Raw genomic sequence first — 115,343 nt, 5'->3', positions numbered from 1 at the left:
GAGCAGCGGAGCGACCAGCCACGGCACGAACATCGGATGCGGATCGATCAGGTCGGAGTCGACGAACACCACGATGTCGCCCCGGGTGGCGGCCAGCGACCGCCACAATGCTTCGCCCTTGCCGGGTCGTATGGGCACCTCGGGCAGCGCCTGTTCGCGGCTGACGACGCGGGCGCCCGCAGCGACGGCGCGGATCTCGGTCTCGTCGGTCGAACCGGAGTCCAGCACGATCAGCTCGTCGACCAGTCCATCGACCAGCGGTGAGATGCTCTCGATCACCGCCTCGATGGTTTCTTCCTCGTCGAGGGCGGGCAGCACCACCGAGATGGTTCGCCCGGCCTTCGCGGCCTCCAGCTCGCCGATGGTCCAGCTCGGCCGGCTCCAGCTGCGGTTGGCCAGCCAGATGTCACCGGGCCGGGCGGTGCGCATGCCGTTGTTGGCGAGATCGCCGGTGACCAGGTCAGATGTCGTCATGCCAGTCCCCTGACCGAGCGCGTCGGGGGGCGCGTTCCCTGAATGGAGGCCACCATTTCCAGCACCCGGCGGGTGGCCGCGACCTGGTGTACGCGAAACATCCGCGCGCCGGCGGCGGCCGCCAGCGCGGTGGCCGCCAACGTTCCCTCGAGCCGCTCGGTCAATTCCACACCCAGAGTCTCCCCGACGAAGTCCTTGTTACTCAAAGCCATGAGGACCGGCCACCCGGTATCGACAAGATCGCTCACGTGGCGCAACAGCAGCAGCCCGTGGAAGGTGTTCTTGCCGAAGTCGTGGGTGGGGTCGATCAGCACCCGGTCGCGGGCCACTCCGCACGCCACCGCCCGCTCGGCAGCCGCGGTGACCTGGGCGATGACGTCGCCGACCACGCCGCGGACGGTGATTCCGTAATTCACGCGGAAGGGACGCGTGCGCGGCAGCGCGTTGCCGGTGTGCGAACACACCAGGCCGGCCCCGAACTCGGCGGCCACCTCCGGCAGCGCCGGGTCGATGCCGCCCCAGGTGTCGTTGATCAAATCCGCGCCGGCCGCGCAGGCCACCTTGGCGACCTCGGAACGCCAGGTATCGGCGCTGATCAGCTGATCCGGATAGGCGTCGCGCAGCCATTCGATGAAGGGCACCAGCCGGGCGATTTCGGTGTCGGCATCGACCTCTTGACCGGGGCCCGCCTTGACACCGCCGACGTCGATGACATCGGCACCGTCGGCGACGGCCTGGTGCACGGCCGCCCTGGCAGCGTCGTCGCTGAAGGTCGCGCCCTTGTCGTAGAACGAGTCCGGGGTGCGGTTGATGATGGCCATGATCAGCGCACGATCGCCTGCGACCGGGCGGCCACACAGCGTGGAACGGCCGGCCGACGCCGGCGATGTCGAGTGCACACGTATATGGTGCCCGGTCGCCGCCGCCCGCGCGGCCCGGGGATCGAGTGCGCGATGTCGCGGCGTGCGGTCGCCATGAGCTCAGCGCGCACTCACCCCTTGGGCCGCTTGCCTTCGCCTATCTCGCCCGGGTACTCGTCGTAGTAGGGCACGTAGCCCTCATCGCGTCCGGCCAGCACATACAGCGGGTCCTCGACGTCGGAACCGTAGCCCTGCTCGCGCAACTCCACCTTGCGGCTCTTGAAGGTCGTGGTCTGCTCGATGGAATCCACCAGCCGCACGAACAGCGGCAGCGCATAGGCGGGCAGCTGGTCATACACGGCACGGGCCAGCGACTGCCCGTCGAACTCGGCGCCCCCGCGCAATTTGACCGCGGCCATCCCGGCGCGGCCGCCCGTGCGCGGAACCTCGACCCCGAAGACGGTGCAGTCCTCGACGGAGTCGTCGGACGCCAGCGCCGCCTCGACCTGCGTGGTGGCGACGTTCTCGCCCTTCCACCGGAAAGTGTCGCCGAGTCGGTCGACGAACGCGGCGTGGCCCATGCCCTGCGGGCTCATCACATCGCCGGTGTTGAACCAGCAGTCACCCTCACGAAAGGCGTTGCGCACCAACTTCTTCTCGCTGGACTCCTTATCGGTGTAGCCGTCGAAGGGCTGCAACCGGTTGACCGGGCTGAGCAACAAACCGGGCTCACCGGCCGGCACGCGACGGACCCGCCCGTCGTCGCCGCGCAGGGGGGCGCCGGTGTCGGGGTCGTACTCGACGTAGGCCAGCGGCATCGGGAACACACCGGTGGAACGGGGCACATTGAAGACGTTGATGAACGCCGCGTTGCCTTCGCTCGAGGCGTAGAACTCGCAGACACGGACGATGCCGAATCGCTGTGTGAATTCGTCCCAGATTTCCGGGCGCAGCCCGTTTCCGGCGATCACCCGCACCTGGTGTGCACGGTCGGTCGGCTTGGCCGGCTGGTTGAGCAGGTATCGGCACACCTCGCCGATGTAGATGAACGCGGTGCCGTCGTTGGCGATCACCTCGTCCCAGAACCTCGACGCCGAGAACGACTTGCCCAGCGCCAGCGTCGCCCCCGAGTTGATCACCGACGACAACGCCACCGTCAGCGCGTTGTTGTGGTACAGCGGCAGGCAACAGTAGAGGGTGTCGGAGCTCTTCAGCCGCAACCCGATGCCGCCGAACGCCGCCAGCGCCTTGAGCCATCGCAAATGTGTCATCACGCTGGCCTTGGGGAATCCCGTTGTGCCCGAGGTGAAAATGTAGAACGCGGTGTCCCTGGCGTGCACGGCCGCCGCCGAGGCGGGGTTGGTGGCCGACGCGCTGACCGCGAACCGCTCGAGATCCTCGACGGTCAACGTCTCGGTGCTGCCCGAGCCACCGCACTCGGCCACTGCGCTGACCAGATCGGTCTCGGCGATGAGCACCTTGGCGTCCAGCAGGCCGAGGCTGTGCGCGAGCACCTCGCCGCGCTGGTGGTAGTTGAGCATGCCGGCGACGGCGCCGCACTTGACCGCCGCCAGCATGGCCAACACGGTGTTGGGCGAGTTGCGCAGCATGATGGCCACGACATCGCCCTGCCCGACACCGCGCGCGGCCAGCACGGCGGCGTACCGATTGGCGGCCGCGTTGGCGTCGCGGTACGTCAGTTTCTGATCGCCCATGCGCAGGAAGATCCGGTCGCCGTAGCGGGCGGCCCGCTCCTGGAACACCGTGCCGATCGATTTCTTGGAGCCCGGCTGGGCCAGCAGCCCGGTCATCGCGCCCCGCACGATCACCGGCAGGTCGGCCAGCACGGCCGGCGCCCGAACTGCGATGTCGGTCAGTTTGACCGGCGTGCGCGCTCCTCCATCACGATCGGACACGTGATCCCCTCGATTCGTTTCCAAAGTCAAGCTCGGCGGACAGCCTAGTAGGGAGGCAAACCCGTCGGCGGCCTCAGCCGGGTGCGCACGCTTCCAGCGCCGCACCCACCTTGTCGACCAGCACCAACCGGTCCATCGCCAGTTGGGAGATGTAACCGTTATCCAGCAATCCGCACAACCACGTCCACAGCCCTTCGTAATGACCGAACGGATCCAGCAGCACGATGGGTTTGCCGTGCAGACCCAGGAAGGCCGTCGTCCATGCGTCAAGCAGCTCGTCGAGGGTGCCGAGGCCACCCGGCAGCACGACGAACGCATCGGAGCGCTCCTCCATGAGCTGCTTGCGCTCGTGCACGGTGTCGCTGACGATCAGCTCGTCGGCGTCCGCGTCGGCAACCTCACGGCGCATCAAGATCTTGGGGATGACGCCGACGGTCCGGCCGCCGCGGGCGCGCGCCGCGCTCGCCACCGCGCCCATCGCCGATACCCGGCCCCCACCCCACACCAACGTCCAGCCGCGCTCGGCGATCGCCTCACCGAGTTCCGCAGCGACTCCGAGCAATTCGGGGTGCTGCGGGCCGGACGCGCAATACACACACACCGACCATTCGCTTGGAGAATCGCGCTGGCCGGACATATCCGCCAAAGGTAGACCAACCGCACACCAGCCGTCATATCTGAGGCTTTCGCCGTCCGGCCGACTACGCACCATAAAATTCGGCGGTGCCGATTCGATGGAACGTCCCCCAACATGCGACGGCCTCAGAACGGTTGGATGCGGCACTGGCCGACGGGGCCCGGGGCGCGGTGGTGCTGGGTCCCGACGGCGTCGGCAAATCCACCCTGGCCCGGCTCGCCGCCGAGCGTTTCACCGATCAGCACCCGAACACGCTCGTCCGCTGGGTCACCGGCACCCCGACCGAACGCACGGTCCCGTTCGGGGCCTTCAGTCATCTGGTGCAGATCGCCGACATCGGCAAGCCGGCCGCGCTATTGCGCGCCGCCCGGGCGTCGCTGGGCGGTGACGACCTGCTGCTGATCGTCGACGACGCCCAACACTTGGACGTGTTGTCGGCGACGCTCGTCTACCAGTTGGCGCGCGATGGTGCGGGACGGCTCATCGTCACCGCCCGCGCCGAGGCCGCTCCCGAAGCGATCGCGGCGCTGTGGAACGACGGCCTGCTCACCCGGATCGACATCGAGCCGCCGGGCGGGGCGACCGTGCCGGCGGAGATTGACACGTTCCTCGCCGAGCTCCCTGAGACGGCTCGCTTGGTCCTGAAGTATCTGGCCGTCGCGGAGCCGCTTTCGGCCGCCGAGTTGACCGCGCTCGCCGGCGACGGCGCGGTGGCCGAGGCGGTGACGTGGGGAGCTGCGGAGACCCGGGCGCGCGGCGGGTCCTCCGACGACCCGGTCGTCTATACAGCCCACCCGCTGTTCGCCGAGCGGATGCGGGCCGCGCTCGACCTCGACGAGGCCCGGCAACGACGCAGCGAGCTCATCGAGCTGCTGTCGCAGCGTCGGTCCGAGCACCTCAGTGACCGGTTGCGACTGGTTTTGCTGGCGCTGGACAGTGACACTTCCCCGCGGGTGGCCGACGTCGTCGCCGCCGCCCGAGAGGCGCTGCGGCTGGGCGATTTGGCGCTGGGCGAACGGCTGGCCCGATCGGCGCTGCAGCGTTCCGGCGGGTTGGTTGCGCGGCTCGCGCTGGCGCATGCCCTGGCGTGGCAGGGCCGTGGCCGCGAGGCCGATTCGGTGCTGGCCGACGTCGACTCCACCGCGTTGACCGAGGCGGCGCTGATGGACTGGGCCCTGCTGCGGGCGGCGAACCAGTTCTGGATGCTGAGCGAACCGGAGCGCGCCACCGCGTTCCTGCGGACCGTGCGCAACCGGGTCACCGACGCCGGACCGCAGACCACCCTCGACGCGCTCAGCGCGACCTTCGCGATGAACGCCGGCAACGTCAGGCACGCCGTTAAGGTCTCCTCCGACGTCCTCGCGTCGCCGGCGGCCGATGACCAGGCGGTGGCATGGGCGGCCAGCGCGGCCGCATTGTGCGCGGCGCGCGAGGGTCGATTCGAGGACGTCGAGCCGCTGGCACAGCGCGCCCTGGCCGCCGAACATCCCGGGCTGTTGCGCTTCACCATCGGGCTGGGTCAGACCACCGCGCTGTTGATGGCCGGCCACCCTGACCAAGCCCGCCAGCTCGCTCAGCAGTTCACCGACTTCGCCGAATTGCAACAACCGGGTCGCGCAATCGGTGAGGTATTGTTGGCTCACGTGCTGATCGCTGGCGGCGAATTTGCCGCTGCCGCAGCAATATTGACCCCGGCGTCCGCCACCCTGGAGCGCACCGGTTATTCATGGGGGCCGCTGTCACTGACACTGCTGGCCACCGCGCTGGCCAAGCAGGGTGACACCGCCGCCGCAGCAAAGGCATTGAGCAGGGCCGAATCCCGGCACGGCACCAAGTCGGCCCTGTTCACACCGGAGCTCGGTGTGGCGCGGGCATGGCGGCTGGCCCTGGTGCGGGACGCGCATGGCGCGGTCGCCGCCGCGCGTGACGCCGCCCGGACGGCCGAACGCGGTGGGCAGCGGGGCGTGGCGGTGCGCGTCTGGCACGAAGCGGTGCGGCTGGGGGACGGCCGGGCGGTAGATCCTCTGGCTCGGCTCTGTGACGAGATCGATTGTGTTGTAGGCAGAATCGCATTAGCCCATGCCCGCGCGCTGGCTGCGGGCGATGACGCCGGTTTGCGGGCGGTGTCGGACGAGTTAACGTCGATCGGCATGCACGCGGCCGCCGCCGACGCCGCCGCGCAGGCACAGCGGTGCGGGGCCGGAAAGGCTTAGCCGCTCAGGTAGCCGCGCAGCACGTCCACCGCGGCGGTGACGTTTGCGACCGCGACCCGCTCGTCACGCTTGTGCGCCAGGTTGGGATCACCGGGCCCGAAGTTGACCGCCGGTATGCCCAGTGCGGCGAAGCGCGCCACGTCGGTCCAGCCGTACTTGGCCCGGACGTTTCCGCCCGCCGCTTCGATCAGCGCTTTGGCGGCGGGTTGGGACAGGCCGGGCAGCGCGCCGGCCGCCGCATCGGTCTGCTCGATGTGCACGTCGAGCCCGGCGAGCACGTCGTGCACGTGTTGCAGCGCGTCGGGGAGCGACCGGTCGGGGGCGAAACGGAAGTTGATCGTCACCGCGGCCGCGTCGGGAATGACGTTGCCCGCCACGCCGCCGTCGATGCGCACGGCCGACAGGCCTTCACGATAGACGCAGCCGTCGATGTCGACGCTGCGTGGCTCGTAGACGGCCAGCCGCTCCAGCACGGCGCCGAGCTTGTGAATCGCGTTGTCTCCCAACCAGGCTCGCGCCGAATGCGCACGGGTTCCGCTGGCGCTGACCACTACGCGCAGGGTGCCTTGGCAGCCTGCTTCGATGTAGCCGCCGGTGGGCTCGCCCAAGATCGCCACGTCGGCGGACAGCCAGTCCGGCAACTCGCGTTCGATGCGGCCCAATCCGTTTGCCGCGGCCTCGATTTCCTCACAGTCGTACATCACCAGTGTCAGATCGTGCACCGGGTCGGCCACCGTGGCGGCGAGATGGAGGAAGACCGCGTCCCCGGATTTCATATCCGCCGTGCCGCAGCCGTACAGGTCGCCGCCCTCGCGGCGGCTGGGCAGGTTTCCGGCCACGGGGACGGTGTCCAGGTGGCCCGCCAGCAGCACGCGCGACGGCCGCCGGTGGTGCGTGCGCGCCAGCACGGCGTTGCCGTTGCGGATGATCTCGAACCCGAAGGTTTGTGACCGCAGCGCGGCCTCGACCTCGTCGGCCAGCCGCGCCTCGTCCCGCGATTCGCTGGGGATGTCCACCAGCGCCGCGGTCAGCGCGATCGGATCCCCGCGTAAGTCCAACACGGTCTCAGGGTAGTGGCGATCGCAAGCGCGGCCCCGCCGGGCGCAGCGGGTCGCCACCATCAACCCCGAGGCGATCGCAAGCGCGGCCCCGCCGGGCGCAGCGCCGGCGCGGCTCAGACGAGGACCTGGGTGGGCATCACCTTGGGCTTGACGCCATAACGCGGCCCCATGCCGTAGCCGCCCCGGCCCGCCGAGGCGACCGCCGGCATGCCGGACGCCCAGGTGGTTTGCACGTCCTCGGCGGGCGCGGTCCACCCCGCACCCGCGATGGTCGCGGCGGGGACCCGCGGCGTGGCCGCCGACCACGTTGCGGGCGTCGACAATCCGCCGATTGGGGACGCCGAGCCCATGCTCGCCAGTACCGGTCCGGCCCCGACGCCCGCAGTGCTGACCGGTGCCGCTGCACTCACCAGGGCGCCGGAGCTGACCGCGCTTCCCAGGTCCGTGGACAGGCCGGCCGAAGCGGCCGTGTCGAGGGTGTGGTTGTACAAGATGTTGGACACGATGGTGTTGAACACGTTCCACGACACGACGTCGGTTCCGGCGTTGCCGATGTTGGACACCAGAGGGTCGCCAAGGATGCTGTCCAGGGCGCTCGCGCCCGGCGGGTCCGCCAGTGCGGCGGGTGCGGCCAACGTCTGCACAGCGTTGGGCACGTTGGAGACGACCCCGCGGAGCCCACTGGTCTGTGCGGCCGTGGCCGCAGTCTGCGCGCCCAGTCCACCCGGGTTATTGGTGGGCGCCGGAGATGTCAATGGACTCAGCCTTGCCGCGGCCGCCGACGACGCCGCGTAGCCGTACATGGCGGCGGCGTCTTGCGACCACATCTCGCCGTATTGCGCCTCGGTGGCCGCGATGGCCGGGGTGTTCTGTCCCAGGACGTTGGTCGCGACCAAAGCCGCGAGCTGGGCCCGGTTGGCCGCGACCAGCGGCGGCGGCACAGTCATCGCAAAGGCAGCCTCGTAGGCCGCCGCGGAGGCCATGGCTTGAGCGGCCGCCTGTTGCAGTTGTGCGGCGGTGGTGTGCATCCACATCACATACGGCGCGATGGCGGTGGCCATCGCCACCGACGACGGCCCCATCCAGTCCTCGCCGGTCAAATTCGCGATCGCCGCCTCGCTGGCTGCGGCGGTGGTACTCAGTTCGTCGGCCAAGCTGCTGAACGCCGCCGCCGCGGCCATCATCGGGCCCGCCCCCGCACCGGTGTACATGCGCAGGGAATTGACCTCTGGGGGCAGTGCTCCAAAGTCGAAAGTCATTGTCTTGCTCCTGTTCTCGCTGTGGGTCGGGGGTGCTAGACGCCCGGCTTGGGCATTACGGTGGGTTTGACGCCGTAGCGGGGTGCGCCGAGGCCGTAGCCGCCACGTCCGGTGGTCGCCATCGACGGCACGCCAGCCGGAATGGTGCCCACCGTCGCGGTCTGGGGCGCGGCGCTGGCGAACCCCGCACCAGTCAGCGTCGCCGGGGCCGGGGTCACCGCCGAGACTTCGGTTGCCGCCCAGCTTGGTGGTACCGACAACGCGCCGATCGAGGGTCCCCGACCCATGCTCGCCAGCAACGGCGCCCCGGCCGCGGCTGCGGGCGCCGCCGGGGCGGGGGCGCTCGCCGGGGTTGCCGACGTGAGACCACCGGTGAAATTAGGGATGCCGGCCGCGCCGGGGACCGGAGCGAATTGCCCCTCGCCCAAGGTGATGAAGTCCGAGGCCGCGGCGCCGACGTTCTGACCCCACTCGATGGAGGTGCCCAGGGCCGCGTCCCCGGCCGGCGGGTCGGCGGCAGCGGCGGCCGGGGCGGCGGCGGGCAACGCCGCGGCCCTCGTGGTGACCTGGTTCACGGCTTCCGTCGTGCCATAGGAGTCGGCGTTGCTGTCCAGGTTGTTCACCAAAGTTTGGTGAATCGCTTTTGCCTGCGCGCTGACCTGCTGGTACCAGGCGCCGTAGGCGGAGAACTGCGCGGCCTGCAGTGCGGACACCTCGTCGGCGGCCGCCGGAGCGATGCTCGTGGTGGGCGCCGCGGCGGCGGCATCCTGGGCGGCCATCGAGGCGCCGAGGCCTTCGAGTGTGCTCGCCGCGGCCAGCAGCGCCTCGGGCCGGGTGGTGACAAAGGACATGTTCTTCTCCTCGGGCAATCAGGCGGCCACGACGGCCGGCGACATAGGGACCTGCGGCAGGCCCGGAAGGATCCCGGAAGCTGCGTACCCAAATCGGCAAAATTCACGCCTGACCTGCTAGGACCGGGGAAGCCGAACGCTCACGGCCGTGGAACCACCCGGCGATGACGAGTTACCTTGCCCGCGTCGGTCTTTGAGTGCGGACCGGGCCCGGCTTTGCGGATGTCGATTCCGCACCTCCACAGGGCGGGCGGGAGCTGCGCGCAGCCCACGAAGTAACCTGTCCGCCGTGACTGGAGCTGCAGGAATCGGGCTGGCAACGCTGGCCGCCGACGGATCGGTCCTCGACACGTGGTTTCCCGCGCCGGAACTGACCGCACCGGGCACCAGCGCGACGTCGCGGCTGGCGCTGTCCGATGTTCCCCCGGAGCTGACCGCGCTGATCGGTCGCGACGACGACCGCGGCACCGAGACCGTCGCCGTGCGCACGGTCATCGGCTCGCTGGATGACGTGGCCGCCGACGCCTACGACGCCTACCTGCGATTGCATCTGCTCTCGCACCGGTTGGTGGCGCCGCACGGGCTGAACGCCGGCGGCTTGTTCGGGGTATTAACCAATGTGGTCTGGACTAACCGCGGACCGTGCGCCGTCGAGGGTTTCGAGGCAGTGCGAGCCCGGCTGCGGCGCCACGGATCGGTGACGATCTACGGCGTCGACAAGTTCCCGCGGATGGTCGATTACGTCCTGCCGACCGGAGTGCGCATCGCCGACGCCGACCGGGTGCGGCTCGGTGCCCACCTGGCGCCAGGCACGACGGTGATGCACGAGGGCTTCGTCAACTACAACGCCGGCACCCTGGGAGCGTCGATGGTGGAGGGACGCATCTCCGCCGGCGTGGTGGTGGACGACGGTTCCGACATCGGAGGCGGAGCCTCGATCATGGGGACGCTGTCCGGGGGTGGCACCGAGGTGATTTCGATCGGCAAGCGCTGCCTGCTCGGCGCCAACGCCGGCCTGGGTATCTCATTGGGCGACGACTGCGTCGTCGAAGCCGGCCTGTACCTCACCGCGGGCACCAAAGTCATTACGCCCGAAGGCAAAACGATCAAGGCGCTCGAGCTGTCCGGAGGCAACAACCTGTTGTTCCGCCGCAACTCGGTGAGCGGCGCGGTGGAAGTGGCGGCCCGCGGCGGCAAGGGCATTGCCCTCAACGAAGATCTGCACGCCAACTAAAGGACGCACCTATAAGTCGGCAGGCACCCGCTCGGCGGCCGGCGCGCCGCCCAGCGCGGTTCCCTTGGTTTCCGGCAGCCGCGAGACGCACACCAAGCTGGCGGTCACCAGGGTCGCCATCATGAGCCCGATGGCCCAGCTGCCGTAGGTCGCCAACAAGGTGCCCGCCAACAGCGGCGGCACGGCGGCGCCGAGGATGCCGGCCAGGTTCATCGCCACCGCTGCGCCGCTGTAGCGGTAACGGGTGGCGAACAGCTCGGGAACGAAAGCCCCCGTGGGGCCGTTGGCTGTCGCCGCGCAGGCGAACATGCCCAGGACGGCTACCGCGTACATGGCGGGGCTGCCGGTATCCATCAGCGGGATGACCACAAACGACCATGGCAGACACGCCGCCAGCCCGCTCAGCATCACCCGGCGACGCCCGACTCGATCCGACAGCCAGGCCCCGAACGAGACGAACACGATGCTCGTCAGCCCAGCCAGCGCACCGACGCCCCAGACGAAGCTGCGCGAATAGCCCAGGTGGGAGTGGGCGTACATGACGAGGAAGGTGTTGCCCAGGTAGACAAAGCCCATGCCGCCCAAAAAGCAGCCCGCGACGAGCACGATTTCGCGACGCTGCAGCCGCACCAGCTCCGCCAGGGGCGCTTTGGGCACTAGGTTGCGGGCCTTCTCCTCCACAAACAGCGGCGTCTCGTCGATGTTGAGCCGCACGTAGAGAGCGATGGCGATCAGCCCGCTGCTGATGAGGAAGGGCACCCGCCAGCCCCATTCCATGAACGCGGGGCTGCTTTCCCCCATGGTGAGACTGACCGCGAGGAACGTCAGGCTGGCCAGTACCCCCGCCGTACCGCCGCCCAGCGAGGTGAACATGCCGTACCAGCCGCGTTTGCCCGGAGGCGCGTATTCGGCGCTCAGCAACACCGACCCGGCCCATTCGCCGCCGACGGCGAAGCCTTGCAGCAAACGCAGGACCACAAGGATCAACGGTGCGGCGACCCCGATCGACGCCGTGTTGGGGACGAGGCCCACGCTGACGGTCGATGCGCCCATGATCAGCAGCGTGGCGACCAACGTCTTCTTGCGACCCAGCCGGTCGCCGAAGTATCCGAAGACGGCGGCGCCCAACGGGCGCGACAGGAACGCCGTCGCGAACGTTGCCATCGAGGCGATGGTGGCCACCGTCGGGCCCAGGTGGGGGAAGAACACCGTGGGAAACACCAGTGCGGCCGCAGTTCCATAGATCAGGAAGTCGTAGAACTCGATGGCCGAGCCCACGAGGCAGGCTGCCGCGATCCGTCGCATAGGGCTACGCCGGGCAGGGGCGGCGGTGCCCACGAATCGAGTCGGGTCACCCATTCTGGCCGCTCGCCGTCCGGTGAGATCGATGCACGGTTCCGACGGTAGGTGAAGCGTCGCGGGCACGCTCGGCCCCAAGCCTGACAAATTGCTGCGTGTCTGGGCGCCCGGCCGAACGGGCGTCACCCGTTGAGCGTCCGCTCAGCCGTCGGTCAGCAGTTGCTTCTTGAGGACCTTGCCCAAGGCGTTGCGCGGCAGCGCGTCGACGATACGCACCTCGCGCGGCCGCTTGTGCACCGAAAGCTCTTGGGCGACATAGTCGATCAGCTCATCGCCGTCGGCCGATCCGACGACGTACGCGACGATGCGCTGACCCAGGTCCGCATCGGGCAGCCCGATGACCGCCGCCTCTTGGACGCCGGGATGCCCGAGCAGCACCGTTTCGATCTCACCGGCCCCGATGCGGTAGCCGCCGGATTTGATCAGGTCGACCGACTCGCGTCCGACGATGCGGTGCATCCCGTCGGCGTCGATCACCGCTACGTCGCCGGTGCGGTACCAGCCGTCGGTGTCGAATGCCTCGGCGGTCGCTTCCGGCCGGTTCAGGTAGCCGTCGAACATCATCGGGCCGCGCACGTGCAGCTTCCCGACGGTCTCGCCGTCGTGTGGCACCACCGCGCCGTCGTCGTCCACCACCCGCGTCCGCACACCGGTGAGCGGCAGGCCCACCCACCCGGGGCGTCGCTCGCCGTCGGCGCGCGTGGACAACGTGATCAGCGATTCCGAGGCGCCGTAGCGTTCGATGGGCTGATGTCCGGTGAGTCCGGCCAGCCGCTCGAACACCGGAACCGGCAGCGGCGCGCTGCCGGAGACCAGTAACCGCGCGGGGCGCAGCGCCCGGGCGGCTTGTTCGTCGGCCCCCACCCGCGACCACACCGTGGGCACCCCGAAAAACAGCGTGCCGCCGTGCTCGGCCGCGGCCTGCGCGTAGCCCGCCGGTGTCGGCTTGCCGGTGTGAATGAAGCGATTTCCGATCCGCAGCGAGCCGAGCAGGCCCAGCACCAGACCGTGCACGTGAAAGAGCGGCAAGCCGTGCACCAAGACGTCGTCGGCCGTCCATTGCCAGGCTTCCGCCAGGGCGTCGAGGTCGGCCGCGATCGCTCGTCGGCTCAACACCACGCCTTTGGGCGGCCCCGTGGTACCCGAGGTGTAGATGATCATCGCGGTGGCGTCCGGCGACGGTTCGGCATAGCGGTGCCAGGAGCGGGCGTGCAGCCGCACCGGGATGTGCGGCAGGCCTTCCGGCTCGTCGGGCGCCGTCCCGAGCCAAGCCCGCACACCGGAGTCGGTGAGCATGTGACGCCGTTCGGCTGCGCCGACATCGGCGGGCACTGGGACAAACGGCACCCCGGCGATCAGGCACCCGGCGACTGCCAGCACCGTCGGGGCAGTCGGTGCGGCCAGGATGGCAACCCGGCCTGCGCCGCCCACCCGCTCGGCCACCGAGGTGCCGGCACCGACGAGGTCGCTGCGGCTGAACACGGTGCCGTCGATGCGCACCGCATCGGCGATATCGGTGGCGCTCAGCGCCACGGGATTCAGGGAGGCCAGCAGCACGTGAGCAGGCTACCCGGCCGCGGAGGCGGTCAGCCTCGCTCGTCCCAGATCTTCGTCAGGGTGGACAGGATCTCCTCGCCGCGGCCCAGCCCGCCGAGGTGGCTTTCGCCGGGGAGCACGATCAGCTCGCAGTCGGGCAATAAGGACACGACGTGCTTGCCGTGGGCGAATGGCACGATGTGGTCGCTGTCGCCGTGCCACCAGCGCACCGGGACCTTGACCTCGTCGAGTCGGAATCCCCAGTCCCGGGTGAACAGGATGATGTCGTTGAACGGGGCCGCCAATTGCTTGCGGCTGCCGTTGAGCAGGTCGTCGAGGAACATGGCCCCGAACTCCGGCCGGGTCAGCAGGCGCCGGTCGCCCTCCGGCGATATCGCGGCATACAAGAACAGCGCCGGATTCGCGACGGGACGAATCGCCCGGACTACCAGGCTCGCGCCGATGCGCAGCGGGTCACCGCCCAGCCGCAGCAGGGGTGCCACCCGCTTGCCCAAATTCATCAGGCCGCTGGTGATCCCCTCCTCGCCGAGAAACGGCGCGACGCCCCCCAGCACACCGACCGCTACCACCCGATCGGGCAGCACCGCGGCGGACGCGAGTGCGTAGGGGCCGCCGCCGGACAGGCCGATAACGGCCATATCGTCGATGCCCAGGATGTCCGCGATGGTCAGCAGATCGTCCCCGAACGCCCGGATGTTCTCGTAACGATGCGGCGTCGACGAGCCGATCCCGGGCCGGTCCAGGCCGATCAGCCGGATCTTGTGCTTTTCGGCGTACAGGCGGGCTTCGGTGGGAATCTGACGGCGGGCGCCGGGGGTGCCATGCAGCCAGAAGAACGCCCGGCCTTGCGGGTCACCGAATTCGGCGAACCCGATTTGGCGGTCCTCGCCGACAGCGACGTTTCCTTCTAGCTTGGGGCGGGCGATCTCGATGACCATGTCGAGCAGCTTGGCATGTCGTGTTCGGTTCACCAAAGGGCGGTCAGGTGTCGCGGGCTGCTCAGCGATGGACCGCGGGCGCCGCGCGGACCTATCTACGTCGGAGATCCGTGAAACAGCAGTGGGATTTGCGGGCACATCGGGCTCGCCGCGGGTTGCCTTAGGCGGGAACCCCGATCGCCATCTGTTCCATGTACTGATGGAGTCCACCGATGCCGCCGCCTTCGCGGCCCAGGCCGCTGAGCCTGAAGCCCCCGAACGGCGCGCCACCGGGACTGACGCCGTTGACCGCGACCTGGCCGGTGCGGATGCGGCGCGCCACGCCGACGGCGCGGTCCATATCCTCACCCCACACCGCACCGGAGAGCCCGTATTGCGAGTTGTTCGCGATCGCCACGGCCTCCTCGTCGTCTCGGTAGCGCAGCACGCTCAACACCGGACCGAACACCTCCTCCTGCGCGATGGTCGAATTCGGCTCCACGCCGGACAGAATCGTGGGTTCGACGTAGTAGCCGACGTCCAAACCCGCCGGCCGCCCGCCGCCGATCACCAGCTTCGCCCCATCGCGACGTGCGCCGGCGATGTGCGCCTCGACCCTGTCGCGTTGCGCCGCACTGATCAGCGGCCCCATCTGCACGTCCGGGTCGGTGGGATCGCCCACCTTGACCTCGCCGGCCAATGCGGCGAGCCGATCGACGACGTCGTCGTGCAGCGAATCAGGCAACAGCAGCCGGCTGTGCAGGATGCAGGCCTGTCCGGCGTGCAGCGAACAGGATTCGAACAGCATCTGCCGCAGCATTTCGTCGGTGATCTGCGCGTCGTCGAGGACAATGCTGGCCGACTTGCCGCCGAGCTCCAGCAGGATTCGTTTCATCGTGTCGCCGGCGGCGGACATGACTTGGCGGCCGACGACCGAGCTGCCGGTGAAGCTCACCATGTCGATGCGCGGGTCGGTGGTCAGCAGCCTGGCCGCCTCGACTCCCGAGGGTGTGACCACGTTGACCACACCGGGCGGAATGTCGGTGTACTCGTCGATGAGCCGCGCCAGCGCCAGCCCCGCCAGCGGTGTCAGCGGAGACGGCTTGAGCACGACTGTATTTCCTGCGGCCAGAGCATGATTCAGCTTCATCACGTTCAGGCAATGCGGAAAGTTCCACGGCGTCAGCACCGATACGACACCCAACGGCACATGCCGAAGCAAGGTGGTTCCGGCGCTGATTCCGGTGACCTCTTGGTCGACCAGCTGGGTGGCGAGCTGGGCGGCATGCATGGACATGAACCCGGCGGCGTCGATCTGCATCATGCGCTCGTTGGCGATACAGCCCCACTCCGCCTGCGACAGCGCGAAGAAGTCGTCGGCGTGCTTGCTCAAAGCCTCGCTCAGCTGATTGAGACACCCGGCGCGCTGCTCGGCGGACATCATGCCCCACGGTCCGCTGTCGAAGGCGCGCCGCGCGGCCGCGATCGCGTCGCCAACCTGCGCGACGCTCGCGTCGGGCGCGGTGGCGATGACGGCCTCGTTGGACGGCGAGAGGTCGTCGTAGCGGCCGTCCTGCGGCTCGACCCAGTTGCCGTCGATGTAGAGCTGATAGGTCTGGACAAGAGCGGGCGAATCGGCCATCTGCTTCCTCCGGTCATCTGATCACTTGGTGTACTCGCCTCAGCGGCCGCCGTCAATCATCATCCGAGCGAATTCCGCGCTATCCCATACTTTGCCGTCATATTGACAGCACGCGACGGTGCAGAGTACACACAACTCGCAGGACAGATGGCATCGATCTGTCGGATCAGGCGTGCTGCGAGAGGGGCTTTGCTACGTGACCGATTCAGAAACCGTCAGCGCCAAGGTGCGGGCCCTCGTCGGACATCCGACCGGCGGCACCGGAAAACCTTCGCTCGCACCGGACCCGGTGAACCAACCTATGATCCGGCACTGGGCGTACGCGATGGCCGACATGAATCCTGTCTATCTCGATCCGGAGTTCGCCGCCTCGTCGCGATTCGGCGGCATCGTGTCGCCGCCGGTGATGCTCCAGACCTGGACCATGCCGTCGCCGAAGCTGGAGGGGATCGGCGAGCGGGGTGGGGCTCCTGTCGAGATCCACAGCAACCCAACGGCCTTCCTCGACGAGGCCGGCTACACCAGCACGGTGGCGACAAACTCCGAGTTCGAGATCGAACGGTACCCGCGACTGGGCGACGTGATCAGCGCGACGACGGTCTACGAATCCGTCTCCGACGAGAAGAAGACGGCGCTGGGCACCGGCTTCTTCCTGACCTGGTTGACGACCTACACCGACCAGCACGGTGAAGTGCTGGGGCGGCAGCGATTTCGGGTGTTGCGCTTCAGGCCGGCAGGCTGATGGCGGCCCGGCTGGCCCCGGCGATCACGCCGGACACCGAATTCTTCTGGAATGGATTGCGGGAGAACAAACTCCTGATCCAACGCTGCGGCGGCTGCGGGCAGCTGCGTCACCCGCCGCGCCCGATGTGCCCGCACTGCCGATCGCTGCGGTGGGAGGCGATCGAGTCCTCCGGCCGCGGCACGGTTTACAGCTACGTGATGCCGCACGAGCCTAAGTTTCCGTTCTTCGAGTACCCCTATGTCGTCGTGCTGGTGGAACTAGAGGAAGGGGTGCGCCTGGTGTCCAACCTGACCGGCATCGAACCGTCCGACGTGACGCCCGGATTACCGGTACAGGTCTACTACCAGAGCTTTGATGATGGACTGGTGCTGCACCAGTTCCGGCCAGCAAGCTAGGCATGGCAATGGATCTCGATTTCACCCTACGTCCCGATCCGGCGCTGTCAGGCCTTTGCGCAACCTATCCGAAAGGACGAGTATGACGACAACCACCAGCCGCACCACCACCCTGCGCTGGCGGGACATCTCGGTCGGTGATGAGTTGACGCCGCTCGAAATCCCCATCACCACAACGATGATCGTGGCGGGCGCGATCGCCACCCGCGATTTCATGCCGGTGCACCACGACCGCGACTACGCCAAGCAGCAGGGCTCGCCCAACTTGTTCATGAACATCCTGACCACCAACGGCTACTGCGTTCGCTTCCTCACCGACTGGGCCGGCCCCGAGGCAATGGTGAAGAAACTGTCGATTCGCCTCGGCGTGCCATGCTTTCCGGACGACCCACTGCGGTTCACCGGCAGTGTCACCGGCAAGACCGAGGGATCCGACGGCGAGAACTTCGTCGAGGTCACCTTTTCCGGCACCAACAGCCTGGGTGACCACGTCTCCGGGACCGCGGTGCTGAGTCTGCTCGACGGACCGGGCGCGTGAGCCGGACGCTGCCGGGCGCCGCGGCCATCGTCGGGATCGGCCAGACGGAGTTTTCGAAGGAATCGGGGCGCAGCGAGCTGCAATTGGCGTGCGAGGCGGTCAGCGCCGCACTCGACGACGCCGGCCTGGCGCCCACTGACGTCGACGGCATGGTCACGTTCACGATGGATTCCAGCGACGAGATCGACATCGCCCGCAACGTGGGCATCGGCGACCTGAGCTTCTTCTCCCGCGTGCACCACGGCGGCGGCGCGGCCGCCGGCACCGTCGTACACGCGGCGATGGCCGTCGCTACCGGTGTCGCCGACGTCGTGGTGTGCTGGCGCGCGTTCAACGAGCGCTCCGGCTTCCGGTTCGGGGGCAGCGGTCGCAGCATGGCGGAAACACCGTTGTTCATGGCGCATTACGCTCCGTTCGGGTTGCTCACCCCTGCGGCGTGGGTTGCCATGCACGCCCAGCGCTACATGTCGACCTACGGCGTGACCAACGAGGACTTCGGCAGGATCGCGGTCGTCGACCGCACGCACGCGTCGGCCAACCCCGACGCGTGGTTCTACCAGCGCCCGATCACGCTGGAGGACCACCAGAATTCGCGCTGGATCATCGAACCTGTACTGCGCCTGCTGGATTGCTGCCAAGAGAGCGACGGCGGCGTGGCTCTCGTCGTCACCAGCGCCGAACGCGCCCGCGACCTGCGCCAGCCGCCGGCGATCATCACGGCGGCCGCCCAGGGCGCGGCGGACAACGGCGAGATGATGACCAGCTATTACCGCGACGAGATCACCGGTCTTCCGGAGATGGGTATGGTGGCCCGCCAGCTGTGGCGCGACTCGGGTCTCAAACCCCAAGACATCCAAACCGCCTTCATCTATGACCATTTCACTCCGTTCGTCTTCACCCAACTCGAGGAGCTCGGGTTCTGCGGGCGCGGGGAGGCCAAGGACTTCGCCACGATCGAGCGGTTGTCGCTGGGTGGAGAGTTCCCCATCAACACCAATGGCGGCCTGCTCGGCGAGGCCTACATCCATGGCATGAACGGCATCACCGAGGGGGTGCGACAGGTGCGCGGCACCTCCTACAACCAGGTCGACAACGTCGAGCACGTGCTGGTCACATCCGGAACCGGCGTGCCGACCAGTGGTCTGATTCTCGCGCCGGCCGGTTGAGGGGACCCGTGACACCGAGCTCGGCCCACAGCCAGATGACCGACACCCGCGAGCTGATCGTGGAGTCCGCGTTTGCGTGTTTCGGCAAGCAGGGATTGCAGAAGGCAACCATCGTCGACATCGCCAAGCACGCCGGGGTTTCCCGGAGCACCATCTACGAGTACTTTTCCGACAAGGCGTCCATCGTCGAGGCGTGCGCCGAACACGCCTCGCAGCAGTTCTATCGCGAGATGTCCAAGGCGATGGACCAAGGTGGCGGCACGCTCGAGGACAAGCTTTGTTCGGCAGCGATATTCGTCACGCGGGCGCGCCGGGCCATCTCTACGGAGAAGTATTTCGACGAGGATGCGATCAGCTTGCTGCTGACCAAGGACGCCGCGGTGCTGCTGCGCGAATGCGTCGAGTTCTTCGCCCCCTACCTGTCCGCGGCCAGACTCACGGGCGAGGTGCGCAAGGACCTCGACATCGAGGCCGGCGGTGAATGGTTTGCGCGCATCCTGTTCTCGCTTTTCAGCACGCCGTCCTCGACGCTGGACATGGATGATCCCGACGTGGTGGCGGAATTCGTTCGCGCCCATGTGGTGCGCGGCTTCGCCGGCGACCGTCCACGACCCCGTCGCGGTTAGCAACGCGTTCGGGGTGTGAATCCGGGGCGTCCTGTGTGAAACCTCGGCGGGAATTATCGGCGTGTCGCCGCCCGGTATTCACGTTCAAAGCCGACGATTCACACTCGGTGACCGCGCTTCGCCAGCGCACGCAGGAAGAACGCCACATTTGCCGGCCGCTCGGCCAGCCGCCGCATGAAGTAGCCGTACCACTGCGTGCCGAACGGGATGTACACCCGCAGCTGGTTGCCGGCCGCGGCGAGACGCCGCTGCTCGTCGTCGCGAATGCCATAGAGCATCTGATATTCGAAATCACCGCTACGGCGGCCCGATTCGCGCGCCATCGACGGCACCACGCTGATGATCTGCGGATCGTGAGTGGCCGCCATCGGGTAGCCGGACCCCGCCATCAGCACCCGAAGGCACGCCAGATAGGAGTCAGTGACCTCGGCGGGCGAGCGGTAAGCCAGCGAGCCAGGTTCGTCGTAGGCGCCCTTACACAGCCTGACCCGGGCGCCCGAGGCGGCAAATTCCTCGCAGTCATCCAGGGTACGCCGCAGGTACGCCTGCAAAACCAGTCCCAGCCAAGGGAATTCGGTCCGCAGGTCGCGCACGATGCGCAGCGTCGAATCGGTGGTGGTGTGGTTCTCGGCGTCGACGGTCACCCATACACCCGCCCGCTCGGCGGCGGCGCAGATCGACCAGGCGTTCTCCCGCGCGATCTTGTGCCCGTCGCGATTCAGGGACTGCCCCAGCGCCGAGAGCTTGACCGACACTTCCAGAGGCCGGACTGGGCCGGGTGCCGCACCGAGCCGGCCCAGCGCGTCGATCAAATCCAGGTAGATCCGCACGGCCGCCTCGGCGTCGTCGGGGCTCGCGACGTCCTCGCCCAGATAGTCGATGCTGACGAAACGGCCCGAATCACGCAGGGCGGCAGCACTATTCAGCACGGAATCGATCGTCTCGCCGGGAACGAACCGCCGCATCACTTTGCGGGTGACCGACAGCCGTTCGGCGGTGCGGCGCAAGCCTTCGCGGCGGCTCGCGGCCATGATCGCCGGGCGCAGGGTGGTGGCGAACAGTCCGGCCATCAGTCCGCGCCCATATGCGGATAGGTGTGCTCGGTCGCGGGGATGAAGGTCTCCTTGATGGTGCGAGCCGACGTCCAGCGCAACATGTTCAGCATCGATCCGGCTTTGTCGTTGGTGCCCGAACCACGCGACCCGCCGAACGGCTGGCGTCCGACGACAGCGCCGGTCGGCTTGTCGTTGATGTAGAAGTTGCCGGCCGCGAACCGCAGCCGGTGTTGAGCGGTGAGCACGGCATCGCGGTCGTCGGCGATGATCGCACCGGTCAGCGCGTACCGAGACCCGGCGTCGACGACACCGAGGATTCGCTCGTAATCGTCGTCGGGGTACACGTGCACCGACAGCAGCGGGCCGAAGTATTCCGTCGCAAACGACTCGTCGGCCGGATCGTCGGACAGTAAGACCGTAGGACGCACGAAATAGCCTTCGCTGTCATCGTATTCGCCACCGACGGCGATGGTGACGTGCGGCGCCCCCTTGGCCCGCTCTATGGCATCGACGTTCTTGATAAAGGCGCGCCGGTCGATCAGCGCTCCACCGAAATTGGTCAGATCGGTGACGTCGCCGTAGCGCAATGCCGCGGTCTTGCCCAGGAAGTCGTCACCCATGTGGCGCCACACCGACTGCGGGATGAAGGCCCGTGACGCTGCCGAGCACTTCTGGCCCTGGTAGTCGAACGCGCCGCGGATCAGCGCTGTGCACAACACGTCCGAGCGCGCCGAAGCATGTGCGACGACGAAGTCTTTACCACCGGTCTCACCGACCAGCCGCGGATAACTCTGGTAGCGACCGATATTGGCGCCCACCTGCTGCCACAGATGCTGGAAGGTAGCCGTCGACCCGGTGAAATGGATTCCCGCCAGCCGCGGATCGGTCAGCGCCACATCGGAAACGGCGAGGCCGTCGCCGGTCACCAGGTTGATCACCCCGGGCGGCAACCCCGCCGCCTCGAGCAATTGCATGGTCAGATAGGCCGACAACGTTTGGGTGATCGACGGCTTCCACACGACGGTGTTGCCCATCAGTGCCGGCGCGGTCGGCAGATTGCCGGCAATGGAGGTGAAGTTGAACGGCGTGATCGCATATACGAAGCCGTCCAGCGGGCGGTATTCGCTGCGGTTCCACTCCCCTGGCCCGCTGATCGGCTGCTGTGCCAGGATCTGCCGCGCAAACGCCACGTTGAATCGCCAGAAGTCGATCTGCTCGCAGGGCGAGTCGATCTCGGCCTGGTAGACCGACTTGGATTGACCGAGCATCGTCGCGGCGGCGATCTTCTCCCGCCACGGTCCGGCCAGCAGGTCGGCGGCCCGCAGGAACACCGCCGCCCGCTCGTCGAACGGCACCGCCGCCCACGCGCTTTTCGCGGCCATCGCCGCTTCGATCGCCGCCGTCGCGTCGGCGTGGCCGGCGTTGGTCAGGGTGCCCAGCTTCGCGGCGTGTCGATGCGGCTGGACGACGTCGATGCGCTCCCCGTCACCCATCCGGTGGGTACCACCGATGACATGCGGGAGCTCGATGGGCGGATCGTTGAGCGCGGCCAGTTCGGCGATAAGTCGGGCGCGCTCCGCAGAGTGCGGTGCGTAGTCGTGGACCGGCTCGTTGGCCGGGGTGGGGACCTGGGTTATCGCGTCCATCCTGCAAGGATCCACGTGGCGGGCTAGCAGAGAATTAGCTGATCAGACAAGGAAAGCGGCTGTCAGTAGTAAAATCGGACAACATGGCAGGTGTGGGTCTGGGACAGCTGCTACTCAGGCTGGACGCGACCCTAGTGAATTTGGTTGAAGCGCCCCGTGGTCTGGACCTGCCGGTGGCGTCGGTGGCGCTGATCGACTCCGACGACGTGCGACTCGGTCTGGCGGCCGCGGCGGGTGCCGCCGATGTGTTTTTTCTGTTGGGGGTCGTCGACGACGAGGCGCTTCGGTGGATGGACAAGCAGGCGCGTGAACGCGTGCCGGTAGCCATCTTCGTCAAAAGACCGTCGCATGCCTTGGTGGCCAAGGCGGTTGCGGTGGGCTCGGCCGTGGTGGCGGCCGACCCGCAGGCCCGCTGGGAGCGGCTCTATCAGTTGGTCAACCACGTTCTGGAGCACCACGGGGACCGCGTGGACGCGACGGATGACTCGGGCACCGACCTCTTCGGGTTGGCGCAGTCGCTCGCCGACCGCATTCATGGCATGGTCAGCATCGAAAACGCCCAATCGCACGTCCTGGCGTATTCGGCCTCCAACGACGAAGCGGACGAACTGCGCCGCCTCTCCATCCTGGGCAGGGCGGGTCCGCCCGAGCATCTCGAGTGGATCGGACAGTGGGGCATCTTCGACGCGTTACGGTCGGGAGGCGACGTCGTGCGCGTCGCTGAGCGGCCCGAGTTGGGGCTGCGCCCGCGACTGGCCGTCGGGGTCTACTTGCCCGCGGCCGACGCGCGGCGATCTGCGGTGTTCGCCGGAACCATCTGGGTACAACAAGGCTCGCAACCACTGGCCGACGACGCCGAGGAGATGATGCGAGGTGCCGCCGTGCTGGCTGCCCGCATCATGTCGCGGCTGGCGGCCCGGCCATCCACGCATGCCCGCCGGGTGCAGCAACTTCTCGGCCTTGCGGACTCGGAGACTCTTGCGCATGTCGACGTCGCTGCCATCGCCCGCGAACTCGGTGTTGCCGCCGACGGCGACGCGGCCCTGATCGGCTGGGACGCGGCGGACAATTCTCCCCGGCACGCTCGGCTCGCTGATGTCATCGCACTGAGCGCCAGCGCTTTTCGTCACGATGCCCAGGTCGCATCGTCCGGTGCGCGAACGTATGTGCTCTTTCCGCAGACGCACAACCGGGCGGTCACCTCGTGGGCGCGCGGCACCGTCGCCGCCATGCGCGCCGAACTCGGGGTGCCGCTTCGGGCCGCCATCGCCGCGCCGATCGCCGGCCTTGCCGGAGCCACCGCGGCGCGCATCGAGGTCGACCGCGTTTTGGACAGCGCTGAGCGACACCCGATTTCGTTCGGCCAGGTGACTTCGCTGGCCGAAGCGCGCACCACCGTGCTGCTCGACGAAATCGTGACACTGGTTGGCAGCGACGAGCGACTGATCGATCCTCGGATCGTGGGGCTGCGCAACGACGATCCCGCGCTGGCCGAAACGCTGCGGACCTACCTCGATACCTTCGGCGACATCGCCGCGGCCGCGCAAGGGTTACGAGTGCACCCGAATACGGTTCGCTATCGGGTGCGCCGGATCGAGAAGTTGTTGTCGACGTCGTTGGCCGATCCCGATGTGCGGCTGCTGTTTTCGCTGGGATTACGGGCGCTGAAGAGCAAGTGACGCCCGCGGACGACACTGCCTATTTGCTGTTCGCCGTCTGGGAATCCTCGAGAAAGTGACCCACCACATCGGAACCGGTGGAATGCATCTTGATGGACAGCTCGAGCAGCCTGTCCTTGACCTGCTTCGGGAGCAGTTCGATCGAGCGAGTGGTGGCCGAGTCGTATTTCGCTCCGGGAAAGCGCTGCAGCAGAACGTCTTTCTGCTCTTCGGTGGCGTAGATCTCGAGCAGCTTCATGCCGGCGAACGCCTCGATCGCCAGGTCCGCCATTCCGGCGTTGGCCAGCGCGTCCAGCCGTTCCTCGTTGATCCAGACGTTGACCTTGATCTTCTTCTCGCCCGTGCTCATGAGTTCTCCAATTGGTTCAGCGTAAAGACCGGCAGTCTGTCTCTCAGATAGTCCTCGGTGACGAAAGGAGAACCTTGGCCATACTTGGCGGCGCTGTCCATCACCACTTCGAACACCTCGTGCCGCATCACCTTTTGAGTCGGCTTGACCTCGTCGGTCAGGATGCTTCGAATCAGGCTGCCGCTGAAGCTTTGTGACTGTTCGTCATGGCCGCACAGCGCCGAGTTGGTGACCTCCTGGCACACCGGGCAGTACCAGTTTTCCCGCAGGAAAACCGGTTTGATCCCCAGTCCGCTCCGGTACTGCTTGAGGATGTTCTGCGAGTCGTACGGGTGGTAGAAGTCTCCCACGCCGGCGTGGTCCCGCCCGAACATGTGGTGCGAGCAGCCGAGGTTCGTCCGCAAGATCGCGTGGAAGATGGCCTCCCGGGGTCCCGCATAGCGCATGTCCCACAGCGTGAATGACACCAGGTGGACGTCCTCGCGGAAATACCCGCTGGCCCGTAATTCGTTCTGCGCCAAGAGTATTGCCTCGTCGATATAGTCTCCGACACGTTTTTGGCCGATGATGGCATTGACCAGCACACCCGTGTTCAAGTTGTCGACGGGCTGGTCCTCATTGGCCGCCAGCCACGCTTGCTTCATCAACGCCTCGTGGCCGGTGTGCGGAACGTTTCGGGTTTGATGGGCGACGGCACGCTTCCAGTTCTTTTTCGCCAGCGCATCCTTGTGTTGCCTGGGTGTCAGCCAGAAGCTTTTGAAGGGCTCGTTGAACACCGGTTCGTTGATCAACGTGATGTCGCCGCCGATGAATCGATCCGCGTAAGCCAACGTCTTCTTGACGCCCGGGTGCCGCGGATCGGTCGTCCCGTAGGTCTTTTCGGCCATCCGCTCCAAGTCGTATTCGTAGATCTCAAAGACCTCGAAGATCGCCATCGGCGCATCGAGATATTCGAGAACCACGCGCTCGCCCTCCTTCACCCCGAACTTCTCGACGTCTTCCGCCGAAAGATCGAAGACGATCGGGATGCTCCAGAGCGTGCCGTCGGGCAGCTGGAAGTCGTCCAGCGTGCCATCCACTTCCCGCCGGACCATGAACCCCGAGAGCGGGGTGAAAAACCCGTAGGACAGGCTGATCACCTCGTGCGCGGTGGCTTTCGAGATCGGGATGCGCGGCAGCCCATCGATCCGACTCGCCGCATTCTCCGTGGACACCCGTTCCACGATCGGCTTCCCGTTATGACCTTGGTAGCTCATTCAAATGACCTCGTTTTTCGATAAAGGGCGGGCACGGTGGACGGCTCCCGACGCCGTCGCCGGACCCCCGCTAAGCGTCTCGTCGGGTCGCGGCCCAGATGACACCCACCTGCTCGAGATGAGCGATCACCTGCTCGGCCAGTGTGTCCGCGTCCTTTTTGCCGCCGTCGAGCCGCAGCTCGGGCTGCGCCGGCGCCTCGTAGGGGTCGTCGATTCCGGTGAATCCCTTGATCTCGCCGGCCCGCGCTTTCTTGTAGAGCCCTTTCGGATCGCGCTGCTCACAGATCTCGATCGGGGTGTCGATAAAGATCTCCTGGAAATCACCCTCGTTCAGGGTGGCCCGAATAGCGTCACGATCGCGAACGTAAGGGCTGATGAAGGCCGTCAAGGCGATGACGCCCGATTCGCAGAACAGCTTCGCGACCGCGCCGATACGGCGGATGTTCTCCTCGCGATCCTGGGCGGAAAATCCCAGACCGAACCGCTTCGCGAACTCGGGTCCGTGGCGCTCTTCGAGCAGTTCCGGGCCGGCATTGAGTCCATAGCGGACGTTGTCTCCATCCAGCAGAAAGCTGCGTATGCCCCGCTCGTAGAGCTTCTGCTCCACGACGTTGGCCACCGTGCTCTTGCCGCTACCGCTCAAGCCGGTGAACCAGACGACGCAGCCTTTGTGTCCGTTGAGGCCCTCGCGCTCGGCGCGACTTATCTGATGTTCGTGCCAAGTGATGTTGTTGGCCATATCGAGCTCCTGTTCACATCGTTTCAGCCAGGCATGAACGCGTGCCCAGGTAGATGCAACCGACCGTCGTAGTGACAGACGCTGACGAAACCCTTACGGCCACTTATCATCCTTCGCATCACTGGTGGCCTATGCCGGCACCGCTTCCTCCCGACAGGGACCCGCGCCCGCTGAACACCGACGCCGAGCTTCGGCGCGGCACCCCGCCGTATCGGTCCTGGCCACACACCTTCCCCCATAGTGTTTATCAATCAATCAGGATTAGAACCAGTCCACAAGTAAAGATGGCCAACTTAGGTGGGTTTTTTCCGCGCGGCGGGATGTCCCGCGTCAAGCCCGTCTCCGGGTATCCCAGCAACTGCAATCACCGGGCGTTGGGGCAACATTCGCTTCGCTCAGCTGGCGGGTCAGGCCTTTCCCGCACGGCGCAGACCCTCGAGCGGGCGCGACGCTACGTGTCGCTGGTTTGCTCGGAGTCCTCGGCCTCGACGTCCTTCGCGGGATCCTCGATGATCTGATACGCCGGATCGAGCATGGATATGGCCTGGGTGCCGGTCTGGCGAGCCTTCCCGGTGATTCGCAGCACCTGACCGGGCTGGATATCGGCGCCGCCGTGGCCCGCGCGGAAGGTGACGGTCATTTCGCCGGTGCTGTCGCCGATGACGATTCGCCGGTGGGTCCGGCCCCGTGTGGTGACGTCTTCGACCTCGCTGACCCGCCCTTCGACGCTGGCGCGCTGTCCGGAGATCAGCCCCGCCACCATGATCACAGACCGCGGCCGCTCCGGGTGTTCGTAGGCGTCGACCTTTTCATCCTCGTCTTGGGACACCCATGCCTCGATCTTGTCGATTGCCTGCCCGATGCGCTGCTCGAAGGTGTCCGGGTAGGCCTCCCTGATCCGCGATTCGACGTCGTAGGGCACGATCGTCGCCGCGGCATCGGGGATGAGGCTGACCGCTCGCGAGATCTTATCGGCGGTGCGGTCGTGCAACAGCCGGCCCAGCAGGCGCGCGAAAGTCCGACGCGGCAGCAGCACCGTCACGTTGGTGCGCGCGTTCTCGTCACGCGCCTTGGCGACCAGCAGCTGGGCGGCCCGGCTGATCCGGCGGTCGGGGCAGTCCACGATCCGCAGCGGAGTGTCGAGTTCGAAATGGTCCCAACGCTTTCGCAGGAGTGCAGCGTGGGCTGGGTCGACCATGAAGTGCACGGCGATCAGCTCCTCGGCGCGCAATCCCCTGCCGTAGCGCAACGCCTCGATCACGGCCAGGTCGACGGAGTCGACTAACACGAACACCCGATGCCGCGCGTACTTCACCAGCTCCGGGCGGTCGGTGCGGAACGTCTCGAGAATCGCTGCCTCGGCGCGGTATTCGCGGTTGAGCCGGGTCAGCACGAACACCAACAGCGGGAAGACGACGACCACCAGCCAGGCGCCCTCGGTGAACTTCGCCACCGCGAAGATACCCACCACGATCGTCGACAGGATGGCCGCGGACAGGTTGATCGCCAACCGGTGTCGCCAGCCCGGTTCTCGATGCGTGAGGTGGTGTTTGGTCATGCCGTAGCCGGCCATCGAGAAGCCGGTGAACACGCCTATCGCGTAGAAGGGCACCAGCGCATTCACCGAGCCGCCGGTGGTCACCAGCAATGCGACCGAGAGAGCCGTCAGAGTGATGATCCCGTTCGAAAACACCAGGCGGTGGCCGCGTTTGGTGAGCTGCCTGGGCAGGAAGCGGTCTTCGGCGACGAAACTGGCCAGGGCCGGAAAGCCGTTGAAGCTGGTGTTCGCGCCGGTGAACAAGATGGCTGCCGTGGCGGCCTGCACCATTACGTAGAACACGTCGCCCGTGGTCCCGTTGCCGAACACGGCCCGCCCGATCTGCGACAAGACCGAGGGATATTCGGTCAGGTACGGAGTGGCGTGTGTTACGTGCGCCAGGTAGGCGACGCCGGCGAGCAGCAACCCCAGGATGGTGGCCATCGCGGTGAGTACGCGGCGCGCGTTGCGGCCCTGCGGTTTTCGGAAGTAGTCGACAGTGTTGGAGATGGCCTCGACCCCCGTCAGCGACGAACCGCCGTTGGCGAACGCGCGCAGCAGCACCAAGATCGTGGCGCCCAGCACCAGTCCGTTGCTCTGGTGCACCGGCACGGTCCCGGCCAGGTGGGCAGGATCGTAAACGGGCAGGTTACCGCCCACCGCGCGGACGACGCCCACCACGATGGTCAGGCCGACCATGACGATGAAGGAATAGGTCGCGACCGCGAACGGCAATCCCGCTTCCTTCAGGCCGCGCAGGTTCGCGTAGCAGATGACCAGCACCACACCGACGGTGAGTTCGAGGCTGTACGGGCCCAGCGCGGGAATCGCCGAGGCCACCGCGACGGTGCCGGCTGCCGACTGCACGGCGACGGTGACCACGTAGTCGATCAACAGCGCCGCAGCGGCGATCTGCGCCACCTTGGGCCCGAAATTGTCCCGCGCGACGATGTACGAGCCGCCGGCTCGGGTGTAGGCCATGACCACTTGCCGATAGGACGCGGCCACCAGCACCAGGATCAGCAGGATGACACCGGTGATGGGCAGCAAAAGCAGGAATGCGGCCAGCCCTGCATGGGGCAACAGTTCGATCAGGATCTGTTCGGGGCCATACGCGACAGAGGAGACTGCGTCGGGCGAAAGCGCGCCTAGTGCAACCGAATTCGACAACTTCTCGGATGCGATATCCTCGGTGATCAGCGGCTTGCCGAGGAACACCCGCTTGGCGATGTCCCCCAGGGAGAGCGGGATGCGCAGCTTGCCGGTCGAACTGGTCACGAACACCGTCCTTACCCGAGAACGTGAAACGCCTCCGATGCATTGTGCACGCTCGGGCGCCCGCGCGATGCGGGTCGGCTAGGCGAGCCGCTGCACCGCGGCGGCAATCCGCTCGTCGCTGGCGGTCAGCGCAATCCGCACGTGCTGCGCACCGCGCGGCCCGTAGAACTCACCCGGCGCCACCAAGATGCCGCGCCGCGCCAGCCAGGCGACGGTGTCCTGGCATCCCTCGCCGCGCGTGGCCCACAGATAGAGGCCCGCTTCGGAATGGTCGACGGCGAAGCCGGCCGAACGCAGCGCGGGCAGCAGGGCCGTGCGGCGGCGTTCATAGCGCTCCCGCTGCGCCAGCTCGTGGGCGTCGTCGTCCAGGGCGGCCACCATGGCCGCCTGCACCGGCGTAGGCACCATCATCCCGGCGTGCTTGCGCACGGCCAGCAGCTCGGCGACCAGCTCGGGGTCCCCGGCGACGATCCCGGCTCGATACCCGGCCAGCGACGAGCTCTTCGACAGGGAGTGGATCGCGATCAGGCCGGTATGGTCGCCGTCGCACACCGAGGGGTGCAGGATCGACAGCGGCCGGTCATCCCAGCCCAATCCCAGATAGCACTCGTCGGAGGCCACCAGGCAACCCCGGTCGCGGGCCCAGCCGACCACTTTGCGCAGGTGATCGACGCCCAGGACGCGTCCGGTCGGATTGCTCGGCGAGTTCAGGTAGTACAGCGACGGCGATTGCGGGCCCAACTGAGTCAGCGAATCGGCGCGAAGCACCCGCGCCCCGGCCAGCCGGGCCCCTACCTCGTAGGTGGGATACGCCAGCTCGGGCACCACGATCAGGTCCGCGGGTCCCAGGCCCAGCAGCGTCGGCAACCACGCGATCAGCTCCTTGCTGCCGATCACCGGGAGCACCGAAGCCTCGGTCAGTCCGGCGATGCCGAACCGGCGATCGAGCGCGGCAACCGCCGATTCGCGCAGCCGGGCGGTGCCGGCGGTGGCCGGATACCCCGAGGCCGAAGCGGCGGCGGCCAGGGCTTCCTGGATGACCGGGGCGACCGGGTCGACCGGGGTGCCGACTGACAGGTCGACGATCCCGTCCGGATGGGCACTGGCCTGCGCTTTCGCATCCGCCAGGGTGTCCCAGGGGAACTCCGGCAAGGACGCCGACACGGCCGGCCGGCGCTTTTTGAGCTGGTGGGGCACCGGGCCGCTCAGTCGCCTTCGCCCTGCGGTGGCAAGTCCTTGACCACTTGCGGGTCGTTCTCGGTCAAGCCCACCTTGGCCGCACCACCGGGCGACCCGAGCTCGGCGAAGAAGTCGGCGTTGATCTGCGTGTACTGGCTCCACTGGTCCGGCACATCGTCTTCGTAGTAGATCGCTTCGACGGGGCAGACCGGCTCGCACGCTCCGCAGTCGACGCACTCGTCGGGGTGGATGTAGAGCATTCGAGCGCCTTCATAGATGCAGTCGACCGGGCACTCCTCGATACAGGCTTTGTCCTTGATGTCGACACAGGGTTCGGCGATCGTGTACGTCACAGACGTCTCCTCCATGTACTCCGGCTCGAACGTGGGCTGCTGTTCAACTCGCACCGGCGCGTACGACCGCTTCCGGTGAAGCTTTCGGTTACTGATACTAGACGTCGCAGATACAGGTCAACCATTCGGCGCGCCTGTCGGTTTAGGAGATTTAAGACCATCAGTCTCGGACCCCGCGAGGCGGGGCCGTTTCGCCGAGGGCGAACGCCGTCAATCAACGGCTGACCTGCACAGAGTAACGGCCCAGCGGCGGACTTCGATAACCGTTGCGTCACAAGCACCCTCGCGGGACCTGGTAATCTCGGTCGAGAGCCGGCAACCGCTTGGCAGATGTCACCGCCGTAGCGGCGGTGCATTATTTGGGGAAGGGTTCAAACATGAGGCTGTCGTTGAGCAAATTGGGCGTTGCGGTTGGCAGCGCAGCGGTGGCGTTGAGCGCCGCGGCCGGGGTTGCATCCGCCGACCCGGTCACCGACACCACCTGCAACTACGGGCAGGTCATGGCCGCACTTAACGCGACCGACCCGGCCACTGCCGCGCAATTCAACCAATCGCCGGTCGCGCAGAGCTACCTGCACAAATTCCTCGCCGCGCCGCCGGCGAAGCGCGTGCAGATGGAGCAGGAGATCCAGGCCATGCCGCAAGCCGCGGCGTTCATGGGAACCATCCAGCAAGTCGCCCAGGTCTGTAACAACTACTAGGTCGACCCGCGCCGACTGTTCAGTAGCCGCTGAGCAGTCGGCGCACCCGTCCTAAGGTTTCCGCGCCGGCGCGGCTGCGAATGCGTGATGGATCGGCCGGCCTGCGGCCCCACAGCAGCAACACGCGCGTGGCGGCGTCGGTGTTCAGGGTGGGCGGGCCTTCCGGCTCGGCGAAACCGATGGTGACCTGATCCGCATCGGCGGCCAGGACCACGTCGTCGGTGCCGTCGGCTCGCAGGCGGGCCTCCACGCGCTCATCTCGGTTCAGCAGCTTGGCCCCCTTCGCCAACAACGGCCTGCCGACCGCGACGACGCTGTGGGTGGTCATCCATGGCTCGGCCAGCCGGGCCCGGGCGGCCGGCTCGTCTCCAGTGATGTCCCAGGCGTGCAGGACGAGCTCTTCGCGCATGTGCTCGGCGAACCAGGGCGCCTTCATGGTGCGTCCGGTCCAAGCGACATCGGTGTCGGGGGGCACTGCTTCGGCCGCCGCCGCGACGTCGTTGAGGTTCGCCATCCGGTCCCCCAGCGCGTCCCACAGGTCCGCGTCGTTCAAGGCCCGCAACGGCCCCTCGCGCTCCTCGAAACCGCGAGTGGCCACGGGCTGACCGCTCAGGTGGCCGCTGAGCACCCGCGCGAGTTCTTCGGCGTTTCCGGCCTGGTGGACGACGATGTCGCGCACAGTCCAGGCCTCACACCAGGTGCCTGCGTCGGGCCCGTGCTTGCGCGCCGCGTCCACGAACGGCGCCCATTCGCGAAATCGATCGTCGTCAATTCGTCGCTTCACGGCTTCGGGTATACCCACGGCCTGTGACAGAAAAGCGAACTACGCCGCCAGAGTCGTGTAGTCGGTGGTGCGCTGCCGCGCCGGGCGACCGATGCCGTCGGCGATCGCGATCAGCTCCGCCACCGTCTTGGCCGAGCCGTGTTCCGAACCGGCCATCCGGGAGATGGTCTCCTCCATCAGGGTGCCGCCCAGGTCGTTGGCGCCACCGTTGAGCATCACCTGCGTGCGCTCGACACCGAGCTTGACCCAGCTGGTTTGAATCTGGGAAATGCGGCCGTGCAACATGATTCGCGCCAGCGCATGCACTGCCCGGTTGTCGCGGTGGGTGGGCCCGGGACGCGACGCGCCGGCCAGATACAGCGGTGAGCTCTGGTGCACGAACGGCAACGGTACGAATTCGGTGAAACCGCCGGTGCGGTCCTGGATGTCACGCAACACATTGAGGTGACCGACCCAATGCCGCGGGTTGTCGACGTGGCCGTACATCATGGTCGACGACGACCGCAGCCCCACCTCGTGTGCGGTGCCGACGATTTCGATCCACAGCGACGTCGGCAACTTGCCCTTGGTCAGCACCCAGCGCACTTCGTCGTCCAAGATCTCTGCGGCGGTACCGGGGATGGTGTCCAGGCCCGCTTCGCGCAGGCTGATCAGCCACTCACGAATGCTCAACCCGCTCTTGGTCACCCCGTTGGCGATCTCCATCGGGGAGAACGCGTGCACGTGCATCGACGGCACCCGCGCTTTGACGGCGCGGACCAGATCGGCGTAGCCGGTCACCGGCAGCTCGGGGTCGATGCCGCCCTGCATGCATACCTCGGTGGCGCCCGCGACGTGCGCCTCCCATGCGCGATCGGCGACCTCGTCGGTGGACAGCGAGTACGCGTCCGCGTCCCCCTTGCGCTGCGCGAATGCACAGAACCGGCACCCGGTGTAGCAGATGTTGGTGAAGTTGATGTTGCGGTTCACCACAAACGTCACATCATCGCCGACAGCCTCGCGTCGCAACGTATCCGCAAGGGCGGCAACCGCTTCCAGGGCCGGACCGTCGGCGGTCGCCAGCGACAGATACTCGCCGTCGGAGCACCCGGCGGGGTCGCGCTCGGCGGAGCGCAGCGCGGCAAGCACGTCGGTGTCGATGCGTTCGGGAGCCCGTGCGGCCAGTTCGTGAACGTGTGCACGGATCGATTCCCAGTCGCCGAACGCGCTGTCGATGTCGCTGCGGGTTTCGGAGTTGCGGCCCTCGCTGTCGATCGCCGCGTTGAGGTCGACCCGGCCCGAGGAACCGACGTCGTCGGGCTCCTGCCACGGCATCCCCACCGGGTTGACGTCGCGAGCGAGGCCGGTCGCCGGATCGGCCAGCGCGGTCACGTGGCCCCGCACGCGCGGGTCGATCCAGGCCGAACCGGCCTGCACGTATTTGGGCTGTGCGGTCAGCCGCTGAACCAGTTCGTAACCGGCCGCGGCGGTGATCGCGGCCAGGTCGTCCAGGGCCGGCCACGGTCGCTCCGGGTTGACATGGTCGGGCGTCAGTGGTGAAACCCCGCCCCAGTCGTCGACTCCGGCGCCGATCAGCGCGAGGCACTCGTCGCGCGACACCAGGTTCGGCGGCGCCTGGATGCGCATCGCGGGGCCCAGCACCAAGCGCGCGACCGCCACCGTCGCCAGGTAGTCCTCTATGCCGGCGTCGGGCACGGCGGCCATCGCGGTGTGTTCCTTGGCCCGGAAGTTCTGCACGATCACTTCCTGCACATGCCCGAACTCTTTGTGCGACTTGCGGATCGCATGCAAGGTCTCGGCACGCTCGGCGAGGGTCTCGCCGATACCGACCAACAGGCCGGTAGTGAATGGGATCGACAATCGGCCCGCGTCGGTCAGCGCGCGCAGGCGGACGGCGGGATCCTTGTCCGGGCTGCCATAGTGCGCAAGCCCTTTCGTCTCGAATAGCCGACGCGATGTCGTCTCGAGCATCATGCCCATCGAGGGCGCCACCGGCTTGAGCCGCGCCATCTCCGACCAACTCATCACGCCCGGATTGAGGTGCGGCAACAGCCCCGCCTCTTCGAGCACCCGGATCGCCATCGCCCGTACGTAGGACAGGGTCGAGTCGTAGCCGCGCGCCTCTAGCCACTCGCGCGCTTCCGGCCAGCGATCCTCGGGACGATCACCGAGCGTGAAAAGTGCTTCCTTGCAACCGAGTTCGGCACCTTGACGGGCGAGGTCGAGAATTTCGTCGGGCTCGAGATACATGCCGGCCCCTCGGGCGCGCAACTTGCCCGGGACGGTGACGAAGGTGCAGTAATGACAGCTGTCCCGACACAGGTGGGTGATCGGGATAAAAACCTTGCGTGAGTAGGTGATCGGCAACCCGCCGCCCGGGCCGCGCCGCCCAGCCGACTCCAGACCCGCGTCGCGCACCCGCGCCGCGCTGGCGCACAGATCCGCGAGATCCGGCCCGCGCGCGGTCATCGCGACCGCCGCCTCGTCGACGTTGAGAGCCACGCCGTCCCGAGCCCGTCGCAATACCCGCCGCAGCGCCGAGGCGCTGACCTCAGCGGAGACGTTGGCCGGAACCACAGGGTTGGGCAGAGCGGTAGGCTCCTCGCCCGGAGTCAACAGCACCTTCGTGTAACTTCCCCACGATCGAATTTCATCCGTGCGTCCCAACATGTGAAATCGTGGCACCCGCTGGCGGGGCCGTCTGGGCAACAGTCAACAGTAGCCGCACGCCCGCGTGGGCACGCGGGCGACATCCCGGCCGAACGTCAGGAGCCCCGACCGCGCCGCCACAGCACAAACACGGGCGGCACAACGCCCAGGACCAGCAGCAATAGGGCCCCGTAGGCCATCAGGCCGTGGCCACCGAGGATGACGTCGTCGCCCGGGCCGCCCATGCTGAGCACGGCCACCGTCAGCAGCCACGTCCATAACGGCAGGGCCGCCAGGCGCGGTGAGCCGGTCCAGCGACCCGCGGCCCATACCAGTGCCGCGTTGACCAGTCCAGAAATCAGTCCGCTGATGGGGAGGGGAACCGTCCCGATGTAGAGCGGCAACAGCAGAGCTCCGGCGAGTGCGGAGAGCACCCCGTCGACCGCCAAAAGGGCCAACACGACGAAACGGATCGCGGGGTCGGTGGCACCGCTGTCGTCAACGGACGCGACGCGTGGCTTCGTTTCGGTCAGGTCGGGACGCTGTCGATGTTGGACAAGATGGAGCCGAGAACCCACTGAAAGCTGTCCAGCCGGTCCTGCCAGTGCTGCAGATTAGGGTCCAGGTCGGGGTCCATGCGAATTCCTTCCGTGGCTGCCTGATTGGCAGCTTACCGCGTCGAGGCGGCGGGGAAACCAAGCCCTGCGAGCAGGTCTGTCTCCCAACCGCGCTCGTCCCGCTCGCCCGCGACGCCCGCGGCCAGCACGTAGTGCTCGTCCCCCAGTATCGGGATTGCCGCGTTGTTCGACAGCGCGCAGGCCCGACCGGTCGGTCCGACCAGCACCTGGGTGGCATGCGCGGCCAGCGCCGTGCGCTTGGCCGCCCGAGCCTGTAGTCCGGTCTCGACGACGGCGTCGATGTCGTCGTCGACATAGCCGAAGGTGAACTCTTCTCTGGGCGGGATCGACCATTCGGGCCGCAGATCCTCGGGCGTCAGCGCCTGCATGGCAGCCTCGAATGCGCCTCTCGCGAAGACCGACCAGTACAACTTCGGGGTGGCCCAGGGTTCGCCGGGGAAGTCGGTGGCGCCGGCTCCCGCGCCGGCCGCCGCGACGGCGGCGACCGTGACCCGGTGCGCGTGCACGTGATCCGGATGGCCGTAGCCCCCGTCGGGGTCGTACGTCACGACCACGTGGGGGCGCTGCTCACGAATGATGGCCACCAGCGCGCCGACTGCCTCGTGCTCGTCCGCATCGACGAATCGTTGTTGGCGCCGCTGAGGGGTGCCGCGCATGCCCGAGTCGCGCCACCGCCCGGCGCCACCGAGATACCGGGGTTCGCTGACGCCCAATGCCCGCAGCGCGGCGGTCAATTCGCCGATCCGGTAGCCGCCGAGTTGGTCCGCGCGGTCGACGGCGAGTTCGGCCCAACGATCGCCGATCACCTCGCCCTCCTCGCCCAGCGTGCAGGTGACGACCTGAACATCCGCCCCGCGAGCGGCGTAGTGGGCGATGGTCGCGCCGGTGCCGAGGCTTTCGTCGTCGGGGTGCGCGTGGACGAACAACAGCCGCGGCGTCTCAGGCATGGACGGCACCCTACCGTCAGCGGCGGCGAACTCGGCAGTCAGGTTAGTGATCGACACCGTTTCTTATGTTCGTCGCCGGGCGGCCGTGTCGCCGGGATCTGAGCGGGTAGGAACGCGCACGGCTACTATCTAGGAATGCCCCAGCTCACGGACGCAGACCACACCGGCAATCGGAGCCGCCGGCGAGGTGAGGTCCTCGAACGCGCCCTCTACGAGGCCACCCTGGCCGAGTTGACCGAAGTCGGTTACGGGGGTTTGACCATGGAGGGAATCGCGGCGCGCGCCCACACCGGCAAAGCCGCGCTGTACCGGCGCTGGGATACCAAGTGCGAGCTGGTGCACGCCGCTTTGGTTTTCGCGCTGCCGCCGCTGCCCGAACTGCGATCCGGCCGTTCGGCCAGGGAGAACCTGCTGGCGATGTTCACCGCCCAGCGTGACCTGCTGGCCGGAAAAACCGGCTTTCCCAGTCTGGACGTCATACATCAGCTGTTGCACGAACCCGAGATGCGGGCCATCTTCGCCGATGCGGTCGTGCGGCCGCGCCTGGCGATCGTGGAAGCGATCCTGCAGGCCGCCATCGAAGACGGCGACCTCGACCCGACGGTGGTCACGCCGCTCACCGCTCGCATCGGGGCGGCTCTGATCAACCAGCACTTCCTGCTGAACGGGTCGCCGCCGAACCGGCGCGAGCTGGCGCTGATCGTCGACACTGTGATCCCGCCGCGGGCAACGGAGTCCGCCGGCTGACGACGCGGGTTATGGCCCGGTCTTGATCCATTGGCCGGCGTCGCCGACGATGCCGACCGGAACCGCGCCGGACAAGCTGACGTTCTGCACGCTCGGGCCGGCCCCGACGATGGTGGTGTCCTGCAGGATCGGCAGCACGGTGGACATGTTCCACAAGCGCGGTTCGACCGCGGTGATCACGTCGTTGATGTTCTTGGTGCCGTTGAGCGCGGCGTCGATGTTCGACTGGATGCTGCGATCGCAGATCCCGGTCAGGTTCGACGGCGCCTGCACCAGGGCGTTGGGATCGGCGGGGCGGCTGGGCGGTGATGTGGTCGTCGGTGTGGTCGAGGTGGCGGCCGGCCCGGTGGATGGCGAGGGGCCGGGGGGCGGCGACGGCGCGGGCGTCGACCCATTGGAAACCGGTACCTGGGTCGATTCCAGTGCGCGACAGCCGTATCGGGAGGCGAGCCGGGTCGCCAGGTTGCCGCCCGCCTGATGCCAGCCGACGACCGCGTCCACGCGGTTGTCGTTCAGCGCGTCGTGGTAGAGGGTGACCGGGTCCAGCGCCAGCACCGTTGCGGCGATGCCGACGTTGCGCAATCGGTCGGCCGCCGTGTTGGCCACCGCGACCGAGGTGGGGTCGTTCGCCGCGACCCCTATCACCAGCGAGAGCTCTTGGCCGTCCTTGCTGATCCGGCCGCGAATGACCTCGGGTGGCCCGGTGTTCGGCGGGGCGGGCGCCGCCGACGCCGAGGAGTTGGGTTCCACCTTGTAGCCGGCGCCCTCCAGTAGCGCCAGCGCCGCCGGCGTCGTCATCGCGGGCGGAGCGGTCGGCTCGTACCCGGGGTCGCTCGGTGCGCGGATCTGGGCCTGATCCAGGGTGACGGTGTTGTCGCTGCCCGCGCCCACGGCGGCGAGCAGGTCGACGTCGAGCAACCCCAAGATCGCCTTACGGACTTGTGTGTCAGCCAGTTTGGGCTCGTTGGCCCGCAGCGTGAGCTGCATGACCCGCGGCGTCACGATTCGGGCGGTCCGGACATCGGGAATCGCGGACAGCTGCGCGAAGGCCGCCGAGCCGCCATGCACTTGCGCCACCTGGGTGTCGCCGTTGCGCACGGAATCGGCCAGCGCGGCCGGCGCTCCGGCGCGCCGGAAGAGGATGAGCGCGGGTTTGGCCGGCGGTCCCCAGTAGCGGTCGTTGCGTGCCACCAGGATTTCGTCGCGCTGCGGGTCGATGCTCTCCACGCGGAACTGCCCACCGGTGACCGGAAGTGCCCGGGCCAGGCCGGCCGCGAACCCGCCGGGCACGTCCTTGACGATGTGCGCCGGGAGGATGTTGCTGAACAACTCTCTCCATGCCGGATACGGTTCGGCGAAGGTGACCACCGCCTGCTTGCCGCCCTCCAGGGACTGCACGCCGGTGATGAGGTCATACCCCGCCGGGTCGACGACCCCGGGCTGGCTGACCATCTGGTGCCACAGGTACCAGAAGTCGTCGGCGGCGATCGGTGCGTTGTCGGTCCACTGCGCCTCGGGCCGGATCTTGTAGGTCACCGTGAACGGATTCTGACTGGTCACCTCGGCCGACACCAGCAGGGTCGGGTCCATTTCCCAGCGTGAGCCGGTCGGCGTGCTGGTATCGGGAACCGGCCGGAATGCGCTCGGCAGCACCAGCGCGCTGATCGCGGCGTTCACCGCGGACAGGTCGGACAGCAGATGCGGATTAAAGCCGGCACCGATCGAGTCGATCGCCATGATGATCTCGCTGACCCGGGGCGGCGGCGGCACGGAGTTGTGCGGCGTATCGGTGCTCTGCGGGGCAGGCGGCGGGTTGACCGTGCACGCCGAGAGAACGAGTCCGACCAGGGAAATCAGGCCGGCGAGCACCATCAACAAACGGCGGACTCGTCTCGGCACGCTGCTCAGGGTATCGAGCAACTGCACAGCGGCCCGCCCGACCACCCGGTCTTAACCCCGGGCCTTGGCGCGCGACCGGCTGCGGGCCCGGGAGGTGGCGTCCAGCTCGACCTTGCGCACCCGCACGATCTCCGGGGTCACCTCGACGCATTCGTCCTGCGCGCAGAATTCCATGGCCTGCTCGAGATCGAGCTCGAGCGGCTTGGCCAACGTCTCGATGACGTCCGCGGTCGACGACCGCATGTTGGTGAGCTTCTTCTCCCGGGTGACGTTGATGTCGAGATCCTCTGCGCGCGGGTTGATTCCGACCACCATGCCCTCGTAGGTGTCCTGGCCGGGCTCGACGAAGAACTGGCCGCGGTCGGCGAGCTGAATCAGCGCGAACGGCGTGATGGTGCCCGCGCGGTCGGATACCAGCGAGCCGGTGTGCCGGGCCCGGATCTCTCCCGCCCACGGCCGGTAGCCGTCGAACACGGCGTTGGCGATACCGGTGCCGCGCGTGATGGTGAGGAAGTCGGTGCGAAAGCCGATCAGGCCCCGGCTGGGCACGATGAAGTCCATCCGGACCCAGCCCGCCGCGTGGTTGGTCATCTCCTCCATGCGGCCCTTGCGAGCGGCCATCAGCTGCGTGATCGCGCCGACGAACTCCTCGGGGCAATCGATCGTCATCGCCTCGAACGGCTCGTGCAGCTTGCCGTCGATCGTCCGGGTCACCACCTGCGGCTTGCCCACCGTCAGCTCGAAACCTTCCCGGCGCATCTGCTCGACCAGCACCGCCAGCGCGAGCTCGCCGCGGCCCTGCACCTCCCAGGCGTCGGGCCGGCCAATGTCGACGACCCGGATGGACACGTTGCCGACCAGTTCCTGGTCGAGGCGGTTGCGGACCATGCGGGCGGTCAGCTTGTGGCCGGAGACCTTGCCCGCCAGCGGCGACGTGTTGGTGCCGATCGTCACCGAGATCGCCGGCTCGTCGACGGTGATGCGTGGCAGCGCGTGCGCGTGGTCGGGATCGGCCAGCGTGTCGCCGATCATGATCTCCGGCAGCCCGGCCACCGCCACGATGTCACCGGCGATCGCCTCGTCGGTGGCGCTGCGCTCGACCCCTTCGGTCGCCAGTAGTTCGGTGATCTTGGCGCTGGTGATGACCGGCAATCCGTCGACCTCGCGCATCCAGGCCACCTGCTGCCCCTTGCGCAACTTGCCGTTGTAGATGCGGATCAGTGCGAGCCGGCCGAGGAACGCCGACGCGTCCAGGTTGGTCACCAACGCCTGCAGCGGCGCCTCGGGATCGCCCGACGGCGGCGGGATGTGCTCCATCAACACGTCGAAGAGCGGGTCCAGGTTTTCACCGGCAGGCACGGCGCCGTCGGCCGGTTGTTCTGTGCTCGCAACGCCGGCGCGCCCCGAGGCGTACAGCGTCGGCAGGCCCAACGCGTGCTCGGCAGCCTTGGCGGCTTCGTCGTCGAGGTCCGAGGCGACGTCGAGTAGCAGATCGTGACTGGCGTCGACGACTTCGCTGATGCGCGCGTCGGGCCGGTCGGTCTTGTTGACGACAAGGATCACCGGCAGATGCGCCTGCAGCGCCTTGCGCAGCACGAACCGGGTCTGCGGCAGCGGTCCCTCGGACGCGTCGACCAGCAACAGCACCCCGTCCACCATGGACAGCCCGCGCTCAACCTCGCCGCCGAAGTCGGCGTGGCCGGGCGTGTCGATGACGTTGATCACCGTGACGGTGCCGTCCGAGTTGTGACGGTGGACCGCGGTGTTCTTGGCCAGGATGGTGATGCCCTTTTCTTTCTCGAGATCACCGCTGTCCAGGATGCGTTCCTGGGTGTCGTCACCCCGATGGTGCAGCGCGCCCGACTGCCGCAGCATCGCGTCAACCAGGGTGGTCTTTCCGTGGTCGACGTGGGCGACGATGGCGACGTTGCGAAATAGCACGTCGGTGATTGTGGCAGCGGGGCCCCCGGATAGCGAACCGGCGGGTGACCGTGCGCCCTCGGACGCCGACGGTGTCGGGAGCGCGCTCGGCGTGTCGCCGCCCTAGCCGCACCCGCAAAAAGCAGGACGAACGCTTACCAGCCCCGCCGGCGCGGCGCCGTACCGACGAGCTCGCCCTTGTCCGCCGCCTCGCGGCTGCGGTACACGATGTAGGGCCGGAACAGGTAGACGACCGGGGCGCTGAACGCGTGCACCAGCCGGGTGAATGGCCACAGGGTGAACAGGACCATGCCGATCAGGGCGTGCAGCTGGTAGTCCAGCGGCGCGTTGACCATCACCTCGCCGTGCGGCTGCAGGATCCAGATTCGGCGGAACCACAAACCCACCGTGTAGCGATAGTGGAACTCGCCGCCGTGCGGCCCGGTCCCGATGAGATCGCAATACAGGCCCACCAGGATCGCGAGCACCAGCACCACATACATCACCTTGTCGCTGCGGCTGGTGGCGATGGTCACCGCCGGGCGGGTGAACCGCCGGTAGATCAGCAGCGCGATGCCGATCAGCGTCGCGATGCCGGCGATCGACCCGGCGACAACCGCCTGCATGTGGTAGAAGTGGTCGCTCATCTTCAGCATCTGAGTGACCTTCGGCGGGATGAACAACCCGACCACGTGTCCGGCGAACACCGCGAGGATGCCGAAATGAAAGATGGGGCTGGCGACGCTCAGCAGCCGCGATTCGTAGATCTGCGAGGACCGCGAGGTCCAGCCGAATTTGTCGTAGCGGTAGCGCCACCACGTGCCCACGATCAGCACCGACAGCGTGACGTAGGGCGCTATGTCCCAGAACAGGACGTTGCTAAACACTTGGCGGTCCTTTGCGTGGTGGCACGGTCAGGGTAAAGGGTTGCAGCCCAACGGCTTCCGCCGGTGGTCCGGCTTTCGCCAGCCGCTCGGCGCGACGCACGTCCTGATCGGTTGCGGCGGGCAGGGTCTCGCAGACCGCCGCTACCGTCGGCTCGTATTTCGACTCGGCTTCGGCCAGGGCGCCGTGCAGCACATCGATGGGCACACGGTGCTGGTCCAGCAGTCGCCGGCCGACCTCGGGATCGACGGTGGCGGCGAATTCGAGCACCACGGTCAGATGATCGGGCGCCTCGCCGCCCGGCGGCTGTACACCCGCGTCCCGGTAGGCGGTGGCGAACATCAGCATCTCCCGGCCTCGGTTGCGGGTGTCCCCCGCCGTCCAGTAGGTGAGGTACATGGTGCAGCGCCGACGCATGTCGAACGTGGCGACGTAATCCATCGCGGCGTCCATCGGCTCGCAAGCCCGCAGCGCCGCGAGCGTCTGACCGAGCAACGTCGCCGGCGGACCGCTGATGTGGCCGATCAGCTCGTCGACGGCATCCAGCCGCTCCGCCAACGCGTCGTCCGGGTAGGCGAGCAGCAGCGACGCCGCCTGCCACACCAGGCGATCCTGGATCGCCCTGTTGGTGGAGCGCTCCCGGAGCGCCGAGAGCAGCTTCATCGCTGCCGCTCTTCGGGAAACATTCCGGCGGGCACCTGGCCGCCGTCCCAGTTGAGCAGGTTCACCCGCGTCGACGGACGCGTGTTTCCGGGATCGTCACCGCGCTGCTCGAGCGTGTGGAAGGTTTCCACGGACACCGGCACCGGATCCGACTCGTACATGCCCGGGCCGCCGTCATTCGTCAACGAGCAGCCCATCTCCTCGAGGTTGCGGGCCTGCGGCGCGAAGGCCGTCGGAATGACATAGCGCTCTTCGTATTTGGCGATGGCAAGCAGCCGGTACATCTCGTAGATCTCCTCTTCGGTCAGGCCGACCGAATGCGGGATGTGCGGCTGGGTTTCGCGACCCAGGTTGATGTCGCGCATGTAGGAGCGCATCGCCGCCAGTCGTCGCAGCACCCCTTCGACCACGGCTGTGTCGCCGGCGGTGAACAGTTCGGCCAGGTACTGCATCGGGATCCGCAACGCGTCCAGCGCGCCGAACAGGTTGCCGATGTCTTCCCCGTCGTGGCCGTCGCGGCTGACCGCATCGACCACCGGCGACAGCGGCGGGATGTACCAAACCATCGGCATGGTCCGGTATTCCGGATGCAGCGGCAGCGCCACCTTGTAGGTGTGAATCAGCGCGTATATCGGGGAGCGCTGCGCGGCCTCGATCCACTCGTCAGGGATTCCCTCGGCCCGCGCACCGGCGATGACGGCCGGGTCGTTGGGATCCAGCAGGATTTCGCACTGCGCCTGATAAAGGTCGGTGTCCTTTTCCACCGACGCCGCTTCCAGCACCCGGTCGACGTCGTAGAGGACCACGCCCAGATAGCGCAACCGCCCCACGCATGTCTCCGAGCAGATGGTCGGCAGGCCGACCTCCATCCGCGGGTAGCACAGCGTGCACTTCTCGGCCTTGCCCGTCTTGTGGTTGAAATAGACCTTCTTGTAAGGACATCCGGACACACACATCCGCCAACCGCGGCAGCGGTCCTGGTCGACCAGCACGATGCCGTCCTCGCTGCGCTTGTACATCGCGCCCGACGGGCACGACGCCACGCAGGACGGGTTGAGGCAGTGCTCGCAGATGCGGGGCAGGTAGAACATGAAGGTTTCTTCGAGCGAGAGTTTGACCTCTTCGTTGACCTTCTTCAGGATCGGGTCCTCGGCCAGGATCTCCGGTGACCCGGCCAGGTTGTCATCCCAGTTCGGTCCCCACGAGATCTTCATCGGCTCACCGGTTATCAGGCTTTTAGGTGCGGCCGTCGGGAAGGTGTCGCCCGCGGGTGCGGTGGTCAGGTTCTCGTAGTCGTAGGTCCAAGGCTCGTAGTAGTCGCCGATGAGGGGCAACTTTGGATTGGCGAAGATCCGCAGCAGTTTGTTCAGGCGGCCGCCGTCGCGCAGCCGCAACCCGCCCTTCTTGTCGCGGATCCAGCCGCCCCGCCATTTCTCCTGGTCTTCGTAAGTACGCGGATATCCTTGCCCCGGACGGGTTTCGACGTTATTGAACCAGACGTACTCGGTGCCGGGCCGGTTGGTCCACGCCTGCTTGCAGGTGACCGAACAGGTGTGACATCCAATGCATTTGTCGAGGTTCATCACCATCGCCAACTGCGCCATGACCTTCATCGCGGTCCCCCCGCCCGCGTCGCGTTGGTGCGCATCAGTACTGCACCTCCTGGCTGCGACGGCGCACGACGGTAACCTCGTCGCGCTGGTTACCGGTCGGCCCCAGGTAGTTGAACGCGAACGCATGTTGCCCGCAGCCACCGGCCAAGTGGCTGGGCTTGATGCGCACCCGGGTCAGCGCGTTGTGGTTACCGCCACGCTTGTTGTTCGTTTCGGAACGCGGCGTGTCCACGGTGCGCTCTTGGACGTGGTAGACGAAGACCACGCCGTCGGGCATCCGGTGCGAGACGATCGCCCGGCACACATAGATGCCGTTCACGTTCACCGCCTCGACCCAATCGTTATCCTGCACTTGTATTTTGGCTGCGTCGCCCGGACTCATCCACATCGTCGGTCCGCCGCGGGACAACGAGAGCATGTACAGGTTGTCCTGATAGGTGGAGTGGAACGACCATTTCGAGTGCGGCGTCAGGTAACGCACGGTGAGTCCGATGCCGTCCTCGGTTGGGCCCAGCTGCGGCTGGCCGAACAGGCGCGCCATGTCAAGCGGCGGCCGGAACACCGGCAGGTGCTCGCCGAGCTCCTCTATCCAGTCGTGCGCACAATAGAAATGCATCCGTCCGGTCAGGGTGTGGAACGGCTTGAGATTCTCGATGTTGATGGTGAACGGCGCGTAGCGACGACCGCCCGTTTCGCTGCCCGACCATTCCGGGCTGGTGACCACGGGAACGGGCCGCGCCTGGGTGTCGGCGTAGCTGATGCGCTTGTCTTCGCTGCCCTCGGCCAGATGCACCAGCCGTTGACCGGTGCGCTTTTCCAGCTCGTGGAAGCCCTCGACCGCCAGTCGTCCGTTGGTCGTTCCGGACAGCAGCAGCAGCACGTCAGCCATCCGTGCGGCGGTGGTGATAGCCGGGCGTCCGGCTGCCACACCGGATTTCAGGACGCCGAATTTGGCGGCGAGCTCCTCTACCTCCCGGAAGGGATGCACCGTGACGCCCTTGGTGGTCAAGCCGAATTTGTCGACGAGCGGGCCCAGGGTGAGCCACTTGTCGTAGATTGCGGTGTAGTCCCGCTCTACCACGGTGAGCTTGCCCATCGTCCGCCCCGGCACGGGCGTCGCGCCGGAGTGTAGCCAATCCTGTTCGGTGCCATCGGGATACGCCATCGCATCCGGTGTGTCGTGCTGGAGCGCGGTGAGCACCACATCGGTGCGGGTGCCCAGGTGGTTCTTGGCCATGGCACTGAATGCACGAGCGATGGCGCCGAAAGCGTCGAAGTCCGAACGTGTTTCCCACGGCGGATCGGTTGCCGCGCTGAACGCGTGCACGTAAGGGTGCATGTCCGTACTGGAAATGTCGGCCTTTTCGTACCAGGTTGCCGCGGGCAGCACGATATCGGACACCAGCGTCGTCGACGTCATCCGGAAGTCGATCGACATCATCAGGTCGAGCTTGCCCTCGGGGATGTCCCCGTCGTATGTCACGTCGACCGGCCGCACCCCATCCTCCGCCGGCAGCGCCGAAGCATTGGAGTCGGTTCCCAACAGATGGCGCAGGAAGTATTCGCCACCCTTGCCAGACGAGCCGATCAGATTGGCACGCCAAACGGTAAGCACCCGCGGCCAATTGGCGGGGTTGTCGGGATCGGTCACGGCGAGCTTGAGGTTGCGCTGGCCCAGCTGCTCGGCGACGTAGTCGGCGATATCGCGGTCGGCGGCACGCGCCTCGTCAGCGATGTCCAGACTGGATCGTTCGAACTGCGGGTAGTACGGGCTCCACCCCATTGCCACCGAAGACGCCAGCAGATCCATGGTGTGCTTGCCGGCAAACCTGCCCCGGCCCACCGGGCTGGCCAGTTTGTCGGCACCGTATCCGTCGTAACGCCATTGGTCGGTGTGCGCGTACCAGTACGAGGCACCGGGCACCTGTCGTGGCGGACGCACCCAATCCGTTGCCATCGACATCGTCTGAAATCCGGTGAGCGGACGTATTTTCTCCTGGCCGACATAGTGAGCCCAGCCACCGCCGTTGCGGCCCATCGACCCGGTCAGCATCAACAGTGCCAGCACGGCACGGTAGATCGCGTCGCTGTGGAACCAGTGGCAGATGCCGCCACCCATGATGATCATGGAGCGGCCGCCGGACTCCTCGGCGCTGTGCGCGAATTCCCTTGCCACCCGGATGGCCTGTGCGGCCGACACTCCGGTGATCGCCTCCTGCCACGCCGGGGTGTTCTGTTGGGCGGCATCGTCGTAGCCGGCGGGCCATTCGCCGGGCAGCCCGGGCCGCGCCACACCGTATTGGGCGAGCATCAGGTCGAAGACGGTGCACACCAGGTGCTTACCAATCCGGCGTACCGGGACACCGCGCGCCACGGTCGTTCCCTCGCCGTCGACGGTATCGAAGCTGGGCAGGTGAACCAGCGCGCTGCTGTCATCACCGTTACGGCGACCGGCGTCTCGCACGCTGAGTGCCGGCATCAGGTCGCCGAGGTCGAGGTTCCACTTTCCGACGCCCGATTCGCCGTACCGGAATCCCAGCGAGCCGTGCGGCACCACAACCGAATCGGTCGTTTCGTCCAGCACCGCGGGCTTGAGCGCCGCGTTCTCGACGGCTTCCCCCAGATCCGCCGCGGTCAGGTTTTTTCCAGGCACCAGCATGTCGCCGCGTTCTTCCAGCTTGATCAGGAACGGCAGGTCGGTGTAGCGACGGGAATAGTCGATGAAGAACGGAACCTGCTTGTGCACATAGCATTCCGAGAGGATGACGTGGCCCATCGCCATGGCCAGCGCCCCGTCGGTCCCGGCCGCACAGGGCATCCACTCATCGGCGAACTTGGTGTTGTCGGCGTAGTCGGGGCTGACAGTCACCACCTTGGTGCCGCGGTACCGCGCCTCGGCCATCCAGTGCGCGTCAGGCGTGCGGGTGATCGGGACGTTGGAGCCCCACATCATCAAATACGCTGCGTCCCACCAATCCCCGGATTCGGGCACGTCGGTCTGGTCGCCGAACACCTGTGGTGAGGCGACCGGAAGGTCGGCATACCAGTCGTAGAACGACGTCATCGGGGCGCCGATCAGCTCGAAGAACCGCGAACCGGCGGTGTAGGACACCATCGACATCGCCGGGATCGGGGAGAATCCGGCGACGCGATCCGGTCCGTAGGTTTTGATGGTGTGCACGTGCGCGGCGGCGATCAGCTCGGTGGCCTCGGCCCACGTGACCCGAATCAGGCCGCCCTTCCCACGGGCCTGCTGATAGCGGCGACGACGTTCGGGATCGGCCTGGATGTCGGCCCATGCCAGCACCGGATCGCCCAGCCGCGCCTTGGCCTCCCGATACATTTCAACCAGCACACCCCGGGCGTACGGGTAGCGCACGCGGGTCGGCGAGTAGCTGTACCACGAAAACGATGCCCCACGGGGACAGCCGCGCGGCTCATACTCGGGCCGGTCCGGGCCCACCGACGGGTAGTCGGTCTGCTGGGTCTCCCAGGTGATGATCCCGTCTTTGACGTAGATCTTCCACGAGCACGATCCGGTGCAGTTCACCCCGTGCGTAGAGCGAACCACCTTGTCATGGCTCCAACGGTCGCGGTAGAACACGTCGGCTTCACGGCCACCCTCCCGCGTGACCGTGCGCAGGTCGGCGGAGACCTCGCCAGGCGTAAAGAAGCGCCCACTGCGTTCCAAGAGCTCCTCGAGCACTCCGCCAATGTGAGGTGTGGCAGTCAAGAAGTGCTCCTCCTATTCGGTAGTGTCGCGCCTCGTCGCCGTGCCGTTCATGCAGCTCCCTGTGCATTGGCAATCAGCCCGGTGATCCCCCGCGCGCACCAGCTCGGATCGGCTTGACGGTCGGCAGTTCAGGCCCGCGGGCTGGAGGGCGATATAGCACCAGCATAGGTCCGAATCGACCGCGAAATCGGGTCCGCCGCGCGGCGGAAAAGGCGTCATGAGCATCGGTTTTTGTGCACCTTGAGCGACCCGGCCCGGCACGGTGGCCGCGACGGCAAGATTTGACAAAGTATTCGGCTCGCTGTCGGCACGCACATTCAGGGCAGCTTGGTGTGGCGTCGTTATTACAAGTCATATTGTTCTATTCAGTTCACCGCGAAGACCTGCAACGCGGCTGTACATAAGCTGCGGGAAGTCTGTGGAATTGTTATGAGATAGCTCCTAGAGAGCCTGGGCAAGGTCCCCCACCCAGCCACGATCGGCCGGCACCCAGTCGAGATCGTGCAGCTCAGCCGCCGTAATCCAGCGCAACGCCCGATGATCACGGGCGTCGGGCTCGCCTCGGATCAGGCGCACCCGATAGGCCCGCAGCGTGAACCGGCCGTCCACGGCGATGTCGTCGCCCAGCCGGTCACCCACCGCGACGTCGCCGACCGCCAGGCCCAACTCCTCGGCCAGCTCGCGAGCCAGCGCGTCGCGCTCCGTTTCACCCGGCGCGACCTTGCCCCCGGGCAGTTCCCAGCGGCCGGCCAACTCAGGCGGACGGGCGCGCTGTGCCACCAAGACCTTGGAGTCACAGATCAGGGCGCCCGCGACGACGATCTGGGTCGACATGGCCAGTGACCGTATACCGTCGGGGCCCTCGGCTGGGCGCGACGCCCAAAGCTCGCGCGGACCAACATCGGTTGATTGACATCAAATCCTCGCGATGTGGATCGAATTCCATTGCAGCACAGCATCTCTCTTACGGTTTGAGCGCCACCGTGGGATACTCGGCTCTGGTCGATCACTGTCTCTATCGGCACTTCCAAAAATGGGGGTTGGCAATGAACACAGAACCCGCAAAGACGTTCGCCCGCACCTTCAAGGGCTACGACACAGCTGCGGTCGATGCCTACATCCAGGTATTGCTCGCCAAGCAGAAGTTCCTGATAGACGAGGTCCAGAACCTCAGGGCGCAGCGAAACGAATCCAGCGATGAAGCGGCCGCGTTGCGGATTGAAGTGGCCTGCCTCAAGGACGAGGTTGCCGTCCTCTCGGACACCTCGCCGTCGCCTTACGCGATGCAGCATCGGATGGCGAAGTTGCTGCGGCGTGCCCTCGATGAGATTTCCCAGATGCAGAACGAGTCGCGCGCTGAGGTCGACGCGCTGATCGCCGAGGCCGAGGCCGAGACCGAGGCCGCCCAACGAGAGCACCGGGAGTTGCTGGCGGACATCGCCGCGCAGCGAAAAGCGCTGGAGGCGGAGTGTGCGGCAACCCGAAAAGAGTTCGACGCCGAACTCGCCAGGATGCGTGCTGAAGCCCAATCGTCGATCGATGAGGCGTGGCAGGAGGCCCAGCATGCGCGTGAACAACTCCTCGCCGACGCCAAACAGAGAGTTCGTCAGTCCGATGAGCAGGCCCGCAACACGCTGGCCGAGGCCAATCAGCAGCGAATCATGATCCTGGAAGAACTGATGGGCGTCGCCCGCGACCTCCAACGGGTTCCGGAGATCCTCGAGTCGGCATACCAGGAACGCAATAACCCGCCGGAGGCAAGCGTCGTGGTGCAGCTGGATCAGAAAAATCAGACACCGGGTCCCGCTGTTGCCTCGTGAATGACCACTCCGTTGGGAGGGCCGCACGTCCGGGGTTGATCCCCATCCGTTGGTCAGCCGCGAAATTCATCTCCGACGGCGTGGCCAGTGACGGTATACCGTCGAGGCATGGCTGTGTTAACGGATGAGCAAGTAGACGCCGCACTGCCCGATCTCACCGGATGGGAGCGCGCCGACGGCGTCCTGCGCCGCTCGATCAAATTTCCGAGTTTTCTTGCCGGCATCGATGCGGTGCGCAGGGTGGCCGAGCACGCGGAGAGCAAGGACCATCACCCGGATATCGATATTCGTTGGCGGACAGTGACTTTCGCACTCGTCACGCACTCCGAGGGCGGGATCACCAAAAACGACATCGACATGGCCCGCGACATCAACGGCATCGTCGACAACTAGACCGCGGCCAGCCCCTGCGCTACGGTCTCTCGGCTGCGCTTTGCCGCGATCCAGATCAACGTCGCTATTGTCGCCACGATGTAGATGAGGCCTGCCCACGCCAGGTACCAGGGACGGCTAATCTGCCAGATGTTTGGCTGGGCGAAGCTCAGCAACCAGGGCACGCCGATCAGGGTGAGAGCCAGCCAGCCCCAGCCGACTATCCGCGCGCCACGCGACTCGCGCACCGGGCCGTGGATCGCCCAGACCATCAGCGGCACCAGCCACACCCAGTGATGGGTCCAGGAAATCGGTGAGAGCAACAACCCGAACAACTCCACCACCACCAGCCTGCCCAGCCGATCCGAGGAGTGCAGGGCGCGCCAGGCCAGCACGGCCAGCACCGCGCTGGCGACGACGGCGGCCACCAGCGGTGGACCGAAGCCGACGTCGTGGCCCAGGATCCGCGAAATGCCGCCTCGCCAGGATTGATTGAACGAGGTGGCGACGGGGCCCACACGGTGGGCGTCGCCCAGCAGCTCCGTGAAGTAGAAACCCGTCTGATCGCCGACCACCAACACCGAAATGCCAATCGTGGCAACGAAAACGACCGCCGAGAACGCCGCCGCACCCCATCGTCGGGCTCCGACCAAATAGAGGCCCGCGATCGCGGGGGTTAACTTGATTCCCGCCGCCACTCCGACCAGCAGGCCCGACAGCCACCACCGCGTGGTGTACACCGCCCACAGCACCGCGGTCATCAGCAACACGTTGACCTGGCCGTAGTCGAATGTGCTGCGCAGCGGCTCGATCCAGATGGCGACCGCCGTCCACAACATCGCGACCCGCCGTCCCTCGGCGCCGGCCGCGACGCCCATCAAACGCTGGCTGAGCCGGACCGCACCGTACAGCGCGGCCATGGTCGCGATCTGCCAAAGGAAGGCGACGAGTCCGAATGGCACGAGGTGCAGCGGATAGAAGACGACGGCCGCGAACGGCGGGTAGGTGAATGGCAGCGGGAAGTCCGGCGTCTGGTCGGCGTAGACGTAGCTGTACAAGGTGCCGGGATGGTCGATGGCGGCGGACCCGCCGAGATACACGTGCAGGTCGACGAAGTTCGCGCCGTTGGGAGCCAGATACGTCCAGGCCAACCGCGCAACGATGCTCGCGACAAGCAGCATCGGCGCGGCCACCTGAAGGGCGCTCGCCAACCGCTGGGGCTTGGGTGCCGCCGGAGCGGCCGAGGTGGTGTCTATCCGCCCGACTTTAGCGAGCGGGGCACGCGCCGCAGCGCCATCGGTCACCCGCCGGTCCTTGAAGGGCCGATGCGGCGCTTATTTCAGGTGTTCGGTCACCGATCTCACTCGTCTCCGTAACGAGTCTATAAATGCCACACGTGTCACTTGAGTCCCATCTGCATCAAAGTAACTTCAGCGCCGGACCTGTAATCGATCAATCAGGGAGAGTCATGCCAACCATCTGGACTTACATGCGTGCAGCCGCCGTCGTGGTCGGCTCGTCCGCAGCGCTATTGACGGGCGGTATCGCCCACGCCGATCCCGTACCGGCCCCGGCCGTGCCGAACATCCCGCAACAGCTGATCAGTTCGGCGGCCAACGCGCCGCAGATTCTGCAAAACCTCGCGACCGCACTCGGCGCCACGCCGCCGGCCGCTCCGGTGACCCCGGGCATCAGCTTCCCGGGTGTTCCGGCGGCCACCGCCGCGGCCCCGGCGGCTAGCCCCTCCATTCCGGGGCTGGCGCAGTCGGCGACCCCCGCCGCGCCATCGACGGCGACCGGCGGCATTCCGGGGATGATCCAGGGCCTGACGGGTGCGCAGCCGGCGGCTGCGGCTCCCGCCGCTCCGGCCGCTCCGGCCGCTCCGTCGATCCCGGGCCTGCCGGCGATCCCGGGGCTGTCGGCACCGGCGGCACCGGCCGCCCCGCCCGCCCCGCAGCTGCCGCAGGCGCAGGTCAACATGCCGGCGATGCCGGCCGGCCTGCCGGTCAGTGTTCCCCCGAAAGTGACGCTCCCGCAGGATCTGCCGGCGCTCGCTTCGGGTCAGGCTCCGGCCGCGCCCAGCGCACCCGCGCCGGCTGCCAGCCCAGCGAGCCCGGTCGCGCCCTTACTGGCCGCCCTGCCCTGACCCGTTTGTAGACGGCTAAACCACCACTGAGAACCGGAGGACACCGTGGCAACCACTTGGAATCTGTCCAAAGGTTTGGCCGCGCTCGTCACGGCATCGGCTGTCGCGTTCGGGCTCTGCCCGAGCGCGACAGCCGACCCGGCGGCGCCGCAGCCGATACCGCAACCGAATGCGGCCCCAGGGCTGCCGGGTCTGCCCGCCTTGTCGCAGCTGAGCCCGCTCATCCAGCAGGCAGCCACCGACCCGCAGCAAGCGACCCAGCTGCTGATGGCCGCGGCGCAGGCCTTCGCCCATAACCCGAGCACACCCAGTGAGTCCAAAAACGTTGCGGCGGCAGTCAATCAGTTCGTCGCCGAGCCCGGCGCGCCGTCGCAGCACGTGCCCGCGACAGGGATAGAACCCGGTTTGCAGAGCCACCTGCCGGCCGGGATTGACCCGGCTCACGCGGCCGGCCCGGCGCCCGCGGCGCCTCCGGCGGCAGCGCCAGCTGCGCCCCCGGCGCCCGATGCACACCTGCCGGCCGGTATCGACCCAGTGCACGCGGCCGGGCCGGCACCCGCCGCGGCACCCGCGGCACCGGGTCCCGCCCAACCGGCCGATGTCCCCGTCGCCGCGCCGGTCCCGGCACCACCGGCGCCGGCAGCGGCACCACCGGCCGCCCCTCCCGCACCGGAAGCACCCCCGGCACCGGCTCCGGCACCCGCACCGGAGGCGGCTCCCGCGGCGGCGGCTCCGGGGTTCGGCGTTGACACGCCGCCCACGCAAGACTTCATGTACCCCTCGATCGGCACCAACTGCCTGGCGGACGGCACCAATGTCATCGCCACCGCGCTGTCGGTCGCGGGGCCGGCCAAAATTCCGCTCCCCGGCCCCGGGCCCGGCCAGACCGCCTACGTCTTCACCGCGGTCGGCACGCCCGGACCCGCCGAGGTGCAGAAGCTGCCGCTGAACGTCACCTGGGTGAACCTGACCACCGGCAAGTCCGGGACCGTCGCGCTCAAGCCGCGCGCGGACATCAACCCGGACGGGCCGACAACGCTGAGCGCGATCGCCGACACGGGCTCTGGCAGCGTCATGTCGACGATATTCGGGCAGGTCACCACGAAGGAAAAGCAGTGCCAGTTCCTGCCCACCATCGGCTCGACGGTGGTGCCGTAGCAAACCGGCGCGGCCACCGTCTCGTCGCCTGCGAATGCGCGTGTCCCCCGGCGGGGGCACGCGCATTCGCGTCGGGCGGGTGCCGCGCTAGTACGCCATGAACAGGATGGCGTCGCGGTCGTACTCAAGGCCAGGATGGACGCTGGCGAGGTGAGCTTGGGTCAACTCGACCAGTTCGTCCTCATCCTTGCCGACGATGGCTTCGCCGCACGGACACGTTATGTGTGTCTTCACGTTGTCGCCCTTCCCTTCTGCGGACCTTCTACTTCCTACTTCGCCGCTTTGGCCGCCGCTTTCATCTGCTTCTTATACGCGCGCACTTTCCCCATCGACTGGGCATCGACGATGTCTGCGACGGATATGTGCGCACCGGCCTTACCGAAGTCCCCCGCTGCCGCGCGCCAACCTTTAGGCGTCACGCCGTACTGCTTGCCCAGCAGTGCCAAAAAGATCTGCGCCTTCACGTCCCCGAATCCGGGCAATCCCTTGATCCGGCGCAGCAGCTCGCGTCCGTCGGGATCGCCGGAAGTCCACAACCCGGCCGCGTCGCCGTCGTAGCGGTCCACGATGATCTGCGCCAGCGCCTGGATGCGCCTGGCCATCGACCCCGGAAAGCGATGTATCGCAGGCCTTTGCGAGCACAGGGCGGCGAACTTGTCCGGGTCGTACTCCGCAATCTCGGCGGCATCGAAGCTGCCCATCCGGTCCGCGATCTTCTTCGGTCCGGCGAACGCCGTCTCAAAGGGGACCTGCTGATCCAGAACCATCCCGATGAGCAAGGCCAATGGATTCTCGTCCAGCAGTTTATCGGCCTCGGAATCTTGAGCGAGGCAAAGTTTCATCGATCTTCCTTCCGCGCAGCACCCTGGGGCCGGGGACCCGTTGGTCGCAAGACTACTCACCAGCAATGTCCGCGTTATCGTGGCGTGGTGGTGGATGAGGGCAGGTTGGCACTGATGCTGGCCCGCGACGAGCTCCATCAGCTCGTCGCGGCATATTGCCGGGCCGTCGACCGTGCCGACTACGACACGCTGCGTACCCTGTACCACCCCGAGGCGACCGATTCGCACGGCTCGTTTTCGACCGGCGGCGTCGAACAGTTCATCGCGCAACTAGTCGCCGCGGAGCCGTATGTGCGTGTCTCCCAACACAACATCACCACAACGAACTTTGCGGTCGAAGGCGACACGGCCCGCGGTGAGATCTACTGCCTGGTGTTCCACACGTTCGCCGGTCCCGAGCACGACATCGACGTCATCATCGGCGGGCGATATCTGGACGCATACAGCAAACACAACGGCCGCTGGAAGTTCAGCCAACGCACCATCGTGGCGGACTGGGCATACCGAAACGACCCATCCCAGGTGAACTTCGAACATCCCAGCACCCGGGGAAGCCTGCGCGGTAAACCCGGCCAGGCGGACCCTTCGATCGGCTTGTTCACAATGCCGGAAATTTGAGCTGTCGTCGGCTCGCAGCCGGTTGAACTGGGGATACAGCTGCAAAAGCATTGGAAAGCAACATAATCGGCTGCCAAGAGCCAGCGGTCGTCAGCCGCTTTTGCGGCGGAATTCCCGGCGGTTTCCCACCGCGCCGTGCGCCCGCGACTGCTTGGCGGCGCCGCCCTTATGGTCGGATCCGTTCGACGATTTCGCCATCTTGCGGTCCAGGGCTTCGCGGAATTTGCGCTTGGTGTCCTCGTCCGACCCGGGCGATCCAGCGGCGCCCGAAGACTCTGACGACTTCGAACCCTGCCGGGCATTCGATTCAGCCATACGGGGCAGCCTAGCCCGGGTTTGCCCAAACGGTTCGGTAGGCCGCGCGGCTACCGCTTCCCCGGCGGCATGCCGTACAGGTGCGAGATCGGCAGCGTGAGCAGTACCCGCCGATCGGTGACCATTGCTTGCCGGTATTCGTCCCAGTCGGGGTGCTCGCCGGCGATATTGCGATACAACGCAATCAGTGCCTCCACGGTGTCGTCGTCGGGCGCGGCGGCCGGGGGTGTCAGCTCGGCGGTGCCCTCTGCGACGGCGTAGGACCATCCGTCGTCGGCGTCGACCAGAATCGAGGCTCGCGGGTCCCGACGCAGGTTGCGGGTCTTGGCGCGCGGCTCGGTGATGGAAACCTGGATCGCCATGCTGCGCGGATCGAAGTGGTAACTCACGTTCGAGAGCTGCGGCCGCCCGTCGCGCTTGATGGTGGCCAGCACCCCGAGAGAATGTCCGCTGATCAAGGCCAGCAATTTGTCGTCGAAGACTTGGCGTCCCATGACGAAAGCGTACGTCGCGCGTGGCCGGGGCGGCCCGGCATATAGGTTGTCAAGTCGACCTGGTGGAATCGGGGCATGGCCAAGTACGTGGCGTTCCTGCGTGGCGTCAACGTCGGGGGCGTCAACCTCAAGATGGCCGAGGTGGCGACCGCACTCACCGAGGCGGGGTTCACCGAGGTCCGGACCGTCCTGGCGACCGGCAACGTGCTGCTGGAATCGACCGCCGGTGTGGCGTCGGTGCGCAAAACGGCCGAAGCCACGTTGCGCGCCCGGTTCGGCTACGACGCATGGGTGCTGGCCTATGACCTGGGCACGGTGCGCGCCGTGGTCGACGCGTACCCGTTCGAGCGTGAGCTCGACGGCTATCAGTCCTATGTCACGTTCGTCGCCGACCCGCCCGTGCTGGACGAGCTTGCCGCGCTGGGCAAGGGCGCGGGTTGCGACGAGAAAATCCGCCGCGGCGACGGCGTGCTCTATTGGCAGGTGCCCAAGGGCAGCACGCTGGACAGCAGCATCGGCAAGACTATGGGCAAGCCGCGGTACAAGTCGTCGACCACGACGCGCAACCTGCGCACGCTGGAGAAGGTGTTGCGCTGAGCCGCGGCTATCGAACGGTCTGCGCGCCAAGGATTTTCCATGCCCGTCGGGCATCCGTCACTCGTCGGGCACCGCTTCGATGTAGCGCATTGCGTCGTTCTTGTCCAAGCCGAGCCCGCGCGCAACCCGGACGTACTCGCGGGCCGCGGCCGCCATCGCGGCGTCGGTCGGGTCGTAGCGGGCGATGAAAGTGCCGAAACGCCCGCGAGTTTCGATGATGGCGGAGGTCTCCAGCTCACGGTAGGCGCGCGCGACCGTGTTGACGGCGACGCCGAGCTGGCCGGCCAGATCCCGAACGGTAGGCAGGCGGGTGCCGGGCGGTAGGGCGCCCTCCCGGACTCCCTCGATGACCTGCGTCCTGAGCTGGTCGAACAACGGCTTGCCCGCCTTCATGTCGACCTTCAACCAGTCACCCAGCTCCACCCGTCCAGTATCCCCCACTCCCGGCTATGTTGGTGGCATGCGAGTAGCGGTGCTCAGCGGCGCGGGGATCTCCGCGGAAAGCGGAGTGCCGACCTTTCGTGATGACAAGAACGGATTGTGGGCACGCTTCGACCCTTACGAGCTTTCCAGCACCCAGGGCTGGCGCGACAACCCTCAGCGGGTTTGGGGCTGGTATTTGTGGCGCCACTACCTGGTCGCCGACGTCCAACCGAATGCGGGCCATCGCGCCATCGCCGCCTGGCAGGAGGACGCTCAGGTCAGCGTCATCACCCAGAACGTCGACGACCTGCACGAGCGCGCTGGCAGCCACTCGGTTCATCATCTACACGGCAGCCTTTTCGAATTCCGTTGTGCGCGTTGCGGTACGCACTACTCGGGCGCCCTGCCCGCGATGCCCGAGCCGGCGCTGGAGGTGGATCCCCCGGTGTGTCACTGCGGCGGCCTGATCCGGCCCGACATCGTGTGGTTCGGTGAACAACTGCCCGACGAGCCCTGGCAGCGCGCCGTCGAGGCGACCGAAACCGCCGACGTGATGGTGGTGGTCGGGACCTCGGCGATCGTATATCCGGCGGCCGGGCTGGCCGAACTGGCGCTGTCCCGCGGCACCGCCGTCATCGAGGTCAATCCCGAGGTGACCCCGTTGTCGGGCAGCGCGACGATCAGCATGCGCGAGACGGCCAGCCAGGCTCTGCCCGGCCTGCTGCAGCGGCTACCAGCCCTGCTGAACTGACGAGACGGCCGGTCAGGGCCGGCGCGCGCGGCCGAGTAGGACCTCCGAGACCGGCATCGGCGCCCAGGACGGCAACGTGAACTCCCGCCGCGACGTCTGCACTTCGAATCCCGCCTCGACGATCGAGCGCTCGGTATCCCGGTGAGTGTGGCAATTGCCGAAGAGCCGCGGCCACAGCGTCGCATCGACAAGACGCTGAAAGCGGCCCCGCACACCGGCGCTGGCGATGTGCTCGAGATAGCGCAACTCCCCGCCCGGCCGCAGCAACGAGTACAGGCGCCGCAACACGTCGCCCGGGTCGCGCACCGAGCACAACACCAGCGAGCACACCACCGCGTCGAACGGCTCCGCGCCGCTGAACGTTTCGGCGGTCTCGCCGGTCACGACAACGCGGGCGGGCGCCGCCTCGGCGGTTTCACGGGCCCGGGCCGCCAGCCGCGGCTCAGGCTCCATCGCGACCACCTCCTCGACGGACCCCGGGTAGTGGGCGAAGTTCGTGCCGACTCCTGCGCCCACTTCCAGTACCCGGCCGCGCAGCCCGGCCAGGTTCTCCCGGCGCATGGCCTGGATCGCCTCGACTTCATGGGCGGCGACGACTGGCCAGATCCGCGCGAACAAGGGGTGGTCAACCGTAGTTGTCATATGAACCTCCCCGACTCGGATGAGCCCCACAATATGGTCTGGATAAACGACGGTCTGAATAAACGATGGTCTGGATACACGGCGGCGTTAGCCGATATTGGCCACCGGCTCGGGGAGCTCGGGTCTTCCGGCCGGTTCTAGCTTTTCGGGGGTCTCTTCGGCCGCATTCTCGCTGATGCCGAATCGGTCGTGCAGCCATGCCAGGGGCTTGGGCGCCCACCAATTCCATCGGCCCATCACATGCATGAAGGCCGGGACGACGACCATCCGCACCAGGGTGGCGTCGGCGAAGACGGCAAGCGTCAGCCCGAGGCCGAACATCCTCATGAACGAGACGTGGGCCGCGATCAGCGCCGCGAACGACATCGACATCACCAATGCGGCCGCGGTGATCACCCGGCCGGTGCGGGCGACGCCGAGCGCCACGCTCTCGTCGTTGGCGGCGTGGGCATGCTTCGCTGTCGGCTTCGCCGGCCGCGCGGCGCCGGAAGCCAGCCAGTACTCACGGATCCGGGAGAGCAGGAACACCTCATAGTCCATGGACAACCCAAAGGCGATGCAGAACAGCAGCACCGGCATGTTCGCCACCAGCGTTCCGCTCGGCGTCGTTCCGAGCGCACCCAGATGGCCGTCCTGGAAGATCCACACCAACGCACCGAACGCAGCCGTCAACGACAGGACGTTGCAGGCCAGCGCCTTGGCCGGCAGCAGCACGCTGCCGGTGAGCAAAAACAGCAACACGAAGGTGATCGCCGCCATCAACCCGAGGACCAGCGGAAGCCGGTCCGTCACGGCCTCGACGCTGTCGCGATTGACCTGGGCCAGCCCGCCCATCTCGACGGATCGGCCAGCGGGTCCGGGCACCCGGTGCAGCCGTTCGAGCTGGGTCTCGTTCGCCGAAGAAAACAGCGGCGCCGTGCTGCTGACGGTCAGAAATGCGCTGCCGTCGGCCAGCCCGGTGGCCCCGGACGGCGGTCCGACGCGGTTGCCGGCCGTGAAGGTGCCGCCGGGGCCTGACACCGCCGAGACGTCGGCAACCCGCGACAGATCGGCGGCGTAGGTGTCGAAGTCCGACGGGCTCAAGCCGGTGGCTTCGGGGATGACGACGGGCACCGACGTCGCCGAGTCGTGCGCGAAATCGTTGCGCAGCCGGTCGCCCACCTGATGCGACGACGCCGACCGGGGCAGCACCCGATCGTCGGGGAAGCCCCACGCCACACGGAGGAAGGGATACCCGAGCAGCAACAGCAAGGCGACGACGGTCAGGCCGATCGGCGCCCAGCGGCGCATCACGAACTTCGTGGACCGATACCAGAACAGTTGCTCGACCGGTCCATGCACCGGTTCGGGGCGCCGCAACGTCTTCCGCACCATGCGGCGCACGTCCAGGGCGTCCAACCGCGGGCCCAGCAGCACGATCGCGGCCGGGGTGATCACTATCGAGGCGGCCGCGACGAAGGCAACGGTGGCCACGCCGGCGTAGGCGAACGACTTGAGAAAGTACATCGGGAACGCCACCGTCGCCGACATCGACAACGCCACGGTCACCGCGGAGAACAACACGGTGCGGCCGGAGGTTGCCATGGTCCGGATGAGCGCTTCGTCGCGGTCGTGGCCCTCGGCCAATTCGTCGCGATAGCGGCTGACGATCAACAGCGTGTAGTCGATCGCCAGAGCCAGGCCCAGCGCGGTGCTCAGGTTCAGGGCGAAGATCGATACCTGGGTAGTGAAAGTGATCAGGCGCAATACCGACATCGAACCGACCACGGCCAGCGCGCCCAGCGTCATCGGCAACGCCGCCGCAAGCAGCCCGCCGAACACCCAGATCAGCACCAGGAAGCTCAGCGGCAGAGCGATCAACTCCATCACTAGGAGGTCGGCCTGGTTCTGCGTGTTGATCTGCGCGTACTGCATAGCCGCCCCGCCGGCCCGCACGGTGACGCCGTCACGGTCATGGATGAACTGATCCGCCAACGTCTGCGCATTGCTTTGGGCGTAGTCCTCGCCGCCTTTGAGGTTGACGATGATGAGTCCGGACTTGCCGTCGCGGCTCACGAGGTCCGCTGAAGCTTGTGGTGGCGCGGTCCACGGTGAGGAGACGTTGTAGACGAGCGGGGATTTTTGCAGCCGGTCTACGAGGTCGGTGCCCACCGTCCGGGCCGGTTCGCTGGTGGTGCCGCCCGGCGCGGTAACCAGGATCAGCACCTGCTGGCCACTTTGGCCGAACTTGTCGCTCAACACGCTGCCGGCGCGGCCGGACTCGGAGTGCGGGTCTTGAAAACCACCGGGCGACAGGCTCTTGGCGACGGGAACGCCGAAGACAGCGGCGGCGATGAAAACCAGCACCCCGATCGCGATGATGCGTCGGGGCGCCCTGATCGCGACGCGGGCGGTTTTCTGCAGCATTTCCGGCCCTTCCGCTGCCGATGCTCCGTTGCGCCGGCCCCTCGCTAGTCCGCGCCAACGTAACAAACGCTAATTTGCACACGTCGAACAGTGCACTCCCTTTAACACGCAGAGCCGACTCGAACCGTTCAACGCCGTTTTCAAACCGCTCGGACAATAAGAGTCCGGCCAGAAAATGTGCCGCCAAGTAAGCAGCTCACGGCACAAATCCGTGCGGCAGCCACGGACAACCTACTCGCCGGTAAATTGCCAATATTTTCCGAATCGTGACTCAAAGATTCCTTAATGGTGGCCCATACGCTCAGTGTCATGTGGATCGACGACACAAGTGCCGACGTCATCAAGGTTGACTTCGATGCCCTCTACCACGGCGATGTGCTGGTGGAAGGCGAAACCTCGGAGCAGTTCGACGAACTGCAAGCCGCGAGCTGAGGCAAGCCATGAGCATGCTCGCACGGCTGTTGATGGCCGAACCGAACGTCAGTCGATGGTTCCGCAAGTAACCAATTGATCGTGGTTATCACGAAAGCCCCCCGCCGACGCGGGGGGCTTTCGTTTTGTCGGACGGGGTGCGGCTCAGCGAGGCGCCATGCGTATGGCGCCATCCAGGCGGATGACCTCGCCGTTGAGCATCGGATTCTCGACGATGTGGACGGCCAAGGCGCCGTACTCGTCGGGATCACCAAGCCGGGCCGGGTGCGGGACTTGCTTGCCCAGGGACGCCTGCGCCTCTTCGGGCAGCGACCCCAGCAGCGGCGTTTTGAACAGGCCCGGCGCGATGGTCACCACGCGGATGAGCTCGCGCGACAGGTCGCGCGCGATCGGCAGGGTCATACCCACGACGCCGCCCTTGGAGGCCGAGTAGGCGGCCTGGCCGATCTGGCCCTCGAACGCAGCTACCGAGGCGGTGTTGATGATGACACCCCGCTCCTCACCGACCGGCTCGGTCTTGGCGATGCGCTCGGCGGCCAGCCGCAGCACGTTGAAAGTACCGATCAGGTTGACCCCGATTACCTTCTTGAAGCCGTCCAGCGGGAACGGGCCGTCCTTGGACAGGGTCTTGATGGCGTTGCCGATGCCGGCGCAGTTCACGTTGATCCGCAGCGTGCCCATCGACTCCGCCGCGTCCAGCGCTTTTCCGACGGCGCCCTCGTCGGTGACGTCGGCTTCGACGAAGCGGGCGCGGTCGCCCAGCTCGCGTACCGCTTCCTCGCCACGTAGGTCGACCACCACCACCTGGGCACCGCGGTCGAGCAGTCGCTTGGTGGTGGCCAGGCCCAGGCCCGACGCTCCCCCGGTAACGACGGCAACAGCGTCTTTGATCTCCATCCGAGTCCTTTCGTGTACTGCCGACCAACTTGTTGGTTGGGAACTATACCCAGTCGTTCAGCATGTCCGCGGCGTCGCTCACCTGCGACGCGGGGCGCGGGGTCTCCGGCGCGGTGCGGGAGAACCGCGGCGCCGGCAGCGGCTGCAGGCCGCCGTCGACTTCGTAGAACGTGTTCCGCTCGGTGATGTGCGGCTCGGTTTGCACCTCGCCGAAGGCCAGCACCGGCGTCACGCACGCGTCGGAGTCAGCGAACACCTTGGCCCAGTGGTCGCGGTCGTGACTCCGGAACTTTTCGACCAGGATCGCGCGCAGTTCGGGCCAGCGGCTGACGTCGTTCTGCCCGGGTAGGTCGACGCCGTCCAGCCCGAGCCCCGCCAGCATGGCGGCGTAGAACTGCGGTTCGATGGCGCCGACCGCGACGTAGCGCCCGTCGGCGCATTCGTAAGTGTCGTAGTAGGGGGCACCGCCGTCGAGCAGATTGGTGCCGCGCACGTCGGTCCACATCCCGGCGGCACGCATCTGCCACATCATCTGGATCAGGACGCTCGAGCCGTCCACCATCGCGGCGTCGACGACCTGCCCCTTGCCGGAGGTCTGCCGCTCCCACAGGGCGGATAGGATCCCGAGCAGCAGGAACATCGAGCCGCCGCCGAAGTCACCGACCAGATTCAACGGCGGAACCGGCCGCTCGTTCGCCCGGCCGATTGCATGCAGGATGCCGTTCAGCGAGATGTAGTTGATGTCGTGGCCCGCCTGCTGGCTGCGCGGGCCGGTCTGGCCCCAGCCGGTCATCCGGGCGTAGACCAACCTGTCGTTGACCTTGGCGCAGTCTTCGGGGCCCAGGCCGAGCCGCTCGGTGACGCCCGGGCGGTAACCCTCGATGAACACGTCGGCCTTGGCGATCAGTTTGAGGACGAGGCCGCGCCCTTCGTCGGACTTCAGATCGACGGTCACCACCCGCCGGTTGCGCATCATGGCGTCCTTGGCTGTGCCTCCGCCGCCACCCGCGGCCAAAAAGGATGGGCGATCGATGCGCACGACGTCGGCACCCAGATCCCCCAGGATCATCGCGGCGTGTGGCCCGGGGCCGATGCCGGCCAACTCGACAACACGCAGTCCCTTCAACGGTCCAGCCACGATCCACCGACCTTTCGTCTGCTCTGACGCCGTTGACCGTTCGCAACCAAGCCACCGGTCGTTCGACATCTTCGCAGCCGTGCCGGAAGGCCATGCACGCCGGTCACTTATGGTGAGCCCATGACTTCATCCGCGATCGCCACCCTGACACCCGTCGCAGGCCTGGATGTCACGCTGTCGGACGGCGTGCTGTCGGTGACCATCAACCGGCCCGGCAGCCTGAATTCGCTGACTATCCCGGTGATCACCGGAATCGCGGATGCGATGGAGTATGCGGCCACCGACCCCGAGGTCAAGGTGGTGCGGCTGGGCGGCGCCGGGCGCGGCTTCAGCTCCGGTGCGGGCATCAGCGCCGACGACGTCTCCGGCGGCGGCGGCGTCCCGCCGGACGAGATCATCCTCGAGATCAACCGCCTGGTACGCGGGATCGTCTCACTGCCGCACCCGGTGGTCGCCGTGGTCCAGGGACCCGCGGCCGGCGTCGGCGTCTCCATCGCCCTGGCGTGCGATGTCGTATTGGCTTCGGAGAGCGCGTTTTTCATGCTCGCCTTCACCAAGATCGGGTTGATGCCCGACGGCGGCGCGTCGGCGTTGGTGGCGGCCGCGATCGGCCGGATCCGGGCCATGCAGATGGCGCTGCTTCCGGAGCGGCTGACCGCCGCAGAAGCCTTATCGTGGGGCCTGGTCACCGCGGTCTATCCGGCCGGCGACTTCGATGCCGAGGTGGACAAGGTGATCGCCCGGTTGTTGAGCGGCCCGGCGGTGGCATTCGCCAAGACCAAGCTGGCGATCAACGCCGCCACGCTGACCGAGTTGGACCCCGCCCTGCAGCGTGAATTCGACGGACAGTCGGTGCTGCTGAAATCCGCCGACTTCGTCGAGGGCGCAACGGCCTTCCAGCAACGGCGCGCCGCGAACTTCACCGACCGCTGACGTTGTTGCCGTGATCGGCCGCAACGCTTAATCAGCCGTTGATGAGGTAATCCTCCTCGTCAGACGAATGGCTGACGAACGACGGAGGATCGATGCCCGAACAGGTGCGGTGCCTGGTAACCGGAGCGACCGGCTACATCGGTGGGCGCCTGGTGCCCCGACTGCTGGACGAGGGCCATCGCGTTCGGGCCTTGGCGCGCAACCCCGACAAGCTCGCGCAGGTGCCGTGGCGGCAACAGGCGGACGTGGCACGCGGCGACCTCGGTGATGTCGATTCACTGATCGCCGCGTTCGACGGCATCGATGTCGTCTACTACCTCGTCCACTCCATGGGCACCTCGAAGGACTTCGTCGCGGAGGAAACCCGCGCCGTCCGCAACGTCGTGACGGCCGCGCAGCGCGCCGGGGTGCGCCGAGTGGTGTATCTGAGTGGGCTGCATCCCGAAAACAGCGATCTCTCACCCCATCTCGCATCGCGCCGGGCCGTCGGTGACGCGCTGATCGACTCCGGCATCGAGACCGTGGTGCTGCAGGCCGGGGTGGTCATCGGTTCCGGATCGGCCTCGTTCGAAATGATCCGGCACCTCACCGACCGACTGCCGGTGATGACCACGCCGAAATGGGTGCACAACAAAATCCAGCCGATCGCGGTGCGCGACGTGCTGTACTACCTGGCCGCGGCGGCGACGGCCCCGGTCCCGGAGTCGCGCACCTGGGACATCGGCGGGCCGGACGTATTGGAATACGGCGACATGATGCGCGTCTACGCCGACGTGGCGGGCCTGGGCAAGCGCTACCTGATCGTGCTGCCCTTTTTGACCCCGACGATCGCCAGCCTCTGGGTCGGGACCGTGACGCCGATCCCGCCCGGCCTGGCGCGGCCGCTGATCGAATCGCTGGAATGCGATGCGGTGATGCGCAATTCCGACATCGACGGCATCGTCGCGCCACCGCCCGGCGGCCCGACCGGCTACCGGCGGTCCGTCGAACTCGCGCTTGCGGGCGCGGCGCGTGGTGCGCCCGAACCGACGCGGTCGTCGTTGCGGGCCGAACCGGCCGAGGCGCTGCCGACCGACCCGGATTGGGCTGGCGAGATCGTGTACACCGCCGTGCGTACCGCCGCGACCACTGCCGCTCCCGCGAGCGTCTGGAAGGCGGCGGAGGACGTGCTGAGTTCGCGCGCAACCGGGTGGAAGGTCGAGGAGCGCACGGCGGGAACCCTGTTGCGGCTGCGCTCCACAAAGCGAGCGCCGGGATGCGAGTGGCTCGAGATTGCGGTCATGGGCCAAGACGATGGCGACACGCGCTATATCCAGCGGTCCACCTTCCTACCGAGGGGCATCCCGGGGCGGGTGTACTGGTTCTTCGTTCGGCCAATCCGCTCCGTCACGATGCGCGCTCTGGCCCGCGACGTCATCGCGTCCGCGCAAGGGTGAGGTCAGACGCCGAACATCGGGGGCAGCGCGAGAACCATGATCAGTCCCCACACCAAGTGGGTGAGCACCGGCGCCAACACGCCGCCGGTGGCCCGGCGCTCGAACGCGCACACCGTGCCCAGGATGATCGCGGCGAAGCCGAGCATCGGGTTGCCGCTGGCCAGCGTCGCGCACGTATAGAGGACAGTCGAGATCACGATCGGGTGATAGCGGCCCAAGGCGGTGTAGAGCGCGCCGCGAAAAAACACTTCCTCGGCGATGGCGTTGACGAGCGTGATCGCCACGATCACCGGATACCAGCCGTGGTGGGCGTAGAGCAGCACCCGGGTTATCAACTCCGCCACAGGCGTGATCTGCCGCGCGATCAGCCCGCCTATCACGAAGGCCCCGCCGAGCAGGAGGCCGATCGTCGTCCCGGTGATGACCGGCCGCTGGTTACGTCCCCGCCAACAGATACCACCAAGGTGCAGCGGGCCGGAAATCAGCGCCCCTGCGGTCCACACCGCAGCGAGTGCGAGGGTCAACCAGTAGAAGCTTGCATCCCCTGGATGACGCCGCAACGAAAAGCCGAGCACCCCGGCGCCGATGACCACGGTGATGGCGACGACGACCCGACGCCGCCGCACCACCCGGGGCGACTCATGATGGGGCACAGCAACATTGGTGACCGCACGGCGGAACTCGGTGAACACGCCGGTGCGATACGGACTCGTCGACTGGGTCATGCAGGACGGACCTTCGGGGTCAGGGCGATCATGATGTCGAGGCCGGTGCGCACCGCTCCGGCCACCGGACCGGGGACCATGTTCACCAGCCCCAGGGTAGGCCGCACGACCGGTGGGGTGACCCGCCGCGCGAGTCGGCGGATGCGCAGCGCATCGCCGCCGGCCCAGGCGGGATCGGTGTTGGCCAGGTGGTGTGGATCGGCCAGCGCGTTGACCGGACGCGGCCGGTGCGTGGACTGTCCGGTCAGGGCCAAGGCAATGGACTCGTCGATGCCCAGCAGGCCGCCCGGCGGGTCCGGAACGTGGTCGCGTAGCCCGCTGGCGGAAGCCACCATCGGGTGGTCCAGCGATTCCACCAGATCGCCCGCCAGTCCCGGCGGCACCGGCAGGGCGACACCCGTGATCAGCGACGCCAGCGTGGTGTCGATCCTGCCCACGGGCAGCCCGGTATGCCAGCGGCCGGAGACGCGTGCATACGCCTTGAGCAGGTGCCGGTAGGACGTGGTCTCCGGCCCGGCTATGTCGTACGCCCCGGCGGGCACCAAGTCTCGATCGGCCGCGGCCACGAGATAGTGCAGGACATCGCGGATGGAGATCGGGTCGATCGGGTTGTCCATCCAACTCGGGATCGGGATCAGCGGGAAACGGTCACCGACATAGCGCATCATCTCGAACGACGTCGAGCCGGCGCCGATGATGATCGCCGCGCCCAGCCAGACCAGCTCCGGGCCGTCCGGGAGGGTGAGCGCCTCGGCCACCTCGGCTCGGCTGGTCAGGTGCTCGGACAGGTCTTCGTCAGCGGGCACGAAGCCGCCCAGGTAGACGATGCGTGGCACCCCGGCCTCACGAGCCGCCGCCGCGAAGTTCGCGGCCGCGGTTTTGTCGGCGTCGCGAAATCCCGGCTGGCCGATCGCGTGCACCAGGTAATACGCCACGTCGACGGGCCCGCAACTGGCGAAAGCGGAGGCCAACGTCTCGGGGTCGGCCGCGTCCAACTTCACCGGCGTGACGTCGTCGAACCAGCCAAAACGCTTGAGGCGCGCAGGGTTTCGCGTCGCCGCCACCACCTGGTGCTGATCGTCCAGCAGCGCGGTGACCAGGCGTGATCCGACATAACCGGTGGCACCGGTGACCAGAGCCCGCATACCCCGACCCTAGCGACCCGCCCGCGCGGCGGGCATCTGAACCGGCGGTGCGGCGGCGCCGTCACCCCGATATGGACGGAGGTGGCGATTTCGCCGGCTCGACGGGCGCCGCGCTGACACTGACGCGCGTTGCTGGCGTTGCGATGAAGTTTCCATCCCATCGCTATACCCAAAGTGAAGCTCGTCCCCGCGTCGGCCGATATCGGCGATGCACCGATGCCGGGAGCGATCGGCCCGATGATCGCGTTGGGGCAGACGCTCCGCGCCGAGCTGCCGCTTTCGGCCCGATAGTGAGCTGGTAAAGACTGTAGCCATGTATTACCTGCTGGTGCTGGCGGTCGGACTCGAACGCGTCGCGGAGCTGGTGGTCTCTACCCGCAATGCGCGCTGGTCGTTCACCCAAGGCGCCAGGGAATTTGGCCGATCCCACTATCCGGTCATGGTGCTCATTCACACCGGTCTACTGGTGGGCTGCCTGGTCGAGCCGTGGGCGCTGCACCGGCCGTTCATCGCATGGCTGGGCTGGCCGATGCTGGCGGTGGTGGTGGCCAGCCAGGCATTGCGGTGGTGGTGCATCACGACGCTCGGACGGCGGTGGAACACCAGGGTGATCGTTCTGCCACAGGCCCCATTGGTGCGTCAGGGCCCCTACCGCTGGCTACATCATCCGAACTACGTTGCGGTCGTGGCCGAGGGGTTGGCGTTGCCGTTGGTCCATACCGCGTGGCTGACCGCCGCGGTTTTCACGCTGGCCAACGCCGCGCTGCTCAGGGTGCGCCTGCAGGTGGAGAACTCCGCGTTGGGTTACACGTGACGGATTACGACGCGGACCTATTGATCGTGGGCGGCGGCCCCGGCGGGCTGGCCACGGCGTTACACGCTCGACGCCTCGGACTTTCGGTGATCGTGGCCGAGCCCCGGGACAACCCCATCGACAAGGCGTGTGGCGAGGGGTTGATGCCCGGCGGGCTGGCCGAACTGACCTCGCTGGGCGTGGATCCCGTCGGCATACCTTTCCACGGAATCGCCTACGTGAGTGAACGACGGCAAGCCCAGGCGCGCTTCCGCGGCGGCCCGGGCCGTGGCGTGCGTCGCACCACATTGCATGCGGCGCTGGCCGCGCGCGCGAAGGAGCAAGACACCGACTGGATCCGCACGCGGGTGACCAGCGTGGCCCAGGACGCCCACGGGGTTTCGGCCGCCGGCGTGCGAGCGAAGTGGTTGGTGGGGGCCGACGGGTTGCATTCACAGGTCCGGCGCGCCGCTGGAATCGCGGTGACGGCGGGGACGCCGCGGCGCTACGGGGTGCGCTGGCACTTCCGCGTTCCGGCATGGTCGGACTTCGTCGAGGTTCATTGGTCGCGTTGGGGTGAGGCGTACGTGACACCGGTCGAGCCCGACCTGGTCGGGGTGGCGATCCTGTCGCCTAACCGGCCCGACCTGGCGTGGTTCCCGAAACTGGCCCGCCGGCTGCGCCGCGCCGACTCGGGACACCCCCGGGGCAGCGGGCCTTTGCGACAGGTGGTCTCCCGCCGGGTCGCGGGGCGGGTACTGCTGGTCGGGGACGCAGCCGGTTACGAGGACGCGCTCACCGGCGAGGGCATCAGCCTGGCGCTCAAGCAATCCGCCGCGGCCGTCGACGCCATCGTCAACGAGACGCCGGGGTCCTACGAGCGGGCGTGGCACCGGATCACCCGCGATTACCGGCTGCTCACCCGCGCGCTGGTGCTGGCCAGCTCGCCGCGAGCGGTCCGGCGCGCCGTCGTGCCGACGTGCTCGTTGCTACCCACGGTGTTCGACCGCGGCGTCAACATCCTCGCGGGCTAGCGATCGTCACCAGTCCTGCCGGTGACGACCCGCGGCGCCCGGCTACGCCGCGCTTGCGATCGTCACCAGTCCTGCCGGTGACGACCCGCGGCGCCCGGCTGCGCCGCGCTTGCGGTCGTCACCAGTCAGCGTGCCTTCCAGACCGGCTCCCGCTTCTCGGCGAACGCGCGCGGTCCCTCCTTGGCGTCTTCGGAGTGGAGCAGGGCCTTCATCTCGCGCATGGTGCGCTCCCAACCCGGTTCGTCACCCACCACGACGCCGTCGTCGACACCGTAGGCGACCCGCTTGCTGGCCTGCACCGACAATGGCGCGTTGACGGTGATCCGCGCGGCCAGCGCCAGGGCGGCGTCCAGCACCGAGCCCTGCACGACGACCTCGTTGATCAGCCCCCATTCGCAGGCGGCGGCCGCGCTGAGCGGCTCGCCGGTCAACAGCAGCCGCATCGCGACCTTGCGCGGCAGCTGCTCGGCGATGCGAAAGACGCCACCGGCGGCGGCGATCAATCCCCGCTTCACCTCGGGGAGGCCGAACTGCGCGCGTTCGTCGGCCACCACCAAGTCACTGGCCAGCGCTAGCTCGGTGCCACCGCCGAATGCCGTCCCGTTCACCGCCGCGATCGTGGGCTTGTCGATGAAGTGGTGGACGTATCCCGCAAAGCCCCACTCGGGATGATCGGGGTGATAGAGATTCTCCCGCCGGGCGATCGCCTTGAGATCGGCCCCGGCGCAGAACGACTTGTCGCCCGCGCCGGTGACCACCACCGCGCGCACCTCGGGGTCGTGCTGCGCCTCTTCGAGGGCATCGCCGAGACCGATGCTGACGGCGGCGTTCACCGCGTTGCGGGCTTCCGGCCGGTTGATGGTTACCACCATCACGTTGCCCCGGCGCTCGACCAGAGCCCCCGGCGCCTCCGTCACAGCAGTTCCACGATGGTGGCGTTGGCCTGACCGCCACCCTCGCACATGGTCTGCAGACCGTACTGAATTCCCTTGTCTCGCATGTGGTACAGCAGAGTGGTCATGATCCGGGCACCGGACCCGCCGAGCGGGTGGCCCAGCGCGATGGCGCCGCCGTTGGGGTTGAGCTTCTTCTCGTCGGCGCCGATGTCCTTGAGCCAGGCCAGCGGAACCGGCGCGAACGCCTCGTTGACCTCGTAGGCGCCGATGTCGTCGATGGACAGCCCGGAGCGCTTGAGCACCTTTTGGGTCGCCGGGATGGGCGCCGTGAGCATGATCACCGGGTCCGCACCGGCCAGGGCCGCCGTGTGCACCTTGGCGATCGGCTTGAGCCCCAGTTCCTTGGCCTTCTCGGCGGACATGAACAGGATCGCCGCCGAGCCATCGGAAATCTGCGATGAGTTCCCGGCGTGAATCACCCCGTCCTCCTTGAACGCCGGCTTCAGCGAGGCCATCTTCTCCATCGGCGTTCCGCGGCGGATGCCTTCGTCCTTGAGAATCACGTTGCCGTCCTGGTCCTTGATGCCCACGATCTGGTCATCGAAGGCGCCGGCATCTTGTGCGGCGGCGGCCTTTTCATGAGAATCCAGGGAGAACTGGTCGAGCGCGGTGCGGTCGAACCCCCACTGCTCGGCGATCATCTCCGCGCCGATGCCCTGGTTGGGGATCTGGCCTTCGTAGCGGTCGAGGAAAGCCTGTGGATACGGGCGCCCGCCGTTGGCCAACGACGCGCCCATCGGGGTCCGCGACATCGACTCGACGCCACCGGCGACGACGACGTCGTAGTGCCCGGCGATGACGCCCGCGGCCGCGAAGTGGATGGACTGCTGGCTCGAGCCGCACTGCCGGTCCACGGTCACGCCTGGAACGGTCTCGGGCCAGCCGGCGGTCAGCAATGCCGTGCGGCCGATGTCGAGGGCCTGCTCACCGGCCTGCATGACGCAACCCCAGATGACGTCGTCGACCAGGCCCGGGTCGACGCCCGCCTTGTCGACCAGGCCGTTAAGTACCTGTGCGGACAGATCCGCGGCGTGTACCCCGGATAATCCGCCGTTGCGCTTGCCGATCGGTGAACGCACTGCCTCGACGATGACGGCTTCAGCCATGGTCTTGTCTCCTTGACATGTGGGACTTCGAAAAGAGTGGGAGTCTTGCGTTGATTGTCAACCAAGGGGTTGGGCGGGGGAAGCCCGGGGTGCCATGGGCGTCCACAGCCCAGCCCACGGCTACCGACGAGATCGGAACGAACCAGAAATTTGTTCGCCCGCCACACGCGGAGAACCCGAACGGGAATCCGACGGTGATCGGCAGAATGTCGGACCGCCACCGCGACAGGCCCAGGCGCTTCGCCAGCCACGTACCACGGGTGAGGAACAGTTGGCTTTCCTGCCCGCCGATGGAGACCGCAGGCACGATCGGCACCTGCGCGTCAATCGCTGACCTGACGTATCCAGTCCGGCCGTTGAAGTCAATGACGTTCTCCGCCAACGTCGGCCGGTAGGCGTCGTAGATTCCACCCGGAAACACCAGCACCACACCGCCGGATCGCAGCGCTCGCGCCGTATTTTCCGAGGTGGCGCGAATGACCCCGAGGCGGCCCAACCATTCCGACATCGGCCCGACGAACATCCCGTCGTGGCCGAGCGTGTACAGCGGACGCCGATAGCCGAACCTGCGGTAGAAGGCGGCGGCGAAGATCAGCACGTCGGGGGTGAGCATCCCGCCCGAATGGTTGCCGACGATCAGGGCACCGCCCATCGGTCGGCGCCGATTCAAGCCCGCGAACTTCGAAGCGAAACCATCGCCGTGCCAGTGGTTCTGCCGCGGCGACCAAGCGTTCGGTGAGGCCGGGATCCCACTCGCCGATGTCGTCCGCACTCACGAAATCGGGGTGAACTCGAGGTGCAACTCGGACAGCCCCCGCATCTGCCAGGTCGGGTCGTGAGTGTAGCGACGAGCGTCCGGCGGCCCATGCTTGTCCTGCGTGATCGCGATGTCCGACATCCTCAGCGCGATCGCACGCTCGCCCGCATGCACATTTGCCCGCTCAACCGGCCCCTGCTCAACCGCGATTGCCGCCACGGTCGCGATCAATCTGAAAATCACGACCCTGACGGCAATCTCGTCGACCGGTGGCTGCTAGCCGGCCGGGTAGGCTACCGACTTGATTTCGGTGTACTGGTCGAATCCGGCGACACCGTTCTGGCGTCCCACACCGCTTTCCTTGTAACCACCGAATGGTGTGTCGGCGCCATAGGGTGCTCCGCCGTTGACGCCCATGAAGCCGGCCCTGATCCGGCGGGTCACCGACAACGCACGTTCGAGAGAACCGGCAAACACGTTGCCGGCCAACCCGTACACGCTGTCGTTGGCGATCCGGATCGCGTCCTCCTCGTCGTCGAACGGAATGACCGACAGCACCGGCCCGAAGATCTCCTCCTGCGCGATGGTCATCTTGTTGTCGACGTTGGTGAAAAGCGTTGGGCGGACGTAGAACCCCTTGTCGAAACCGGTCGGGGCGTCGGGACCGCCGACCAGCGCGGTGGCACCTTCCTCGACACCCTTGTTGATGTAGCCCATCACCCGCTCGTACTGCCGTTGCGAGATCACCGGGCCGCACAGCGTCGCGGGATCCTGCGGGTCGCCACACGTGACGTTCTCGTAGATTTTCTTGAGGATTTCCACGCCCTCGTCGTACCGGGACCGCGGCAGTAGCAACCGGGTCGGGTTGGCGCAACCCTGCCCGGCGTGCATGCACGGCGCGATGCCGACCATGCACGCCGTCCCGAAGTCGGCATCCTCCAACACGATGGTGGCCGACTTGCCGCCGAGTTCGAGGAACAGCCGCTTCATGGTGGCGGCGCCCTTTTCCATGATCCGCTTGCCGACCACCGTCGAACCGGTGAACGAGATCAGGTCGACCTTGGGCGACAGCGTGAGCTCCTCGCCGACGAAGTGGTCCGAGGCGGTGACGACGTTGACGACGCCGGCCGGGATGTCGGTCTTCTCGGCGATCAGCCGGCCGAGCCGGGTCGCGTTGAACGGCGTGTTGGGCGCCGGCTTGAGCACCACGGTGTTGCCGGTGCCCAGCGCCTGGCCGAGCTTGTTGAGGGTGACCTCGAACGGGAAGTTCCACGGCACGATCGCTCCGACCACGCCCACCGGTTCGCGCCAGACCTTGCGGGTGGTCAGCGTGCCGGTGAGGCTGACGACCTTGTCGCCGAGGTCGGTCTCCCAGGCGTACTCGTCGATCAGGCGGGCCGGATACTTCAACCCGTCTTCCAGTGGCGCGTCGAGCTGGGGACCGAACGTGATGGCCCGGGGCGATCCGACCTCGAGGATGAGTTCCTCGCGCAGCTCGTCGATCTCGGACTCGATCGCCTCGTGCAGCTGCAGCAGGCAGCGCTTGCGCAGCTCCTTGTTGGTTGACCAATCGGTCTCGTCGAAGGCACGCCGGGCGGCGTCGATGGCCCGGTGCATATCCTCCTTCGAGCCGTCGGCGACCTCGCCGAGCGACTCCTCGGTCGCCGGGTTGATATTGGTGAAGGTGCCGGCTTGTCCGTCGACGAGCTTGCCGTCGATCATCATCTTCGGCTCGAAGCGGACCTTTACAGCCTCAGTCATATCTGTCACTCTCTTCCGACTCGGTAGAGGGGCGGCCCGCAGAGCGCTGGTTACCCTACGGGGAGCCTTACTGGAAACTAGCCGATTGGCAAGTGGAGCCTCGGCGAGGGCCGGTCATCGGGGGTCGAAGAGCACCGGAACCGACGTCGGTGACCGGAAGACCTGGCCGCGGATATGGGGGTCGTCACCGTCGGGATCCAGCCGCAGGTTCGGCAACCTGTCGAGCAGAAGGTTGATGGCGGTACGCATCTCAAGCCGCGCCAAGTGCATGCCGAGGCAGACGTGGACGCCATGCCCCCAGCCCAGATGGGCCCTGGCCTCTCGGTGGATGTCGAACGTATTCGGATCGGGATAGCGATCCTCCTGCCGGTTCGCCGAACCGAGCATCGGCATGACCGTCGCGCCGGCCGGGATCGCCACGCCACCGAGTTCGGTGTCGCGAGTCGCCACCCGGGTGATGGTCAACAACGGCGATTCCCAGCGCACGCCCTCCTCGATCGCCTGGGGCAGCAGCGATCGGTCCGCGCGGATGGCATCCAGCTGCGCCGGGTCCGACAACAGCGCCAACAGCAGGCTGCCGAGTGCGCGGTAGGTCGTCTCGACGCCCGCCGGCAACAGCAGCCGAAGGAACGAGAAGATCTCCTCGTCCGCAAGCTGCTCCCCGTCGATCTCGGCCGCAGCGAGGGCGCTGATCAGATCGTCCTTCGGGTCGGCCCGGCGGGCCTGGAGTATCGGCGCGAAGTACTCGCACAGGGCGGCTGAGGCCGCAAGCCCGCGTTCGGGGTTCATCAGCCAGCTCAGCAGCGAAATCGACCACCGCTGGAACTGCGGGTAATCCTCTTCCGGCAGGCCCAGCAGTCCGGCGATGATCTGGCTCGGGTAGTCAAAGGTGAATTCCTTGACCAGATCGGCCTTGCCGTTCGGCGCGAACTTGTCGATGAGGCTGTTTGCCACGCGGCCAACCAACTCGTCCTGCCAGCGCGCCAATGACTTCTGCGAGAACGCCTTGGACACCAGCGACCGCAACCGGCCGTGGATTGGCTCGTCCATGCCGAGCATCACGCCTTCGCCCAGCACCGGGCCGAATGCGGCGATCACGGCGGCCGAGGAGAACGTCTCGTTGTCGCGCAGCATCTGCTGGATGTCCTCGTGGCGATACACGATGAACATTGGCAGCCCTTCCTCGTGCGGAAGCGCTCCCGACGTCTCAAGTCGCTGCACCGGTTCCTCGTTGCGCAGCCGCGCCAATTCGGTGTACGGGTCACGCACGTCACCGGATATCGCGTCATCGAAGGCGCCGAAATCCTCGAGGTCGTCGAAAAGTTGTTCCATGATTGCCCCTTAATCCCCTTGCGGTGCCGCATTCTTTTGCGACGAGAACCGCCCCGCTGCCGCGGCCAAGCGCTGCAGTACCGGCTGCGGAAGAACACGGGCGACGAAGACCATCGCCTTCTGACTTGTCGTCAACGGCCACACCCCACCCCTCATCGAGCCCTGCCGTGGTATGCCCAGCACGAGCCGCGACATGTGGTGCATGCCCGATGCGGGCAGAATCCTGTTGGCCACCAACAGCATCGAGGCATCGGGTCCGACACCTCGGCGGCGGAATGCGCCCCGATCCTCGATCGCCTTGAGTAGGCCGTCGGTGAACCGCTCCGGGGGGCGTGCCATTTTCATCGCGAAGCGCCCGCGGCTGTTCATGGTGTTGTGCAGCCGGGCGTACGGGCCGTTGAAATTCCGGTCGTCGGTGGTGCCGGCGTCGGTGATGATCTCGGTGTCATACGTACCGGCCACCAGGACGGTGACCCCGAGGCCGAACGGAGCGATCTCGCACGCCATCGATTCGCCCCACCGCTCCAGTGCTCCCTTGGCCGCCGAGTACGGTGCGGTGGCGGGCTGGCCCCGCACCCCGGCCGCGCTGGACACCAGCACGATTCGCCCCTCCCCCGCCGCCCGCATCGACGGCAGCAGAGCCTGGGTGAGCGCGACGGGGCCCAGGACGCTGGTGGCGAGCATTCGCTGCCACAGCGCCATATCGGTCTCCTCGACCATTCCGGCGGCGGAGATACCGGCGTTGTGCACCAGCGCATACGGTGCGCCCACGGTTTCCTCGATTGTTTTGGCGGCCGCGGCGATGGACGCGCTGTCCGTCAGGTCAAGCTGGACACCGATCAACCGTTCGTCATCCTCACCGGACTGCGTCGCCGCACGCAACAATGGCATTCCGCGGTCGGGCGCGCGCATGGCCGCGACCACGCGCCATCCCTCCCGGTACATCCGCACCGCCGAGGCGAAGCCCAGTCCGCGGGACGCACCGGTGATGACGACCGTGCGCGGCTCAACCATTCTCGCCCTGGGTTGCACAGGCGCCCTGCCCGGGCGGCGGCGGTTCGACGTGCGGCCGACCATTGGGCTCCCCGCTGGCCCAGGTCGACCAGATGCCGACCGAGTAAGGTCCTTGCGCGCCGGCTTTCTCGTAATACCCTTGCGGGTCATACACTTTGGCCTCCGGATACGGCCATGGGCAGGCCACCGAGGTGGCGGCATGGCTGACCTTGATGACCCAGAACCAGGTGCCGTAAGCGAAGTACGACACGTTGATGATGACGAACATCACTAGGAACGTGCCCAGCACCGGACGCGTCGGGAACAACTTCGCTTTCGCGGCAAGCTTTTCCGCGACCGCCTTACCGGTGTCGTCGCGGTAGCACAGGATCGCGGCCGGCACCATCACGAAGCACACCGAGAACGATTCCCAGATCAGCGGGAACTGGAAGGTGGTGCCGGTGAACACCGATCCCCACGGGATCACCTGCGAGTAGATGTACATGCCCCAGTGGATCAGGGTGTTTTCCAGGAAGGCATCGAAAATGAACCCGATCACCAGAACGATCGCGCCCAGGCAGATCAACGGGTGCCGGGAGACGTAACTGGTGGGCCCGTACTTTGCCTGCAGCCGGCGCAGGATCCAGACCCCCGGGAAGTAGGGCCCGAAGTAGAACATCACGTAACCGAAGACCACGAACGGTTCGACCGTCGGTGACAACGACACCAGCGGCCAGGATTCCGGCCAGTGAACGAGATCGGGGTTGTACACCGCGAACGGCGCCCAGTTCATGATCGGGTCCTGCCACACGATCAGCGTGGTACACAGGAACATCAGCATCGCCGGGCTACCGGGATTGCGGCGCCAGCCCCTGATGAAGACGATCAACAAAACGATCAGCGCCACGACCGTGGCCCAGTCCAGGAAGGTGATGTAGTCCAGCCCGAACGTGAACTTCACCGGCCGCGGCCGTCCTACCACATTCGGGTTTGCGATGCGTGGGTCAAGCGCCACACGGCAATTGGCGATGAAGAACAGCGCGAAGGCCGCCAGCGCCGCGCCGGCGATCCAACCGCCCCAGCTGCGCCTGCCCTTGCGCTGCGGGACGGCCGGTTCCTCCTGCGCGGCAGGCGATGTGGTTTGTTCGGTGGACATCGAGTCAGCCTTCCACTCCGAAGCGATCGACCAGATGCGAGTTGACGCCGTCGGCATCGAGGGTGCGCGCCACCAGATACCCGGCACCCATCCAGGCCCGGCGCGTCCACTTGCCGAACGACACCCGGGTGCCGGGAGCACCAGATGCGGCGGGCATCATCTTGACCCGCTCCAGGGCCTCCTTCACGCCGCGCGGGCTGAGCGGATGGGCATCGCTGAACGCGCGCACCAGCGTCGCGGCGACGTCGCGGTTCACCACGGTCACGCAGAACTCGGGGCGGCTGCCGTTGTACTTCTTCGCGTAGTTGTCGAGGAAGTCCTGGCCGATTCGGTTCGCTTCGTCGTACTGGTCGACACCGGTCCAGCCCATGAACGCGTTCCACATGATGGGGTTGACCCAGGCGTTCTGCCACGCGGTCGTGGTGAACCGGGGCGGGTCCCAGCCGAGGGACTCGAGCGCGGGGTTGATGAACACAATTCCGAATCCGAACCCCAGGTGCACGATCGCCTCGGCCTTGGCCTCATGAAGCGTCTGTACCGCAGCGTTGATGTCCTGCGCCGTCTGGGCGATTGAAACTTCCGCCACGATGCGAATGCCTTTGCGACGGCAGGCACTTCGCAGGTTCTTCAGGTAGCTCTCGCCGATGAGGCTCTGTTCGACCAGCACACCGATCTCGGCCAGGCCGCGCTTGGCGATGAGGTCGGCCAAAAAGATCGGCTCATCGGTCATCGATCCCTGGGGGAAGGCGAATGTCCACTCACCCAGCCAGTCGTCGGTGCCGGTTACGCTGATCGCGGGCACCTTGAACCGTTCCTCGATCGCTTCTCGCAACGGCACGCAGTTATCGGTGATGTTGGGACCGAAGACCACGAGGCAGCCCTCGTCGACCAGTTCGCCATACGCATCGATCACCGCCTTGACCGAACCCTTGGGCAGCCCCTCCACCTCGCGATAGATCATCTGCACGGGGCGGTCCATCACGCCCTGGGCGACCGCCTCCTCGAAGATCAGGTCGAAAGTCTGGGTGAAGGAGGCGAACAGCTCCTCGGGAAACCCCGGGGGGAGCTTGAAGTCCATCAAGTAGCCGACCTTGATCGGCTCTGCGGTGCTCTCGTAGGACATCCGACCTCCCAGGTGACTCGATTTGCGCACGCCGAACCGAAAAACCTAATATTTGTTCAGACCCTAGCGGGGGCGGTATGCAGCGTCAATCATCGGACCGGCCAGACCCGTCCGGCGCCAGGTAGATCTCGATCATTTCACCCAGCGCCTTACCCACCGCCACGTCGTCGGTCAACGGTCCGGCGATCGCGGCGCGCGCCGCGTCACGCATGCTCAGGCCCTCGGCGACCAGCTTCCCCGCGGCGATCAGCACCCGCGTCGAGGCGACCTCACGCAGCCCGCCGGTCTCCAGTCTGCGGATGGCCTGGCCGAATCGGACCAGTTCGGCGGCGGTGGACCCATCCACGCCCGCCTCGTGCGCGACGATGCCCTCTTCGATATCTGCGGTGGGGAAATCGAATTCGATGGCGACCATCCGCTGCCGTGTCGAATCCTTGAGATCCTTCAGCACGCTCTGATAGCCCGGGTTGTACGACACGACGAGGCCGAATCCTGGCGCCGCGTCCAGCGTGACGCCGAGTCGCTCGATCGGCAGCTGACGCCGATAGTCGGCAAGTGGATGCAGCACCACTGTGGTGTCCTGCCGGGCTTCCACCACTTCGTCGAGGTAGCAGATCGCACCCTCGCGCACCGCGTGGGTCAACGGGCCGTCCACCCACACGGTCTCGTCGCCGCGCAGCAGGTAGCGCCCCACCAGGTCGGCGGTGGTGAGGTCGTCATGGCAGGCGACGGTGATCAACGGCCGGCCCAAGTCGTGGGCCATCGCCTCGACGAACCGGGTCTTGCCGCACCCCGTCGGACCCTTCAGGACCAGCGCCAGGCCCTGCCGGTAGGCCGCCTTGAAGATCTCCTCTTCGCTGCCGACCGCTTGGTAATAGGGCCGCACTGCTTCCTTTCCGTCCGCGTCGGGCAGACCGCCATTGAAGTAAGCAAGCCCGGACTCGTTGGCCATAGCTTCCCTTCTGCTACTTCCGGCGATTGGAGCCTAGCCGGAACAGATGTTTGTTTTCAAGTGCCCGGTCGGGCGGTGCCGGCGCCCTCGGACGCCAACTGCGTTCTGGGACTTGGCATCACCGACACCCTGCGCCGGACCTCCGCCGACCGGAGTGCGGAGCGGAACAACGGTCCGATGACACCGGCGAGCTGACCGGGTTGCGCGATCGTCGCGTGCGCGGTGTTGCCGAACACCCGGCGCAGCGATTGCACGTCGGTCCCGGCGCCGATCGTCAGGCATACGCAGCCGGTTCCCCGCCGGCGGGCCTCGGTCAGCGCGCGGCGGGCGTCCGCGGCGCCGTAAGCCCGCTCGTATCCGTGGTCGTACGCCAGTCCGTCGGAGAGCACTACCAGCAACCGCCGTGCCGTCCCGCCGCGCGCCTCCAGGGTCGCCGAACCGTGGCGGATCGCCGCACCCAAGCGTGAATACGCGCCCGGTTCCAGGCTGTTGAGCCGCCTGATGACCTGAGCGTTCAGCTGGTCGTCGAACCGCTTGACGGGGACCATGCTCACCGCGCGCCGGCCCTGCGAGTAATACGCGTACAGCGCGACACGGTCACCGAGATCGTGCAACGCCACGGTCAGATTGGCGACCGCCGCACGCTGTTGTTCGTGAACCGTGCGCCCGACCGTTCCGGGTTCGCCCGCCGAGCCGGACACGTCGAGCAGTAGCAGCACCGAGAGGTCGCGTCGGCGCCGCAGGCTTTCGAGGTATACGGCCTCGTCGGGCGCCGATCCGGCCCGCACCTCGACCCGGGCTTCCACGGCGGCATCGATGTCGATGTCGTCGCCCTGCGCCTGCCGGTGGCGTCGGTGCAGACCCATGGCGAGCCGCGATAGCGGCCGCCGCACCCCAACGGCGTCGTCGATGGCCTGCGTGGCCGATGCGTGGATCTGTGGCTCGACCTCGCGGACCGTGCACCAGTCCGGCCGGTAGCTCTTACGCGCGACGTCCCATTCCGGATACCGCACGCCGTCCGCGGCGGTGTGCCCCTCCTGATCGACGTCGCCCTCGTCGTCGGCGCGCGCCGAAGCGAGCGACGCCACGGCGTACGCGCCGCGCTTGCCGGTGTTGGTGCGGTGAGTCGGGCTGTCCGCGCCCGGTGGGCCGCCGCCGCTTCCGGTCTTGCGCGCCGACGAGAGCATCTTCTTCAACCACTTACCGATGAATCCACCCCCGCCAACCGGGCTGGTGAACAAGTCGGGATCGTCGGAGTCGTCCACCTCGCCGTCGTCGAGCTCCTCGAGTTCGGTTGCACCATCGCGCCGCGGCACGTGCCGGGGCTTCGCCTGTTCATCTTGTTTCGCCGCCCGCGCGCACGCCGTCATTACTTTTGCCGCACGGATGGCGCCGAACTCCGGCGCCGGGTCGTCGAGCGCTTCGCGTGAGGCGGCGATGGCGAGCGACGCGTGCGGTGAATCGCTGCGCCCCGCGATGGCGCGGTCGCCCAGCGAAGCCAAAACACTTGGCAACAAATGCGCATTCGCGACCAACGCGCGGTGGCCCTCCACGGCCAGGTAGCGCTTTGACAGCTTCCGGTGCCGAACCAAGGCGCCCACCACATCGGGTTCCAGGCTGCCGGCGGCGATCATCGATGCCTGCACGGCTACGGCCTTCAGTTGCGCGAGCGGGCCGGCGGCGGCGTCGACGCGAATCGTCTGGCCGTCGGTCCACGCCGGCTCGCCCCCTGACAGCCCGGCGACCGCGACGGCTTGACCCGCCAGCGCGGAAGCGAGCATGCCCAGGACCTGCAATCGGTCGGGACGGTCGTCTCCCACGCTCAACCTCCCGATTGTTGACCAAATATCTGTTCCACCGTAATGTCCGGCTGCACAGCAGTCAATGAACCAGGAGCACACGATGATTGACTTCACCGGCCAGGTGGCGGTGGTGACCGGGGCCGGTCGGGGACTCGGTCGGCTGTACGCCCTGGACCTGGCCCGCCGCGGCGCCGCCGTGGTGGTCAACGACGTCGGCAGCACGATGCGCGGCGACGGATCCGATAGAGGCGTCGCCGACGACGTGGTCGACGAGATCAAAGACGCCGGCGGCACCGCGATCGCGTCGTACGACTCCGTGGACAACCCGGCCGGCGGTCAGGCGATCATCGATGCGGCGGTGGACTCGTTCGGGCGCGTTGATTCCGTCATCAGCAACGCCGGCATTTTCGCCAGCGTGCCCTTTGAGGACCTCTCGCACGACGACTGGACGCGGATGCTGCGCGTTCACCTCGACGGCGGCTTTTACCTGTCTCAGCCCGCATATCGCGTCATGAAGAACAACGGTGGCGGGCGATTCGTGTTCATCTCGTCCTCCGCCGGGATCTTCGGCCAGCCGATGGAGGCCCACTACGCGGCAGCCAAGGCCGGATTGGTCGGATTGACCAACGTCATCGCCATCGAAGGGGAGGCGCACGGGATACTCGCCAATTCCGTTATGCCCACCGGCTTCTCGCGGATGGTCACCGAGACCGTCGGCGACGAGAAGTTCCTCGCCGAATCCGGCTTCATCCAAGCCATCCGGCCCGAGCTCGTCGTGCCGCTGGTGACGTTTCTGGCCAGCGCCGCCTGCACCGTCACCCACCGCAACTATTCCGCCGCCGCCGGCCGCTATGCGCGCGTGTTCGTCGGCCTCACCGAAGGCTGGCTGGCCGAAGCCGAGAGCCGGCCGACAGCCGAGGACATCGCGGCGCATCTCGAGCTGATATCGGCGACGGAGAAGTTCATCGTGCCCGCATCGATCGTCGACGAGGTGCTGGAAGTGTGTGACCGGCGCGGTGTCAGCCCGATGCCGGACAACGCCGAGGTGGCATTCCCGAACCCGCAGGGAGCTGAACGTGGATGACGAACTGCGCAATCAGGTCAAGCGGCTGGCCGACCGTGCGGAGATCTGCGACTGCATGCAGCGCTACGCGCGCGGGATCGACCGTCAGGACCGGGCGTTGCTGCGGTGGGCCTATCACGACGGCGCCATCGACGACCACGTCGGATTCGTCGGCGAGGTAGACGATTTCATCGACTGGGCGCTCGCGTATCACGGCAGCCAGACGCGATACCAGCACTACCTGCTGAACCACACCGCCGACATCGACGACGAGGCCCATACGGAGACCTATTACCTGTTCATCGGGACCGACCGTGAACCGGCGAACCACATGACGGTCTCCGGCGGTCGTTACGTGGATCGCCTGCAGCGCCGCGACGGACGTTGGGGCATCGTCGATCGGGTGTGCCTGGTGGAGTTCGTGGCCGAATCGCAATCGCTGCTCACCGACGCGGTCCTCGCCATGGTGCCCGGGACCCGCACGCCGCGCCATGACAGGACAGACGCCTCATACGATCGGCCACTCGCGGCCTCGCACGCGGCTGGCGGCGGCATTGACCAGATATCCGCTCAACCGTAAAGTCCGGCTTGGTCAGGGCTTTACGACGCTGAAGACAGAGGAACGTGGACTTTTCATACCCGGCGGAAGTGGAACAGTTCCGCAGCGAGCTGCGTGACTGGCTCTCGCAGAACCTGACCGACGAGTTGGTGGCGGCGCGCCGGCCCACCGGCCGCGACGATGCCGCGTTCGAGATGCTGCGGGCATGGAACGCGACGATGGCCGATGCGGGATGGGCCGCCGTGTCCTGGCCGCCCGAGTACGGTGGGCGCGGCGCAACGGTGCTCGAGCAGCTGGTCTACACCGAAGAGACCACCCGCGCTCGAGCTCCGATGCCGCTCAACGTGATTGGTTTGAACAATATCGCCCCGGCAATCATGCAGTACGGCACCGAGTCCCAGAAGCGCACCCTGCTCCCCCGCATGATGCGCGCCGACGACATCTGGTGCCAGGGAATGTCGGAGCCCGAGGCGGGGTCCGATCTCGCGTCGCTGCGGACCCGCGCCGTCCGAGACGGTGACCAATTCGTCATCAACGGCCAGAAGATCTGGACCTCGCTGGGGCATCGGGCCGACTGGTGTCAGCTCTACGTGCGCACCGATCCCGACGCACCCAAGCACAAAGGCATCTCCTGCCTCATCGTCGACATGACGCTGCCCGGCATCGAAGCCCGCCCGCTGGTCACGCTCAACGGTGACGCCGACTTCGCGGAGGTGTTCTTTCACGACGTGCGGGTGCCGGCCAACGCGTTGCTGGGTCCGCTCAATGCTGGCTGGCAGGTGGCTACCACGACGCTCAGCCACGAGCGCGCCGGCGCCGCGAGGCTGTACGCAGAGATGCAGGCCCGGCTCGAAGAGCTGGTCAACGACCTCGCCGCCGCCAATACCGGCGCGCTGGACGATCCGGTGACGCTGCGCCGCCTGGGCGAAATCGCGGTCCGCATCAAGTATCTCGAGGTCCTGTGTCAGCGGTCGATCTCTGCGACGCTGCATGGTGGTGACGCGTTCGGGTCGGCCAGCTTGGCCAAGACCGTCTGGGGCGAGATCGGCCAGGATTTGGCCGCACTGGCGTTCGACGCCCTCGGCAGCCAGGGCGCCGGTGCGCCGTGGGCTAACTACCGTCTGACGTCGCGGTCGCTGACCATCGCGGGCGGTACCACGCAGATCAACAAGAACATCACCGCTCAGCGAGTGCTGGGACTGCCGCGCACATGAACCTCGAACTCACCGACGAGCAGGTGGCGCTGCGCGACACCACACGGCGATTTCTCGCTGAGAAGGCACCGATTTCGCAGCATGTCCGGTCCCTGCTCGACGATCCGACCGGCGTCGACGAGGCTGTGTGGCGCGGTCTCGCCGATCTCGGGACCACCGGCCTGCTGGTGCCGGAAGAGTGCGGGGGTGCCGGCATGACCATGGTCGAGGCCGGCATCGTCGCCGAAGAGCTGGGCGCCGCGCTGTATCCGGGGCCGTGGTTGTCGACCGCGGTGGCCGCCGCGCGCGTGCTGACCCGGTTGAAAGACAACGACATCGCACCTAAGTTGTTGCGCGGCATCGCGGACGGCACCACCGTGGCCGCCGTCTGCTACCCGGATTCAGCGAACGCCTCGGTCACCGCGCACCGCAACGATGAAGCGATCACCCTGCGCGGCGAGATCGCCGAGGTACCCGACGCCGCGGCCGCCGACGTCCTGCTGGTGGCCGCCGAAGACGCCGACGGCACCGCGCTTTTCGTCGTGCGGCCCGGATCGGCAGGGGTCTCGGTCATGGCCGGGCACGGCATCGACGCGACCCGCAAGCGTTTCCGCGTCACGTTCCGCGCGGCGCCCGCGCAACGACTGGCCTCGGCGTCGGCGGACGACATGGCGGCGGTGATCGACGACGTGCTGATTGCCACCGCGGCCGATGCGCTCGGCGCCGCGCGCGCCGTTATGGACCTCGCCGTCGAATACGCGAAAGGCAGAGCACAATTCGGTCAGCCGATCGGCTCCTTCCAGGCCGTCCAGCATCTGTGTGTGGACATGTTCGAGACGGTCGAGCTCGCCCGCAGCGGGGTGATCCACGCGCTGTGGGCCAGCGACGCATTCCCCGAAGCCGATGGTCGATCCGGCGAAGAGCGCCATCTTGCCGCGCTGCGCGCGAAGGCGTTCGCCGGGCGACTGGCCACCGTGGCCGACACCGCCATCCAAGTGTTCGGTGGGATCGGCTACACCTGGGAGCACGACGCTCACCTGTACCTCAAGCGGCTGCTGAGCTGGAGCTCTTTTCTCGGCGGCCCCGATGCCTACCTCACCGAAGTCGGTGCGCGCCTTGCCAAGAGAGGCCGTCAGTGATGGAGATCGACTACCTGCTCACCGCGACCCCTTCGGCACGCAGATCGCTCGACCTCAACGCGCCGGTCGACCTCGACGACATCCGCGACTGCCTGCGAATCGCCCTGCAGGCGGCGAACGGGTCGAATGCCCAGGCATGGCGCTGGTTGGTGATCTCGGACCCGGCGCTGCGGACCAAGATCGCCGAGCTTTATCGCCACGCCTACCTGCTGCGGGTGGGCGGACAGCTGATCGCGGACCTGATGCCCGCGGGGACTCCGGAGAGCCGGGTCATGTCGTCGACGGAGTGGTTGGTGCAGAACATGGCGAGCGTGCCGCTGCTGGTAATCCCTTGCTATGAACCCTATCTGCCTCGCATCGAGGGCGATGAATCGTTTCATCTGGCCACGTTGTACGGGTCGATCTTCCCGCCGGTGTGGAATTTCCAGCTGGCCTTGCACACCCGGGGATACGGGACGTGCATCACCACCCTGCATCTGCATCACGAAGAGGAAATTCGCAACCTGCTCGGGATTCCGCCGACCTACGTTCAGGGGTGCCTCTTGCCGGTGGGCCGCCTGCGCGCGGGCCGCACATTCTCACCGGCGCGCCGGCGGCCGCTCGAGGAAGTGGTCGCGTGTGACCGCTGGGACGGCCCGGCGCTCTAGAATCGGGCTTTCACCGCTTTGTGCAGCGCATTCACCGCGCTCAGTCTGATAGCCTCTAACAAAGATTTGGTTCGGCGAGAGAGGACGAATGCGAATGTTGGCCGGCGCGCAGTCGTCCAGATTTGCACACCGCTAACCATGGCGAAGGCCGAGCCACTGCGGGCCAGCAGCACAGCTGATTCTCCGACGCGCCGCGCCGAGATCCTGGCCACCGCCGCGTCGTTGATCGCCTCGTCGGGATTGCGGACGTCGCTGCAAGAGATCGCCGATGCCGCAGGCATCCTTCCCGGCAGCCTGTATCACCACTTCGAGTCCAAAGAGGCGATCCTCGTCGAATTGATCCGCCGCTACCAGGACGACCTGGAGCGCATCGGACGGACCGCCCAGGCGAGATTGGACGAACCCGACTCCCGCCCTGTCGCCCAGCAGATCATCGAATTGGGCTCGGCGATCGCCACCTGTGCCGTCGAACACCGCGCCGCGTTGCAGATGTCGTTCTACGAGGGGCCGAGTACGGACCCGGAACTGATCAAGCTGACGCAGCAACGGCCCGTGGCTATTCAGGAGGCGATGCTGCAGACGCTGCGCGCCGCTCGGTGGAGCGGTTACATCAAACCCGAAATCGACCTTCCCACGCTGGCCGACCGGATCTGCCAAACCATGCTGCAGGTCGGGCTCGATGTCATGCGCCATAAGTCCGCCACCGACCAGGTGGCCGGACTGTTGTGCCGAATCATCCTGGAAGGCTTAGCAACTCGGCCACCAACCGATTCCGCACTGGACCGGTCGAAGGCCTTCACCGCCGCCAGCGACGTCATCGCGACCTGGTCCGACGACAGCGATGCGGACCCCAACGACAAGGCGGCTCTGGTCCGGGCGGTGGCACGAGCCGAATTCGGTCGCAGAGGGTATGAAGTCACCACCGTCAGGGACATCGCTTCGGCGGCCGGTCTGGGCACCGGAACTGTGTATCGCGTAATCGGATCCAAGGACGAACTCCTCGCATCGATCATGGAATCGTTCGGCAGGAAGGTCGAGGCGGGCTGGGTCAGCGTCTTGCGCTCGGATGCCACCCCGATCGAAAAGCTCGATGCGTTGAGCTGGGTCAACGTCAATGCGCTCGACCGGTTTTCCGACGAGTTCAGGATCCAGCTGGCCTGGATGCGCCAATCACCCCCGGACACGCCCAACCCCGGCTGGCTGTACGCCACGCGGCTGCGGCAGATGAAAACGCTTCTTTCCGAGGGCATCCGGTCAGGCGAGATACGTGTCGACGCGCCGTCCACCGCGATGTTGTCCCGCTGCGTCGTCGGCCTGCAGTGGATCCCGGAGAACATCCTCAACGACATCGGCACCCGCGCGGGTTTGGTGCATGCTCGCGACACCGTCCTGCGGGGCGTCGCCGTCCGCGGCAAGTAGACGTCGTTTGACCAGACCCGGTATTGAACCAAATAACTGTTACCCATACAGTTGAGCAGTTAGAACCGCATTGGCATTATCCGAGAAGGGGATTTCCATGACCATTGTCGATCGGTTGCGCTACGACGGCAAGCGCGCTCTCGTCGTCGGTGGCGCGACTGGCATGGGCGCCGCGGCGGCCAAGTCAGCGGCCGAGCTTGGTGCCGAAGTCATCGTGATGGACTACGCGCCGGTGCGCTACGACGTCGCCAAGTCCATTCAGGTCGACCTGCGCGACACCGCGTCGATCGACGCCGCCATCGACCAGCTGGACGGCCCAATCCACGCGGTGTTCTCCGCCGCCGGCATCGCCGACGGGACCACCGACCTGATGGCGATCAACTTCCTCGGCCATCGGCACCTCATCGAGCGCCTGCTGGAGCGCAATCAGCTTCCGTCGGGCTCGGCGATCTGCTTCATCTCGTCGGTCGCCGGCATGGGCTGGGAGAACGACCTGGACTTGCTGAACGAGTTCCTGGCCACGCCGGACTTTGCGTCGGCCCAGGAATGGGTCAAGGCGCACGAAGCCGAGGGCATCATCCACTACGGCTTCTCCAAGAAGGTCGTCAACGCCTACGTCGCGACCCAGGGCTATCCCCTGCTGAAGAAGGGCATTCGGATCAACGCGATCTGCCCGGGCCCCACCGACACCCCGCTGGCCCAGGCCAACGCCGACCTGTGGCTGACCTTCGCCCAGGACTACCGCGACGAGACCGGATCGAAGGTGCACACCCCGGAGCAGATGGGTGATGTGATGGCGTTCCTCAACAGCGCCGCGGCCTTCGGCATCAGCGGCATCACGCTGCTGGTCGACTACGGACACACGATGGCGTCGTTGACCGGCGCGTACCCGCCCGGCAAGCCGATCATCGACCTGATCATGGGGCGGGTGAAGCTTTAACGGCGATCGCGAGCGCGGCGTAGCAGAGCGAAGGGGGCACCTCCCGCTTCGGAGGGAGGGTCGCGACATCGCTGACGGGTGGCACTACCGTCTTCAGACATGGCACGCGTCATCATCTTCGGCGGGCATGGCAAGGTCGCACTGCTGCTGGCTCGCGACCTGACCCAGCGCGGCGACCACGTGAGCTCGGTCTTCCGCAATCCCGATCAGTCCGATGATGTCGCTGCCACCGGCGCCAAGCCGGTGGTTTCCGACATCGAGCGGCTCGACACGAACGCCCTGGCGGATTTGGTGGCCGGGCACGACGCGGTCGTCTTTTCAGCCGGGGCGGGCGGTGGCAATCCGGAGCGGACGTATGCCGTCGACCGGGATGCCGCGATCCGGGTGATCGACGCCGCCGCACAGGCGGGCGTCAAGCGGTTCGTCATGGTGTCCTACTTTGGTGCAGGCCCGGATCATGATGTACCGCAGGACGATCCGTTCTTCGCCTACGCACAGGCCAAGGCCGCGGCCGATGCCCACCTGCGCGCCAGCGGCCTGGATTGGACGGTGTTGGGGCCGGGCCGGCTCACCCTCGATCCGGCGACCGGCAAGATCGCGGTCGGCCAGGCGAACGGGCAGGTCTCGCGCGCCGACGTCGCGCTCGTCGCGGCCGCCGCACTGGCCGACGATTCGACCGTCCGACGAATCATTGAATTCAACAACGGCGACATCCCGATCGCGGAGGCGTTGGCGAACTGACTAAGCTGCCCCTTGCAGCTGGTCTGCTTGTGCCGCCACCGCGGCGCGGGCATCGAGCGAGGCGAACGTTAGTAACGCCTCGCGAGAGGGAACCCGGTGGGAATCCGGGACTGTCCCGCAACGGTATGCAGGAACGACCGCCGTCCGAAATTTTGGCAAGCACTGGTCACCACGACTGGGAAGCGACGGCCACTAGGAGCACCGTCGGAGTGCACGCCTGCGAGTCCGGAGACCTGCCAGCTGTGCCGGGCGCGCCGCGTCCGGCGGCTCATCGCCTCGTGGAATGGGCGTTAGGCTGCAGCCGTTGCGGTTGGTACCTGGGTACGCACCGCTGTCGGATCGGCTGCAGGTCCGCCGGCGGTGACCACCACGTCGATTGAAGGACGAATATCGTGACCCCTCAAGCATTCACCGCAACGGTAGTCGGCTCGCCACGCATCGGTCCCAAGCGTGAACTCAAGCGCGCCACCGAGGGCTACTGGGCCGGGCGCACCAGCCGTGCCGATCTGGAAAAGGTTGCCGCGACCCTGCGCCGCGATACCTGGAAGGACCTGGCCGACGCCGGCCTGGACTCGGTCCCGGTGAACACCTTCTCCTACTACGACCAGGTGCTCGATACCGCGGTCATGCTGGGCGCGCTGCCGGCCCGGGCCGCGCAGGTTCCCGACGACCTGGACCGCTACTTCGCCGCGGCGCGCGGCAACAAAGACGTCGCGCCCCTGGAGATGACGAAGTGGTTCGATACCAACTACCACTACATCGTTCCCGAGATCGAGCCCGCAACGACATTCGCGCTGCACCCGGACAAGGTGCTCTCGGAGTTGAAAGAGGCTCGAGGTCTTGGCATTCCAGCGCGCCCAGTGGTCATCGGGCCGATCACCTTCCTACTGCTGAGCAAGGCCGTCAATGGTGGCGGCCCGCCGATCGAACGCCTGCAGGAACTGGTGCCGATCTACTCCGAGCTGCTGTCACTGCTGGCCGACAACGGCGCGAAGTGGGTGCAGATCGACGAGCCGGCGCTGGTGACCGACATCTCCCCCGACGCACCGGCATTGGCCGAAGCGGTCTACAACGCGTTGGGGAAGCTGAGCAACCGGCCCGCCATCTACGTCGCGACCTACTTCGGCGACCCCGGCGCCTCCCTGGCCGCGCTGGCCCGCACGCCCGTCGAGGCGATCGGTGTCGATCTGGTCTACGGGCCGGACCCGGCGGTGACTTCTTTTCTTGCGGTGCCCGAATTGGCCGGCAAGACCGTGGTAGCCGGTGTGGTGGACGGGCGCAACATCTGGCGCACCGACCTGGAGTCGGCGCTAGACAAGCTGGCCACCCTGTCGGGCGCGGCGGCCCATGTGGCGGTCTCGACCTCGTGCTCGACCCTGCACGTGCCGTACTCGCTGGAGCCCGAGACCGGCCTCGATGACGCGCTGCGCAGCTGGCTCGCGTTCGGACGGGAGAAGGTCACCGAGGTCGTGACGCTCGCCCGCGCACTGAATGAGGGCCGCGACGCGGTCGCCGACGAGATCGCGGCGTCCAACGCCGCGGTGGCGTCCCGCAAGAATGACCCGCGCCTGCACGATGACCGCCTGCGAGCCCGCATCGACTCGATCGTCGCGTCGGGTACGCACCGGGGTGACGCCGCCCAGCGCCGGGCCAGCCAGGAGGCGCGGCTTCAGCTGCCGCCGCTGCCGACCACCACCATCGGGTCGTTCCCGCAGACCGTCGAGATCCGCAAGACGCGCGCCGCACTGGTCGCCGGCGAGATCGACGAGGCCGAGTATCAGAGGCGGATGAAGCAGGAGATCGCCGACGTCATCAAGTTGCAGGAGAGCCTCGGGATCGACGTGCTGGTGCACGGCGAACCGGAGCGCAATGACATGGTGCAGTACTTCGCCGAGCAGTTGGACGGGTTCTTCGCCACCAAGAGCGGCTGGGTGCAGTCGTACGGCAGCCGGTGCGTGCGCCCGCCGGTGCTCTTCGGCGACGTGATCCGCGGGCACCCGATGACGGTGGAGTGGGCGAAGTATGCGCAGTCGCTGACCGACAAGCCGGTCAAGGGCATGCTGACCGGACCGGTAACGATTTTGGCGTGGTCGTTCGTCCGGGACGATCAACCACTGGCCGACACCGCGAACCAGGTGGCGCTGGCGATCCGCGACGAGACGGTGGATCTGCAGGATGCCGGCATTGCCGTCATCCAGGTCGACGAGCCCGCGCTGCGTGAGCTGCTACCGCTGCGTCGCGCCGATCAGGCGGACTACTTGCGTTGGGCCGTAGGGTCTTTCCGATTGGCCACCTCCGGAGTCGCGGACTCCACCCAGATCCACACCCACCTGTGCTATTCGGAATTCGGTGAGGTCATCGGAGCCATCGCCGATCTGGACGCCGACGTGACATCCATCGAGGCGGCACGCTCACACATGGAGGTGTTGGACGACCTGAACTCAATCGGCTTCTCCAACAGTGTCGGGCCGGGCGTCTACGACATCCACTCGCCGCGGGTGCCGAGCACGGGCGAGATGGCCGAGTCGCTGCGCGCGGCGCTGCGGGCTGTTCCCGCCGAACGGCTATGGGTCAACCCCGACTGCGGGCTGAAGACCCGCAACCCCGACGAGGTGACTGCGTCGCTGAAGAACATGGTTGCCGCCGCCCAGGAGGTCCGAGCCGGCGTGTGATCACGCGCGCGAGCAACCGGACTCACTCCGAGAGTACTTGCACCGGAACGTCATCGGCCCACGGTTGGCGCACGACCATGTCGGCCACCCGGACGACGCCGTGCTCGAATTCACCGGTCGCCGCGTCGACCAACCGGTATGTCTGGGTCTGCTTGTGAATTGGTTGCGCGTCGAGCAGAACCACTCGGACCTCGCCGGGCTCGAAGTGGCAACGCTCCTGCAGAGCGGTGATCAGTTGCTCGTTGTGCATGTGGCCGTCGCCGAAGTTCCAGCCGATGGCGGTGCTGCAGATCCGCTCGCCGTCGGTGATGACGAAGTCGTCCTCGTTCTGGCCAGCCATGGCACGGTGTGCCAGCGTAAACAGCGCCCGGCCGTGCGTGTTGAAGCCGCGGAACGCATATCCCATGTAGATCGGTATTTGGGCCGCCTCCGGGCTGCCGTAGAACCGCTCCAGCTGGGCCTGCGGCATACTCGCGATCGCCACGATACCCCTGCTGATCTTGTCGTTGGCCGATCCCTTGATACACCACAGTGTGGTGTCCCAATTGCCTGCGTAATAACGCATTGCCGGTAGGAACGAGATCTTGCGCGGAAACATGTTGCCCAATACGACGATTCCCGCGATGACGACAAACAGGATCGCCACCACCACCGGATGCCTCAGGTCGCGCAGCCCGATGTGGCTGTGCGCGACGAACAACGACAACACACCGAAGATCATGAAGACGTTCCACTCCAGCGGCACGCCCATCGGAATCGAGACCAGGATTCCGAGGTGGAAGCAGACCATGGCGACGGCCGCCACCGTGAGGGGCCACCCGCCGTGACAGAAGAACAGCGGCAACGGCACCAACATCTCGATGGCGGTGCTCAGGTGCGCCAGCCACCGCGACAGCCGTCCGGGCCGCAGATCATCCGGAAACTTCTCGAAGAATCGCCGTTTCAGCCAGCGGGGCCGCACCAACGGGTTATTGGACATCATCGTGGAGATGACGAACGGAAAGTGTTTGTTCAGCTTGGACGTCGCGGCGCCCATCCAGATCACCAGGAACACCACCTTTGAGCCGACGATCATGTCGGGCGCGGCGAACAGGAACGTCACCGCCAGGGTCGCGTAGACCTCGCCGCGGGCGGCCAGGAAGATCACCTTGTCGCGCAGCCCAACCACCGCCAGCAGCATGAGGATCAGCACGATCTTCCACGCGGGCAGCAGCCCGACCGTGGTGCCCAATTCGGGTATCGGTCCGGTGCCGTCGGCGAACAGCGCTGCCAGCGTCAGTAGAAGAAAGAGCCCGTACAGCGCGACGTCGACCGGTTTGCGCTTGGTGCCCTTGGTGAGTGGGATCCGATCCGGCCACGGTGGCAGCCGGATGGTGCCGAAGCGCATCCAGTACAGAATCGAGCCCATCGGTGGGAAGAACCGGTTGTTCAACGGTCCGAAGCCACAACCCAGCCCGATCACCTCGAAGAGCATGGTGTAGAGCACGACCTTCTCGAACACGATCGGCTCCGACCACCACGAGGCGACGCGGGTGAATCCGCCGAGGCCGTTGGTGGCAGATGCGAACAGCCACGCGCCCAGGATGTAGAGCAGGATCTTGGCGACATAGAACAGATGCAGCACCAACGGCGTGCCGAAGCCGACCTCTGCCCAGTGCTTGGCCATCGGCCGGATCTTGTCGCTACGGGTGCCCTTGTTCCATTCGGCCATGTCGAGCTGCGGCAGCTCGGGCTTCAGAAATCCCATGGTTTGACACATTAGAACGTGTTCTAGGGGCGCGTACCGCAACCTCGGAGAAGAAATCTTGGCCTGCGGCTTTCGCGCCGATCCCGTCGAGGGCGGGCCAGCGTGCACTTAAGGGGGTCGCCGGCGACCCTTCTGAGCCAGCCTGTGCGCGAAGGCGTTTCAGGCGCTCGCCGCGCACGCGCCAGCATGAAGGGGTCGCACGCGAACGCCTGCGGAAATCTGTGTTAACCGACCACCGCGGGCACCTGGTCAGTGTAGTTTGCTGCTGGGGTGGACGAGGTTGAGGAGCCAGCCGTGTCTGAGGTCGATTTCTGCGTAGTCGGAGCGGGATTCGCGGGGCTGACGGCCGCGTTGCGGCTCAAACAGGCCGGGCATTCGGTGGCCTTGCTGGAGGCGCGCGATCGCGTCGGTGGCCGCACTTTCACCGAGACCCGGGCGGACGGTACGTGGATCGATCGCGGCGGCGCCTGGATCGGGCCGGGCCAAGACCGAATTTATGCGCTGATGAACGAATTCGGCGTGCCGGAGTATAAGCAGCACAACGACGGCGACGCCATGATGATCGTCGGCGGCAAGAAGCACCGCTACGGCGGCACCATCCCGTGGACGATTAGCCCGTGGGCCGTCGCCAACCTTGGGTTCGGTTTGGCCGCCATCGAGAGGATGTGCAAAGAGATTCCGCGCGAAGCCCCTTGGGACGCGAGGAAGGCCCAGGAGTGGGACCGCATCAGCATTGGGGAATGGATCCACAAGAAGTCCATGTCCAAGGACGCCGCCGAGATGCTGGACATGGCCTTCGCCGGCCTCTACACCTCGGCGGGGTCGGAGACGTCGTTGCTGTGGGGGCTGCTGCAGACGGCCTCCGCGGGCGGGCTCACCTTCGCGATTTCGGGCAAGGGTGGCTCCCAAGACGCGCGCCCGGTCGGTGGGATGGGCGCGCTGCACCGCCCGATGGTGGCCGCGCTGGGCGACGCCCTCCACCTGTCGCAGCCGGTGCGCCAAATTGCCCAGGACGCCGACGGTGTGACGGTCAGCGCGGCCGATCTGACGGTGCGGGCGAGGCGAGCGATTGTCGCGATCCCGCTGGCGATCGCCACATCGATCGTGTACGAACCGATGCTGCCGGTGGATCGAGCATTTCTGCACCAGCGCATGCCGAGCGGCGCGGTCGTCAAGATCTCGATCATTTACGACGAGCCCTTCTGGCGCGCCGACGGACTATCCGGCCAATCCGCCGCGCCGAACTCCCCGGCCACCCTGACCATCGACGCCTGCACGGACACCGAGGACCCGGGAATCATGTGCGTCATCACCGAGGGGCCCGCGGCACGGCGGCTGACAGAACTCGACGAAGCCGAGCGCAAAGCGGTGATCATCGGCGAACTCGTCGACCGATTCGGCAGCAAAGCCAAAGCGCCACTGGAATTCCACGAACAGAACTGGACTACCGACCGCTATTCCGGCGGGGGAATGATCGGCCACGCCCCTCCCGGCGTGCTGACGGAATTTGGCTATACCCTGCGCGAGGCCTGCGGCCGCATCCATTGGGCCGGCACCGAAAGCTCGGCGGTGATGTGCGGGTGGATCGACGGCGCGATTCGCTCCGGCGAGCGCGCCGCGTCCGAGGTGGCCGAGGCCGAGACCGCGGCCGTCGCGTAGCCAAATCAGCGCGGCAACGCGCCCAGATCACCTGTGCCACTTTTGTTTCAGTGGTTTCGGCACGTCGGATTATTGTCGGTGGCCTGGGTTAGCATTCGCACATGCATTCGATTAGCGACCGCGAGCAGATTCAGGTCGACGCCGACTCGTTGTGCGCTGCGGCTGCTCGTTTTCAGGAGCATTCCTATGCGGCGCTGACCAACCCCGAACGGTTGGCAATCTTGGAGAAGCTCGAATGCGTAACCCGCAGGCTCCAGACGCCAAGCCACCAACTCATCAATCAGCTTGGCGAGCAAGCTGATCCGACCGAATTGGGCGGAAAGTTGCCGTGGGCCTTGGCCGACCGGCTACACATCACCCGGGCCGAGGCCGGACGGCGCATCGCCGAGGCCGCCGATCTGGGCCCGCGCCGTGCGCTTACCGGTGAGCCGTTGGCTCCGGTGCTGCCCGCCACGGCGGCGGCCCAGCACGACGGGACTATCGGCGCCGACCACGTGGCGGTGATCCGGCGGTTTTTTCACCAACTGCCCGAGTCCGTCGACCTCGAGACCTGTGAGCACGCCGAAAAGCAGCTGGCCGCCAAGGCCACCGAGTTTCGGCCCGATCAGCTCGCCAAGCTGGCCCGCCGCCTGATGGACTGCCTCAACCCCGACGGCAGCTACACCGATGCCGACCGGGCGCGCATGCGCGGCCTGGTGCTGGGCAACCAGCAGGCCGACGGCATGTCACGTCTGAGCGGATGGCTGACACCCGAAGCCAGAGCCAGTTGGGATGCGGTGCTTGCCAAACTGGCCGCCCCCGGCATGTGCAACCCCGACGACGACATACCGGTCGTCGACGGCGCCCCGTCCGAAGACGCGGTGCAACGCGACACCCGCAGCACCGCGCAGCGCAACCACGACAGCCTCAATGCCGCGCTGCGCGCGGTGCTGGCTAGCGGAAAACTGGGCCAGCACAACGGGTTACCGGCATCGATCATCGTCACCACCACACTCGAGGACCTCGAACGCACCACCGGCAAGGGGCTCACCGGGGGCGGCACCCTGCTGCCGATGTCGGACGTGATCCGGCTGGCCCGCCACGCTCATCACTATCTCGCGATCTTCGACAAGGGCAAATCGCTGGCGCTGTATCACACCAAGCGGCTGGCCTCGCCCGGACAGCGAATTGTCCTGTACGCCAAGGACCGTGGGTGTTCTCATCCGGGTTGCGACGTCTCTGGCTACTACTGCGAAGTCCACCACGTCACCAGTTATGCCACGCGACCCAGCACCGACATCGACGAACTGACGTTCGCGTGCGGTGGTCATCACCCACTGGCGGAGAAGGGCTGGTCCACCCGAAAACGCGCCAACGGCGACACCGAACGGATCCCGCCGCCGCACCTCAACCGCGGCCAGCCCCAGGTGAACACGTTTCATCACCCCGAAAAGTTGCTGGCCGAGGATTGCGACGATGCGACGTAAAGCCCGCACGGTCAAGCGGAGCGCGGGCAGGGCCCACCGCGATTATTGCTGCGGAGGAGGCGGAGGAAGGGGCACCGGCGCCGTCCGGCGAGGACGAGGCCGAATTTGGCCACAGTTCAGGCCGATTATGCAGTCCGTACCGCTTGCTTGGGGTTGGACGGCGTCGTTGCAGCAAACGCTGTCCGGCGATGCGGGCGTCGGGGCCGCAATCGGCGCGGGGCCGACCTCGATCGGCGCGGGGGCGGCATTGGTACGCGGAATATCTGCACCGCCGATACCGCCGAGTCCCAGTGCTAGCACGGCGGCACCAACGCACACTGCGGCTCTGCCCGTTCGATTCGCCATGGCACCCGATCCTAATTTTTCCCTGCTGAATGTATAAAGCCGCAGCGCGGCTTTATGGCGCGGTGGCGCACCCCGAGTAGCTGTTTCCTCCCCGACCATTCGACCACCTCCACAATCCCGCGAACTCGAATCAGCGAACGCCCCCGGCCTGCCACCAGTCGTACAGGGCGGCTTGGGTGCTCTCTGGGGCGATGCCCTGCTCGGCGACCACGAGCATCCGCGCGGGGATGTCTGTCCAGACCAGATACACGCCGTCATCTCGGTCAGAGCCGAGGAACACCACCGACCCGTTGTGCCCGCCGCGGTTCCACTCGGTGGGCCCCGTCGTGCCATCCGGGAACGGTTGCGCCGGAGTCTGCGGGGCCTCCGCGAGGCTGCGCTGGAAGTCGGCGTTCAGATCGTCGGTGTTGGCGTACAGCAGGTGATCCGCGTTCCAGGGGCCGCCGGGATCGTGACTGTAGTTGTCGCAGTTGACCGCGGCCACCGCCACGGCGGAGTGCGCGCCGGCGGGGTGGCAGTCGGCGGGGGTATAGCCGCCCGAGAGGTGGTTCATCAGCGTCTGCACGTCTGCCGGATTATTGGCGGGGTCGGCCGCCGCCGTCGTGGCTAACCCAGTGGCGATCAGACCGGTCAAGGCGGTAGCGCCGCCGGCGCGGGCCAGTCGGGAACGCAGGCGGACCATGGTTGTCTCCTTTGCTCCGCACAGAGCTACGGCGGTGAGTTTAACTCATCGTCGTGCACGGCTCCCCTTATATAGGCGCTCTGAGCTGCAGCGCATCACCACGGCTATCGACGTCCGCCGGTGAGATCAACCGGCTTGCTTAGCCGGCGGCCGGTAGAAGATCGCCAGCTGGCCGATGGCCCCGGCCAAGCCCAGCGCGAGCGAGATCAAAAGTCCGTGCCAGCCGTCCATCCAGTTCTTGCCGAAGACCAGGTAGTCCAGGCTGAATTTGCCCGCGCCCAGGGTAGCCACGCCCACGGCGCTGGCCGCCAGCACCAGGTTGTATTCCCAGCCCTCCTTGACGATGAAGAAGCCGTTGGCGCGGTGCACCGTCCAGGCCGCGACCAGCATCAGCGAGACGAAGCCCGCCGCCGGGATCGGGGTCAGAAAGCCGGCGGCCAGGCCGAGGCCGGCGGCCATTTCGGTGGTCGCGGCCACGGTGGCGTGGAACTTGCCGGGCTTCATGCCGATGCTCTCGAACCAGCGGGCGGTGCCCGGGATGCGGCCGCCGCCGAAGAACTTGTTGTAGCCATGCGCGGCCAAAGTCACGCCCAACACCAGCCGCAGGATCAGTACTCCGACGTCATGGAACGTGTCATATGAAGTCATAGTTGTAAACCTAGATCATGGGGTGGGTGGCAGGACAAGAGCAGCCGAGCAGCTACGTCGCTTAATTCGCTGGCCGGTGTGGGAACATGGCGGGCGTTCCGACATCGGCCCGATCAGTAGCAACACCACGAGGGGGTGCACCACGGCTGGCACCGCACGAGGTAGCGCCCACTGCAATGCGTCAAGCGGCCGTGGGTCCGCGCCTTTCAAGCACTCCGTGGTGTTGCTGGACGGCACGTCGAGCCACCCGCGGGAGCTACTGGGCAACAAGGGCCACGGCATCGAGGCGATGCGCCGGCGCAACCTGCCGGTGCCACCGGCCTTCTGCATCACCACCGCGGTGGGCCTGCGGTACCTCGCCGATCCCGCGGCGACCATGGACGCCATCTGGGACGACGTGCTCGAGAGGATGCGCTGGCTCCAGGGGCAGACCTCGCGCACGTTCGGGCGAGGCCCGCGCCCCCTGTTGGTCAGCGTGCGCTCCGGAGCCACCCAATCCATGCCAGGCATGATGGATACCATCCTGAACCTGGGCATCAACGATGCCGTCGAGCGCGCGCTCGCGGCGGGCGGTGACGCGGCGTTCGCCCACGACACTCGCCGCCGGTTCTCCGAAATGTATCGGCGCATCGTGGGCGTCGGGGAGCAAGAGTCGGTGCCGTCGGAACCGTACGCGCAGTTACGGGCCGGCATCGAAGCGGTGTTCGCCTCTTGGAATTCACCGCGCGCGGTCGCCTATCGCACCCACTACGGCATTGACGATCAGCACGGCACCGCCGTGGTCGTGCAGGCGATGGTGTTCGGCAATCACGGCCCCAATTCGGGTGCCGGGGCCTTCTTTTCACGCAATCCGATCACCGGCGATAACGAGCCGTTCGGCGAATGGCTGCCCGGTGGCCAGGGCGACGACGTGGTGTCGGGCTCGGTCGATGTCGAACCGATCGTTGCGTTGCGCGACGAGCAGCCCGCCGTCTACGACGAGCTGATCGATGCCGCCCGCACCTTGGAGCGGCTGGACTCGGACATACAAGAGATCGAGTTCACCGTCGAGGACGGCAACCTGTGGTTGCTGCAGACCCGGGCGGCGGAGCGTTCCGCGCAGGCGGCGGTGCGCTCGGCACTGCAGCTGCGACACGAGGGACTCATCGACGATGCGGAGACGTTGCGGCGGGTGACCCCCGCGCATGTGCAGACCCTGCTGCAACCCGCGCTGCAACCCGAAATACGTTTGGCGGCACCACTTTTAGCCAGGGGCCTGCCTGCATGCCCGGGGGTGGCCTCGGGCAGGGCATACACCGATGTCGACGAGGCGCTGCGCGCCGCCGACCGCGGCGAGCGGGTGATCCTGGTGCGCGACCACACGCGGCCCGAAGACGTGTCGGGCATGCTGGCTGCGCGGGGCATCGTCACCGAGGTCGGCGGCGCCTCCAGCCATGCGGCGGTAGTCAGCCGCGAATTGGGCCGGGTGGCGGTGGTGGGCTGCGGCCACGGAGTCGCCGCAGCGCTGGCCGGCAACGACATCACTGTCGACGGCGCCGAAGGCGAAGTGCGCGAAAGCAACCTGAGCCTGTCCGCGTGGGCTGAGGACGATACACCGGAACTGCGCGAGCTGGCCGACATCGCCCGGCGGATCAGTCCGCTGCGTGCACACTCCGCCGGCGAGCACGTGCGATTGGACGACAACTCAGAGGCCGCGGTGCGCGCCACGCTGGACGGCGGGCATGGGGACGTGATTTCGGCGACGCCCTTGATCGTGATTTTCACCGCGCTTCGCGTGACATCGGGGCCCGGTTCATGACTGAATTGGCGGTGCTGCAAGGTGTTCGGCTCAAGGGCCGGGTCAATCCCGCCGACCTCGCGGCGACGTTGGGCGCGGACCTTGGCGACATCACCCCCGTCATCGAGCAGTTGACCGCGGCGGGATTGCTGACCGAAGGCGCGACCTTGCGGATCACCGCTAGCGGCAGCGAAAGGCTCGCGGCGTTACTCGCCGAGGAGCGCGAGGATATCGACCCGGCCGTCATGGCTGCCGCCTACGACGACTTCCGCGCCGTCAATGCCGATTTCAAGCGTCTGGTGACGGATTGGCAGCTCAAGGGCGGACCCGACGGCGTTCCCAATGCCCACGACGACGCCGACTATGACGGCGCGGTGTTGGCCCGCCTCGACGACGTGCACGCCCGCACGATGCCGATCATCGCGGCCGCCGCCGCGCAACTGCCGCGGCTGAGCACCTACGCGGCGAAACTGGCTGCGGCACTGGACAAAGTGAGGGCGGGCGAGACAGTCTGGCTGACGCGGCCGTTGATCGACTCCTACCACACGGTGTGGTTCGAGCTGCACGAAGAGCTGATTGGTGCCGCCGGCCTGACCCGCGAGCAAGCGGCCAGAGCCGGCGATGCGCAATAGCTACAGCGCCGCGTCGATCAGCGCCAGGTAGGCATCGATGTCGGGCAGTGCTGACGCCGCCGCGTGCACGCTGATCGCGATGGTGTCACCGATGCCGTGCACCCCGTGGGTCAACCCCATCATCGGCGACAGCGCCGGGTATCCCGACGTCAGCACCACCCGGGCACCGCCGAAGCTCAGATCGGCCGGCCCCCGGTTCACGCTGGACACCACGGTGTTGCCCGACACCTGAGTCGCGCGCTCCTGCACATCGAATTGCCTAATGCCCCAACGCAGCAGCCCGGCCGGCACCGCCGCGAACGCACGGTCGGCGGCCAGGGTGGCCGGGTGCTGGAAACGGCACCGGCCGTTGGCCAAATCGGCCGCGATCCGCTCGGCGCGCGCGTCTGGCCCGAGGTTGGGATACAGCCCCACCACGACGTTGCCGAAGTGGTTGTGCGCCCGCGGATTACCGGGTTTGGCCATCGGAACCTCGGCACCCAGTGAATCGCATTGCTCACCAAGCAGATTGGACAGGGCCTGCGATACCGCGCCCAGCACGCCGACGGTGACAGTGGGACCCGGCAACTGCGAACGGTGTCGTACTAACGTACGTACCGCGCGGGCGCCCTCGGGTCGCGCATTCGTCGGCAGCAGCGGACGCGACCCGGCGCCGGGCGGCAGCAGACCCGCGCGGATGTCGCGCTCGCGCCGGCGATGGGCGCGAGCCGCCTGGGCGGCTCGCCAGGGCAGAAAACCCGGCCGTGGTTCGCGCACCTCGGGCACGGCGCCGGGCCGGCCGAACAGCCACGCCGCCATCGCCGCGGAGCGGGCGCCGTCGGCCAGCGCGTGTGCGACCTGCAGCACCGCGACGGTTCCCGCCGCGCTGACGCGTGGAATGCCCCGCACCGGGGTGAAGACGTGCAGACGCCAGGCCACCCGGCGGACGTCGAGTTGGTCGTCGGCAAGGCGGGCGACAGTCGCCAGAACGCCGTCCCAGCTGGGCTCGGCAAGCTCGTGGCTCACCACCTGCGACGGCGTGACATCCGTCGGTACCCACTGCGGGTAGCGCAACGGGCCAAGGTCCCGCACTCGCATGCTCAGTGCCGGCTCGGCGTTGGCCCGGCGGCAGAGTTGGAGGATGGTACGCGCGTAATCCTCCGGTTCACCGTCGAATGCATATAGCAGGAACTCGTCGCTGGGGATCTTGGCCGACATCCAGTAGAACTGCGCATCGACGGCAGCCATCCGGTGCCCCGACCCGGCCCGAGCCACGGCGTCAGCCGGGTGAGCCGATGAACCCGAGCACCAGGTCGGCGACCTTGTCGGGTTGTTCGAGCTGTAGGAAGTGGCCGGCGTGTTCGACGATGCCGACCTCACTGCCCGCCGGCAACACCTTTTCGGCCCAGCGTGCGAAAGCCGGTGTCATGCAACCGTCGTCGCGGCCGTGCAGGTACAGGCACGGCAGCACGGGTTCTTCCGTCCACAACTCGTTCAGTCGGGCATACTGCGCCGACGGTCGGGTGTTGCGAATGGTGGCGCGGTACGGGCCCAGCGCCGCTCGCCAGCTCGCAGGCGCTCCGATCGCGGCGTCGACGTGACGCAAGTCCTCGTCGGCGCGATAGCCGGGCGACCACCGCCGCCACAACAGGGGCACCACCCAGGACGCGGAACGCTCAGGCAGCCAAGGCAATTGGAAGTACATGATGTACCAGCTGCGAAACACCTGCCGCGCCACATGGGCGGCCAGCCTGCCGCGCTCGCCCGCACCACCGCCGCGCCGCCCGAAGGCCGCCAATGGCGGAACCGACATGATCACCGCCTTGGTGAACGGACTGTCGGGCATGGCGGCCAGGCCCGTTCCGGCGATCGCACCCCAGTCGTGGCCGATGATCACGTCGTCCTCGGTCCCGCCCGCCGCCGACCGCACCCGCAGCGCGTCGTCCATCAGCGCGCCCACCTGATAGCTGCCGTCGACCGGGATCGACGACGGCGCGTATCCGCGCATGAACGGCGCGACCACCCGCCACCCCGCCTCGGCGAGTCGGGGGGCGATCTTGCGCCAGCCGTAGGGCGTGTCGGGGAAGCCATGCAGACACAGCGCGATCGGACCGTCTTTCGGCCCCCAGGTGAGGGCCTTGAGGTCCCCCGCAGAGCCGGTCACGTCGATCCAGCCTGGTTCAGCCATGTCCACTCCCTGCTCGACGTCTCCGCAGGGATCAACCTAACCTGTGCGGCCCCACAACGCACCGACGCTGGTGGATGCAGAGTCAAACCGACGCTGTGAGAGCGGTTTTCACCGTTGCAGCGCGGCGGCTCGCTCCAGCTCGGCGATGACGATCTTGCGCATGCCATACATCGCGTTGGTAGCCGCCGCCGCCCGCGTGCGATCGGGATCGCTGATCAGTTCGTAGAGCCGGTCGGGGACGATTTGCCAGCTCATCCCGAAACGGTCTTTGAGCCAGCCGCATTGCGATTCTTCACCGCCGTCGGTCAGCCGCTCCCAGTAGTAGTCGACCTCGTCCTGGTCCTTGCAGTGGATCGTGAACGACACCGCTTCGGTGAATTGGAAGTGCGGACCGCCGTTGATCCCGATGAACCGGGTGCCGTCCAGCACGAAGCTGCCGGACAGGACCGTGCCGGGTTCGCCGGGCCCGGCGTCGGTGGTCTGGTTGAAACCCTCGATGTGGGAGTTGGGAAACACCGAGGTGTAGAACCTGGCGGCCTCCTCCAGGTTGTCGTCGAACCACAACGACGGGGTGATCGATGGCATGTCCGGGGCCTCCTTGACGGCTCGTGGGTCTCTGCCCTTGATAGACCCCGTGACCGACGAAAACTCACCGGGTCGTCCACCCGCGGCACAGTTCTTAACCGGCCTATGTAACGTCAGTTCGCATGAGCACCGTCAGCAGCAGCCCCGAGACGGTTGAGTTTGCCGGCGTCAAGGGACTCACCCTGGTCGCGGACGAGTGGAATCGCGGCTCCGACGGCGCCGGACGACCGAGCATTCTGATGTTGCACGGAGGCGGCCAGAACCGGTTTTCCTGGAAAAACACCGGCCAGACACTGGCCGATGAGGGCCTGCATGTGGTGGCGCTGGATTCGCGGGGACACGGCGACAGCGCACGCTCGCCCGACGGCGACTATGAAATCGAGACGCTGACGGCCGATGTCATGCGGGTGCTGGACACGATCGGGCGGCCCGTGACGATCATCGGGGCCAGCATGGGCGGGCTGACCGGCATTCTCGCCGCTCACCGAGCCGGTCCCGCGAAGGTGACCCGGTTGGTGCTCGTCGACGTGGTCCCCCGATTCGAAAAGGGCGGCAGCGCCCGCATCCGCGAATTCATGATCAGCGGACTCGACGGCTTCGAGTCGCTGGAGCAGGCCGCCGACGCCGTCGCCTCCTACCTGCCCTACCGAAGCAAGCCGCGCAGTCCCGAGGGGCTGAAGAAGAACCTGCGCCTGCGCGACGGCCGCTGGTATTGGCATTGGGACCCCGCGTTCATGACCAAGCCCGGCGACGATCCCGAACTGCGCACCGAGAGCTTCGAACAGGCCGCCAAGAACCTGAGGATCCCGGTGTTGCTGATCCGCGGCAAGCTGTCCGACGTGGTGAGCCCCGAAGGCGTTCGGCACTTCCTGGCCACCGTGCCGCGCGCCGAATTCGTCGAGCTGTCCAACGCAGGGCACACCGCGGCCGGTGACGACAACGACGCGTTCAGCGACGCGGTGGTCGCATTCGTCAACCGCCGCTAGCTGATCGCGGCGAGCCACTTCGCCCGGCGCCGCCGCTCTCGCGATCGCCGGTTAGTTAGCCGGCTTCTCCGCGTGCCCGCCGAATTGCTTGCGCATCGCCGAGAGCGCCTTGTTGGCGAAGTCGTCCAGTGAACGCGAGGCGAAGCGGGACTGCAGCGCGGTGGTCAGCACCGGCGACGGGACGCCCTCGTCGATTGCCGCGATGGCGGTCCACCGGCCCTCCCCGGAGTCCGAGACCCGGCCGGAGAACTCCTTGAGGTCGGGCGAGTCGTGCAGCGCGATCGCCGTCAGGTCCAGGAGCCAAGAGCCGATGACGCTGCCGCGCCGCCACACCTCGGCGACCTCTGGAATGTCGAAGTCGTACTGGTAGAACTCGGGGTGCTCGAGCGGCGCGGTTTCGGCGTCACTTTCCTGCATGTGCTTGCCGATGTCGGCATTGCGCAGGATGTTCAGCCCCTCGGCCAGCGAGGCCATCATTCCGTACTCGATGCCGTTGTGCACCATCTTGACGAAATGTCCGGCGCCGGAGGGTCCGCAGTGGAGGTAACCCTGCTCCGACCGCGCGACCTCGCCGTCGCGACCCGGCGTGCGGGCCGCGGCGTCGACGCCCGGTGCGACGGTGGCGAAGATCGGTTCGGCGTGCAGGAAGGCCTCGTCGTCGCCGCCGATCATCAGGCAGTAACCGCGTTCCCGGCCCCACACACCGCCGCTGGTGCCGCAATCGAGTAGGTGAATGCCCTTCTCCGACAGGGTTTTCGCGTGGCGGATGTCGTCGCGGTAGTAGGAGTTGCCACCGTCGATGACGATGTCGCCCGATTCCAGCGTCTTGGCCAGTTCCTCGATGACACCCGTCGTGATGGTTCCCGCCGGCACCATGACCCAGACGACCCGCGGTGCCGTCAGCTTCTCGGCGAGCTCCCGCAGCGAGCCGACTCCGGTGGTTTTCTCCTCCCCCGCCATCGCCTTGACCGCGTCGGGGTTGTGGTCGTAGACCACGCATTCGTGTCCGCCCTTTGCGACGCGGCGCACGATGTTCGCGCCCATCCGGCCGAGGCCGATCATCCCAAGCTGCATCGTGCCAGTCTCCTTACTGTTCGCTCGGCTTGCTAGGCGGCAGCCACGGCTCGTGCCAGCTGTGGTGGCCGCGCACCAGCGCTTGTGCGGCATCGGGTCCCCACGAGCCCTGGTCGTAATGGTGAATACGTCCCGGCTTATCCAGCACGGGCTGCACGATGCGCCACGTCTCCTCGATGGCATCTTCGCGGGCGAACAACTGGTGATCGCCGTTGAACGCGGCGTAGAGCAACCGCTCGTAAGGCCGGACCGGTTCGCCGAGATCTTCGGCGAACGACGAATCCAAGTGGACGTCGTGCCATGAATCGCGGGCCTGGGCGGACAACTGCAGCCGCATCCCGGGATCCGGGTCGATGCGCAGCACTATCTGGTTGCACTCGGGCGGCCGCCGGTTGGGCAGGAATGAAAAGCCCGGGACGTGGTGCAGGAACATCCGGACCTCGGTTACCTTCTCCGGCAACGCCTTTCCGGCCCGCAAAAAGATCGGCACACCGGCCCAGCGCCAATTGTCGATCTCGGTGCGCAACGCGATATAGGTCTCGGTGGTGGAATCCTTGGCCACACCGGCCACCTCGGTGTAGCCGCGGTACTGCCCGCGGACGCAACGTTGCGGGTCCAGCGCGGGCATCGCTCGGAAAACCTCGGCTTTCTTGTCATTCAGGTCGTCGGCCCCCGCGCCCACCGGGGGCTCCATGGCGACCAGTGCAAGCACCTGCAGCAGGTGGTTTTGCACGACATCGCGAAGTGTGCCCACGGCGTCGTAGAACTTCCCGCGGTCCTCGATGCCGAAGTCCTCGGCCATGGTGATGTGGATCTCGGAAATGCTGTCGCGGTCCCACAGCTTGGCGAGCGCCTGGTTGGCGAACCGTAGGTACTGCAATTCTTCGACGGGCTGTTTGCCCAAAAAGTGGTCCACACGCAAGATTTGGTCTTCGTCGAGCACAGCGCGCAGGCGCTCGTTGAGATCGCGGGCCGAGGCCAGGTCATGGCCGAACGGCTTCTCCACGGCGACCCGGGCGCGCTCCAGCAGGTCGGCTTTCGCGAGGTTCTCCACGATGGGCGCGAATAAGGCCGGCGGCATTTCCAGGTAGTAGAGCGGGTGGGAACCCGAAGGGATCTTCTTGGCGAGCTGCTTGTAGAGACCGGCGTCGGTGACGTCGCCGTGCAGGTAAGACAGCCGGTTCGCCAGGCGGTCGAACACGGCCTCGTCGAACGCCTCGCCCGATGCCTTGATGGCGTCGCGTGCCCGCTCCTGCAGCTGCTCGATCGTGAGGTCGTCACTGGCCACCCCCACGATCGGGTGATCCAGCATGTCGCGGCGCTCGAGCCGGTACAACGCCCGGAATGTCATCTTCCGCGCCAAATCACCGGTGATTCCGAAGATCACCAGCAGGTCAGATGGGTTACTGTCGTCCTCGACCAAAACCGCTCCTCCCGAAAGTCACCCGATCCGGGCTCACTTGAGATCACTACCCGCGGCTGGCGGAGTCAACACTAGACACTGCCGATAGGGCCGACAACCTGGGTGGACCCGGCCTTGAAAGGATGACCGGCATGGCTGACGCGCTGCACCTCACGGTCTACATCCTGGCCGGAATTGCCGCGATCGAAGGCGTCGCGCTGATCGTCCTGTGGCGGTTGCTCGTGCGTAGTCAGCAAGAGCTCGACGAGATGCGACAGCGGGCCGACGCCCGCACTCAGTTGCTGTCGGGGGGCCGCGAGGCCGTCAAACGGGTCTGGAACACCGCCAACCTGATGCGCAAGGAAGGTTTCGGCGCGGTGGTGCGCAGCAGCATCGAAGATCTGGCGGACTGGGCCGAAGTGGAGCGACCCGACCTCGCCCGCGTCACCCCGGACGGCCGGGTGGTCATCTTGTTCTCCGACATCGAGGAGTCCACCAAACTCAACGAGAAGATCGGTGACCGGGCCTGGGTCAAGCTGATCAGCTCGCACGACAAGCTGGTCTCGGATCTGGTGCAGCGACGCTCCGGTCACGTGGTGAAGAGTCAGGGCGACGGATTCATGATCGCGTTCGCTCGCGCCGAACAAGCGGTGCGGTGCGGTATCGATCTGCAGGACGCGTTGCGCAGGGATGCGAATCGCAAGCGGCGCGAGGAGATTCGAGTGCGGATCGGCATCCACATGGGACGTTCGGTGCGTCGTGGCGATGACCTGTTCGGCCGCAACGTCGCAATGGCGGCACGCGTCGCCGCACAGGCGGTCGGCGGCCAGATTCTGGTGAGTCAGCCGGTGCGAGACGCGCTTTCCGATTGCGATGGCATCCGGTTCGACGACGGCCGCAATGTGGAGCTGAAGGGCTTTTCGGGCACCTATCGGTTGTTCGCCGTCCAGGCCCCGGCCGATCCAGAATCGGGCTGAGCCCCTTCCCCGTTGTATTCGGCCAACCGCTGATGCAGGCGATCGCGGACCTCGTCTGGGGTGTATGCACGCCGTTTGCGTTGGTCGCGAACAACCAGCACACCGCCGGCAACGACGCCGGCCGCACCGGCCAGTCCCAACCACTTCCACACATTGCGCATAAAACCAGGCTATGCGCCGCCGAGTCGTTATGCCCCGGTTGTGGTTGACTTGTGTGCCCGAGAAGTACGGCAACGCATCATGCTCGACGTACCGCCGGGGTCATATTGGCGACGAACATCGGCGAAAGCGGCAGCGGCGAACGGACTTACACGACGATGCTCACCTTGAACCAAGCGCTCGAAGAGACCCGGACCGGTGATCTGTGGCTGTTTCGCGGGGGTTCCGGACCCGACCGCGCCATCCAAACGTTGACCAACAGCCCGGTGAACCACGTCGGCATGACCGTGGCGATCGACGACTTGCCGCCGTTGATCTGGCACGCCGAACTGGGTGACAAGCTTATCGATCTGTGGACGGGAACGAATCATCGTGGCGTGCAACTCAACGATCTTGCGCAATCCGTGTTGCATTGGTCACAGCGCTACCATCAGCGGTGCTGGCTACGCCAGCTCACTCCACCGGCCAATCGCGAGCAAGAAAACAAGCTGCTGCGCGTCATCGCCCGGATGGACGGCACCGCGTTCCCCACCACCATGCGCCTGACCGGCCGGTGGCTGCGTGGCCGGCTGCCGAACGCCTACGACTGGTTGCGAGGAATCCCCTTGGTGGACACGAAAGTTCGCGAGTCGACGGAGCGACGCAAAGAGCGCCAGCGACTCGGCCTGGAAGCGGCGTACTGCGCGGAGACGGTGGCAATCACCTACGAGGAGATGGGTTTGCTCACCACGGAGAAGTACTACAACTACTTCGACCCGGGATCGTTCTGGAGCGGTGACAAGCTTCCGCTGACACCGGGCTACGCCCTGGGCGACGAGATCGAGATTGCGATCGGCTAGCCGAGGGCTAGTAAATCGCCAATTCGCCCATCTCCGACCAGCCCGTGGCATCGATGGTCTGGTTGATGATCTTGGGCGTGGACTTCAGCGCCTGCGGAAGCTCTTGCATCGCCCGCTTGAAATGGTCGCTGTTGACGTGGATGCCGCCCGCCTCATCGTCGCGGAACGCTTCTACCAAGACGTACTCAGCCGGATTGTCCAGGCTGCGCGCCCACTCGAACCACAGGTTTCCTTCCTCGGCGCGGGTCGCCGCGGTGAACGATGCGACGAGTTCTTGCCAGCGGTCGCTCCACTCGGGTTTGGTCTCGAACTTGACGACGATGAAGATCATTGCGCCCCCGCCTCGGTTCGCTGCTTAAGTTACGCCCGCCCGATCTCGGCGGGCAGCGCCAGCCTATCCGGCCCGCGGTGGGCGCCGCGGCAGCCTCCAGCGGCCAGCACGCCGGACGTAGTTTGCTTGGGTAAAGGTTAGAGCAAAGTGTGCCTATGCGTCACAAAATGACGCATAGGCACACTTAGGCCGTACCATAATTCCCGCGTTAGTGATGTAGCTCACAATCTAGTGGTCTGCGGCGGTATCTCACTATTCCGCGGAATGTCGGGATCGGCGCGACCCACAGCACAGAAAAACCTTTCCATTCTTGCGTGCAGTCCGCGCTCTGTTTGTTACAGATTCGCAATTCCCAGCACTGACGGAATAAAGGTATGTCAGACGCCCGGCGCAGGCGGGTCCGCAGGAGCCTGAGCGTCGATCAAAACGGCCGGCGGTGGCGGCGGGAGGTCCGGCGCCGGCGGCGACGGAGCATCCGGCGGGGGCGGCGGAGCATCCGGCGGGGGCGGCGGAGCATCCGGCGCCAGCGGAGGCGGCGCATCCGGCGGGGGCGGCCCGCCTTCGTCCGGTGCCACCGGAAGGAACATGTGGTGAGTGAATCCGGCCTGGTAGGCACCCGCACCACCGATGTGCACTCCGCCACGCTCTCCGCTGGAGACAGAAGTTCCATCCGGCAGTGTCACCGCGGTGTGGCCACCGTTCCAACCGATGACTACTGCATTGGGGGCGGTTCCGTATTGGAAGCCGCGCGCCAGCAATGCACCCTCTTCGTTTCCTGTGTTGAATCGACTACCAAAAACGGGCCTGTCAGTCGCTGCATTCGCAATCCACGACGCAAGACCCGAACAATCGGTACCGGCGGGAGAATCTCCACCGGAAATATACGGCGTGCCGGAGACCTGGCTGATCAACGACATCAATGTTGCAATAACGACCATGGGCAGCGAGGTTAGCAATACCAATTATCGCGAACCAAAATTTGTGGCGCACGTCATTCTCCTGGCAGCCAATGATTTGCGCCGCACATGAAGCAAACTGATTACGCATCGATATATTTTCCGCGGCAGCATACACGCGCTTCAGCGATGCCGGAGATTGTCGCTCTCCGGGAGCGCTGCCCAGCGGTTACCCGACTAAGCGGGGTCGCTCCCACGTTCGCTTCGCGCCGTCTCACGGTCGACGTCGGCCTGCTCCCGCTTCGCGCGGGCCCGCAGACGCTTTCCCCGTTCGTCCGCGCGGCGCAGCCGCTCACGTTCGCGCTCCGCGGCCGTGCCCTCGCGTTCGTCCGCGCGCTTCTCTCGGTCGTCGGCCGCCCGTTCGCGGTCGTCTGCAATTTGGTCGCGCTGGTCAGCGATCCGATCTCTTCTGCCCGCCTGGAATTCGCGTCGCCTGAGGTCGGCCTCGTGGTGGGCGAGCGCTTCTTCCCGCTGATCGAGCGCGCGAGCCTGCCGTTCCAGCCCAGCGAACGATTCGGGGCGGTCCTCGGCGGCCACAGCTCACCCTAGCGCGGGGCGGCCAGCCCTTTCGACCCGTCAAAGGCCGCTGTTCGCTGCCTAGTTGCTGGGAATCACCGATCTTCGGTCAGATCGGAGTCCATACTCCGTTGTTCCAGATTCCCCAGTTACCGGCGCCGGTCGGATTCCACATCATTTGCGCCCCTGGCGCCCAGGCCGGTTGTGGTGGCTGCGGCGGAGCCCATGCCGGCGGAGGTCCCCAGGGCCCCCACCCCGCCGGGCCGGACGGGCCGCCCGGGTGTTGCCAGTCGTGGCACTGATTCCAATCCCAGTCCGAGACTTTCCCCCACGCCGGGTTCCACGGGTCACCCGGGCACCAGTGACCGGTAGGCGGCAGGGCCGGGGCCGCTTGTGCGACGACGCCGCCGGTTAGACCGAGAGCAGAGAGCGCCAGCGCGCCGCGCACCATCGCGCTCGTTGACCACCGCACCGCCCGCTTTCCAGTCGCCATCTCCTAAGAATTTCCCTCGCCGATGATCCCGGCAAGTAGCAATTCGGATTGGACGTCGCCGCGCCGTCACACGCCGAACTTGGCCCGCGCCTCTTTGGTCACCGGAGTGAACAGGTTGACCAGGTTGCCATCCGGATCCCGGAACAACAACGCGCGGTTCCCCCAGGGCATCGTCGTCGGCGGCGTCACCACTTCGCCCACGTGTTGGCGGAGCCGCTCGTATTCGGCGTCCACGTCCTCGACGATGAACTCCAAGATGGCGCTTCGGTTGGCTGCCGCTTCGGCGGAGCCGTCTCCAAACAGCGGGACGGTCGGTCTCGTCGCTGCCGATTGCCAGTGTGCCGACCGGGGTGGGGATCTCGGCGAACAACTCGTTTCCCCACGCCGCAGAGATTCCGGTGACCATCTCGTAGAAGCCGACGAGCCGCCTGACGTCGGACGTGATGATTCGGGTCGAAATGAACTTCATGCGATCTCCTCGGTGTCTGAGCACCGAATGCTAAATACCGCCACCGACAAGGGCGCCCGAGAAGAGTTCTACCGCGGCCAGTTCGTCGGCCGGCCGGTCTGCTTAGGCCGCGTCGTCAGTGGGCGATGCCTGGGCGCTGCCATCACTTATCAGATCTTGGGTGGCGGCCGTGAGATACACCCAGCGGCGGCGGATGGCCTCGGCTTGAGCGGCGCGATGTCGGTCGGCTGCTTGTCGATGTGCTGCCGCGTCTCCTATCCCCAGGCGAGCCGCTTGCTCGTGAACTTTGGCGGCCCGGTTGTGCGCGTCGGCCGCGAAGAGTAGTGCACGGACCGTCTTGCTCTGTCGCGCCTTGAGGCGGTTTTCCAGGTTATCGACGGACTGCACCGCATCGCTGTCGCCAGCGGCCGGGACCGGGAGAGACTCGACTGGATGGTCTTTTGGTGGCGCTTCAGCGCGGTCACCCATCCCCGGCATCGACCCGTCAGCACGGCTGCTCTTATGCGTTTGCTTCGGAACTCCCCCGAGTTGCCGTTGCAGCAATCTTGCTCGAAGGGATGACCGGATCGCAGCGAACGATAAGTCTTCGGCGGTCGCCCTGAGTAATCCGGAAACGATGCACTCGAATGCGAGAACGTTGAGCAATTGCTCGCGTTGAGCTATCGCCCGACGCCACGTATCGGCGTCCTCAGCCACAGGACCTTCCCTTCAGGGTCTGGATGCCGGCACGCCTATTGCTCAAGCGATACTGATTCGTTTGTCGGCGGAAGTGTCCGCTGGGGCGCTGGCTAGCAGCGTCTCGGGTAGATCGGCTTGCGTTTGACGGGCTTCAACCAATCCTGCGAGCCCGTTGCCACACTCAAAGCTACGCCGTCGAGACGATGGCACGATCCCTTGGCAACGTCGCCCTTTCGTTTACCGGGAGTGCGCTTCGTTTGCTGGCTGCACACGCACGAGACGATAGACGATATTCTTCCGCCAACCGGACATCCTCGTCGCCGACCCTCCCGCCACTTCATCTAGAAAGCCGGGCCGCATCAGCATCCGTGCTCTACGGTCGTGAGGTGGGGGTCCGGGACGCGGTCATGGCGGGTATTGCTAAACAGCTCGGTCATCCGAGTGGCTTGCGCGGCCGGCTGGTTGGCGCGGCGCTCAATCGGGGTAACCGGCGCTTCGTGAGCGCCGCCGCGCGGGCGCTACAACCCAGTGAAGCATCGGCGGTGGCCGATGTCGGATTCGGTGGCGCAGTGGGGCTGAAATTCCTGCTTGACAGTGTCGGTCCGTCGGGCAGTGTTCATGGTGTCGAGGTGTCGGAGACGATGCTCAGCCAGGCCGCATGGCGCTACCGCCGCGACATCGCAACCGGGCGGCTGTCGTTGTATTCCGGGTCCATGACGCAGTTGCCGTTCCCCGATGGGGCATTGGACGGCGTCCTTACGGTCAATACCATCTACTTCGTCGCGGAGCTCGACAAGGCGTTCACGGAGCTTGCCAGGGTGTTAAACAGCCGGGGTCGACTCGTCATCGGACTGGCCGACCCCAATGTGATGGCAAAACTACCATTCACGGGACACGGCTTTCACCTCCGTCCGGTGCCAGACGTGATCGACACGCTGCGCAGCACCGGCCTTACAGTCGAGCACCGTCAGATCAGTGAAGACGCCAACGCATCGCACCTGCTGATCGCTCACGCCGTCGCGTGAAACGTCGCGACCGAGTGCGGGACCTCGATCGAGGGCGACTTTCGGCTTCGATCGAAAGGGACCGCCCGACTTTGATGGGCCTAGACGTTGAAACGAAACTCCACCACGTCGCCGTCGGCCATGACGTAATCCTTACCCTCCATGCGGACCTTGCCGGCGGCCTTGGCCGCCGCCATCGAGCCCGCGGCCACCAGGTCGTCGTAGGAAACGATTTCGGCCTTGATAAAGCCCTTTTCGAAATCGGTGTGGATCACCCCGGCGGCCTTTGGTGCGGTGTCGCCCTGGTGAATCACCCACGCGCGCGCCTCTTTTGGGCCCGCCGTTAGATAGGTCTGCAGCTTGAGTGTATGAAAACCGGCCCGCGCCAACGCATCTAGCCCACGCTCGGTTTGGCCGATGGACTCCAGCAGCTCGGCAGCCGACAGGTCGTCCAGCTCCTGCAGTTCGGCCTCGATCTTCGCGTCGAGGAACACCGCGTCGGCTGGTGCGACCATCGCGGACAGCTCGGCCTTGCGGGCATCGTCGGTCAGCACGGATTCGTCAGCATTGAACACGTAGAGAAACGGCTTGGTAGTCATCAAGTTCAGCTCGCGCAGTAGTGACACATCGGCACCGGCCGCGAAGAGCGTCTTACCCGAGTTCAGCACCGCCTCGGCGGCGAGGGCCGCCTCGTGTACGGGCTTGCGGTCCTTAATGTTGCGGGCCTCTTTCTCCAGCCGCGGGACGGCCCTCTCCAAGGTCTGCATGTCCGCCAGGATCAACTCGGTCTCGATCACCTCGATATCGGAAGCCGGGTCGACCTTGCCATCGACGTGCACGACGTCGTCGTCGGAGAAGACCCGCACCACTTGGCAGATCGCGTCACACTCGCGGATGTTGGCCAGGAACTTGTTGCCCAGCCCGGCGCCCTCGGAGGCACCTTTCACGATGCCGGCGATGTCGACGAACGTCACCGGCGCCGGCACGATCTTCTCGGAACCGAACATCTCCGCCAGCTTGTCGAGCCGGGGATCGGGCAGCGGCACGACGCCCTCGTTGGGCTCGATTGTCGCGAACGGATAGTTGGCCGCCACCACGTTGTTGCGGGTCAGCGCGTTGAACAAGGTCGACTTGCCGACGTTGGGCAAACCCACTATTCCCAGGCTCAGGCTCACGGGAAACCAAGTCTAGGGGTCTTGGCGGCCGGCGGCGCCGCGGACCATTCGTCATCGCCGACCGTGCGCCCCGGCATGGCGCGCCCACTATCCCTACGAGGTATTTACGGGCCTTTCGGCCCATTCCCGGTACGGTCTACATGTGTCAGCACAGCGGGCAAGTTCGACGGTGGAGGGTGCCCACCGTTCGATCCACCCAAATATCCCAGGCGTCCCCTGGTACGCCGCGCTGCTTATCGCCGTGACCGCAACTGCTATCGGCTACGGAATCGACGCTGGTCACAAGGAACTGACCCATGTCTTCGCCGGCTTCTATATCGTCGGCTGCGTGGCGGCCGTGCTGGCGGTGCGCCAGGACGGCATCTTCACCACGATCATCCAGCCGCCCCTGATCCTCTTCGCGGCGGTCCCGGGCGCCTATTGGTTGTTCCACGACGCCAAGGTCGGCCGCCTCAAAGACCTGCTGATCAACTGCGGCTACCCGCTGATCGAGCGCTTCCCGCTGATGCTGGGGACTGCCGGCGGCGTGCTGGCGATCGGGCTGGCGCGCTGGTATTTCGGAAACGCTTACAAAAAAGGCACCGCGGCGAACGCGTCCGAGGCCACGCCGGGGGCCGCCAGTGTCGACGTCAAGTCCTTCTTCAACGGCATCGTCGCCAAAGCGCAATCGGTGCTGCAGTCCGACGCCGACGCGTCCGACGCCGACGACAGTGCCGGTTCCCGCCGCGGCCGCACGTCGGGCTCCTCGTCGAGAACCCGCCGCACGACACGCACCACTCACTCCGCCACGCGTTCGGCCCGCAGCCGCTCCCGGCATGCACGCGAGTCTTTGACCGAGGCGTCCGGACCGCCCGAGCGGCCCGAGCGTCCGCGGCGCAGCACCCGGCGCAGCGCCGCGTCGGCGCGCGATTACGACGCCACCGAGCCGCCCCGGCGGTCGCGCCGCAGGCCCCGCCCGGATGCCGATCCCGATCCGCGTGGCCAATCGTCCCGGGAAGCTCGTCGCGAACCGCGCACGCGTCGCAATCCCTACGAGCGGCCCACACCGCGGAGCAGCCGTTTCGATGGTTTCGAGCCCTACGGCGACCGGTATGACCCGCCTAGCGGCACGAATTACGGGAGCCGCTACGACCGCCGCGAGCCGAACGAGCCGCCCTATGAGCCGAGGCGCCGGCGGCCCCCGTCAAGCGGCTCCAACGGGACCCATCACCCCATCTCCCAGGTCCGCTACCGCGACGCGGGCCCGCAAGAGCCGCCGCGCGAGCCGCACACCGAGCGCCGCAGCCGCTCACGGACACCCGGATGGTCGCCGGCGGATTCTTGGGAGTACGACGTCTGAGGCGCTGCGCGCTCAGCGAACCGACCGGATCTCGCGCGGCAGCGCGAACACCAGGGTCTCCTGCGCGGTCGTGACCGGCTGCACGACGTCGAAGCCGCACTCGGCTAGG

Annotated in this window: 107 protein-coding genes, 3 pseudogenes and 1 riboswitch (2 of these 111 running past the window's edge); of the genes and pseudogenes, 40 read left to right on the top strand and 70 right to left on the bottom strand. The window is 66.7% G+C overall.

The genetic code is table 11. The features are described from left to right. The 4 genes from A5686_RS14685 to A5686_RS14670 form a co-directional block, all read right to left on the bottom strand. Positions 1-474, bottom strand: partial view of a glucosyl-3-phosphoglycerate synthase gene (locus tag A5686_RS14685; protein WP_067935327.1) — the 5' end (the start) only. 543 nt of this gene lie to the left of the window's left edge; only the first 474 of its 1,017 coding nucleotides appear in the window; the start codon lies at positions 472-474; its stop codon lies beyond the left edge, outside the window. After that, positions 471-1,295, bottom strand: a complete 825-nt coding sequence (folP, locus tag A5686_RS14680) for a dihydropteroate synthase (RefSeq protein WP_067935421.1) — start codon at positions 1,293-1,295, stop codon at positions 471-473. Before folP ends, A5686_RS14685 begins: the two co-directional genes overlap by 4 nt. A gap of 170 nt (positions 1,296-1,465) precedes the next feature. Beyond that, positions 1,466-3,250: a long-chain-acyl-CoA synthetase FadD6 gene (fadD6, locus tag A5686_RS14675; protein ID WP_067935326.1), complete on the bottom strand. Its 1,785-nt coding sequence runs from the start codon at positions 3,248-3,250 to the stop codon at positions 1,466-1,468. 73 nt (positions 3,251-3,323) lie between these two features. Beyond that, positions 3,324-3,887 carry a TIGR00730 family Rossman fold protein gene (locus A5686_RS14670; protein ID WP_067935323.1) on the bottom strand — a complete coding sequence of 188 codons (564 nt, stop codon included), beginning with the start codon at positions 3,885-3,887 and terminating at the stop codon, positions 3,324-3,326. A gap of 86 nt (positions 3,888-3,973) precedes the next feature. Here A5686_RS14670 and A5686_RS14665 point away from each other — a divergent pair, with 86 nt between their 5' ends. Beyond that, positions 3,974-6,100, top strand: a complete 2,127-nt coding sequence (locus A5686_RS14665; protein WP_067935320.1) for an AAA family ATPase — start codon at positions 3,974-3,976, stop codon at positions 6,098-6,100. On the opposite strand, the gene dapE is transcribed toward A5686_RS14665, so the two are convergent. The 3 genes from dapE to A5686_RS14650 form a co-directional block, all read right to left on the bottom strand. Further along, the gene (gene dapE / locus A5686_RS14660; RefSeq protein ID WP_067935419.1) at positions 6,097-7,161 is read right to left on the bottom strand and encodes a succinyl-diaminopimelate desuccinylase; all 1,065 of its coding nucleotides are present in this window, start codon (positions 7,159-7,161) and stop codon (positions 6,097-6,099) included. The genes A5686_RS14665 and dapE overlap by 4 nt on opposite strands. A gap of 113 nt (positions 7,162-7,274) precedes the next feature. Next, complete coding sequence (locus A5686_RS14655; protein ID WP_067935317.1) at positions 7,275-8,420, bottom strand: PPE family protein; 1,146 nt, start codon at positions 8,418-8,420, stop codon at positions 7,275-7,277. Positions 8,421-8,455: 35 nt separating this feature from the next. Beyond that, the gene (locus tag A5686_RS14650) at positions 8,456-9,271 is read right to left on the bottom strand and encodes a PE domain-containing protein (protein WP_067935315.1); all 816 of its coding nucleotides are present in this window, start codon (positions 9,269-9,271) and stop codon (positions 8,456-8,458) included. A 280-nt stretch (positions 9,272-9,551) separates the two neighbouring features. Here A5686_RS14650 and dapD point away from each other — a divergent pair, with 280 nt between their 5' ends. Further along, entirely contained in the window at positions 9,552-10,505 is a 954-nt protein-coding gene (gene dapD / locus A5686_RS14645; RefSeq protein WP_156750076.1) for a 2,3,4,5-tetrahydropyridine-2,6-dicarboxylate N-succinyltransferase, read from the top strand. A 9-nt stretch (positions 10,506-10,514) separates the two neighbouring features. On the opposite strand, the gene A5686_RS14640 is transcribed toward dapD, so the two are convergent. From A5686_RS14640 to A5686_RS14625, 4 genes are all read right to left on the bottom strand, one after another. Further along, complete coding sequence (locus A5686_RS14640) at positions 10,515-11,810, bottom strand: MFS transporter (protein WP_067935310.1); 1,296 nt, start codon at positions 11,808-11,810, stop codon at positions 10,515-10,517. 195 nt (positions 11,811-12,005) lie between these two features. Further along, a complete protein-coding gene (locus tag A5686_RS14635; RefSeq protein WP_067935307.1) occupies positions 12,006-13,421 on the bottom strand; it encodes an acyl-CoA synthetase in 1,416 nt (471 codons plus the stop codon). Positions 13,422-13,450: 29 nt separating this feature from the next. Next, on the bottom strand, positions 13,451-14,359 hold the full coding sequence (locus tag A5686_RS14630) for an alpha/beta fold hydrolase (protein WP_067935416.1): 909 nt from the start codon (positions 14,357-14,359) through the stop codon (positions 13,451-13,453). Positions 14,360-14,519: 160 nt separating this feature from the next. Continuing rightward, entirely contained in the window at positions 14,520-15,980 is a 1,461-nt protein-coding gene (locus tag A5686_RS14625; RefSeq protein ID WP_067935305.1) for an aldehyde dehydrogenase family protein, read from the bottom strand. Between the two features lie 196 nt (positions 15,981-16,176). On the opposite strand from A5686_RS14625, the gene A5686_RS14620 reads away from it, so the two are divergent. The 5 genes from A5686_RS14620 (at position 16,177) to A5686_RS14600 (ending at position 19,450) form a co-directional block, all read left to right on the top strand. Beyond that, on the top strand, positions 16,177-16,722 hold the full coding sequence (locus tag A5686_RS14620) for a MaoC family dehydratase N-terminal domain-containing protein (protein ID WP_067935414.1): 546 nt from the start codon (positions 16,177-16,179) through the stop codon (positions 16,720-16,722). Beyond that, positions 16,722-17,120 (top strand): Zn-ribbon domain-containing OB-fold protein, encoded by a 399-nt coding sequence (locus A5686_RS14615; RefSeq protein WP_067935302.1) that lies wholly within the window; start codon positions 16,722-16,724, stop codon positions 17,118-17,120. Before A5686_RS14620 ends, A5686_RS14615 begins: the two co-directional genes overlap by 1 nt. Positions 17,121-17,202: 82 nt before the next feature. After that, positions 17,203-17,658: a MaoC family dehydratase gene (locus tag A5686_RS14610; protein WP_067935299.1), complete on the top strand. Its 456-nt coding sequence runs from the start codon at positions 17,203-17,205 to the stop codon at positions 17,656-17,658. Further along, entirely contained in the window at positions 17,655-18,824 is a 1,170-nt protein-coding gene (locus tag A5686_RS14605; protein ID WP_067935296.1) for a lipid-transfer protein, read from the top strand. The genes A5686_RS14610 and A5686_RS14605 overlap by 4 nt, the downstream gene beginning before the upstream one ends. A 35-nt stretch (positions 18,825-18,859) precedes the next feature. Next, a complete protein-coding gene (locus A5686_RS14600; protein ID WP_067935293.1) occupies positions 18,860-19,450 on the top strand; it encodes a TetR/AcrR family transcriptional regulator in 591 nt (196 codons plus the stop codon). A gap of 98 nt (positions 19,451-19,548) precedes the next feature. Here A5686_RS14600 and A5686_RS14595 read toward each other — a convergent pair whose 3' ends face one another. Further along, the gene (locus A5686_RS14595; RefSeq protein WP_067935290.1) at positions 19,549-20,520 is read right to left on the bottom strand and encodes a proline dehydrogenase family protein; all 972 of its coding nucleotides are present in this window, start codon (positions 20,518-20,520) and stop codon (positions 19,549-19,551) included. Beyond that, positions 20,520-22,151 (bottom strand): L-glutamate gamma-semialdehyde dehydrogenase, encoded by a 1,632-nt coding sequence (pruA, locus tag A5686_RS14590; protein ID WP_067935288.1) that lies wholly within the window; start codon positions 22,149-22,151, stop codon positions 20,520-20,522. The genes A5686_RS14595 and pruA overlap by 1 nt, the downstream gene beginning before the upstream one ends. An 83-nt stretch (positions 22,152-22,234) precedes the next feature. Here pruA and A5686_RS14585 point away from each other — a divergent pair, with 83 nt between their 5' ends. Continuing rightward, on the top strand, positions 22,235-23,830 hold the full coding sequence (locus tag A5686_RS14585; protein ID WP_067935283.1) for a CdaR family transcriptional regulator: 1,596 nt from the start codon (positions 22,235-22,237) through the stop codon (positions 23,828-23,830). A gap of 19 nt (positions 23,831-23,849) precedes the next feature. On the opposite strand, the gene A5686_RS14580 is transcribed toward A5686_RS14585, so the two are convergent. The 6 genes from A5686_RS14580 to fdxA form a co-directional block, all read right to left on the bottom strand. Continuing rightward, positions 23,850-24,179 (bottom strand): hypothetical protein, encoded by a 330-nt coding sequence (locus A5686_RS14580; protein WP_067935281.1) that lies wholly within the window; start codon positions 24,177-24,179, stop codon positions 23,850-23,852. Next, on the bottom strand, positions 24,176-25,435 hold the full coding sequence (sat, locus tag A5686_RS14575) for a sulfate adenylyltransferase (RefSeq protein ID WP_067935278.1): 1,260 nt from the start codon (positions 25,433-25,435) through the stop codon (positions 24,176-24,178). The genes A5686_RS14580 and sat overlap by 4 nt, the downstream gene beginning before the upstream one ends. Before the next feature lie 70 nt (positions 25,436-25,505). Continuing rightward, entirely contained in the window at positions 25,506-26,174 is a 669-nt protein-coding gene (gene cysC, locus A5686_RS14570) for an adenylyl-sulfate kinase (RefSeq protein WP_067935276.1), read from the bottom strand. Positions 26,175-26,625: 451 nt separating this feature from the next. Further along, a complete protein-coding gene (locus tag A5686_RS14565; RefSeq protein ID WP_067935412.1) occupies positions 26,626-28,989 on the bottom strand; it encodes an amino acid permease in 2,364 nt (787 codons plus the stop codon). Positions 28,990-29,067: 78 nt separating this feature from the next. Further along, positions 29,068-30,153 (bottom strand): succinyldiaminopimelate transaminase, encoded by a 1,086-nt coding sequence (gene dapC / locus A5686_RS14560; RefSeq protein WP_156750075.1) that lies wholly within the window; start codon positions 30,151-30,153, stop codon positions 29,068-29,070. Between the two features lie 41 nt (positions 30,154-30,194). Continuing rightward, positions 30,195-30,521 (bottom strand): ferredoxin, encoded by a 327-nt coding sequence (gene fdxA, locus A5686_RS14555; protein ID WP_003875467.1) that lies wholly within the window; start codon positions 30,519-30,521, stop codon positions 30,195-30,197. Between the two features lie 377 nt (positions 30,522-30,898). On the opposite strand from fdxA, the gene A5686_RS14550 reads away from it, so the two are divergent. Further along, a complete protein-coding gene (locus A5686_RS14550) occupies positions 30,899-31,222 on the top strand; it encodes a hemophore-related protein (protein WP_067935270.1) in 324 nt (107 codons plus the stop codon). 19 nt (positions 31,223-31,241) lie between these two features. On the opposite strand, the gene A5686_RS14545 is transcribed toward A5686_RS14550, so the two are convergent. From A5686_RS14545 to mshB, 4 genes are all read right to left on the bottom strand, one after another. Beyond that, the gene (locus tag A5686_RS14545; protein ID WP_067935267.1) at positions 31,242-32,006 is read right to left on the bottom strand and encodes a maleylpyruvate isomerase N-terminal domain-containing protein; all 765 of its coding nucleotides are present in this window, start codon (positions 32,004-32,006) and stop codon (positions 31,242-31,244) included. Between the two features lie 39 nt (positions 32,007-32,045). After that, complete coding sequence (locus tag A5686_RS14540; RefSeq protein ID WP_082947634.1) at positions 32,046-34,676, bottom strand: bifunctional FO biosynthesis protein CofGH; 2,631 nt, start codon at positions 34,674-34,676, stop codon at positions 32,046-32,048. Between the two features lie 95 nt (positions 34,677-34,771). Further along, a complete protein-coding gene (locus A5686_RS14535) occupies positions 34,772-35,233 on the bottom strand; it encodes a hypothetical protein (protein WP_067935261.1) in 462 nt (153 codons plus the stop codon). Between the two features lie 92 nt (positions 35,234-35,325). After that, the gene (gene mshB, locus A5686_RS14530) at positions 35,326-36,240 is read right to left on the bottom strand and encodes an N-acetyl-1-D-myo-inositol-2-amino-2-deoxy-alpha-D-glucopyranoside deacetylase (protein ID WP_067935410.1); all 915 of its coding nucleotides are present in this window, start codon (positions 36,238-36,240) and stop codon (positions 35,326-35,328) included. Positions 36,241-36,375: 135 nt separating this feature from the next. On the opposite strand from mshB, the gene A5686_RS14525 reads away from it, so the two are divergent. Then, entirely contained in the window at positions 36,376-36,987 is a 612-nt protein-coding gene (locus tag A5686_RS14525) for a TetR/AcrR family transcriptional regulator (RefSeq protein WP_067935258.1), read from the top strand. Between the two features lie 9 nt (positions 36,988-36,996). Here the strand turns inward: A5686_RS14525 and A5686_RS14520 are convergent, their stop codons facing one another. The 7 genes from A5686_RS14520 to A5686_RS14490 form a co-directional block, all read right to left on the bottom strand. After that, on the bottom strand, positions 36,997-38,859 hold the full coding sequence (locus tag A5686_RS14520) for an ABC transporter family substrate-binding protein (RefSeq protein WP_197520582.1): 1,863 nt from the start codon (positions 38,857-38,859) through the stop codon (positions 36,997-36,999). A 78-nt stretch (positions 38,860-38,937) separates the two neighbouring features. Further along, complete coding sequence (gene typA, locus A5686_RS14515) at positions 38,938-40,827, bottom strand: translational GTPase TypA (RefSeq protein ID WP_067935250.1); 1,890 nt, start codon at positions 40,825-40,827, stop codon at positions 38,938-38,940. A gap of 134 nt (positions 40,828-40,961) precedes the next feature. Continuing rightward, a complete protein-coding gene (gene narI / locus A5686_RS14510; protein WP_067935248.1) occupies positions 40,962-41,693 on the bottom strand; it encodes a respiratory nitrate reductase subunit gamma in 732 nt (243 codons plus the stop codon). Continuing rightward, a complete protein-coding gene (gene narJ, locus A5686_RS14505) occupies positions 41,686-42,354 on the bottom strand; it encodes a nitrate reductase molybdenum cofactor assembly chaperone (RefSeq protein WP_067935246.1) in 669 nt (222 codons plus the stop codon). Before narJ ends, narI begins: the two co-directional genes overlap by 8 nt. Further along, positions 42,351-43,967 (bottom strand): nitrate reductase subunit beta, encoded by a 1,617-nt coding sequence (gene narH, locus A5686_RS14500; protein ID WP_067935243.1) that lies wholly within the window; start codon positions 43,965-43,967, stop codon positions 42,351-42,353. Before narH ends, narJ begins: the two co-directional genes overlap by 4 nt. 34 nt (positions 43,968-44,001) lie before the next feature. Next, positions 44,002-47,700 (bottom strand): nitrate reductase subunit alpha, encoded by a 3,699-nt coding sequence (locus A5686_RS14495; RefSeq protein ID WP_067935241.1) that lies wholly within the window; start codon positions 47,698-47,700, stop codon positions 44,002-44,004. A gap of 441 nt (positions 47,701-48,141) precedes the next feature. Then, a complete protein-coding gene (locus A5686_RS14490) occupies positions 48,142-48,534 on the bottom strand; it encodes a (deoxy)nucleoside triphosphate pyrophosphohydrolase (RefSeq protein ID WP_067935237.1) in 393 nt (130 codons plus the stop codon). Positions 48,535-48,746: 212 nt separating this feature from the next. Between A5686_RS14490 and A5686_RS14485 the strand changes: the two genes are divergently transcribed. Further along, positions 48,747-49,520, top strand: coding sequence for a cell division protein DivIVA (locus A5686_RS14485; protein WP_067935233.1), 774 nt, complete (start codon positions 48,747-48,749; stop codon positions 49,518-49,520). A gap of 108 nt (positions 49,521-49,628) precedes the next feature. Continuing rightward, complete coding sequence (locus A5686_RS14480; RefSeq protein ID WP_067935231.1) at positions 49,629-49,913, top strand: 4a-hydroxytetrahydrobiopterin dehydratase; 285 nt, start codon at positions 49,629-49,631, stop codon at positions 49,911-49,913. On the opposite strand, the gene A5686_RS14475 is transcribed toward A5686_RS14480, so the two are convergent. Then, positions 49,910-51,196 carry a mannosyltransferase gene (locus A5686_RS14475; protein WP_067935228.1) on the bottom strand — a complete coding sequence of 429 codons (1,287 nt, stop codon included), beginning with the start codon at positions 51,194-51,196 and terminating at the stop codon, positions 49,910-49,912. The two genes, A5686_RS14480 and A5686_RS14475, sit on opposite strands and share 4 nt — an antisense overlap. 164 nt (positions 51,197-51,360) lie before the next feature. On the opposite strand from A5686_RS14475, the gene A5686_RS14470 reads away from it, so the two are divergent. Both A5686_RS14470 and A5686_RS14465 read left to right on the top strand, forming a co-directional pair. After that, complete coding sequence (locus A5686_RS14470; RefSeq protein ID WP_067935225.1) at positions 51,361-52,038, top strand: hypothetical protein; 678 nt, start codon at positions 51,361-51,363, stop codon at positions 52,036-52,038. A gap of 45 nt (positions 52,039-52,083) precedes the next feature. Further along, the gene (locus A5686_RS14465; protein WP_067935222.1) at positions 52,084-53,196 is read left to right on the top strand and encodes a hypothetical protein; all 1,113 of its coding nucleotides are present in this window, start codon (positions 52,084-52,086) and stop codon (positions 53,194-53,196) included. 87 nt (positions 53,197-53,283) lie between these two features. On the opposite strand, the gene A5686_RS14460 is transcribed toward A5686_RS14465, so the two are convergent. After that, positions 53,284-53,430 carry a hypothetical protein gene (locus A5686_RS14460; RefSeq protein WP_003875447.1) on the bottom strand — a complete coding sequence of 49 codons (147 nt, stop codon included), beginning with the start codon at positions 53,428-53,430 and terminating at the stop codon, positions 53,284-53,286. Positions 53,431-53,465: 35 nt separating this feature from the next. Beyond that, on the bottom strand, positions 53,466-54,038 hold the full coding sequence (locus tag A5686_RS14455) for an HhH-GPD-type base excision DNA repair protein (RefSeq protein ID WP_067935219.1): 573 nt from the start codon (positions 54,036-54,038) through the stop codon (positions 53,466-53,468). Positions 54,039-54,122: 84 nt separating this feature from the next. Here A5686_RS14455 and A5686_RS14450 point away from each other — a divergent pair, with 84 nt between their 5' ends. After that, complete coding sequence (locus tag A5686_RS14450; RefSeq protein ID WP_067935216.1) at positions 54,123-54,656, top strand: nuclear transport factor 2 family protein; 534 nt, start codon at positions 54,123-54,125, stop codon at positions 54,654-54,656. A gap of 90 nt (positions 54,657-54,746) precedes the next feature. Here A5686_RS14450 and A5686_RS14445 read toward each other — a convergent pair whose 3' ends face one another. Both A5686_RS14445 and A5686_RS14440 read right to left on the bottom strand, forming a co-directional pair. Beyond that, positions 54,747-54,971, bottom strand: coding sequence for a DUF5302 domain-containing protein (locus A5686_RS14445; protein ID WP_067935213.1), 225 nt, complete (start codon positions 54,969-54,971; stop codon positions 54,747-54,749). A 50-nt stretch (positions 54,972-55,021) separates the two neighbouring features. After that, complete coding sequence (locus tag A5686_RS14440; protein WP_067935211.1) at positions 55,022-55,465, bottom strand: PPOX class F420-dependent oxidoreductase; 444 nt, start codon at positions 55,463-55,465, stop codon at positions 55,022-55,024. Between the two features lie 75 nt (positions 55,466-55,540). Here A5686_RS14440 and A5686_RS14435 point away from each other — a divergent pair, with 75 nt between their 5' ends. After that, positions 55,541-56,062: a DUF1697 domain-containing protein gene (locus A5686_RS14435; protein WP_067935208.1), complete on the top strand. Its 522-nt coding sequence runs from the start codon at positions 55,541-55,543 to the stop codon at positions 56,060-56,062. A gap of 57 nt (positions 56,063-56,119) precedes the next feature. On the opposite strand, the gene A5686_RS14430 is transcribed toward A5686_RS14435, so the two are convergent. Further along, the gene (locus tag A5686_RS14430; protein ID WP_067935206.1) at positions 56,120-56,485 is read right to left on the bottom strand and encodes a GntR family transcriptional regulator; all 366 of its coding nucleotides are present in this window, start codon (positions 56,483-56,485) and stop codon (positions 56,120-56,122) included. Positions 56,486-56,522: 37 nt separating this feature from the next. Here A5686_RS14430 and A5686_RS14425 point away from each other — a divergent pair, with 37 nt between their 5' ends. Beyond that, positions 56,523-57,236 carry an NAD-dependent deacylase gene (locus A5686_RS14425; RefSeq protein ID WP_067935203.1) on the top strand — a complete coding sequence of 238 codons (714 nt, stop codon included), beginning with the start codon at positions 56,523-56,525 and terminating at the stop codon, positions 57,234-57,236. Positions 57,237-57,248: 12 nt separating this feature from the next. On the opposite strand, the gene A5686_RS14420 is transcribed toward A5686_RS14425, so the two are convergent. Both A5686_RS14420 and A5686_RS14415 read right to left on the bottom strand, forming a co-directional pair. After that, positions 57,249-57,878, bottom strand: coding sequence for a class I SAM-dependent methyltransferase (locus tag A5686_RS14420; RefSeq protein ID WP_067935200.1), 630 nt, complete (start codon positions 57,876-57,878; stop codon positions 57,249-57,251). Between the two features lie 87 nt (positions 57,879-57,965). Next, positions 57,966-60,284, bottom strand: coding sequence for an MMPL family transporter (locus A5686_RS14415; protein WP_067935198.1), 2,319 nt, complete (start codon positions 60,282-60,284; stop codon positions 57,966-57,968). Between the two features lie 309 nt (positions 60,285-60,593). On the opposite strand from A5686_RS14415, the gene A5686_RS28210 reads away from it, so the two are divergent. Next, entirely contained in the window at positions 60,594-60,716 is a 123-nt protein-coding gene (locus A5686_RS28210) for a hypothetical protein (RefSeq protein ID WP_156655929.1), read from the top strand. Between the two features lie 144 nt (positions 60,717-60,860). Here A5686_RS28210 and A5686_RS14410 read toward each other — a convergent pair whose 3' ends face one another. Both A5686_RS14410 and A5686_RS14405 read right to left on the bottom strand, forming a co-directional pair. After that, entirely contained in the window at positions 60,861-61,613 is a 753-nt protein-coding gene (locus A5686_RS14410; protein WP_067935195.1) for a 3-hydroxyacyl-CoA dehydrogenase, read from the bottom strand. Positions 61,614-61,656: 43 nt separating this feature from the next. Further along, positions 61,657-62,751: a CaiB/BaiF CoA-transferase family protein gene (locus tag A5686_RS14405; RefSeq protein WP_067935407.1), complete on the bottom strand. Its 1,095-nt coding sequence runs from the start codon at positions 62,749-62,751 to the stop codon at positions 61,657-61,659. A gap of 120 nt (positions 62,752-62,871) precedes the next feature. Between A5686_RS14405 and A5686_RS14400 the strand changes: the two genes are divergently transcribed. Together A5686_RS14400 and A5686_RS14395 are read left to right on the top strand one after the other, a co-directional pair. Then, positions 62,872-63,684: an enoyl-CoA hydratase gene (locus A5686_RS14400; RefSeq protein ID WP_067935193.1), complete on the top strand. Its 813-nt coding sequence runs from the start codon at positions 62,872-62,874 to the stop codon at positions 63,682-63,684. Between the two features lie 92 nt (positions 63,685-63,776). After that, positions 63,777-65,120: a DUF2867 domain-containing protein gene (locus A5686_RS14395; protein ID WP_067935190.1), complete on the top strand. Its 1,344-nt coding sequence runs from the start codon at positions 63,777-63,779 to the stop codon at positions 65,118-65,120. Positions 65,121-65,122: 2 nt separating this feature from the next. Here the strand turns inward: A5686_RS14395 and A5686_RS14390 are convergent, their stop codons facing one another. Together A5686_RS14390 and A5686_RS14385 are read right to left on the bottom strand one after the other, a co-directional pair. After that, positions 65,123-65,845, bottom strand: a complete 723-nt coding sequence (locus A5686_RS14390; RefSeq protein WP_067935188.1) for a CPBP family intramembrane glutamic endopeptidase — start codon at positions 65,843-65,845, stop codon at positions 65,123-65,125. Next, positions 65,842-66,990, bottom strand: a complete 1,149-nt coding sequence (locus tag A5686_RS14385; RefSeq protein ID WP_067935185.1) for an NAD(P)H-binding protein — start codon at positions 66,988-66,990, stop codon at positions 65,842-65,844. The genes A5686_RS14390 and A5686_RS14385 overlap by 4 nt, the downstream gene beginning before the upstream one ends. A 313-nt stretch (positions 66,991-67,303) precedes the next feature. Here A5686_RS14385 and A5686_RS14380 point away from each other — a divergent pair, with 313 nt between their 5' ends. Both A5686_RS14380 and A5686_RS14375 read left to right on the top strand, forming a co-directional pair. After that, positions 67,304-67,804: an isoprenylcysteine carboxyl methyltransferase family protein gene (locus A5686_RS14380; protein WP_067935182.1), complete on the top strand. Its 501-nt coding sequence runs from the start codon at positions 67,304-67,306 to the stop codon at positions 67,802-67,804. After that, the gene (locus A5686_RS14375; RefSeq protein WP_067935179.1) at positions 67,801-68,817 is read left to right on the top strand and encodes an NAD(P)/FAD-dependent oxidoreductase; all 1,017 of its coding nucleotides are present in this window, start codon (positions 67,801-67,803) and stop codon (positions 68,815-68,817) included. Before A5686_RS14380 ends, A5686_RS14375 begins: the two co-directional genes overlap by 4 nt. 125 nt (positions 68,818-68,942) lie before the next feature. Here A5686_RS14375 and A5686_RS14370 read toward each other — a convergent pair whose 3' ends face one another. From A5686_RS14370 to A5686_RS14320, 11 genes and pseudogenes are all read right to left on the bottom strand, one after another. Continuing rightward, positions 68,943-69,734: a crotonase/enoyl-CoA hydratase family protein gene (locus tag A5686_RS14370; RefSeq protein ID WP_067935176.1), complete on the bottom strand. Its 792-nt coding sequence runs from the start codon at positions 69,732-69,734 to the stop codon at positions 68,943-68,945. Then, the gene (locus A5686_RS14365) at positions 69,731-70,879 is read right to left on the bottom strand and encodes a thiolase family protein (protein WP_067935174.1); all 1,149 of its coding nucleotides are present in this window, start codon (positions 70,877-70,879) and stop codon (positions 69,731-69,733) included. The genes A5686_RS14370 and A5686_RS14365 overlap by 4 nt, the downstream gene beginning before the upstream one ends. Before the next feature lie 169 nt (positions 70,880-71,048). After that, a pseudogene (locus A5686_RS14360) lies at positions 71,049-71,655 on the bottom strand (lysophospholipid acyltransferase family protein); the annotation flags it as partial. Next, positions 71,652-71,879, bottom strand: coding sequence for a hypothetical protein (locus tag A5686_RS14355; RefSeq protein WP_067935172.1), 228 nt, complete (start codon positions 71,877-71,879; stop codon positions 71,652-71,654). The pseudogene A5686_RS14360 and the gene A5686_RS14355, both read right to left, overlap by 4 nt. 33 nt (positions 71,880-71,912) lie before the next feature. Beyond that, positions 71,913-73,397: an aldehyde dehydrogenase family protein gene (locus A5686_RS14350; RefSeq protein ID WP_067935170.1), complete on the bottom strand. Its 1,485-nt coding sequence runs from the start codon at positions 73,395-73,397 to the stop codon at positions 71,913-71,915. A gap of 114 nt (positions 73,398-73,511) precedes the next feature. Next, positions 73,512-74,729, bottom strand: a complete 1,218-nt coding sequence (locus tag A5686_RS14345; RefSeq protein ID WP_067935166.1) for a cytochrome P450 — start codon at positions 74,727-74,729, stop codon at positions 73,512-73,514. A 9-nt stretch (positions 74,730-74,738) separates the two neighbouring features. Then, positions 74,739-75,743: an SDR family oxidoreductase gene (locus tag A5686_RS14340; RefSeq protein WP_067935165.1), complete on the bottom strand. Its 1,005-nt coding sequence runs from the start codon at positions 75,741-75,743 to the stop codon at positions 74,739-74,741. Further along, positions 75,736-76,878, bottom strand: a complete 1,143-nt coding sequence (locus tag A5686_RS14335; protein ID WP_067935164.1) for a spirocyclase AveC family protein — start codon at positions 76,876-76,878, stop codon at positions 75,736-75,738. The genes A5686_RS14340 and A5686_RS14335 overlap by 8 nt, the downstream gene beginning before the upstream one ends. 4 nt (positions 76,879-76,882) lie before the next feature. After that, positions 76,883-78,001, bottom strand: a complete 1,119-nt coding sequence (locus tag A5686_RS14330; RefSeq protein ID WP_067935163.1) for an ABC transporter substrate-binding protein — start codon at positions 77,999-78,001, stop codon at positions 76,883-76,885. 85 nt (positions 78,002-78,086) lie between these two features. After that, positions 78,087-78,953: a CbbQ/NirQ/NorQ/GpvN family protein gene (locus A5686_RS14325; RefSeq protein ID WP_067935161.1), complete on the bottom strand. Its 867-nt coding sequence runs from the start codon at positions 78,951-78,953 to the stop codon at positions 78,087-78,089. 56 nt (positions 78,954-79,009) lie between these two features. Then, entirely contained in the window at positions 79,010-80,734 is a 1,725-nt protein-coding gene (locus tag A5686_RS14320; protein ID WP_067935404.1) for a nitric oxide reductase activation protein NorD, read from the bottom strand. 121 nt (positions 80,735-80,855) lie between these two features. On the opposite strand from A5686_RS14320, the gene A5686_RS14315 reads away from it, so the two are divergent. The 9 genes from A5686_RS14315 to metE all read left to right on the top strand — a co-directional run bounded on the left by A5686_RS14315 (position 80,856) and on the right by metE (position 91,128). Beyond that, positions 80,856-81,839 carry an SDR family NAD(P)-dependent oxidoreductase gene (locus A5686_RS14315; RefSeq protein ID WP_067935400.1) on the top strand — a complete coding sequence of 328 codons (984 nt, stop codon included), beginning with the start codon at positions 80,856-80,858 and terminating at the stop codon, positions 81,837-81,839. Next, complete coding sequence (locus tag A5686_RS14310; RefSeq protein WP_067935157.1) at positions 81,832-82,398, top strand: nuclear transport factor 2 family protein; 567 nt, start codon at positions 81,832-81,834, stop codon at positions 82,396-82,398. Before A5686_RS14315 ends, A5686_RS14310 begins: the two co-directional genes overlap by 8 nt. A gap of 44 nt (positions 82,399-82,442) precedes the next feature. Continuing rightward, positions 82,443-83,591, top strand: coding sequence for an acyl-CoA dehydrogenase family protein (locus A5686_RS14305; protein ID WP_067935154.1), 1,149 nt, complete (start codon positions 82,443-82,445; stop codon positions 83,589-83,591). Further along, complete coding sequence (locus A5686_RS14300; RefSeq protein WP_067935150.1) at positions 83,588-84,709, top strand: acyl-CoA dehydrogenase family protein; 1,122 nt, start codon at positions 83,588-83,590, stop codon at positions 84,707-84,709. Before A5686_RS14305 ends, A5686_RS14300 begins: the two co-directional genes overlap by 4 nt. Further along, positions 84,709-85,356 (top strand): nitroreductase family protein, encoded by a 648-nt coding sequence (locus A5686_RS14295; protein WP_067935147.1) that lies wholly within the window; start codon positions 84,709-84,711, stop codon positions 85,354-85,356. Before A5686_RS14300 ends, A5686_RS14295 begins: the two co-directional genes overlap by 1 nt. 138 nt (positions 85,357-85,494) lie before the next feature. After that, complete coding sequence (locus A5686_RS14290; protein ID WP_067935146.1) at positions 85,495-86,775, top strand: TetR/AcrR family transcriptional regulator; 1,281 nt, start codon at positions 85,495-85,497, stop codon at positions 86,773-86,775. A 97-nt stretch (positions 86,776-86,872) separates the two neighbouring features. Continuing rightward, a complete protein-coding gene (locus A5686_RS14285; RefSeq protein WP_067935145.1) occupies positions 86,873-87,715 on the top strand; it encodes an SDR family oxidoreductase in 843 nt (280 codons plus the stop codon). A gap of 99 nt (positions 87,716-87,814) precedes the next feature. Further along, positions 87,815-88,456 (top strand): SDR family oxidoreductase, encoded by a 642-nt coding sequence (locus A5686_RS14280; protein WP_067935142.1) that lies wholly within the window; start codon positions 87,815-87,817, stop codon positions 88,454-88,456. A 52-nt stretch (positions 88,457-88,508) separates the two neighbouring features. Continuing rightward, a riboswitch (cobalamin riboswitch) is annotated at positions 88,509-88,712 on the top strand. Between the two features lie 136 nt (positions 88,713-88,848). Continuing rightward, on the top strand, positions 88,849-91,128 hold the full coding sequence (gene metE / locus A5686_RS14275; protein WP_067935139.1) for a 5-methyltetrahydropteroyltriglutamate--homocysteine S-methyltransferase: 2,280 nt from the start codon (positions 88,849-88,851) through the stop codon (positions 91,126-91,128). A 22-nt stretch (positions 91,129-91,150) separates the two neighbouring features. On the opposite strand, the gene A5686_RS14270 is transcribed toward metE, so the two are convergent. Further along, positions 91,151-92,875, bottom strand: coding sequence for a DUF3556 domain-containing protein (locus tag A5686_RS14270; RefSeq protein WP_067935398.1), 1,725 nt, complete (start codon positions 92,873-92,875; stop codon positions 91,151-91,153). Between the two features lie 294 nt (positions 92,876-93,169). Between A5686_RS14270 and A5686_RS14265 the strand changes: the two genes are divergently transcribed. Both A5686_RS14265 and A5686_RS14260 read left to right on the top strand, forming a co-directional pair. Then, positions 93,170-94,534, top strand: coding sequence for an FAD-dependent oxidoreductase (locus tag A5686_RS14265; RefSeq protein ID WP_067935394.1), 1,365 nt, complete (start codon positions 93,170-93,172; stop codon positions 94,532-94,534). A gap of 101 nt (positions 94,535-94,635) precedes the next feature. Beyond that, a complete protein-coding gene (locus A5686_RS14260; protein WP_067935136.1) occupies positions 94,636-96,000 on the top strand; it encodes an HNH endonuclease signature motif containing protein in 1,365 nt (454 codons plus the stop codon). 475 nt (positions 96,001-96,475) lie between these two features. Here the strand turns inward: A5686_RS14260 and A5686_RS14255 are convergent, their stop codons facing one another. Further along, positions 96,476-97,027: a hypothetical protein gene (locus A5686_RS14255; RefSeq protein WP_067935123.1), complete on the bottom strand. Its 552-nt coding sequence runs from the start codon at positions 97,025-97,027 to the stop codon at positions 96,476-96,478. Positions 97,028-97,153: 126 nt separating this feature from the next. After that, positions 97,154-97,675, bottom strand: a complete 522-nt coding sequence (locus A5686_RS14250; RefSeq protein WP_067935120.1) for a DoxX family protein — start codon at positions 97,673-97,675, stop codon at positions 97,154-97,156. Positions 97,676-97,889: 214 nt separating this feature from the next. On the opposite strand from A5686_RS14250, the pseudogene A5686_RS14245 reads away from it, so the two are divergent. Together A5686_RS14245 and A5686_RS14240 are read left to right on the top strand one after the other, a co-directional pair. Then, positions 97,890-99,473 (top strand): annotated as a pseudogene (locus A5686_RS14245) (pyruvate, phosphate dikinase); the annotation flags it as partial. After that, on the top strand, positions 99,470-100,084 hold the full coding sequence (locus A5686_RS14240) for a hypothetical protein (protein WP_067935115.1): 615 nt from the start codon (positions 99,470-99,472) through the stop codon (positions 100,082-100,084). The pseudogene A5686_RS14245 and the gene A5686_RS14240, both read left to right, overlap by 4 nt. Here the strand turns inward: A5686_RS14240 and A5686_RS14235 are convergent, their stop codons facing one another. From A5686_RS14235 to A5686_RS14225, 3 genes are all read right to left on the bottom strand, one after another. Continuing rightward, a complete protein-coding gene (locus tag A5686_RS14235; RefSeq protein WP_067935113.1) occupies positions 100,085-101,311 on the bottom strand; it encodes a WS/DGAT domain-containing protein in 1,227 nt (408 codons plus the stop codon). A 31-nt stretch (positions 101,312-101,342) separates the two neighbouring features. Beyond that, on the bottom strand, positions 101,343-102,251 hold the full coding sequence (locus A5686_RS14230; protein WP_067935391.1) for an alpha/beta fold hydrolase: 909 nt from the start codon (positions 102,249-102,251) through the stop codon (positions 101,343-101,345). A 108-nt stretch (positions 102,252-102,359) separates the two neighbouring features. Further along, positions 102,360-102,836, bottom strand: a complete 477-nt coding sequence (locus A5686_RS14225; RefSeq protein ID WP_067935112.1) for a VOC family protein — start codon at positions 102,834-102,836, stop codon at positions 102,360-102,362. A 122-nt stretch (positions 102,837-102,958) separates the two neighbouring features. On the opposite strand from A5686_RS14225, the gene A5686_RS14220 reads away from it, so the two are divergent. Further along, the gene (locus A5686_RS14220) at positions 102,959-103,822 is read left to right on the top strand and encodes an alpha/beta fold hydrolase (protein WP_067935110.1); all 864 of its coding nucleotides are present in this window, start codon (positions 102,959-102,961) and stop codon (positions 103,820-103,822) included. A 51-nt stretch (positions 103,823-103,873) separates the two neighbouring features. Here the strand turns inward: A5686_RS14220 and gnd are convergent, their stop codons facing one another. Together gnd and A5686_RS14210 are read right to left on the bottom strand one after the other, a co-directional pair. After that, on the bottom strand, positions 103,874-104,896 hold the full coding sequence (gene gnd / locus A5686_RS14215; protein ID WP_067935103.1) for a phosphogluconate dehydrogenase (NAD(+)-dependent, decarboxylating): 1,023 nt from the start codon (positions 104,894-104,896) through the stop codon (positions 103,874-103,876). A gap of 13 nt (positions 104,897-104,909) precedes the next feature. Beyond that, the gene (locus tag A5686_RS14210) at positions 104,910-106,319 is read right to left on the bottom strand and encodes a glucose-6-phosphate dehydrogenase (RefSeq protein ID WP_067935099.1); all 1,410 of its coding nucleotides are present in this window, start codon (positions 106,317-106,319) and stop codon (positions 104,910-104,912) included. A gap of 122 nt (positions 106,320-106,441) precedes the next feature. Here A5686_RS14210 and A5686_RS14205 point away from each other — a divergent pair, with 122 nt between their 5' ends. Beyond that, a complete protein-coding gene (locus tag A5686_RS14205; protein WP_067935098.1) occupies positions 106,442-107,275 on the top strand; it encodes an adenylate/guanylate cyclase domain-containing protein in 834 nt (277 codons plus the stop codon). Here the strand turns inward: A5686_RS14205 and A5686_RS26675 are convergent. Further along, a complete protein-coding gene (locus A5686_RS26675) occupies positions 107,227-107,436 on the bottom strand; it encodes a hypothetical protein (protein ID WP_082947633.1) in 210 nt (69 codons plus the stop codon). The genes A5686_RS14205 and A5686_RS26675 overlap by 49 nt on opposite strands. Positions 107,437-107,592: 156 nt before the next feature. Here A5686_RS26675 and A5686_RS14200 point away from each other — a divergent pair, with 156 nt between their 5' ends. Further along, on the top strand, positions 107,593-108,273 hold the full coding sequence (locus A5686_RS14200) for a guanylate cyclase (protein WP_067935388.1): 681 nt from the start codon (positions 107,593-107,595) through the stop codon (positions 108,271-108,273). 7 nt (positions 108,274-108,280) lie between these two features. Here the strand turns inward: A5686_RS14200 and A5686_RS14195 are convergent, their stop codons facing one another. The 6 genes and pseudogenes from A5686_RS14195 to A5686_RS27255 all read right to left on the bottom strand — a co-directional run bounded on the left by A5686_RS14195 (position 108,281) and on the right by A5686_RS27255 (position 111,734). Beyond that, on the bottom strand, positions 108,281-108,604 hold the full coding sequence (locus tag A5686_RS14195) for a putative quinol monooxygenase (RefSeq protein ID WP_067935096.1): 324 nt from the start codon (positions 108,602-108,604) through the stop codon (positions 108,281-108,283). A gap of 377 nt (positions 108,605-108,981) precedes the next feature. Further along, complete coding sequence (locus A5686_RS26670; RefSeq protein WP_082947632.1) at positions 108,982-109,542, bottom strand: glycoside hydrolase; 561 nt, start codon at positions 109,540-109,542, stop codon at positions 108,982-108,984. A gap of 195 nt (positions 109,543-109,737) precedes the next feature. Further along, positions 109,738-110,097: a hypothetical protein gene (locus A5686_RS28430; RefSeq protein ID WP_082947631.1), complete on the bottom strand. Its 360-nt coding sequence runs from the start codon at positions 110,095-110,097 to the stop codon at positions 109,738-109,740. Between the two features lie 88 nt (positions 110,098-110,185). After that, positions 110,186-110,569 carry a hypothetical protein gene (locus A5686_RS26660; protein WP_082947630.1) on the bottom strand — a complete coding sequence of 128 codons (384 nt, stop codon included), beginning with the start codon at positions 110,567-110,569 and terminating at the stop codon, positions 110,186-110,188. Positions 110,570-110,635: 66 nt separating this feature from the next. After that, a pseudogene (locus tag A5686_RS14185) lies at positions 110,636-111,038 on the bottom strand (VOC family protein). A gap of 102 nt (positions 111,039-111,140) precedes the next feature. Next, positions 111,141-111,734, bottom strand: coding sequence for a hypothetical protein (locus A5686_RS27255; protein ID WP_156750068.1), 594 nt, complete (start codon positions 111,732-111,734; stop codon positions 111,141-111,143). A gap of 389 nt (positions 111,735-112,123) precedes the next feature. Here A5686_RS27255 and A5686_RS14175 point away from each other — a divergent pair, with 389 nt between their 5' ends. Further along, positions 112,124-112,741 (top strand): methyltransferase domain-containing protein, encoded by a 618-nt coding sequence (locus tag A5686_RS14175; RefSeq protein ID WP_067935382.1) that lies wholly within the window; start codon positions 112,124-112,126, stop codon positions 112,739-112,741. A gap of 80 nt (positions 112,742-112,821) precedes the next feature. On the opposite strand, the gene ychF is transcribed toward A5686_RS14175, so the two are convergent. Further along, entirely contained in the window at positions 112,822-113,895 is a 1,074-nt protein-coding gene (gene ychF, locus A5686_RS14170) for a redox-regulated ATPase YchF (protein ID WP_067935085.1), read from the bottom strand. Positions 113,896-114,037: 142 nt separating this feature from the next. Here ychF and A5686_RS14165 point away from each other — a divergent pair, with 142 nt between their 5' ends. Continuing rightward, complete coding sequence (locus A5686_RS14165) at positions 114,038-115,234, top strand: DUF6542 domain-containing protein (RefSeq protein ID WP_197520578.1); 1,197 nt, start codon at positions 114,038-114,040, stop codon at positions 115,232-115,234. 12 nt (positions 115,235-115,246) lie between these two features. Here A5686_RS14165 and A5686_RS14160 read toward each other — a convergent pair whose 3' ends face one another. After that, on the bottom strand, positions 115,247-115,343 hold the final stretch of the coding sequence (locus A5686_RS14160) for a 4-hydroxy-3-methylbut-2-enyl diphosphate reductase (RefSeq protein WP_067935084.1). It continues 914 nt past the right edge of the window; 97 of the gene's 1,011 nt are visible here — the last part of the coding sequence; its start codon lies beyond the right edge, outside the window; the stop codon is at positions 115,247-115,249.

The sequence above is a fragment of the Mycobacterium sp. E2479 genome, from assembly GCF_001667925.1.
GTDB lineage: Bacteria > Actinomycetota > Actinomycetes > Mycobacteriales > Mycobacteriaceae > Mycobacterium.
Note: the sequence above shows the minus strand (reverse complement) of the source record. Positions and strands in the feature narration are given on the sequence as shown.

Coding starts and splice junctions, on each gene's coding strand:
- A5686_RS14200 (WP_067935388.1), top strand. CDS start 107,593: ATGCTCACCTTGAACCAAGCGCTCGAAGAGACCCGGACCGGTGATCTG.
- A5686_RS26675 (WP_082947633.1), bottom strand. CDS start 107,436: ATGCGCAATGTGTGGAAGTGGTTGGGACTGGCCGGTGCGGCCGGCGTC.
- A5686_RS14260 (WP_067935136.1), top strand. CDS start 94,636: ATGCATTCGATTAGCGACCGCGAGCAGATTCAGGTCGACGCCGACTCG.
- narJ (WP_067935246.1), bottom strand. CDS start 42,354: ATGAAGCTGCTCTCGGCGCTCCGGGAGCGCTCCACCAACAGGGCGATC.
- A5686_RS14225 (WP_067935112.1), bottom strand. CDS start 102,836: ATGCCATCGATCACCCCGTCGTTGTGGTTCGACGACAACCTGGAGGAG.
- A5686_RS14235 (WP_067935113.1), bottom strand. CDS start 101,311: ATGGCTGCCGTCGATGCGCAGTTCTACTGGATGTCGGCCAAGATCCCC.
- A5686_RS28210 (WP_156655929.1), top strand. CDS start 60,594: ATGTGGATCGACGACACAAGTGCCGACGTCATCAAGGTTGACTTCGAT.
- A5686_RS14595 (WP_067935290.1), bottom strand. CDS start 20,520: ATGGCCGGACTGTTCGCCACCACCCTGCGCCCGGCGATCATGGCCGCG.
- A5686_RS26670 (WP_082947632.1), bottom strand. CDS start 109,542: ATGGTCGTTATTGCAACATTGATGTCGTTGATCAGCCAGGTCTCCGGC.
- A5686_RS14580 (WP_067935281.1), bottom strand. CDS start 24,179: ATGAGCACGGGCGAGAAGAAGATCAAGGTCAACGTCTGGATCAACGAG.
- A5686_RS14315 (WP_067935400.1), top strand. CDS start 80,856: ATGATTGACTTCACCGGCCAGGTGGCGGTGGTGACCGGGGCCGGTCGG.
- A5686_RS14300 (WP_067935150.1), top strand. CDS start 83,588: ATGAACCTCGAACTCACCGACGAGCAGGTGGCGCTGCGCGACACCACA.
- gnd (WP_067935103.1), bottom strand. CDS start 104,896: ATGCAGCTTGGGATGATCGGCCTCGGCCGGATGGGCGCGAACATCGTG.
- A5686_RS14385 (WP_067935185.1), bottom strand. CDS start 66,990: ATGCGGGCTCTGGTCACCGGTGCCACCGGTTATGTCGGATCACGCCTG.
- A5686_RS14395 (WP_067935190.1), top strand. CDS start 63,777: ATGCCCGAACAGGTGCGGTGCCTGGTAACCGGAGCGACCGGCTACATC.
- A5686_RS14280 (WP_067935142.1), top strand. CDS start 87,815: ATGGCACGCGTCATCATCTTCGGCGGGCATGGCAAGGTCGCACTGCTG.
- A5686_RS26660 (WP_082947630.1), bottom strand. CDS start 110,569: ATGGCGACTGGAAAGCGGGCGGTGCGGTGGTCAACGAGCGCGATGGTG.
- A5686_RS14240 (WP_067935115.1), top strand. CDS start 99,470: ATGACTGAATTGGCGGTGCTGCAAGGTGTTCGGCTCAAGGGCCGGGTC.
- A5686_RS14285 (WP_067935145.1), top strand. CDS start 86,873: ATGACCATTGTCGATCGGTTGCGCTACGACGGCAAGCGCGCTCTCGTC.
- A5686_RS14295 (WP_067935147.1), top strand. CDS start 84,709: ATGGAGATCGACTACCTGCTCACCGCGACCCCTTCGGCACGCAGATCG.
- A5686_RS14350 (WP_067935170.1), bottom strand. CDS start 73,397: ATGACTGAGGCTGTAAAGGTCCGCTTCGAGCCGAAGATGATGATCGAC.
- A5686_RS14655 (WP_067935317.1), bottom strand. CDS start 8,420: ATGACTTTCGACTTTGGAGCACTGCCCCCAGAGGTCAATTCCCTGCGC.
- A5686_RS14255 (WP_067935123.1), bottom strand. CDS start 97,027: ATGGTCCGCCTGCGTTCCCGACTGGCCCGCGCCGGCGGCGCTACCGCC.
- A5686_RS14270 (WP_067935398.1), bottom strand. CDS start 92,875: ATGGGATTTCTGAAGCCCGAGCTGCCGCAGCTCGACATGGCCGAATGG.
- A5686_RS14175 (WP_067935382.1), top strand. CDS start 112,124: ATGGCGGGTATTGCTAAACAGCTCGGTCATCCGAGTGGCTTGCGCGGC.
- A5686_RS14335 (WP_067935164.1), bottom strand. CDS start 76,878: ATGTCCACCGAACAAACCACATCGCCTGCCGCGCAGGAGGAACCGGCC.
- A5686_RS14330 (WP_067935163.1), bottom strand. CDS start 78,001: ATGTCCTACGAGAGCACCGCAGAGCCGATCAAGGTCGGCTACTTGATG.
- A5686_RS14325 (WP_067935161.1), bottom strand. CDS start 78,953: ATGGCCAACGAGTCCGGGCTTGCTTACTTCAATGGCGGTCTGCCCGAC.
- A5686_RS14435 (WP_067935208.1), top strand. CDS start 55,541: ATGGCCAAGTACGTGGCGTTCCTGCGTGGCGTCAACGTCGGGGGCGTC.
- A5686_RS14550 (WP_067935270.1), top strand. CDS start 30,899: ATGAGGCTGTCGTTGAGCAAATTGGGCGTTGCGGTTGGCAGCGCAGCG.
- A5686_RS14540 (WP_082947634.1), bottom strand. CDS start 34,676: ATGTTGGGACGCACGGATGAAATTCGATCGTGGGGAAGTTACACGAAG.
- sat (WP_067935278.1), bottom strand. CDS start 25,435: ATGAGCTACCAAGGTCATAACGGGAAGCCGATCGTGGAACGGGTGTCC.
- A5686_RS14625 (WP_067935305.1), bottom strand. CDS start 15,980: ATGGCCGATTCGCCCGCTCTTGTCCAGACCTATCAGCTCTACATCGAC.
- mshB (WP_067935410.1), bottom strand. CDS start 36,240: ATGCCTGAGACGCCGCGGCTGTTGTTCGTCCACGCGCACCCCGACGAC.
- A5686_RS14230 (WP_067935391.1), bottom strand. CDS start 102,251: ATGGCTGAACCAGGCTGGATCGACGTGACCGGCTCTGCGGGGGACCTC.
- A5686_RS14410 (WP_067935195.1), bottom strand. CDS start 61,613: ATGGAGATCAAAGACGCTGTTGCCGTCGTTACCGGGGGAGCGTCGGGC.
- A5686_RS14290 (WP_067935146.1), top strand. CDS start 85,495: ATGGCGAAGGCCGAGCCACTGCGGGCCAGCAGCACAGCTGATTCTCCG.
- A5686_RS14380 (WP_067935182.1), top strand. CDS start 67,304: ATGTATTACCTGCTGGTGCTGGCGGTCGGACTCGAACGCGTCGCGGAG.
- A5686_RS14485 (WP_067935233.1), top strand. CDS start 48,747: ATGAACACAGAACCCGCAAAGACGTTCGCCCGCACCTTCAAGGGCTAC.
- A5686_RS14630 (WP_067935416.1), bottom strand. CDS start 14,359: ATGGTCATCGAGATCGCCCGCCCCAAGCTAGAAGGAAACGTCGCTGTC.
- A5686_RS14615 (WP_067935302.1), top strand. CDS start 16,722: ATGGCGGCCCGGCTGGCCCCGGCGATCACGCCGGACACCGAATTCTTC.
- A5686_RS14445 (WP_067935213.1), bottom strand. CDS start 54,971: ATGGCTGAATCGAATGCCCGGCAGGGTTCGAAGTCGTCAGAGTCTTCG.
- A5686_RS14320 (WP_067935404.1), bottom strand. CDS start 80,734: ATGCTCGCTTCCGCGCTGGCGGGTCAAGCCGTCGCGGTCGCCGGGCTG.
- A5686_RS14600 (WP_067935293.1), top strand. CDS start 18,860: ATGACCGACACCCGCGAGCTGATCGTGGAGTCCGCGTTTGCGTGTTTC.
- A5686_RS14455 (WP_067935219.1), bottom strand. CDS start 54,038: ATGAAACTTTGCCTCGCTCAAGATTCCGAGGCCGATAAACTGCTGGAC.
- A5686_RS14195 (WP_067935096.1), bottom strand. CDS start 108,604: ATGATCTTCATCGTCGTCAAGTTCGAGACCAAACCCGAGTGGAGCGAC.
- A5686_RS14490 (WP_067935237.1), bottom strand. CDS start 48,534: ATGTCGACCCAGATCGTCGTCGCGGGCGCCCTGATCTGTGACTCCAAG.
- A5686_RS14415 (WP_067935198.1), bottom strand. CDS start 60,284: ATGCTGCAGAAAACCGCCCGCGTCGCGATCAGGGCGCCCCGACGCATC.
- A5686_RS14250 (WP_067935120.1), bottom strand. CDS start 97,675: ATGACTTCATATGACACGTTCCATGACGTCGGAGTACTGATCCTGCGG.
- A5686_RS14365 (WP_067935174.1), bottom strand. CDS start 70,879: ATGGCTGAAGCCGTCATCGTCGAGGCAGTGCGTTCACCGATCGGCAAG.
- A5686_RS14520 (WP_197520582.1), bottom strand. CDS start 38,859: ATGGTGCTCGCCGGCCTGATTTCCCTGGTCGGACTCGTTCTCTCGGCG.
- cysC (WP_067935276.1), bottom strand. CDS start 26,174: ATGGCCAACAACATCACTTGGCACGAACATCAGATAAGTCGCGCCGAG.
- A5686_RS14525 (WP_067935258.1), top strand. CDS start 36,376: ATGCCCCAGCTCACGGACGCAGACCACACCGGCAATCGGAGCCGCCGG.
- A5686_RS14340 (WP_067935165.1), bottom strand. CDS start 75,743: ATGGTTGAGCCGCGCACGGTCGTCATCACCGGTGCGTCCCGCGGACTG.
- A5686_RS14670 (WP_067935323.1), bottom strand. CDS start 3,887: ATGTCCGGCCAGCGCGATTCTCCAAGCGAATGGTCGGTGTGTGTGTAT.
- A5686_RS14470 (WP_067935225.1), top strand. CDS start 51,361: ATGCCAACCATCTGGACTTACATGCGTGCAGCCGCCGTCGTGGTCGGC.
- A5686_RS14480 (WP_067935231.1), top strand. CDS start 49,629: ATGGCTGTGTTAACGGATGAGCAAGTAGACGCCGCACTGCCCGATCTC.
- folP (WP_067935421.1), bottom strand. CDS start 1,295: ATGGCCATCATCAACCGCACCCCGGACTCGTTCTACGACAAGGGCGCG.
- pruA (WP_067935288.1), bottom strand. CDS start 22,151: ATGGACGCGATAACCCAGGTCCCCACCCCGGCCAACGAGCCGGTCCAC.
- A5686_RS14585 (WP_067935283.1), top strand. CDS start 22,235: ATGGCAGGTGTGGGTCTGGGACAGCTGCTACTCAGGCTGGACGCGACC.
- narH (WP_067935243.1), bottom strand. CDS start 43,967: ATGAAGGTCATGGCGCAGTTGGCGATGGTGATGAACCTCGACAAATGC.
- A5686_RS14420 (WP_067935200.1), bottom strand. CDS start 57,878: ATGACAACTACGGTTGACCACCCCTTGTTCGCGCGGATCTGGCCAGTC.
- A5686_RS14390 (WP_067935188.1), bottom strand. CDS start 65,845: ATGACCCAGTCGACGAGTCCGTATCGCACCGGCGTGTTCACCGAGTTC.
- A5686_RS14610 (WP_067935299.1), top strand. CDS start 17,203: ATGACGACAACCACCAGCCGCACCACCACCCTGCGCTGGCGGGACATC.
- A5686_RS14400 (WP_067935193.1), top strand. CDS start 62,872: ATGACTTCATCCGCGATCGCCACCCTGACACCCGTCGCAGGCCTGGAT.
- A5686_RS14640 (WP_067935310.1), bottom strand. CDS start 11,810: ATGCGACGGATCGCGGCAGCCTGCCTCGTGGGCTCGGCCATCGAGTTC.
- A5686_RS14440 (WP_067935211.1), bottom strand. CDS start 55,465: ATGGGACGCCAAGTCTTCGACGACAAATTGCTGGCCTTGATCAGCGGA.
- A5686_RS14425 (WP_067935203.1), top strand. CDS start 56,523: ATGCGAGTAGCGGTGCTCAGCGGCGCGGGGATCTCCGCGGAAAGCGGA.
- A5686_RS14220 (WP_067935110.1), top strand. CDS start 102,959: ATGAGCACCGTCAGCAGCAGCCCCGAGACGGTTGAGTTTGCCGGCGTC.
- A5686_RS14345 (WP_067935166.1), bottom strand. CDS start 74,729: ATGGAACAACTTTTCGACGACCTCGAGGATTTCGGCGCCTTCGATGAC.
- A5686_RS14650 (WP_067935315.1), bottom strand. CDS start 9,271: ATGTCCTTTGTCACCACCCGGCCCGAGGCGCTGCTGGCCGCGGCGAGC.
- A5686_RS14205 (WP_067935098.1), top strand. CDS start 106,442: ATGACCGGCATGGCTGACGCGCTGCACCTCACGGTCTACATCCTGGCC.